We start from the raw sequence: 115,343 nt of genomic DNA, 5'->3' as shown, positions 1-115,343 counted from the left end.
AGTGATAAATTGGTAACTGTTCTGCTGTCAAAATTTCACCTCTGTACAAATTAACAACCGGAACTTCGGAAGTAGGAATTAGCCACAAATCGTCTTGGTCGCACTTGAAACTTTCTTCAGCAAATTTGGGCAATTGACCCGTAGCGGTGAGGGATTCAGTGTTAACTAAAAATGGGGGAATTACTTCTACATAACCGGTTTTTGTGTGGCGATCGAGCATGAATTGAATTATCGCTCTTTCCAGGGCTGCACCAGCTCCAATTAAGCTCACAAAGCGGGGCTGAGCGATTTTTACCGCTCGTTCAAAGTTGAGAATTCCTAATTTTTCGCCGATTTCCCAGTGCGGTAAAATACCGGAATTTTGGGGAATGTATTCGTCTCCCCAGCGCCGGATTTCGACGTTTTCCTCTTCATTTTTGCCGATCGGCGTTGAGGAAGCCGGCAAGTTTGGCAGCGGTAGCAATAAAGCTTCTATTTGAGCTTTTAGGTCTTTTTCCTGTGCTTGCAGTTGGTTCGACTCGGTGCCGACTGCGTTGCCTTCTGCTTGCAGTTCCTGAACTTCGGGAGATTCGAGGGGTAAACCCGATTTTCTTTTTTGACCGATGAGTTTGGCAATTTCGTTGCTGCGGGCTTGCAGTTGCGATCGCTTGCTTTCCAACTCCCGCTGCTGTTTGTCTAATTGCACGATCAGCTCGATTTCATAGTTACCTCCGCGCAGGTTGAGGCTTTCTTGCACGGCTTGCGGGTTTTCTCGGATTAATTTGAGGTCTAGCACAGATTTATTCTAAATCTTAAATTTTAGATCGGCTGGGACAGAACGAGATGATATACAAGTTTTGTTAATCATTGGCATATTGAATCATAATTTATTCTGACTGAAAATACTTGTTGGGTGTCACCCATGAAGGGTGACACCCCACAAATGTATGTTATAGTTGCAAATATTAGTAGATGCACCCTGATAATTTTCTACCCCAGCCAGCGATGGTAGGGGTTTTTTGTTGCGTGGCATGGAATTGAAGCCCTCGATGCACGATCGCTCTAAAAAACCCAGTTTCTCGCGATTATCGTCTCAAATGAGGCAATTACGTCAAGAAACTGGGTTTTTGTGTCCAGGACTAGGTTACTAAAATATCTTTCCGGTTAAAAGTTAAAGCCCGTGCGAAGCAACCAAACCCATTGAGTGTCGTTGCGACTGTCATTCTCAGGATTAACAACGACCCAAGCAGCAGGGGTGATGGAAATGTTGTCGTTGACCTGAAAGCGATAGAACGCTTCAATGTGATAGGAAGTATCTCGCTCGCGGCGCACATTACTGCTCGTCACGCGACCTGGCAAACCCACCAAAATACCGGGTAGGTTGCCTTCACCTCCAACATCTGGGAAACTTATCCCGATCGCTGCATACACAATATCGGCGCGATCGTCACCGTCAACATTTAGCAAAACCACGCCACCTCTACCATCCGAAACGCTGCTAACACCGGAATTTTCTGCATTGGCGCGAGTATAAACGCCCCAACCGTGAACTTGGAAGCGGGGAGCAAGGCGGTAGAATCCTTGTACGGCTACAGAATCGCTGGATGTAGCAATATTGTCCCCAAACGGTCGCGCAGCCAGAAAACTGCCCGTACCGCCTGTGAGGTCTGCTTTACCGCTGGGTGCAAAGGTACGAGAATAGGCTACGCCAATTGCTCCGCGATCGCCCCGGTAGGCAAGCTGAACCAGAGCGTTGTAGGAACCGTTGAATAAACCGTTACTTTGCTGCGAAAGATTGGGATTTCCGGCTACATAGCCCACAGTCAGGGTGAGGTTTTTGACGATCGTCCAGTTGACAGCAGCACCGCCACCTCCCCGGCGGTAGAGGGGATTGTATTGTCCGAACTTCGAGGGAATTCCCTCACTATCGCTAGCGATCGTGGGAGGAGTCAGCAAATCCGTAATATCGGGATACCCAACACCTGTGGGGCCGACGGTCAGCGCCAGATTAGAGGTCAGCGGGGTGACATACAATAAGTGAGGGACGGTGATTGTGTTATCGACATTGCCATCAAAGTTCAATGCCGTCATATTTGTACCCGTCTCATCGGCAATCCTCCTGCCCAAGTTGCCGAATTCCAAACGGGTTCTCAGCATATCGCGACCGGTGAAACTGGTTTCAAAATTTAATCGCCCCCGGTTGGCAATAATAGTGTTGGTGCGATCGCGCGAATCCCCAACACTGTTACCGGAGGTATCTGTTACCACCACGATAATTTCCGCATTCAGCTTCGTCGTAGTCGAGAACTGATTCACTTCTAGTTCGGCTGTGCGTGCATCGAGAGCATCGACTCGACCCCGCAACACCGATAATTCAGTTGCAAATTCTGCTTGCAGTTTTTGGACGATCGCTAAATCTTCCCCAGTAATCAGGTTGGTTGTTCCTGCCGCAATTATTTCGCTGACTCGATCGAGACAGCTATTCAATCCTGCTGCAAATTCGTACCGCGTCATGGCGCGGTTTCCTCTGTAGGTGCCGTCGGGATAACCGGCAATGCAGCCGTAGCGTTCAACTAGAGATTGCAGCGCCTGAAACGCCCAGTCAGTAGGTTTTACATCCGAGAGTTGAGAGACAGAATTAACCTGCGCGAAGGGGTCTTCTGCCAAGGGATTTAACGGTTCAGGAGCAACTGAGCTATCAGTTGGTGCAGCAAAACTTGGCAATGATGTTAGTAGAAATACACCAGGTGTTCCCAGTATAAAAGCAGTAATTAGGTGAAAAAAATGCTGGATGTGCATAGGAAAAAGCTCCGGATAAGGAACCGATACACCGAATTAGCAATACCTTTACGCTGCGCTTGAACCGGTGCGAACTTTGTCAATCGTCACTGCGATAATTATCACCAAGCCTTTCACAACTAACTGCCAGAAGAAAGACACATTCATGAGAGTTAGTCCATTGTTGAGCAGGGCAATAATTAAAGCCCCGAGCAAAGTACCCCAAATAGTGCCAATTCCACCTGTGAAACTTGTTCCTCCCAAAATTACAGCAGCGATCGCATCTAATTCGTAGCCTTGCCCCAACATCCCCGTCGCACTGTAGAGGCGCGAGGCGCTCATAATTCCACCTAAACCAGAAAGCAACCCACTCACGCCATAGACAAATAACAGCACCCGACTCACCTTAATACCTGTCAATCGTGCTGCCCGGATGTTGCCTCCTACGGCATAAATATGCCTCCCTAGAACAGTCCGCCGCAAAACAAACCAACTTGCTAAAACTGCGAGAAAAGCGATAATAACTAACCAGGGAATAGGGCCAACATAGCTGTTACCTATCCAAGCAAAATTCAGATTTCTATTGATAACCGTAGTGCCGTTAGCGACTAAATAAGCAACTCCCCGCAAAGCTGTGTAAGAACCGAGGGTGACGATGAACGGAGGCAAACCTAAATAGGCAACTAGCGAGCCGTTAAGCAATCCCAAAAAGACTCCGGCTATTAACGCAGCCGGTACGGCAAACCAACCCAGACCTGGAACTAAGGAAACCAGTACCCCGACAACGGCAGTCACGCCCAAAATTGATCCGACAGAAAGGTCTATTCCGCCAGTCAAAATCACAAAAGTCATCCCGGTAGCAAGGACAATATTGATCGATGCTTGCCGGATGACATTGATCAAATTTCCTACTGAAAGAAAGTTGGGCGTTACCAAGGAAAAAATTATACATATCCCAACCAAAATCGGCAGGATACCGGCCACTTGGATAAAATTTCTCCAAGCTTGAGCTTTACTGGCTTTTTGGCGCTCTTTCGATTGATTTTTGGTGCTTTTTACTTCTGTTTGACTCATGATTTTTTTACCTCTGTTGCCCCGGTGGCATAAGCCATAATGTTCTCTTGCGTAATTGCTTCCCCAGTCGCTCCGCCTACTTCACCGACGAGGCTTCCTGCTCGCATCACTAAGACGCGATCGCTCATTCCCACAATTTCCGGCAACTCGCTGGAAATCATCAAAATAGCTACACCTTTTGCTGCTAAATCGCTAATAATTCGATAAATTTCGCTTTTGGCACCAATGTCCACACCCCGCGTCGGTTCATCTAGCAAAAGTACCTTTGGGTTGATAGCCAACCAACGCGCTAGCAGCAACTTCTGCTGATTTCCCCCAGAAAGATCCATTGCCCTGATGCTCGGGCTTGCAAGGCGAATCTGCAAATTATTAATAGCATCATTGACAATTCTCAAGAGAAAATTTGAGTTAATAATGCCAGCTTTTGCTTCTCGATCGAGGACATTCATGGTGATATTCTCACCCGAACTAGCCTCTAAAAATAGTCCGAGAGCCTTGCGATCTTCTGGCACGTAAGCAATTCCGGCGGCCATTGCTTCATTGGGTGTCGAGACATTGAGAGGACGATTTTCGAGTTTAACTTCACCACTTGTCTTTCGATCTGCACCAAAAATCAGGCGGGCAAGTTCTGTTCTGCCAGCGCCAACTAAACCCGCTAAACCCAGAATTTCGCCCGCATGAAGTTGAAAAGTGGCAGGCTTTACTTTGTGGCCGTCGCTTAAATTTGTTACGTCAAGAACAACAGCACCTGGTGTTATTTGATGCTTGTTTTCGTACAAATCTTGTAAAGAACGACCCACCATCATTTCCACCAAGCGATTGGCAGAAATTTCGTGCTTTTCAAGAGAGCCAATATACCCGCCATCTCGGATGACGCTCACGCGATCGGCAAGAGCATAAATCTCTTCCATCCGGTGGCTGATATAAATAATAGCAATGCCCTCATTCCGCAAACGACGAACCACTTCAAAAAGCTTATCTGTTTCGCGGTCAGAAAGCGCAGCCGTCGGCTCGTCCATCACTAAAATTCTGCTTTTATCTTTGAGCGCCCTAGCTATTTCCACTTGCTGCTGTTCGGCAATGGAGAGTGTGGAAACAAGGTCTTCAGCATCAAAACTTGCATCGAGGTTTTTTAATACCTCAGCGGCCCTACGCCGCATTTCATCTTGGTCTAAAAATGTACCTCCTTTCTTCAGCTCGCTGCCCATAAAAATGTTTTCAGCAACTGTCAGATTGGGTGCAAGATTGAGTTCTTGATAAATAATCGCTATCCCTAAATTTCTGGCTTGACCGGGGTCTGTCATCTTAACAGCTTGACCGTCAATTCTGATTTCGCCTGCATCAGCTATGTAGGCTCCCGCCAGAATTTTCATCAGCGTACTTTTGCCCGCACCGTTTTCCCCCATGAGGGCGTGGACTTCGCCTGGGTAAACGGTGATATTTACATCGTGCAAGGCTGTAAAACCGTGAAAGGTTTTTGTAATACCTTGCATTTCGAGTACGGGCTTAGTTTTAATTGAATCTTGAGTGCTATTTACCATCGTAGATTTGGTGTAGGAGGATGTCACTTGCCATTGATGCCAACTTTCCACGCTCTTTCCCGCAGTCCGGCAGGGGTTTCAACCCCTGCCTCAAAGCTAAAGTCCTCTGAAGAGGACTAATAGAGATCTCCCAGAATTCTTGTGGAACAGGCAAGATGCCTGTTCTTGACAGGCTTTTTGGAAGAGGTCTAATGAGTTTGAAAATTCTTCTTCTGAGTCCTCTTCAGAGGACTTTAGCTATTAGCCAGGGACTTCAGTCCCTGGCGGACTGGCGGACTGACAGCTTAAGTTGACACTAATGGTCACTCACTTGTCCAGCCTTTATGTTGATTGACGTTTTCGCGAGTAATCAGCGCGACTGGAATCAGAATGTTTGGATCGGCTGGCTTTTTTCCTTTCCGAATGTCGTTGCCGACTTCAACTGCCTTGGCGGCCATGCGAAATGGATCTTGAGCTGCTGTAGCCACAAAGAGACTGTTGTTCTGCTTGAGGGCATCTAAAGCTTCAGGTGCACCATCGACTCCCACAATAAAGAACTCGCTTCTTTGTGCCTGTTTGGCCGCTAATTCTGCACCAATGGCACAGGGGTCATTAATTGCAAAAACAGCATCAATTTTTGGGAAGGAAGTAAGCAAATCGCTCATCACTCTCAACCCGCCATCGCGGCTGCCTTCTGCGTTCTGATCTTTGGAAAGAACTTTGAGATCGGGATATTTGGAGAAGACACTCTGGCACCCCTGAACTCGCTCGACCACTGAAGCGACGGGAGGCCCATTGATAATCACAACGCTGCCTTTTCCTTTCAAGCGATCGGCTATATATTGACAGCTTACTTCGCCAGCTTGCACGTTATTTGAAGTAACTGTGGCATCAACGCCTCCCTCGGCGGCGGTATCCACTGCAATTATCGGAATTCCGGCTTGCTTGGCTTTTTCGACAGCGGGTGCAATGCCTTTGGTGTCCGCAGCATTGAGTATAATCATGCTGACCTTAGAGGCAATAAAGTTTTCGATTTGATTAAATTGCTGATTTAAATCATCGCCGCTGGAAACGAGAGTTGTCCTCACGTTTGCACCGCCGATTTTCTTGGCTTCGGCCTCAGCGCCCTTGCCAACTTGTACGAAGAATGGATTGCCGAGGTCGCGGACTGCTACAGCAACTGATGAAAGTTCGGAGGTGCTTGGTTGTGTGCTGTTTTGAGCGTTTTGGGAAGCTGCGGTGCAACTTGCCAGAGTGCTGCTGAGTAGACTAAAAAGACTGAGTGCGATCGTTACTCGTTTCACCTCAAACTCCAATGAAGGCTGGTTTGGAGAGAGTCACTCGTAAATATGACGTTGCCAACCTAACATTAGCTTTTGTTAGGTTTAAGCTCGAATACCTAATGTTTTAGGTGGCAGGCTTTTCTTCGTACATGATTGTACGATACCTTGTTTATTTTCTGCTCGTAAAACTTTCTCGTTGGGTTCGTTAGACTGCTTTTGCAAACAGAAAAGATACGAATATCCAGTATCGATTCTCCCTGCAAAAAAAGTTAACGATGCTTGAATTTTTTAAATGCTTTATGAGCATTATTTTTTTTTACTTTTTGAGAAAACTTTAGGAGAATATTTTCGACAAAATATTTCAGAAATTGCTTTTAAAACCTGGCAGAGTCATATTGAATTTAACTCTCTATGTTTGCTGATGATAACAGTTCAAACCGGGCTCGATATCTATCTTTGGATAGACAATACTTTTACCAAAGACTAAAGATGCGAGATCCTCGATCGGCACGGCTCTGCTAATCCTCAGTCTGGTCGAATGCGCCGTACCAACTCAATAAATCTTAATTTTTGCTTGGGGTAAGATATTGTAAAAAATCATTAAGTTGAGAGTTAATAACGGTAGATCAGAGTAAACTGAAAGCAAAGCCTCGCACCCACCCATGCAGCCCGTTAAAAAGCCCTACTTAAAAAGCAGATCGTCGCTCAAAACCAACGGTGGGAGTACGCGAGCCAAATATTTGCCTGTAAAACCTGCAATTACAGTTATCTTGACATGGTTTAAAAGCTCTGAATAATGGCGATCGCCCTTTTTTGCAAAGTCACTCTACAGCAATAATTGTCTGCACTGTCAATGGGTAAATCTGAGATGCGATCGACAAATTACCTATTCTGTTTCCTAGAAATATTGGCCAGCGAAGGTGGCATTCAATCCTACGTTAAAGACATTCTCAAAGCTTACCTGTCCATAACCGCAGGGACAAACTCGCCGCCACAAGCTGAAGTTTTGCTGTTGCGAGATTCCGAAGACTGCAAAAATCCTTACGAGTCAAAAAATCTGAAATTTTATTACCTCAAAACCGAGAATCCCGGTTTGGGTCGTCTTAAGTTTGCTACAGTATTACTAACTCGCTTGCTGCAAAAACGACCTCAGCGGGTTTTTTGCGGCCACATCAAACTCGCACCGCTAATTCAAATTCTGTGCCAACCTTTGGGAATTCCCTACACAATTTTAACTTACGGCAAGGAAGTGTGGGAACCGCTTCCGCCCAAATATCAAACAGCAATGAGACAAGCTGAGAGTATTTGGACTATAAGCAGGTACACGCGCGATCATACTTGCGAAATCAACCAATTAAATCCCGAAAAGTTCCAAATAGTGCCTTGTACGGTAGATGAAAATATATTTACGAATGGGCCCAAGCCACAGGATTTATTAGAGCAGTACAATCTGGTTGGTGCTAAAATATTGATGACTGTAGCCAGATTGCGATCGAGCGATATTTACAAAGGCGTTGATGTCACCATTCAAGCTTTGCCGCAAATAGCCAAAACTTTTCCCAATGTGAAATACTTAGTTATTGGCAGAGGAGACGATCGATCTAGATTAGCCAAACTCGCTGATGATTTGGGAGTTACTGAAAGAGTAATATTTGCGGGTTTTGTACCGACAGAAAATTTAGCAGCACATTACCAGTTGGCCGATGCTTATGTAATGCCCTCCCAGGAAGGGTTCGGTATAGTTTATTTGGAAGCGCTGGCTTGCGGAGTACCCGTGCTGGCGGGGGACGCGGACGGGTCAGCCGATCCGCTGCAAGATGGTAAACTGGGATGGCGAGTTCCCCGCCGAGATTCAGCAGCAGTAGCGGTTGCTTGTGTGGAAATGCTGCGAGGGGAGGATAAAAGGTGCGATCACCACTGGTTGAGGGAACAAACCCTGGCAAGATTTAGTTTTGAATCCCTTTGTCAATCCTTACAAGGAATTTTTCAACCCTCTGACTCAGATAAACTTATGCAGTAGAGAGCGGTTTCTGGGTGTATGATACGAAGATTAACTCGATCGACCGCCTGAATTTCTGAGTAGGATAGAGTTATGCCTACCTGCAAAGACACCAAAGGAGACAACCGTGAACCAAGGCACCCCCAAAATCTCTTTAAAGCTACCCCGTATTAGCAATTGGCTGATACTGCTGGGCCTCGCGTGTTTGTTGGTGTCAATTGGTTTGGGTTGGATAGTTAAATCAGTCTTGATTGTAGTAGCTTTTTTGCTGCTGACGCCTGTGGTAGCATTTTTCGCGCTTCAGTGGTGGCTGAAACGCAATTTAATTGAGGACAATTGTCCAGTTTGTCAATACGAATTTACAGCTTTAAATCAAACTCAATTTCAATGTGCCAACTGCGGCGAACCTCTGAAAATAGAGGAAGGTCATTTTAGTCGCTTGACACCGCCCGGTACGATCGATGTTACCGCAGTTGAAGTATCATCGGTTCAACAGTTAGAAGATTAACCGATTTTAGATTTTGGATTTAAAATTGGTTGACTTTTGACTGTTCACTGCTAACGGTATTACCAATCGCCATCCCCAAAATTACTTTTCCAAGCGCACGGCGTACCACTGCAAAAATTTTCCCGGCCCGACATCTAATTCACAATAAGTATCAATCAAATACTTAGCTTGAGCTTCCACGCCAGATATTTTATCCACGTCCTGCGGCAAATCTTCGTGTTCCTCGGATAAGACTGCTTTCAGCTTTTCTAACAGTTCCGCGGCAGTCAAAAACTGCTCTGACTGGTTTGTTTCTAAGACAACAAAGGTGTCTTCGTCATACAGTGACATAGTTTCAAAGGTTGAGGTTAATTATTTCTAAAGTTTCGTACACTTAAGCGAACCAAAGTATAAACTCTTAATTACAATTTTTCAGCCCCGGCTCGATCGTGTTACAATTGAACAACATCAGAATTCCTACCGGATTACCGTTATTAACTTACTTGTTAGCTTACTTGTTAACCGAGTTCTCAACATATCCGACACAGCATTTCTGAGGATATTTGTCAAGTGCAAATTTGTCAAGTGTCAAATTTTCAAGAAATATTCGATCGGCTGTATCTAATTATAACTGGTACTATACATTCCCATGATCACATCTTCCACTTCAACCCCTGTTGCGCGCAAGCCCTCTAAATCAGAAGGTCTCAAAGAACGCAGCAACTATTTACGAGAACCCGTTGCGACTGAACTGTTACAAGAAACTACCCACTTCACCGAAGACGGGATTCAGATTCTCAAATTTCACGGCTCGTACCAGCAAGACAACCGCGACAATCGAGTTAAAGGACAAGAAAAAGACTATCAGTTCATGCTCCGCACCCGCAATCCCGGCGGGTTCACTCCGCCGCAATTATACCTAGCCTTAGACAAGCTATCTGAAGAATACGGCAACCACACGCTCCGCGTTACAACGCGCCAAGGTTTCCAACTTCACGGCGTGTTGAAAAAAAATCTTAAAGCAGTGTTTTCCTCAATTATTAAAAATATGGGGTCAACCTTGGGAGCTTGCGGCGACTTAAACCGCAACGTCATGGCACCGCCAGCACCGTACAAAAATCGCCCAGAATATGAGTATGCGCTGCAATACGCCAGCAAGGTCGCCGATTTGCTGACACCGCAAACCGGTGCTTATTATGAAATTTGGTTGGACGGCGAAAAAGCTGTTTCGGCCGAGGAAGACCCCGCAGTGAAGGCGGCGAGACAACGAAACGGCAACGGCACAATCTTTAGCGACGACAAAGAAGAACCGATTTACGGCAGCCATTATATGCCGCGGAAGTTCAAGTGTTCCGTTACCGTGCCCGGCGACAATTCAATTGACTTGTACTCTCAGGATTTGAGCTTGGTGGTAATTACCAATAAAGCTGGGGAGTTGCAAGGTTTTGACGTGTTTGCTGGCGGCGGTTTGGGCCGTACTCACAATAAAGAAGAGACTTTTGCGCGGGTTGCTGACGAGATTTGCTATGTTGCCAAGGATGATGTTTACGATTTGGTCAAGGCAATTGTAGCAACGCAAAGAGATTACGGCGATCGCACAGACAGACGGCACGCGCGGCTGAAGTACCTGATTAACGACAAAGGCGTACAGTGGTTCCGCGAAAAAGTAGCAGAATATTTTGGCAAGCCCCTAGAAGCCTTTAAACCGCTGCCTGAGTGGCAGTATTTGGATTTCTTGGGCTGGCACGAACAGGGAGACGGTAAACTGTTTGTCGGCATTTCTGTGGATAATGGCCGGATTAAGGATGAAGGTTCATTTCAGCTAAAAACAGCTTTGCGGGAAATTGTGCAGAAGTACAACTTGCCGATACTGGCGACGCCGCACCAAAACGTGCTGATTTACGATGTTTCGCCGGAGATCAAACAAGAAATTCAGGGAATACTCGATCGATGTGGCATTCAACGGGAAACTGCGATCGACCCATTGGTGCGCTATGGGATGGCGTGTCCAGCAATGCCGACTTGCGGGCTGGCGATTACCGAGTCCGAGCGCGTGATGCCGAGCATTTTAGAGCGGATTCGCGCACTTTTGACCAAAGTTGGCTTGGCAGACGAGCATTTTGTGGTGCGGATGACTGGTTGCCCAAATGGATGCGCCCGCCCTTATATGGCAGAATTGGGGTTTGTCGGGAGTTCCCCGGAATCCTACCAGATTTGGCTGGGCGGTTCTCCCGACCAAACGCGGCTGGCAAAACCAATTGAGGAAAAGCTGCACGTCAAGGATTTTGAAGCTTTTCTGGAGCCGATTTTTGTTTATTTCAAGCAAAAACGGCAACTGAGCGAGAGTTTTGGCAATTTTTGCGATCGCGTCGGGTTAGAATCTATCCGTCAATTTGTAACCAACTACCAATCTGCTGACTCGATGACAACTGAGATAAATGAATTAGAAGTTACGTCTAGTAACGATGACGGGAACGAGACTGCCACTGCTAGCGGTGGCAAAGTCCGCCGTCGAATTAGCGTCCGCGATGAAATCTACAACGAGCTCAAGGAAGAAGCAGCCCGTCAGGGCAAGCCGATTACACAGCTAGCTACAGAAGCGATTTCCACTTATTTAAAAAAGATTAAGGAGGAAGCATAAGCCGATTTGCAATTTTCGATTTTTGCTAGCATCAAATAAAACTCACGCAAAAATAATATAAAGGCAGAGCATTTGCAGAAAAAAACTTGGATTTTTAACATAAATCTGGTTGTAAATGCTTTGCCTTTATTATTTCTGAGCGGTTGAAACCCCGCCTGCCTATCTCCTCTCATTCTCTCTTTCTCTGCGTTCTCTGCGTTCTCTGCGGTTAAATAAAAAAATCTCTAATAGAAAACGAACAATCCCAAATTCAATGCCTCAATTACAAAGATTAGCAATTACTGCCCCTCAAATTTGCGATCGCCAAATCGACTTAACCAGAGAACAGCAGCATTATTTAAATCGAGTGCTACGTTTGCAAGCGGGCGATCGATTTATTGCAATGGACGGGCGGGGACATTGGTGGTTAGCAGTCCTAGAAGCCCAGGAAACCGGGTTATTTGCCTCGATAGCAGAGGAGATTGCTGTCAACAGGGAGCTACCCGTTGAAGTAACTTTGATGGCGGCATTGCCGAAGGGAAACGGCTTTGACGAGGTTGTGAGACAGGCGACGGAGTTGGGTGTGGCAAGTATTGTGCCGGTAACGAGCGATCGAACTTTGCTCAAACCAAGTGCTCAGAAAGTCGATCGGTGGAGAAGAATTGCTGCGGAGGCGGCGGAACAGTCGGAACGTCAATTTGTGCCGACGATTTTAGAGCCTGTTTCATTTGATATTGCTGTCAAAGATTGCGGTCAAAAAAATCGATTTATCTGTGTTGCTCGCGGCGACAATCGGCATTTATGGGATTGTTTGATTGGTAGTTTCGATCCCCCCTTTGTAGGGGCGGTGTCCCCGTACCCGCCCCCGGCTGGGGGAGAATTATCGATTGTGATTGCTGTTGGGCCGGAGGGTGGATGGACTGACGGTGAGGTGAAAAGAGCGATCGAATTTGATTTTGAGCCTGTTTCTTTGGGGAGTAGAATTTTAAGAGCGGTGACAGCACCGATTGTGGCTTTATCTTTAGTTGGCGCGGCATTTGAGAAGTGCTAATATCAACAAATAACAAAGAATTCATCAGATAGGTGGGTTGACGGGCAATGAAAATAGAGTTGAGGAAAGATCGATCGCCCTTTTGGTCGCTAGCGCTTTTGGCAATTTTGGGTACAACATCAGTTTCTGCACAATCTCCGAGCTTTCCCATTGCTCAACAGATTAATTGCGATCGCCCGCAAGGAGATGCACAAGTCAGAACTTGTATTCGGTTGAGTTATGAGGCCTCGGATAAACGACTGAACGAGGTTTACAAAGAACTAACTTCCTCATTGAGCGACGAAGAGCGCTCACTTCTTACGGAAGCACAATTAGGATGGATTAAGTTAAGAGATAAAACCTGTGAATTTGAAGTTTATAAAAGTCGTGGCGGTACCGGTTATGGAGGTTTCCTTAATGAATGTTTGGAGCGCATGACGAAACAGCGCACTGCGGAATTAGAAAAGTATTTAAAATAGAGATAAAATAGCAAGTACAGCGTACAATACCTGACAACAATAAATAGAAACAAGTATTTATGAAAAGCCGATCGCCCTTCACCCTCACCCTCACCGTCATCTCAGCAATTGTAACCACCATCGTCCCAGCAGTTTTCGCCCAGCGACAGCCATCAGCCAACGAAATCTACATCGATAAAAATTGCGAGCGCAATCAGCAACTACCGCAACTTGAAAGATTCACTATCTTTAGCAGAAACGAATTTACAACTAACGGTCAAAACTATTTGTTCTACGCCGCCCGTTATCTAGACGGAGCCGTGCTTTTCTGTACCTCACAACCCAACTTCAATCAACCTAAACCTCTAACAGCCAAACAAATACAATCCCAATTTATTGACAAAATACTCCGAGACCCCAACAACAAAACAGCCTTTATCATCGCTGTCAGAGAAGGAAATGGCCCCGAAGCACCCGTGACCAATTACGGCTTAGAATTGAGCAATGTCGATCGCCCAAAACTCACCTCCATTTCCATCCTAAAGCAGCGGGGAAACCTCAAAGAAGGCGAATCCCACCAACACACATTTCAAGGACGGGCAGGTCAATCTATCACGATCGACCTCAAAAGCAGAGCATTCGACCACAACATAACACTGTTAGACACCAACGGCAAAAATATTGCCCAAAAAACAGGCAACTCCCAGAATCGCCGAGAGTCTCAACTCACCGTAAAATTGCCTAGTAACGGCACTTATAAAATAGTTGTTAAAGGAGGCGATCGTACAAGCAAAGGTTCTTACAGCTTAAGCATTAATTCCAATCAACTTTAACTTATATTTATTTTCGTATCCACTCAACATCCCTCTCCACACATCCGCGTTCATCCGCATTCATCTGCGGTTAAAAAATCCAAATCTTAAATTTTCCCAACACCCCAAAATCCCAAACTAAAATAAAAGCGAAAGTTGTTAACCACTAGCATAACCACCCAAACATCAGCCAAGATAGAAACAACGCCATTCCCGCAACCGCCATGACAGACATCAACCAAATAGCCGCCGCCCTAGAGAGTAAAGACTACAAACAAGCTGCCCAACTCATCAAACAACTGCAAAAAGAATCGCCCGAAAATCCGTGGGTGCAATACTACATCGCCCGCTACTACGAACTCACCAACAACCTCGAAAAAGCCCAAACAACCTATAAACAAATACTCCGCGACATCACCAACCCCAAAATAGTGTTCCAGACACGCCAAGCTATTCAACGGATTGAAACGGCACAACAAAACCTCCGCCAACAAGCCATAGAAACCGCCAAAAACGACCCCAGCAACCTCGAACCCGGACTCCTCATCCTCGAACCCGTGAGTCCCGAAAACAAACCCGCCGCCATTCAAAATATCAGCAGAATCTTTAAAATCGACGCCTACACAACCCGGATGCAAATCCAAAGCCGCGGCTGGAGACTTTACAAAACTGGCCCCATCGCCGAACTCCGAATTTACGGTCAAGAACTCCTCAAGGCCGACATTCCCGTATTTTGGGCAACCCTAAGCGATATTCAAAAAATCCAAATCTTCCGAGTGCAACACTTCCAGTCTCTCTCTTCCCCAGCCGTTGTTTGCAAAGATAAATTCTCACGACTCGGTGCGATCGAATTTAACTGGTCAGAAGTTACGCAAAGAGTAGAAGGCTTGTTGCCGATGTTCATCGAAATCATGGACTACTCCCCCAACCGAAGAACCGAGCAATTTCGCCACAAAGAAATCAGGCAAGATTACGCTCAAATCTGTGACTTACACATTCCCAGCAGAAACTGTATTCTGCGAATTTGCGACCAAAGTTACGAATTCCAAAAAGGAGTTGACTTCACCAAAGCTTCTGCTGATATCCCCACTTCACCGAACCCGAAAAACAAAACATCCAGAGTCAAAAACTCTCCACAGATTCCTCAAAGTACCACCCGACTTAACTGGAATAACTTACTGGAAATATTCGATCGCCAGCTTGACGTTACAGTTTTGTCAGAATTTACGCCCTTTGCCGAGACAGTGCTCGATTACACTAATATGTTGAGCAAAATCGAATCTCATATAGAAGTCGAGCGCAAATCCGAAACTCCTTGGGACTCAGCTTTTCAGCTATACAGCGCATTAGCCTTCCTCAGAAACCCAGAAAATAGGGAATAGAACAAAGAGTTAAAATTAAAAATGAGTAATGTCATTTTTTTTATTTTTAACGCCAGCATTGGGAATTATCCCATGCCCAATTCCCTATTATCAATTCCCTATTTCCTACTTCGTTTTCACCTGACGAGCCATTTCCCGGAAATTGTTCATGCTAGGGCCTGGGGTGCGACGACTTCCAGTTGGTGTCGGCATTAAATTATTAGGAGCAAAAGTCCGATTCGGTTCAGCTTGACTCGGAACTTTCCCGTTAGTTGCTGCCGCTGCAGGTATCTTAGCGGGTTCCGCATTATTAGCAGCAACGCTAGCGACTGGTTCCTTTTCTTTCTGAGACTTTTTCTCTACCTTAGCCTTCTTAGCCGGTTCTGACTTCTCAGACTTAACAGGCTCAACTTTTGCCGGTGCGATCGCAACAGGCTCAGCCTTCTTGGCAACAGGTTCAGCCTTCGCAGGCGCAACTTTTGCTGGTTCCTTAGCTCCAGATTCGCCCAAATCTAGGAAATATTCAGACTTTTTCAAGCCCAACAGTCTGCCGAAAAAGCCGAAAATACCGCCGAAGAAATTTTTGATAAAACCAAACATTAGACTTACTCCTTTTGTTCTTTTAGAGAAATTTGTACAAGCTTGTCAACAAAGTTAGATTACGAGCTAGGGCAACCTTTGTCTACATTTATTCATCAAAATTTACATTGGGCTATCTCTAAGCTACCTCATCAAAGCAAATTTTAGGTATAAATACTCGCACTGCTTTGCACTTATTTACAAGTATCTCAGAATTTGTTAGCGATTCGCACTAATTGTCGATCGTACCTCGATCCGATTCCCTAGCTGTCCTAGTACGGGTCACACTCCCTAGGGGAGTGATTTATGCTTTAATCACCAAGCAATTTTCTTTTCAAATGAACAGTTCGCTCGATCGCAATCCCGTCATCCTCATACACGGCATCTGGGACACAAAGATTATTTTCAACACAATGTCCGCCCGCCTCACCGAACTCGGATGGTCAGTCCACAGCCTCAACCTCACCCCCAACGACGGCAGCCTCGGCCTTGACTTACTGGCCAAGCAACTCGCAGACTACATCTCTGAAACCTTCGATCCAGAACAGCCTTTAGACATAGTAGGCTACAGCATGGGCGGCATCGTCAGCCGCTACTACGTCCAGCGACTCGGAGGAATCAACCGCGTACAGCGTTTCATCACCCTATCTTCCCCTCACCACGGCACCCTCACAGCCTATTCCCTACGCCTACCAGGATACCTGGATATGCGCCCCGATAGTCGTTTACTGCGCGATTTGAATCAAGATGTCACAATGCTCAAACGCATAAACTTTACATCAATGTGGACGCCATTTGACATAATGATTGTACCAGCGAACAGCTCCCAAATGCCAGTAGGTAAAGAAGTTAAAGTCAACGTTTTGCTGCACCGCCAAATGGTGACAGAATCCCTAAGTATTAACGCATTAGTTGAAGAACTCAAAGCACCTATAGAAAATAAAGTTTCCACTTAAGAATGAATAGCAATTTCAGCCGCAACCCAGTCTTGCTAATTCACGGAATCTTCAGAAAATCGGGAATTTTTCACAAAATGTCTGGCTACCTGACACAACTGGGATGGTCAGTATATACCCTCAATCTCTCGCCCCATTGGGGCAACGCCAGCATAGACGAATTAGCCCAACAAATAGCAGATTATATAGACAAAACTTTTGCGACAGAACAGCATTTAGATATAGTAGGGTTGAGCATGGGCGGTCTAGTAACTCGCTACTACCTGCAAAGGTTAGGTGGCATTAACCGAGTGCAGCGATTTATTGCAATATCTTCTCCTCACAGCGGTACTTGGATGGCTTACACTCTCTGGGGAAAAGGCTGCGTTCAAATGCGTCCTGGCAGTGCTTTTCTGGAAGATTTAAATCGAGATGCAGCCTTGTTGGAAAAGCTCAATTTTACTTCTATTTGGACAGATTGGGATTTCATCATCGTACCTGCTTCTAGTTCCCAAATATCTGCTGCCAAAGAAGTAAAATTGTCCGTATTCGCCCATGCCATGATGGCGAGGCATTCCAGCAGTTTAAAAGCGGTCGCTGAAGCACTTTCAGAACCCTTGAAAGTTCATGATTAACCGTTTGATTCATTCTTGTATAATGTCAAATTTTGTAGGGCGGGTTTTACCAATAATAATGGCCTAAAACCAACAATCTCGTAAACCCGCCCGCACATGAGGCAAATCGCTACCGGACTAGATATCAAACTGCATCGCCAACTTCAGCGTATTCGCTGCGACCAAAAATTGCTTCAGCTTCACAATAATACTTGAACTCAAGTATATTGTGGAAAGGGTCTTCTAAGAAGAAAGTACGGTGTTCTGTAGGCAAACCGACAAATCGCCGTCTCGGTTCTTGATAGAAATTTAAGTTGTTTTGCTGGGCTTTCTCTAACAACGCTTCCCAGTCAGCTTCGGAAGTAAAAATTAACCCAAAATGCCGGGGATAGATGCCTCGCTGAGGCGTCAAAGGTTCGCGGCTAACGTGGGCGACAATTTGATGGCCACACAAACCCATAATCGCAGAATTTGGCGATTCGCGACCTAGTTCGCAGCCGAGCCCGTCTACATAGAACGCTTTGGTTTGGGCAATATCGGTCACTGGGAAGGCAAGATGAAATAAGACTTGGTTCATGGAGGTACAAAATGCAGAATTCTGAATTGTTCTTTAATTATTTATCTTGGTCTAATCCTTGGTTGGTGGCGATCGCCCTAAATACAGTTTTACTCGCGATCGCCACCATTGCTCCTAAAAAGTTGCTCACTCCCGCTGGCCAATTTCACGGCTGGGTATTGGGTGTCCTCATCTGGGGCTGTTTGGGATGGCAAGGCTATGCTGTGGTGATGTTTTACTTTCTTGTCGGATCGGGAGTTACCCGCATCGGCAAAGCCCAAAAAGAAGCAGAAGGCATAGCCGAAAAGCGTTCAGGCGCCCGAGGCCCCGAAAATGTCTGGGGTTCGGCTTTAACCGCCACTCTTTGCGCTTTGGGAGTTTTGGCATTATCTATTTTAGGAGATACAGGCAAAATGTCTGTGCCACAAGATGCTATTTCCCTGCTATTGCTGGGTTACGCGGCGAGTTTTTGCACCAAACTTTCTGATACCTGCGCTAGCGAAATCGGCAAAGCTTACGGGAAGCGGACTTTTTTGATTACCAGCTTGCAGCCTGTACCTAGGGGTACGGAAGGGGCCGTAAGTTTGGAAGGAACGATCGCAGGTATTGTCGGCTCAATTCTGATTGCGTTTTTGAGTTGGGCTGTCGGTTTAATTGACTTGACAGGAATTGTTTTTTGTGTTGTTGCAGCTTTTATTGCCACGAACATCGAGAGCGTCATTGGGGCGACGGTGCAATCAAAGTTTGAGTGGCTGACGAACGAGGTGGTAAATTTTTTTAATACACTCATAGGAGCGATCGCAGCGATCGTTTTATTGGCGACCTGGCGAGCTTTTTTAGCTTAGTTAATCCTGGACGCATTCGCGACCCAAGAAACCGAGTTTTTTACGATAATTCAAGGCACTAACGCAGTATTTTTCGAGAGAAACTCGGTTTCTGCCTGCAGGGCTATTAGTTATTAACTATTAGTCATTAGTCTCAAGGAATCAACTCATGACTAATGATTAATAACTAATCGAACTAAGCGTCGTCTTGCGGCCCAAAAACCATTTGTACAATCATCGTCGGTTCGCCCTGCTTGTGATAGCGATCGGCCCAATTGCGAATAATCTCATCTAATTCCTCAACGGCTTGGTCGAGGCGTTCCGGCGGAATATCCAAAGTCTCCATAACTCGCATCACCTTCGGTTGTTTTTCGGCCCAATCCTTCATCAGCCGGAAATATCTAGCCGTATCCTCCACCATAGTAAATGTCCGCTCTTCCTGCTCTGCCGGAGAGTAAGTAGCGCGGCTGAGGGCATAAAACGGCATTCCCCAAGGAGCATCAATGCGAGTAACTGTTCCCGAATAGATCAAGCGCCGCTTGATGTGTTCTGCTAAAGCTTCGCTCAAAGGCATTCGCCTTTCTGGAGGCATATCTTCTTGCGATCGCCTGTGCAGAAACTCGATCAACTCCATAAACTGAAAAGAATTGATCAGTTGAGCGTCAGGGGGATTAGGAGGAATTTTGCCTTCGAGATATTTTTTTTCATCCGCAGTCAAGCTGTTTCCCGGAATGCGAGCGCGTCCCGGCATCCAACCATACTGTTCCAGCCAGACATAAGGAAACTGAATCAAATATCTAGGTTCTTGGGAACCCAACATTTTCAGCAATTTTCCCTTAGTAAGAGCTTCCCGGACTTCTTCAACAATCACCTTCACCCGTTTAGGCTCAATGTGATGCAAGTGTCCGGTCATTCGCAGGTTGTTGTCCTCCTCCATATAAGTCATATAAATGGCACACTTAGCCGCCGTTGCGGCCGCGTCTAGAAACGCCCCGTGCCTGTGCCCACTGGTTCTCATGGCGCTAAACGCCAGATATAGCATGATCTGATCCATTGCACTAGGGCTGAGGCTTTTGACCAGATCCAAAGAGTCATTTTTCATCACTATCCCCGAAATAGCCAAACTTGGAGGCATCTTGTCATCCTCCATTAAATTATTGCGAGAGCGCCGAATCAAGCATAGCCGACAGTCGCCGGAAAGCTTACCAGCTACCCTAATATTCAGGTTAGTTAATTTCCCTGAGGTAACAGGGGCATGGGCTTAAAGGCGATCCACACCGCATAAGTGGTTCTTAATTGGTGGCGAATTTAAGTAGATTGCTGCACCCTCTGTGCTGACAGTTTACCTATATATAAGTTAGTTATCGCACGTTAATTATAGTGCAGCCATTGAAAATTCAACCCTACCTGCGGTGGGGAGAAAGTAAATAACTGTTGCGATCGGAGGAATTTGAGGCGACTCCGAGCTGATTTTGAATAGTCATGGATGCCGAAACCCGGTTTGATCAATTAAAATAAGGGGTGGAGGGGGGATATCGGTGGAAAGACCCGGATGCTTCGCGGCTTGTGGGTAATTTCTGTTTAATTGAAGAATTCTGGATCTCCTGGGTTTATGGTAAATACGGTATCAGACACAACTGTTAGCGATTCTGTGATGCCCTTGGAGTAAGGATATGCGGTTTGTTTATCAACATAAACTCAGGAGAGCCAGAATTTTCCAAACAAAACCGCCATATACTAGAATCTATATCTAGGTAGATGGCGGTTCCCGGTTTATATGCTATCATTTATTACACAAAAAACAATCTCCTAATAACTGTCCACAAAAAGTGCAGTTGTCGGTTAACCTGAAAAACTAGAATCCTAGAAAATCCGATCGCTCGAATGAACGGCCCGAACCAAGTCAGTGGTGATAATCGCTTACGTCCGATGCCCTTAGAAATTTTGTAGCGCATGAGTGTAAACATTAGGCTGGGTAAAATCCCTGCGTCCGCTGCCCCTATGAGGAACGCGATCGGGATTTTGTTGAGTTTGGGCTGATAACATATATTGGGCGGTGGCAGTTTCGAGCATTGGAAGTGGAGATTCAACAGCTCGAGCGGCAGTGGCACTCAAGGTAATGCCCAACAGGCTTAGTAAAGCAATTGCAGTGTAGGTGTGCATGGGTAGTATCCGTGTCAGTGTCTATTACCTGATACAGACTTGCCCCGATCGATCAGGATAGATATCTGTGCAATTTTCGGATCTCTGCAAAAAACCTTACCTCTTCAATTCTACTGCTACCGACAGCAGCCAAGCACCTGCCGAATTCAGCCTGCCCCATACTGTCAGAGGCTTTTCGGTTTCGCACTTCTGTAAAAATCTGTCGGTTTCCGAGTCCAAAGTCACGAGTTGCCAAGTTTGACCGGCTAAGGCTGCGGGGCTTGTCAGCGTTAGTGTCCAGTCTTGTTCGCCGAGGCGACGGAAAATGCCAGAAAATGGGGTGTGGGTATTTGCTGTTTGACTGCTTGGTTTCTCTACTGACTCCTGACATTCGCCACTGGCGGGATATGCTTCAGGTCGATCGAGATAATAGCGTTGCCAATCCAGCCAGTCCGATCGCCCCCGTGTCAAATTAAATAAAGGAATAACTGCCGCACTCGCCTCCGAATCTTGCAGCAAAGCTTCCTGCAAAACTCTCACCGGTAAATCCCGCGGCTGACATCCAGATTCCGCGCACAAAGCCGCCGCCATCCCCGCCGCCTGTCCAATATTCATTACCGTCGGTTGCAAGCGAGTTGCACCGTTGGCGATGTGAGAGACGGAAATATTTTTTTCGCAGACTAGCAAACCGTCTGTATTCGCAGGAATTAGGGCGCTGTAAGGAATGGTAAACGGAGTGCCTGTCCAGCGGCCGCCCCAGCGGATGGATTTTGGCTGCAAGGGAATGTCGCCGGTGGTATAGTGGTGGTCATTGGCATAGTTACCGATCGCAATTGTTTCACAAATGCCCTCAGAATTTATCGGCAACTTCGCGACTCTTCCGCCGACAATAGGCAAAATATCTTGTTCTCTGACTGTCCTTATCCCTCGCAAGCGACGACTTTCTCGGTAGTAAGGATGTAAGGCAAAGGAAGCAAGAAGGGAAAAATTTTGTTGATTTTCGATCTTTGAAATGGGGAAAATATTCTGTGCTAGGCCGTAGCGGGGGCCGAGTTGCGTTTGAATGAATCGGGCGAAACTTTGACTGTGCCACAGACTTTCTTGCAGGAATTCTTGTCGAGATGCTTCAGATTTAATGAGTCGATCGACTCCTTCACCATAATCATTACCTCTCTTCGGCCAATTAATCATCAACAATCCACCCGGAAGCCTGCCATAATTGAGAAATTGCTCAGGAGTGTAACCGTCCCAAGCACCCGTAAATTGATCGGGATTGTCAACAGGCGGCGCGGGAATTTCTGGCGTCACCGCACCTAAGCCAAAGTCCTGCATAATTGCCACCCAAGTCGGAGCTTGCACCGAATAACGCTTTGTGAGATCATTAGAGGCGATCGGCGCGCTGGGTTCTCCCCAATCGGCTTGGAATTCCCAACCCCAGCGATGCCCAACCTCTGCTAAAGCCAGCAACTCTCCCAATTCCGTTGCATCCAAAGTAATTTTGGCCGAAACCGTAAAATCTGCAAACCGGACGCCAGAAAGGCGATCGCCTTCCATCAGCACATCTTGAGCAATTTGTCCATAAATCCAGTGCAAGTTCGGCAAACACTTCACCCAATCAGCGAAAATTTCAGCACCGATGCGGGGATCGTAAGTAAAAAAACTGACCCAGCCCCAATCCAAACCTCCTGGCTGTCGCTGCTGGAGTTCCCGGAGAAACGCGCCCCACAAACCGGTTTGAAAAGCTGCTAATTCATTGCCATCGGGGGCCGAAACGCCAGCAGAAGTCAGCATTCCTCCCAGCCAGGGGAATTCGCTTACTAAAATAGTTTTGGCACCTCGGCGGGCTGCTTGCACGGCTGCTGCGGTACCGCCAGTGCCGCCACCCACTACCAAAACATCTGCTTTCAAAACGGAAGACATAGGCAATACCATTTGAGATTTTAGGTTTATTGCGAAAGGCTCAGTCAGGTGCTCGCTCCCGTTAACTCTGCGGATAGATGTTCGGTGTGTGTCATTTTGTCATAATGTAAGGTAACGTTTTTTGTAGCCCGCACCCTGCGGATAGATGTTCGGCGTTTGTGATGCCCAAGAGAATTTTACTGTGTCAAGAGTTTACAAATAATAAATCGGGAATTAGGCAGCGAGCGCACAATTTTGTTACTAAATGACCGAATAATCGATCGCAACTTTTGATTTCTCATTTTTGGCGCGCCAATATTGGCAATATGACACCGCGAATAACGATAATAGAAAAAAGGGAACAGCATCTATAAAGTTTTACGTCTTAATAATTTCCCAGTAACTAATTAATGGCTGAAAATGGACAAAGGTTTTATTTTGTGGTTCACCGGGCTGAGCGGTTCCGGCAAGACAACTATAACCAAAGCTCTCGAACCCGAATTGAAGGCAAGAGGTTGCAAAGTTGAAATATTGGATGGAGATGTCGTTCGCACCAACTTGTCAAAAGGTTTGGGATTTAGCCAAGAAGACCGAGATACTAATATTAGGCGGATTGGATTTGTAGCTCACCTGCTGAGCCGCAATGGAGTAGTCGCAATGACCGCAGCTATTAGCCCCTACAGAGCAATTCGCGACGAAATTAGAGCAATGGAGCCAAATTTTGTTGAAGTATATGTCACAGCGCCGTTAGAAGTGTGCGAAGGTCGCGATGTCAAGGGGCTATACGCTAAGGCCAGAGCAGGAGAAATTAAGGGTTTTACGGGAATTGACGATCCTTATGAAGAACCGGTCAATCCTGAGATTATTTGTTACACAGAGCGAGAAAGTGTGGAAGAGAGTGTTAAAAAAGTTCTGACCAAGTTAGAGCAGTTGGGTTACATTTGAGGTTGGCGGGGTTGGATGAGGATAAAGGCAAAAAGCGATGGTGGTAAAAAGTTATTCGCGCGGCGTGCAACGTGAGAAAAAATCTCACCCTTGTGTCCCCTTCGCGGAGAGTCCAAGGGAAGAATTTCTCCCGTTTCCTGCAAGGAGAGGATGTGAGGGAGACGTTTCCAGCAAAAGCTGCAAGCTGGGTTATTGGGCAAGCAATGCTGTCAAAAGTTTAATGATTCAAAGTTTAACAGTGTCAGTGCTGGCGGCGGCGGTGGGTTCATCTCCTGCGGCGGCCCAGTTTTTGCCTCCTCCTCCTCCTGCTTCCGGTTCTCCTGTTCCTGTACCGGTACCTCTCGCACCGGGATTTCAGGGATTTGGGGCAAGTGCACCTTCAAGTGTACGATCGGAAGTTTACACTTTGGGAGCGGGCGATCGTATTCAAATGGACATCTTCAACGTCCCGGAATACAGCGGCCCCAACGGTCAACACCAAGTACAGGCCGACGGTTCCCTCAGTTTGCCGTTAATTGGCAGCGTTTCGGTGTACGGGATGACCTTAGAACAAGCTTCTAATGCTGTTAAAGACAAATACGGCAAATACCTCAAACGTCCTTGGATTACCCTGAAACTGCTAGCGGCGCGTCCTTTGCAAATTGCGATCGCGGGCGAAATCAACCGCCCCGGAGCTTATACAATATCCTCAGCAGCAGGTCCCGGAGGCACAGCAGAGCAAATGGGAACTCAAATGCCAACGATATCGCGGGCTCTGCGAATGGCCGGCGGAATTACCCAGTCAGCAGACGTGCGGCAAATCAAAATCCGCCGCCCCCAGCGCAACGCAGCGGAAGAAATTATTAGTGTGGATTTGTGGGAATTATTGCAAAACGGCGATTTGCGCGCTGATATGACTTTGCGCGACGGCGATACTATATTTATTCCCACTGTAACTAGCCTTAACCGCCAAGAAGCACCGACTTTAGCAGTAGCTAATATTACCGGACAAAGCACTCAACCAATTAATATTGCTGTGGTGGGCGAAGTAACTCGCCCCGGTACTTATACTTTGGCAAAAGAGGCTCCAAGTAGGGTACAAGAGAATGAAATGGGTGCAAATTCGGGTTTGTTTGCTGCCAGCGAAACAAACAGCGGGGAAACTGTTTTGCTGCAAACTGTAACGAGGGCAATTAAAATGGCGGGCGGCATTACGCCGGTAGCTGATATCAGACAAATACAAGTTCGCCGCCTGACGCGGGCGGGTACAGAACAAATTATTAATGTGAATTTGTGGCAACTTTTGGAAGTGGCAGATGTATCCCAAGATTTAACGCTGCAACAAGGAGATACGGTTATCGTTCCCAAAGCCGAAAATCTCGATGCAGCCCAAGACGACAAAGTGGCTAATTCTAATTTTTCACCTGATACGATTAAGGTGAACATTGTGGGAGAAATCGTGAGACCGGGAGCGATTGCGGTGGTGCCCAACACTACTTTAAATCAAGCGCTGGTAGCAGCGGGAGGTTTTAATAAAGCGCGGGCTGAAATGGATTCGGTGGATTTAATTCGCCTCAATCCTAATGGCACTGTTTCGCAGCTAAATGTTAAGGTGAATTTTTCCGCAACCGCTAATGAGGAAACTAATCCCAAACTGCAAAATAATGATGTAATTATGGTAAGGCGATCGGGCCGCGCTACGTTCTCGGATAATGTAGGCGGGACTCTCGCTCCTTTAAGCCCGCTGTTAGGAATATTTCGGTTGTTCAATATTTTTCGGTGATTTGAATTGACTAGGATTAAGGTTTCATAAACCAGTTTTCTAGAAAAATTTTCGGCTTGGCAACAAAATATCTAGGAATCCACCGGGTTCCTGAAAACGGCGCCCGCGGTACAGACGTTTAAACTAATAAGTTGTAGAAATCAAATGAAACCAGGGAACAAATCTCAAATAGCACTGTTTAATAACCATAAAAAAGCCGCTGAGCTGCAAAAAACCTCTTCCGTGCTTTATGAAGAAGAGCAATTTTTAGGCAGAAACCAAATAGAGGAAAAAGAGTTAAATTTTTGGCAAGTTTGCCGCAGTCGCTCCATCTTAGTCATCGGCGTAGCAGCGGCAGTGACCACCGGGGTTTTTGCATGGACGCTAAATCAAAAAAGCGAGTATGAAGGGCGCTTTCAATTATTAGTAGAACCAGCAGTTACGCAAAATACTTTAGCAAAAATCTACTCCGGTGAGCTAAAACTGCAACCAGCGGCCCCCGCGACGAAAGAAAATTCCGGTTTTGACTACGAATCGCAAATTCAAGTTTTGCAAAGCCCGCAAGTAATGTCCCCGATTATTAAACAGTTGCAGGCTAAGTATCCCGAAATAAATTACAACTACCTATTGAACCAAAAAGCAGGTAATTTGCCGTTTTCTCAAGAAACTAGGTTGTCAATTGATCGCTTCAAAAATACCAAGATTATCGAAGTGAGATATCGGGATTATGATCCGAAAAAAATTCAGTTTGTTTTGGAAAAAGTGGCGCTAGGCTACCGCAACTACAGCGTGCAAGATACCAGAACTCAAATTAGTCAGAGTCTGGATTTTGTGAAATCGCAAATTCCCAACCAGCAAAAGCGCCAACAAGCTCTGCAAACAGAAATTCAAAAGTTGCGCCAGCAGTACAATTTCATCGACCCACAAGTTCAAACCCAACAACTCGCGCAGCAAATCAGCAAACTTCAAGAGCAAAGATTGGACGCGCAAACGCAGCTCAATCAGCAGAGATTGCTCTATGCCAATCTGCAAAATCAGCTCGGATTAAACCAGCAACAAGCGCTGATGGCATCTGCTCTGAGTCAAGCTCCCCGCTATCAAGGAATGCTGACTCAATTGCAGCAATTAGAAGGGCAAATTGCGATTAACTCGGCTACGTTTACAGACCAAACTCCGCAAATGCAATTGTTGCGAGAACAGCGCAAGAACCTGATTCCTTTGTTGAAGAAAGAAGCCCAACAGGTTTTGGGAACTGATTTGGCTAAGGTAAATTCGCAAGTGCTGGCTTTTCAAGATCCGGTGCGGATTAAGTTAATCGAGCAGTTTATCGGTACTGCTAATTTAATTCAGGTTCTGGGGGTGCGGAATCAAGTTTTGGAACAAGCTGCTAAGCAGTTGAATCAATACTCTCAAGGATTCCCGGTGATTTTGCGACGCTATTCCGATTTGCAACGGGAGGCGGAGTTGACTAATAATACGCTGAATAGTTTGCTGGCAAAACAGCAAGCTTTGCAGCTTGAAGCTGTTGGCCAAAAAGAGGTAGCTTGGGAAATTATTGCTAAGCCGGAAATTCCGCGCTACAAAAATGGCGAGTTGATGGCTGTGGCTCCGATTATGCCTTTGAATTTGGCTTTGGGGGGATTGGCTGGTTTGCTGTTTGGTATGCTGGCGGCGCAATTGGCGGAACGGTTTAACAATAAAACGGTGTTCCAAACTCCAGAGGATGTCAAACAGTCGATTCGCCTGCCTTTGTTGGGGGTAATTCCTGCTAGCGATAAAATTTTGAGACTTCCTCCTGCTGAGACAAGTCCGGTGGATGTGAGAATTTCGCCGATGCCGACGGACGCTTTTCAAGAAGCTTTTCGATCGCTCAATGCGAATATTCGCTTACTCAACCTTGAGACTCCGATCAATTCTTGTGTAATTACTTCTTGTCAAGTAGCTGACGGCAAGTCTACTGTCGCAGTAAATCTGGCGCGGGCGGCTGCTGCAATGGGCCAGCAAGTGCTGTTGGTGGATGCGGATTTACGACGGCCGCAGGTGCACGAAATGCTGGGTTTACCGAATTGGCAAGGCCTCCACAATGTGATTGCTGAGGATTTGGATGTGGAAAATGTGATTTTGCCATCGCCCCGCGATGAAAACCTCTTTGTGTTAACATCGGGGCCAGTTCCTCCTGATCCCACAAAGGTGCTTTCTTCCCGCAAAATGCAGCATTTAATGGCAGCTTTGGCAAGTCATTTTGACTTAGTTATTTACGATACTGCGCCGCTTTTGGGTTTGGCGGATGCCAATTTGTTGGCGGCTCACACTAACGGATTGATGCTGGTAGTAGGCCTGCATCAAACTGAGCGGGAGGCGCTGGTGTTGGCTTTTGAAGATTTGAAAATGGCGGGGATTCCGCTATTGGGAATGGTGGCGAATAACGATAAAGGCAGTAGGTATTACTATCAGTCTTATGTGCAGGATTACATTCAGGAATAGTCTGTTTGAGGAAGAGAATTTGAGAAATGTAGAGTGGAACAGGCCCGAAAGCCTGTTCTTGAGAATGCAAGGCGGGGAGATACCCCACAAAAACATTTAACTTTTGTGGAACAGGCATCCTGCCTGTTTTTGAGAGTGGTGCCTGATGTCATAAAGACGAATTTTCTTAAGATTTGCGATCGAGATTCTGAACTATAATTAAAAGTAGAGGCATTTAAACAAATCCCGGCACTTGCAAGTTAGCAAGGCCTGAAAACGTGGCTGGCAATTTTCTATTTTGTAATACATCGATACAACTCCCCAGCTAGCTTGAAAACTAGCAGGGGTTTTTGTGTTTTTCACACAGGAGATGAAACAATGGCTATTGCTACTATTAACCCAGCAACGGGAGAAACGCTGAAAACTTTCGAGCCGATAACGGATGAGGCAATAGAAGCTAAGCTGGAATTAGCACAGCAAGCTTTTAACAAATACCGCTACCTGCCGTTTGAGCAGCGAGCTCTGTGGATGCAGAAAGCTGCAGACATCTTGGAGCGCGATCGCGAAATTTACGCTGAAATGATGACCCTGGAAATGGGCAAAACGCTCAAATCTGCGATCGGCGAAGTGGAAAAATGCGCCTTAGTTTGTCGCTATTACGCCAAAAATGCGGCTCAATTTATGGCAGACGTACCGGCAACCACTGACGCTAGCAGCAGCTTTGTTCGCTACCAACCGCTGGGCGCTATTTTAGCCGTCATGCCGTGGAATTTCCCATTTTGGCAAGTTTTTCGGTTTGCGGCGCCGGCGCTGATGGCGGGCAATGTCGGCTTGCTCAAACACGCTTCCAACGTGCCGCAGTGCGCTTTGAAAATAGAGGAAATTTTCACGGAAGCGGGCTTTCCCGAAGGCGTTTTTCAAACTTTGTTAGTGGGCGCCGACAAAGTAGCTGATATCGTTGCGGACGATCGTATCAAAGCAGCAACCCTCACCGGCAGCGAACCAGCAGGTGCTAGTTTAGCAGCAAATGCGGGCAAAAACTTGAAAAAAGTTGTACTGGAATTAGGAGGAAGCGACCCCTTTATAGTGATGTCCAGTGCTGATTTGGTAGCAGCTTTATCAACTGCTGTGACATCGCGAATGCTCAATAACGGTCAATCTTGCATCGCCGCCAAACGCTTTATTTTAGCAGAAGATATCGCCGACGAATTCATCAAAGGATTTGTGGAAAAAATCGAGCAATTAAAAGTAGGCGATCCGATGTTGCCCGAAACCGATATCGGCCCTTTAGCTACTCCCGCAATCCTCAAAGACTTGGACAATCAAGTGCAAACTTGCATCCAATCGGGAGCAAAACTTCTGACAGGCGGCCGCCCTTTGTCAGAGAATGGTGGCAATTTCTACTTGCCAACTATTCTGGCAGAGATTCCCCCGGATGCTGCTGCGCGTCAAGAAGAGTTTTTTGGCCCGGTAGCTTTAGTATTCCGGGTTGCAGGCATCGATGAGGCGATCGAACTCGCAAACAGCACATCTTTTGGCTTGGGTGCGACGGCTTGGACTACAGTAAACTCAGAGAGCGATCGGTTTATTTCCGAACTAGAAGCAGGCGCCGTATTCATCAACGGCTTAGTAAAATCAGACCCCAGATTGCCCTTTGGCGGCATCAAACGCTCTGGTTACGGACGCGAATTGAGCATCCAAGGAATGCACGAATTTGTCAACATTAAAACAGTGTGGGTAAAATAAGTAAAACTCGATACACTGCTCGTAAAAATATCAATTAATCTGCGTTAATTTGCGGTTAAAAAAATTAATCGAGTATTTTTACGAGAATTTGACCCAGAGAAAAAATCCACACTTACAGAGGCAAAAAACGGAAATGAACACTGCTGAACTACTCGTAAAATGTTTAGAAAACGAAGGAGTGGAATACGTCTTCGGACTTCCAGGCGAAGAAAATTTAGAAGTTCTAGAAGCCCTGAGAAACTCTTCAATTAAATTTATTACTACTCGTCACGAACAAGGCGCAGCCTTCATGGCAGACGTTTACGGCCGCCTCACTGGCAAAGCAGGCGTTTGTTTGTCCACCTTGGGGCCGGGCGCAACTAACTTAATGACAGGAGTTGCTGATGCTAACTTAGACGGCGCTCCTTTAATAGCAATTACCGGACAAGTGGGCACAGACAGAATGCACATTGAATCGCACCAATATTTAGATTTGGTCGCCATGTTTGCACCTGTTACTAAGTGGAATGCTCAAATTGTTCGACCCAGCACAACGGCAGAAATTGTCCGTAAAGCCTTTAAAGTAGCTCAAAGTGAAAAGCCGGGAGCAGTTCATATTGACTTGCCAGAAAACATCGCAGCAATGACTGTTGAAGGACATCCGCTAACCAAAGACAACCGCGAAAAAACTTTTGGGGCTTACCAAAGCCTGAATAAAGCGGCTGTGGCAATTTCCAAGGCAAAAAGTCCTCTGATGTTAGTAGGAAATGGCACTATCCGCGCTAATGCTAGCGAGGCTTTGACACAATTTGCTACTCGATTGAATATTCCTGTAGCTAATACTTTTATGGGCAAGGGCGTAATTCCTTACACTCATCCTTTGGCACTTTGGACGACGGGATTGCAAAAACGGGATTACATTAGCTGTGCCTTTGAAGAAACGGATTTAGTGATTGCTGTTGGCTACGATTTGATTGAATATTCCCCGAAAAAGTGGAATCCAGAGGGGAAAATCCCGATTATTCATATTGGAGCTCTGCCAGCAGAAATTGACAGCAGTTATATTCCTATGGTAGAAGTTGTAGGGGATATTTCTGATTCCCTCAATGAAATTTTGCAGCGTGCGGATCGCATGGAGAAAGTAGACCCTTTTGCTAAGCAATTGCGGGCGGATATTCGCGCGGGGTACGAACAATATGCAGCCGACGACGGTTTCCCGATCAAGCCGCAAAAACTTATTTACGATTTGCGGCAAGTCATGGGCCCGGAAGATATTGTTATATCTGATGTCGGAGCTCACAAAATGTGGATGGCGCGGCACTATCATTGCGATCGCCCGAATACCTGTATAATTTCTAACGGATTTGCGGCGATGGGCATTGCGATTCCGGGCGCGGTGGCGGCAAAACTCGTTTATCCCGATCGCAAAGTAGTAGCAGTCACCGGAGACGGTGGCTTTATGATGAATTGCCAAGAGTTAGAAACTGCTTTGCGAGTCGGTACTAATTTTGTGACGCTGATATTTAATGACGGCGGTTACGGGTTAATTGAATGGAAGCAGCAAGATTATTTTGGTCATTCAGATTTCGTCAAATTTGGCAATCCCGATTTTGTGAAATTTGCCGAAAGTATGGGTTTAAAAGGCTATCGAGTGGAAGCTGCAACGGATTTAATTCCGATTCTGAAAGAAGCCCTTGCTCAAGATGTCCCTTGCGTGATTGACTGTCCGGTAGACTACCGGGAAAATGCGCGTTTCAGTCAATTATCTGGGGATATGAGTTGCAATTTGTAAGTTAGCAAATGGTTAATATCATGTCCGGCTAAATCAGCAGAAATCCAGTAGGGGCGGGCCAGAGTTCCCGCCCCACAACAACATTACTGTTTGCTACAATTATTTAAGTCAGCTTTAAGGACTGCCATGACTCAAGCTAACTCAATAACAAATGAATATCAAATAACTGTAAGTTCTCCGGTATGGCAAAGAATTGAGCAAATTGCCGGAGAATTTAACTTATCAGTTTATGAACTATTGGAACAGATAGGCGAAGGCAAACTGAAAGTTGTTGCGGTTCCAACTAATTCAGAAAAACTGAGCTATCGAGATATTGCAAATGCTTTCCTTTGGTTAGCCGCGCAAACTCATGTAGCAATCAACGTCTACAAGCTACAAAAACTCATGTATTACGCTCAAGCTTGGTATTTAGGAGTTTACGGCAAGCCACTATTTGATGCAGATTTTCAAGCCTGGATTCACGGGCCAGTTATTCCTGATTTATTAGAGAAGTATCAATCCCAATTTAATTGGGAACCAATTACAGAGAAAATCGAACAACCAAAACTTCCCCAAAAAGTTGGCCAATTTCTCGAAGAAGTTGCGGAGGCATATTTTGAGTATGATGATGAAACTTTGGAACGAATGATTTGCAGTGAAATGCCTTGGCTAGAAGCGAGAGGGGATTTGCAGAGAGATGAATCTTGTCATGTGATTATTTCTCAACAATCGATGAAAAAATATTATTCGGGCCGTGTCTTCTCTAAATAATATAAGTGAGGGGCGATCGCGCTTTTTGACAATTTGGGGTGTAAGGGCGATCGCACTTTTTCAGCTTCAAGTATTCGGATTAGCTGTAGCCTTAGTGATGTACTGGATAATCACATCAAAATCCTTACGGATGTTTGCCAGTTGTTTTACCCAAGTATTAGAAGCAGAAATCGCTTCCTCTTCCTTCAGACGAGCGGCTGCAATTTGCTTCTCAATCTCTCCGTAAACTTGTTGCTCAAATTCTCGCAACTGCCCTTCAAGTTGATTTTCGAGGTTTTGAGCTATCGCGATAAACTGACTTGTAATTTCGCTTCGAGCCTCAGCCATTTTCTGCTCTTGCTCCTGTTCTTGTTTGGCTTTATAAAATTCCGCTCCGATTGAAACTAATGTTAGAAGAGGGCCGACAAACATAGCGACATTAGCTATGTCTTTAGCAATGTTGACTGCTTGCCAAGGTCGAAAGTTAAAGCCGATAAATTCTCCGACACCCAAAACAGTTTTATGGAGATTGCTTCCTACCACATCCATAGAGCGTAAAAAACCCCCTCCAGCAGTAGGTAAAAACCCTCTTGTCCCTAAGTCAGTAAGTTGACTTACATCAAGTCCTACTTTTTCTCCAACTTGGAAAAGCATTTCAACTTGCTCTATCAGTCGATTCCTATCTTCATTTTGTATAGATACTTTTTGGTTGACCTGCAAACGGGCTACAAACGCCTGGACTAACTTACTTTGCAGTATATCTTTAACTTCATCTTGTATTGACTCAACGGCTGTATTCACAGCTTGTTCCATTTCGCGCCCTGCTCTCTCATAGTGTTGTTGTACCTTGATTTCAGCCTGTTTATTAAGCATCTCAAAGTTATCTTTGCCACCAACTGCTGAGGCTAGGATTCTTCCTTCATTAACAACTGCTGATGACAATAGTAGTGCTATGCTATGAATCTTGGTACGGAGACGATCGCGCTCTTTACGCACTGTGCGAGATAACCGTGTCAGCACTTCAAAAAAAGCAGAATCTTCGGTAGAGTTGCGAGTAAAGCTCAACTGAGCCTCATCAACACAGCTTAGAGCAATTCGGACAGGTGTATCAAAACGAGCAAGGGAGCCACGACGCTCTACAAACTGATTGAGAGCATCAATAAAAGTTGGAAAGCGGCTGATTTCCGTCAGAAAATCATCTTTATCATCAATGCCTTCACAGTAGTCTTTGGCATCGATAAAACAGATCGGAAATTCATCAAGACTGTAAGGCTTCAGTGCATCAGCAAGACTTTTGCGGTAGTTGGCAATTTTTTGCTCTTCTTCTCCTGCTTCATCAGACATTTTATTAATAACCAGCATCATTTTCCAGCGATAGCCTTTTTCATAGGCTAACTTCTTGAAATTCTCTGCTGTCAATGAGTCAAAGAGCATATAGGTGAGGCAAAAAACCAGCAAGTCTGATTTGTTAATGGCATCATAAGTAATCTCATCGTGATCTTGGCGATCTGTAAAAAGTCCAGGCGTATCAATTAGCTTGATGCCGTTCCAATCATAATTGGTAGTTTTATCAGTAGCAATATCAGCATCAATGCGGATATCGCGCCGTCCTGTCATGCCAGAAATGATGGTTGATTTACCTGCACTGTACTGCCCTACCAAAGCTACTCCGAGAATCCCCTGTTCTCGATACTCTTTTAATTCATCGCGCACTTTTTGGCGGATAGCTGTTAGTTCGGGTGTGTTTCCCTGAGCCAGTAAGTTGTCAAACTTTACTAGCGTCTTCTTGAAATAAGCACCAACATCGGCAGCTTTAAAGTTGGGGTTGTTCTGAGTCATGGTAATTTAGTCCTTTTTGGGAGATTTGAGATTGCTAAAGGAAATATCCTCTTGAAGGATGTGTTTGATATCCTCTAGTGATTTTAGTCGCTGAACTTTGGATTTTGTGACAATCTTCATGTTACGCCCGAAATCTCGCTCGACTTTGGCAATGGTTTCCTTGATACGCTCATCTGTGAGAGTTTCGTTTTCTTCAGTACACCAGTCAATGATTCGCATAGCATAAGCACGATTTAGATAATTTTCTCTACCCCATAACTCCTTTTTTGCTTCTTCAAGGTGAGTCGCGAGTTCATCTAGTCTTTTAATTAACTCCTCAAAGTAGGCATCAATATTCACGGCAACAGAATCACAAAACTTGCTGAAGTTAGCCTCAGCGTCTCTGAGGGTGGCTTGCTTATGCTTGCTCAATTGCTCATTTAGTAAAGTTGAAATGTTTTTAACAGCCTCGCCACGCTTTTGATCTTTTGATTTAAAGCGATCGGCAAGCCAATTGATCATCAAACCACTAACCATTACGATTGCAGTCGCAGCAAGCGCAGGTAAACCAAGAGGTGTTAAAGCTAGTCCTGCTAAAGGTATCAGAAGAATGCTACCTATTTTAAAAGCTAGTTTATTGAAAGTCTTTGAATCCTGCTCTACAAATTGAAAGTTCCCACCTTCTAGTTGAGCAATCAGTTTTAATTCATTTCCGACTTCTTCAATAACTTCCTGAACTTCTTGGTTAAATTTTTCGCCATTCTCTCGATATGCGGCTTTCAGGCGTTCCTCAAATCGGATAGACTTTAATTGTTGTTCCCATCCAGACTTCATTTGATTTTCTTTGGATTCCCAATAAGCCTCAGCAAAGGATGGAATAGCATTGATAGCCTCTTGAAAAATTGATACGATTTGTTGCTGTAAAGATTCACGGCTGTCCCTTCCAGCTCTATGGATTTGCTTTTCGATCGTCTGACGTTTATTTTTCAGGGTCTCTGTCAATTTTTCATAGACTAAAGCTTGTTGATTTACCCACTTATAAGGATTCTCAATTGCGCCTACGGTAGAACCTAGAAGAGTTTGAGAGCGCCGAATTGCGCCATGATTAACCAGAGATACACGAATTAAATCAAGAAAATCCTGCATCCGACTTGCCTTAAAAAGCTCCTGTTTCTTCTTTGCGTGTTCTGGTTCGCGGGAAAGCTGCGCCGCCAACAGCATCACAGGAACAATATTGAAATAGTCATTAGCATAATGCTCTTGAGCGTAGCGACGGATACGGTCAATGTGTCCGCCTAGACCACTTTGACCATCCATCACAAACATTTTATCGGGGTTCTTTAAGAAATGCTCGAACCGGCGAGAGTCGCGCAGGTTATTATGGACATTCAGTAGAATAATTAATGGCTTTGCTTTTTCTTTTAATAAGCGCAAGAAAGCAAACTCACTCTCTTGGATGTTGTCATTTGTGACCACATAACAAATCACATCTGACTCGTCGATAATACTTTTAGCAATTTCTTCATCACTTTTGCCACCGGGAGCGCCAATCCCAGGAGTATCAATGATGCGGATATTCTTCCACTCGTACACCCGATTAAACCGAGTTGTGCGCTGCTTGCCTACACCGATCGCATCCCATCCATCATCTGTAACTATGGCATGAAGAGTGCTTTTTCCCGCCTTAGTTCTGCCCATAAAAGTGATGCTGAAATGATTGAGAGCGCGTTCCTTGGCGCGAAGCGACTCGCGCACAATTTCCATTTCTTTGATAATTTCGGCACTTAGAGAGTTTCTAGTATCCTCAAGTTGCTTGGCGACTTCCTTAGCGGTGGTAGATTGACCTTTACCACCTGTTTTATGTTTGATGTCTTCGATAGCCAGTTGAATATTTTTGTCCAAATTGTTAAGTGCTGATAAAGTGTTTTTAAGTGCCAATTCTGCAAATTTGTAATCTTCATCCGCGATGACTGCACACTGACGAATCGCCTTATCATATTCTGGCCCAGTTAACAGGATTTCCCGTCGTACTTGCTCAACTTTTTGCTCACTCCCAGTGAGCTTTGCTACATTATCCACTAATGCGCGTGAAAGGAGAGAATCAGCCCCTTTAAGGAAACGCGCACCGATAGAGAGTTTCTCTTGCTGATTGTCTTCACCTATAAATCGAGTATCACTAAAGGCTCCAACTTCTGCCAACTGTCGCTGTACTTCTCCCGTTGGCCAGTTCCAAATCCGTGCTACTTGTTCCGCCATCTGGCGTTCTAATGCTGAACAGAAACCGTCAACATAGGCGATCGCCAACATTTGCGACATAGCCTCACTTTGCTCACCGGGCGACACTTTTCGAGCTAAATCCTCTACAGAAAGCTGGTTTTCCTCTTGAGCCAGAATTTTTTCCATCTCAGCTAGAGTGCGTTGAGAAGCGCTGATCTGCATTGCTAGTTCGCGTAGTGCTTTCGACTCTTCACTATGAATCTGCTGATCCGCACAGACCATTTGTGTGACTAATAGGAATGGGTAGTCTAGGTGTTCGGTGGTTTTTGAGATTAGGTCAGACATCTTAACTTACTCAATATTTGGATTGGTCACAGATTAAGGCAATAGACTGGCACTCGCGACAGATGTTAGAACCGAAAAAACGATTTTAAATGCTTCTTCCCATTTCATACATTTTGCGTCTCCTTTTTTATAAAACCTAAATAAATTATTTTTTAGCTTATTATTTGTTTATTTATCTGTTTGCGGTCTTAAGTATAAATTATTTCCTAAATACCAAAGCTTGTCAAGCTAGATCAAGTCATATTTAGTAAATTTTTCCATCCCAACTAGACCATAAAAAATCACATTTAGCTGGTTGCTACCGAAAAAGTCATAGATTCAAGACTTATTCGGCAACAGCGTTTCCGAGTTCCTATCCTGTGATACCCTGTTTTTAGGTGATTTAGAATCTCTGCTGCACCAGCAGTGCGATCGCCTAACCGCATCCGAACAACAGGCGATCGCCTGGCTAGCCAATACCCCCGAACCAGCCGACATCTTAAAAATACCAGAAAGCCTGCAACTATCACCGCCAGAACTCTTGAAAGTCATGCAATCTTTAGGACGACGGTCATTAGTGGAAACAGTACAACAAAACGGGCGATCGCACTTCACGATAGAACCAGTAATCAGAGAGTATATAACAAACAAAAAATGAAAATCGCCACCTGGAACGTCAACTCAATCCGCACCCGCCTAGAACAAGTTACTAGCTGGCTGCAAACAAACTCCCCAGACGTTCTTTGCCTCCAAGAAACCAAAGTTATAGACAAAGACTTCCCCCTAGAACCCTTCATCAACCTCGGCTACAAATGCTACATTTCCGGTCAAAAATCCTACAACGGCGTCGCTATCTTTAGCCGATCGCCCCTTTCGCAAATCAGCACCGGATTTGCCCCCATTCTCGGCGACGAAACCGCAGGTATTTTTGACGAACAACAACGCCTAATAGCCGGAGTTATAGACGACATTCGCATTATTTGCGTATACGTTCCCAACGGTTCCGAAGTCGGCAGCGAGAAATATGAGTACAAACTAAAGTGGCTCAAACTGCTGCAAGAATACCTCAAAATAGCACTAGACAAATCCCATAAATTGTGCATTTGCGGCGACTTCAACATCGTCCCGGACGATCGAGATATCCACAATCCCAAAGCCAATGCTAACTCCGTCGGGCTATCAGTAGCCGAGCGCCTCGCACTAACAGAAATCATAGGATTAGGATTAAACGACCCCTTTCGGAAATTCACCACAGAAGGAGGTCATTATAGCTGGTGGGACTACCGCGCCGCCGCATTTCCCCGCAACAACGGCTGGAGAATCGACCACCATTATCTCAGCCCTCCCCTGTACGAACAAGCAAAAAACTGTACAATAGACATTGCTCCCAGAAAATTAATCAAACCCAGCGACCACGCCCCCGTAATTGTCGAAATTTGATTTATGAGTTATAAATAAAACTAAGGCAAAAGAAACCCGGTTTCTACCATAAATCTTAGGTTTAGCAACGATAAATTTAAGAAACCAGGTTTCTCGATCCTATGCGTAAGTCCCGATCCAGTTAATAACAACCAACAACTAAAAATCATGTTCTTAGTAACCGGAGCCACAGGCGCACTAGGCCGCCGAATTGTACGAGAAATCCGACAGCAAGACAAGCCTGTCCGCGCATTCGTTCGCCTCGCATCTCGCTACTCAGAACTAGAAAACCGAGGCGCCGAGATTTTTATCGGCGACTTAAAACAAGACAAAGATATTAAAAAAGCCTGCCAAGGAGTGCAATACATTATCAGCAGCCACGGCACCGGCGGCGACGTTCAAGCAGTACACTACCGCGCTAACATAGAACTAATCGACTGCGCCAAAGAAGCCGGAGTGCAGCACTTTGTCTTTGTTTCGGTACTGGGAGTCGATCGGGGATACGAAGATTCCGCAGTATTCAAAGCCAAGCGAGAAGTAGAAAAATACCTGCAAAACAGCGGCTTGAATTATACAATCTTGCGGCCTGCAGGTTTTGCTTCCAGCTTGTTACCGCTAGCAGAAAGATTTCGAGAAACCGGACTTTACCTGCTAATTGGCGATGGCAAAAATCGCACATCTGTTGTCAGTACCGACGACTTGGCAAAGATTGCAGCAGACTCGCCAACAGTCGAAGGTTCCCGCAACCAAATTCTGCGAGTCGGTGGCCCGGATGTGCTGACAAGAGACGACATTCCCCGCATTTTTGCACGCTTATTTAAGCGCGAACCGATAGTAATCAACCCGCCGCTGATGGTGTTTGACGGTTTGAGAAATGCCTTGGGTTTATTGAATCCTCAAGCTCAAAAAGACTTAGGAACTTTGCGGGTATTGCTGGGTAACGAGTATTTCTGCACTCCCGAAGAAGTGCAAAACTTGGAATCAATCTACGGCCTGAAAATGGAATCCTTAGAAAGCTTTCTGCGGCGCAATTTGAGCGTTTAAAAGACTCGTTCTTCTCGTTACCAATTACAGCACTGGTGCCTTTGTTTGTAAGGTACATAGGCCTTGTAGGGACACGGCAATGCCGTGTCCCTACGGGGATCTATCGATATGTGTACTTCATAAACTTGCAATCTGCTGTAAATCAACTTGTAGGGTGCCCCGGACATTGATTATTTCTATTTCACCAGGTTTTTCTCCTCCGGGGCACCTTACAGATGTGTTGCGAACTTTTTAAGCAGAAATAGGTACGGGTTGAGCACCAATATAGCTCGTAACTGCGATCGGGGGAGAACTCGGTTTAGCAATCAAATAACCTTGAACCAAAGTTGCTCCCCGTTCTCGCACCCACTCAAACTCCTCCATAGTTTCTACACCTTCAGCAACAGTTTTTATTTCTAATTGAGCGGCAATTTCTAACATCTTTTCCGTAATGAGTGCCTTATAAGAATCTTGATGGACGTTGCGAATCAATTGCATATCCAATTTAATAAAATCTGGACGCAGCTGGTGCATCAAATTTAAATTAGAAGAACCGCTGCCAAAATCGTCCAGGGCAATTAAAAATCCCGCCTCTCGGTAAAACCTCAAAATATTTATCAAGTGATCGATATCAGGGGGGTGCTGAGATTCGGCTACTTCAAAAACAATATTGCTGTGAGGAATTCCCGCTTCATCAATAGCTTGTACTGTTCTTCGCAGGCACGTAGCGGGATCGTAAACTGAAGTTGGAGAAAAATTAATAAAAAGTAGTTCTTTGAGATTGTAAACATGGGCTTCGCGGATAGCGCGAGTCCGGGCTAAAACATCTAGTTGAAAAATTAGGCCTGCTGATTCTGCTTGGGAAAAAATCCGACCCGGATAAATTAAGTTTCCTTGCTCGTCAATTCCTCGGAGCAGGGCTTCATAGGCAAAAATTTTAGAAGTATCTGAGGTATAAACAATGGGCTGAAAATGTGTAGTAATGCGTTCTTCGGACAATAAATCTAACAACCAATCCGAGTTACTCAAATTAATAAAAGAGTCTAAGGAAGTGCTGCGATAAAAATCGCTAAGTTTGGGCTGTTCAACTTCGCTCATCCACAAAACTTTTGTCTCTTTCAACTCTTGAGTTGTCAGCACCGATGATGCTAGGGCGCTAAAATTTTCTCTCGCTATTCCCTCAAGGATAACGTACAAACACTTGCTCTCTTCTAAAAGCTGGAATTCAAGTTTAGCCTTCGCCAGCGCAGAAATAACCTTGGTCAGCGTGTGCGATACTGGAAACCACAGGTATAGACATCCGCTGCCCTCTATTTTTGCGGGTACTGTTTCGCAGCGAGAGCAGGAGCCGAAGGCTTTGCCACTTATTTGCATTGGAATATCCTCCGGTTTTTGGGTTAATTTTAGACACGCTAACAATTAACTTTTATTATAAGCTCATTCACCTCTTAATTCATCTATCTCTAGATGTAAATCGTGATGAACTTGTATTTAAGAATTATTGCAGTATTTATACTTGCCTCCGGTTTCAAACCTTAGTCAAAGTTCTCAGCATTGAGCAAGTACGTGTGATTAAACACAGTCCCAAATCATCACAGAGGGAGAAGGCAAAGACTTGTTCGCTACTCTCTACTGCTGCTGCTGTGATTCTTTACGCCTTCTTCTCTAATTCCCTCTGCCAAAACAGTCGCTACAGTTATTTTTTTAGCAAAGGCACATTAACACACCCGTGAAGCGCAGCTATCCCGTAGGGAATCGCCCGATCCATTCATTTATCCCAACCACAAATATACACAGCCGGACGATCGCCCAAAATAAACTCAGTTGCTGCGGAATATCCAATTTAATTTTATAATCGGGATGACAGGATTTGAACCTGCGACCCCCTCGTCCCGAACGAGGTGCGCTACCAAGCTGCGCTACATCCCGAATTTAGTCACTATTTTTTAAATATATCACATTCAAGTCAAAATTGAGCAAGCTCGTATATAATTATTTTTAAAATACTACTCAGGCGGAGACAGACGTGACAGTTAAGCCCCAGTGGTTGCGAGTTAAAGCCCCCCAGTGGGAGCGCGTCGGCAACGTCAAAGAAATTTTGCGGGATTTGTCCCTGAATACGGTTTGCGAGGAGGCGTCGTGTCCGAACATCGGCGAATGCTTCAACGCAGGTACGGCCACATTTTTGATTATGGGCCCGGCTTGTACCCGCGCCTGTCCTTACTGCGACATCGATTTTGAGAAAAAGCCCCAACCTTTAGATCCCACGGAACCCCAAAGATTGGCGCAAGCGGTGCAGCGGCTCAAACTCAACCACGTCGTGATTACCTCTGTTAACCGGGACGATTTGCCGGATGGGGGCGCGTCTCAGTTTGTCGAGTGCATTCAAGCAGTGCGATCGGCGATGCCCGATACAACTATAGAAGTTTTGATTCCCGACTTGTGCGGCAACTGGCAAGCTTTAGAAATCATTCTCGCAGCCCGGCCAGAGGTACTCAACCACAATACCGAAACCGTAAAGCGACTTTACCGCAAGGTGCGGCCGCAAGGAAAGTACGATCGCACCTTGGAACTATTGCAGCGAAGCCGCCAACTCGCACCTGGGGTTTACACCAAATCCGGCATCATGGTGGGACTCGGAGAAACAGACGCCGAAATTCGGGAGGCGATGCAGGACTTACGGGCTGTCGGCTGCGATATTCTAACAGTTGGACAGTACCTGCAACCGACTCAAAAGCACTTGAACGTCGAAAACTTTGTGCCTCCGGAACAGTTTGATGCTTGGAGAAAGTTTGGCGAATCTTTGGGATTCTTGCAAGTTGTCGCTTCTCCCTTAACTCGCAGTTCCTATCACGCCGAACAGGTGAGGGAACTGATGAAACTTTACCCACGCTAGCAACTTTAATTTGAGTTGACTCGCGCCCGATCGTACCATTCTCACTAAAACCAGATCAACCGGTTAACAGCGAGGAAAAACTTGCGCTTGATATGCAGGCCTTGGACAAAAAACCCGGTTTCAGATGCTGGTGTTCGGGGCGTGATGTTAAGTCCGAAGCAACAGCCAATAGCAAAACAATTATCGGTCGATCGTCGCCTTCAAGTCGCGACTTACCCAAAAGAGATCCAGAAACCGGGTTTCTTCCTCAAACTTCTAGGTTTTAATCCAGAAATTTGAGGAAGAAACCCGGTTTTTGCGTCAGCCAATAACTGGGTACTGCGGACTCTAGCAACTCTCAAGCCCATATTCTGTAAGGGATTAAACTTCTGCACTCACTGAAGCGTATTTAATCAAGAGCGGTGAGTTATATAAAGTTTTATTAAAAAAATGGCTAATTTTCCGAAGTGATCGGGAACCAGCTTATCGGTGATGAAGATTAACTTAACTTCTGACTAACGTCACTTGTTTTTAGCCAGTCACTATCTATACTAGCTACATAAACAAAGAAGTACAACACACTTTTCGGGCCTTCAACCTGTTACATCAGAAAGTTCTTAGCGTTTTCCAGAATCTTGGTAAAACAAGTGGGGCAGCAAAAGTTCGATCTCTCCAACAGCAGAAAAGTCAGGAAAGTTAGTAAAGAAACACAAAGCGGTGATGCTTCGTCTTAACCAAATGGGCATCTTAATTATAAATAACCGCTAAGCGTAGCATCTTTTCACCCGGAGCAACTGAGAAAATCACTATGCCAGCCACCTCTTTTTACGCTGAAGCTGAATTCGACGAACAAGTGCGAGTCAATCCCTTGCAAGGTGATGTGTTGGATGAAGATGCTGAAGAAGCTGGAGACGAACTGCTCGACCAAGACCCAGCAGAGACAGAAGATGCAGACCCAGCAGCAAAATTGCAAAAAAATGCCAGCCGCCGCACTACAGATTTAGTGCGCCTGTACCTCCAAGAAATAGGTCGGGTTCGTCTCTTGGGTAGAGACGAAGAAGTCTCGGAAGCTCAAAAAGTTCAGCGCTATATCAAATTGCTGGAATTACGCAACACCGTCGCCTCCCAGGAAGAAGGGCTAATTGGGCGCTTCGTGCATTTAATTGAAGTGCGCGATCGCTTGTCCGCACAGTTGGGACATAAACCTTCCTTGGAACGCTGGGCCTTAACCGCCGGCGTCTCTGACGTGCCAGAACTCAAGCGAATTATGGCCGAAGGCAAGCGCCATTGGGCCGAGTTAGCAGAGATGACGGTGGAGACGATCGAAAGAATTCAAGCTGAAGGCGTCGAAGCTAAAGACCACATGATTAAGGCGAACCTGCGCCTGGTGGTTTCGGTGGCGAAAAAATATCAAAATCGCGGTTTAGAATTGCTCGATTTAATACAAGAAGGTACTCTGGGACTGGAGCGAGCTGTAGAAAAGTTTGACCCGACGCGGGGCTATCGGTTTAGCACCTATGCCTACTGGTGGATTCGGCAGGGAATTACGCGGGCGATCGCCACTCAAAGCCGCACCATTCGCCTCCCTGTCCACATCACCGAAAAACTTAACAAAATCAAAAAAGCCCAGCGCAAAATTTCTCAAGAAAAAGGTCGGACAGCTACGATCGAAGACATCGGCGTCGAGCTGGACATGACTGCGGCTCAAGTCCGAGAAGTTTTGCTGCGAGTCCCGCGATCTGTTTCTCTGGAAACTAAAGTGGGCAACGAAAAAGATACAGAGTTGGGCGACTTGCTCGAAACCGACAGCATCTCCCCAGAAGAAATGCTGATGCGAGAAGCTCTGCACCGCGACTTGCAGCAACTGCTGGCAGATTTGACCAGCCGCGAGCGAGATGTAATTCTGATGCGCTTTGGTTTGGGTGACGGACACCCCTATTCGCTAGCCGAAATTGGCCGCGCGCTCGACTTGTCCCGCGAGCGAGTCCGCCAAATAGAAGCCAAAGCTTTGCAAAAACTCCGCCAACCTAAGCGTCGCAACCGCGTGCGCGACTATTTGGAGTCTCTGACTTAAATTTGGCAGGTCCGTCAGCGCGATTAATCAGGGAGCAAGGCATTTGGCACTTGTGCAGAAGGCATGAGGCATTCGGCAGAAGTAACAATATTTACTTCTCAACAACTTCTCTGTCCTCTGCAGCAAGTCAATCGATTTTAGATTTTAGATTTTAGATTAAAGAATTGAAGTATTGACCCCACGGATAAATTCGGGGGCTTGTATCGTGGAGGCTTTCAGTCATCAAGCTTGTTAAAAGTCAAAAAATATCAAAAACCAAATTTTTTCCTCAATCTTTTTTCAATAAGCTGCGATATTTACAAAATATTTCGATCGTTGTGTATTATTGTCAATAGGCAGACTTTCTTGAGAGGGTCACAATGGCACTTTATACCGCGTCCTCATTCAAATCCGAACTCAATGACAAAGGGTGGCGGATGACTCCCCAACGGGAAACCATCTTGCACGTGTTTCAGAACCTCCCCAAAGGCAATCACCTGAGTGCGGAGGATTTGTACACTTTGTTAAAAAATCGCGGCGAAAACATTAGCTTGTCCACCATTTACCGAACTTTAAAGTTAATGGCAAGGATGAGCCTCCTCCGCGAACTCGAACTAGCAGAAGGTCACAAACACTATGAGATAAACCAGCCTTACCCGCATCACCACCACCACCTAGTCTGCGTTCAGTGCAACAGAACGATCGAATTTAACAACGATTCGATTTTGAAAATTGGCATGAAGCAATCTGAAAAGTCTGGGTTGCACCTGCTAGACTGCCAGCTAACCATTCATACGGTGTGCCACGAAGCTTTGCGGATGGGATGGCCGTCTTTGGTTTCGAGCAATTGGTCTTGTCCGAGGTCGATCGCCGAAAACGGCCACAACAGCCTGGATTCAATCGAGTGACAATACACTATTTTCGCATTTCAAGTACAGCTTGTTACAACTTTTAACAAAAATGGGTAGCCCAAGTGCGATCGCAGTTACGCAGAAACCGGGTTTCTTAAGAAAAATACATCATTTCAGGAATGAGTCGGAAACCAGAAACCCGATTTCTTTGATGTAGCGTCCGCAAGCCAGGGGCTAAAAAGTTTGGCTCAACAAATCGTCGCTGCTGACCCCGTAACTGCGCTGAGCTCGATCGAGCGCATCTTTCGTCGAAGCATCAAAAACTCCGCTGATCGAGCCTGTGTAAAAGCCGAGGTCTTGCAGCCGCCTTTGTAATTGCTGAATGCTCGATCGAGAGTTGAAACTGCTGCTAATTGGAACAGCAGGAACAGCTACCCGGCCAGCTAATCCGTTTTGGATCGCAGCCAAAGTCGCCGGAGTGGCAATACCCGTCGCCGGTGATAAATTACGTTCCTGCTGAAACGACAGCACCGCAAACTCGGTCTCGGCTCCAAATACTCCGTTCACCGGGCCGGGGTTTTTGCCCAGACTTCTGAGCGAAGACTGAAGCTGTCGGACAGCAGGCCCAGTATCGCCCCGTCGCAGACCAGTGGCAATTTGCGGCACAGGCGCTGCGACCTGCCTGTTGCCTTGCCGCAAAGCCGATCGAGTGCTGCGATCGACCCTTCCAGTCCCGAACATCCCGCTATCTTTCTGAAACCGGATCAAAGCTATCTGAGTTGGTCGATCGAACCAACCGTGAATCTGGCTCCTGTAATAACCCAATTGTTGCAGCCGCCGCTGCACAAATTCTACTTCTGGGCCTCTGTCGCCCAACTCCAGAAAATCTCCGGCATTACTCTGCTGGTCATTTTCCCCAGGATATAAGGTAATTTGAGCTGCCCTCATCTGGGCATCGATAGCAGTCAAAGTAGCAGTGTCAGCGCAGCCGTCAGAAACCAGATTATAATCTTGCTGAAAACGAGTCACAGCGTAGAGAGTGCGTTCGCGAAACTTGCCGTCAACGCCGCCTTCAAAATAGCCCAAAGCTTTTAACTGCCGCTGGATCAAGTCTACCGTCGCCCCTCTGTCCCCGAACCGCAGCCCCTTGCAACCGCCATTTCCCGAAATATTCCCTGGAAGCGTAATGGGGGGAACCTGCCCGGTGGAACCAAACAGCAAAGCTAAAGTTTGCCTATCAGCAACTCCAGTCACCCGCAGCCGATTAATTCGCTGGAAGTATCTAACCGCATTGAGAGTAACTTCGCGAAAACTCCCTGTGGGATGGGCGCTGAAGTAGCCTAGCTGCTTCAACCGGCGCTGGAGAGAAGAAACATCTGCACCCGCGTCTCCAAAACGGAGATCCCGATAATTTGTATAAATAGTTTTAAAAGGTTGATCGTCATCCCCGGCAAAACTGTTGAGTGCTATCACAGTAGCTTGATCGGGTCTACCAGTCAGCGACAGTTGATAGTCTCGCTGAAAGTTAGTCAGAGCTTGTTGAGTAACCGGGCCGAGTTGACCAGTCGAAGATCTGGGAAAATAGCCGATATCCCGCAACCTGTCTTGAACCGCTCGCACATTCGGATAAACCGGATCTATTTGAGCAAAAGCCGCACCGGCTGCACTCAAAACCGACAGCATCAAAGCCAGAGACAGCAAACGGACGTAAGTCTGACTCGATAGGTTTTGCCACTTGGGCTCATCAAAAATTTTCGGCTCTGCGGGTGCTTCGCAAACAAGAGCAAGTTCGAGGTAGGCGAGGGATTCCATAACTTTTTACTGTGAATGTGAAATTGTGGGTGGGGTTTACGAGCAAACTCAAGCTGAGGTTTTGGCTGCTGTGGATCTATCAAGGCTAAGTTTTACCTGTTTGCACGAAGCACCCGTATTTGAAAATTTTTTACCTTCAAAAATAATTACAGGTAAAAACCAACATAGCATCGCTGTTTATAGAGACGCGAGTGTCACGAAAAAAGTTGGCAGGCCTAGTCTTAGCCTTTAACGCCAAAAGACAATAAGTTCTGGGGTAGTGCTGGCTAATATTTTATCTGGCTGCCGCTGAATTTACCACAAGACTTGCGCGCAGGCTGTCATCACCTTAATTGGTTTTCGTAAAAAACGCTGAAAGCGCAGGTTTTTTGTTAAGAACCCGTTTTTTGATGTGGCGAGTGTGTCTAGGAAAGTACCGCTGATTGACCGAAAAACGAGCCAATAAAAATTCCCACCCTTGCTAGTTGCAAATAGGGCGGGGATTTTTTGATAAGTTGACTTTGTATTTAAAAATCGACGATGGCTTAAATTAAGCCGAACCGATCGCAAATTACAGCTACTCCCGCTGCAAAAACAGTAATTGCGATGGCTACCAGCGGATTTTGCCCTCTGCTCACCGCAAAAGAGGTAACGACCCCAGCTCCCAAAGCCGCAGTAACAGCAGCAGTCGCCAAATCTCGATCGGGACGTTTGTCGTACATATTTTTTATGGTTGGTAGCTGAAGAGCTGAAAACTTACATCTTGTAATCCAAGCTACCACTCTTGCCTCTGTGGCGGTGACAACAGCCGGGCTTTTGCAACTAACCTTAAAATTTTGCTAATTTTCTTAACATACTCTCCTGAATAACATAACTTAGGATTATGTATTTTCAAGTTGGTCTTTTGGGTTTTAGCTCTTGAAACCTTTTGTCTGCTGGGCTTTTCTGTCAAATTCAGGGTTTTGCAGGGGCGATCGCACCCACAGTCTGTGCGCCTCAAACTGCAATCCCCAATATCGTAAATAAATTTAACTTGACTTTTTGTGATAAATGTGAATCTAGCTAGGGGAAACAATAGACAGGAAAAACCCCGGCGTTGGTGAACAATTTTCACACTGCGATTGCTTCGCTGTCCTCACAATGAGAGGAGTATATTTTTTGTCTAAGTCCTATTCGCCCTCAACTTTTTCAGTATTGCCGCCTTTTACCCAACCTTCGCGATTGTCATCCTCAATCCGAATTCGCTGCCACTCTTTATCCGGCGACTCTTCCAAAACCACGACTTTTTCCTTGTAACCAACACCACCAATGCGGTTCGAGTCTCGGCTACCAGTATCCCGGAGAATTAAGCCGATCGGCTGAGTCACCAGAGCTCGGTAAGCTCCCGGTTCCAGCGGTTTGGGAGACGGGGCATCGCTAGATGTAGAAACAGGGCTAGCCTGGGCTGTTGACTGCGGCGCAGCGCCCGCAACCTGAACTGCTGTTTTGTCGTTGGGAAAAACAGGTTTTTCGGGCACAGTAGTTAGCTTAGCGGCAAAGTAAAGTGCAGCAGCCACGCTAGCACCTGCCATCAGGACGATCGCGAGCAGAAAACCCACTAAAAATTTGAAAACGCTATATACACTGTTCATAAAGCCGCAAATGAAGGAAGAAGGAAGAAGGAAGAAGGAAGTTCGGCAACGGATTCGGTAACGGATGTAACGGATAAAAGTCAAGCGTGAAGTCGGAAGAAGGAAGCAGGAAACTGGGAAATTTCAGGCTTGGTAGGGTGACTCTGGGAGGAAAATTTTATCTTCTGTCGAATGTCTTCGAGCGACTAACCCTGAATCCGGCGGCTCAAACTGCCGTATCTAGAAGCAAGGCGAGCTTTCCCAGCAGCGGCCCAATCTTGGAGAAACTGGATTTGTTCTTGAGCCGTTCTGGCTAAGGGCACCATCTGACTAGCTGATTCTAAAATATCATCTGTGGTAAAGTCTCGATTTTGGCTAAACCCAATGTGCATTGCTTCAATCAAAGTTTGCTCGATTTCGGCCCCTGAAAAATCCGGAGTTTCGTAAGCCAAGCGCTCTACATCGTAATTTTTGATGCTGTGCGATCGCAACCGCAACAAATGTACCTCAAAAATCGCCCGCCGTTCCTCCTGGCTGGGCAAACCCACAAAAAATATTTCGTCAAACCTGCCTTTTCTCAGCATTTCTGGCGGCAAAGACTGGATGTTGTTGGCTGTTGCTACCACAAACACCGGCGAAGTTTTTTCGGCTAACCAAGTAATAAAAGTCCCGAACACCCGGCTAGTTGTCCCGGAATCCCCTTTACCGTCCAATCCCGCAAAAGCTTTGTCAATCTCATCAATCCACAGCACGCAAGGCGCCAAAGCTTCCGCTAGCTGAATCATTTGCCTGGTGCGCGATTCCGATTCTCCGACTAAGCCGGCAAACAAGCGCCCGACATCCAACCGCAGCAAAGGCAAATGCCAGTGGTGGGCGATCGCCTTTGCTGTTAAGGATTTTCCGGTTCCTTGAATTCCGACTAGCAACAAACCTCTGGGATGTGGCAAACCGTATTGGCGGGCTCGATCAGAAAAAGCACCGCCGCGCCGCAGCAGCCATTCTTTGAGATTGTCCAAACCGCCGATATCGGAGATATTTTCGCGGGCTGGGTAAAAATCCAGAATTTGAGTTTGGCGAATTGTTTGGCGCTTTTCTTCTAAAATCAGTTCCGCGTCGTCGGGATGGAGTTCGCCTCTGGTGGCGATCGCCTTTGCCAAAACTCGGCGAATTCGTTCGATCGACAATCCTTGACAGGAGCGCACCGTTTCATCCAGCAAACGCCCTTCAATGGCTTGTCCGGTCGCCCCTAACAGCCTTTCCACCTCAATTTTGATTTCCGCCGCCGCAGGCAGGGGGAATTCCAAAACTGTTATCACTTCGCTGAGGTCTTCGGGGATCGAAACTATGGGAGATACGATGACAATATTTTTGGGTACAGATTTGAGGAGTCTCGCCAAATTCCGCAGCTTGCGGGAAATCGAGACATCTTCCAAAAACCGCTGAAAGTCGCGCAGAATAAAAATTGCCGGCGCGGAGGCGGGCAATTTTTCTAAAAATTCCAAAGCTTGCAGCGGGTTGCGCTTGCCAAAACCTGTATCGTTGGGATTGCCTTGGTAGCCATCAACAAAATCCCAGATGTAGACGGCGCGAGAACCTTGTTTTTTGGCACTTTGGGCGATCGCCGCTTCTACGCGCTCTTCCTCCCGTGTGGGAATGTAAATTAGGGGGTAGCGCGATCGCAGCAGTAGTTCAAACTCGTCGCTAAAAATAGTCATTAGTTATTAGTCATTAGTCATTGGTTATTCGTCATTAGTCCTTAGTCATTAGTCCTTAGTCATTAGTTATTAGTTATTGGTTATTAGTTGTTAGCTGGTGTGATTTTTTGGCAGTCGTTATTCCACAGTTATTCGTTGTTATGCCAATCCTGAAAAGTATGGCTACATATAGATTGTTGTACGCGATCTCTGTAGGACACGGCACGGATCCCTATCCGGCGCGGGTAGCTGCGACTTTTAAATTGGTATAAGATTGAGCATTGTAGCAATACTTTTTTAAATTGGTATTAACTACTGACGGCTGACTGCTGACTAATGACTATTGACTGCTGACTCTTGACTAAGGCAATTGCCGTTTAAGTGCTGCCAGAGATGCCCAGCGACTATCAGAGACTGTTTCAGAGCTTTCTGTCTCTTCTGCATCCTCATTTAAATCTATTCCCGGACATTCAGTATCGCATAGCTGTTTGTGCGGCAGTTCCAAACACATTTGCTGGTACACCCAATCACTCGGAGAGAAAGAGCCTGCTGGCGACAAATTTTCCACCAAATCTTCTAAATCAACTTCAAATTCTCCTGAACTTGAATCCAACTGACTCGGTTTTTCTTCGAGCCAAATTATTTCAGATGATTGGAGTTTCAAACGGTGATTGTATTGTTTCAAGCATCTGTGGCAGGTGAGAGTAACAATTGTTTCTGCTTTCGCCTTCACCTCAAGATAATTCCCTTGGTGAGTCACTTGTAGTCGCCCCCGCACCGGAGTAAGAGTTTCTAAATCGGGGATAAATTCTTCAAAATCAATGACCTCTTTCCGCTCAGTTTTTGTGAGGAGATGAGGGATATAAATTGTCTCCATAATAATCTCTCGCCGTTTTATTATGCTTGTCTCAACGCACAAGTCAAAAGTCAAAAGGAATAGCTAATTTTTCGCTTTTTCCTTTTTCCTTTTTCCTTTTTTCTTTTTTCTTTTTCCCTGTTTACCAGAAAGAATTGGTTTAAAGCCGGAACCATGATCTGGAGAAATTAAAAGAAGACTATTCATTACTCCAATCCTCTTCCTTCCAGGTAGAGGTCGCTACCCGTGCGGTCAACTGTCAACTGAAGGTCAGCGCAGCCGCACTACCAAACGCCGATCGGGTTCTTGTCCTTGACTGTAAGTTTCTATATCCTCACATTCGCTCAAAAAGCTGTGGACTTGACGGCGTTCTGCCGAAGACAGCGATTTGAGCTCAAATTCAACTCCCGTCGAACGCGCTTGATCCGCTGCGTATTCTGCCATTGATCGCAATTCCTCTTGGCGGCGGATGCGATAGCCATTGAGTTCAACTGTATAAGGAATTGACTCCTCTACTTCCTGACCTATATTCTGAACCGTGTTGCAGAGGTACTGAATGGCATCTATTACATTACCGTCAGGCCCGACTAAAATTGCAACTTGTTCTGCCGTCAGATTGCTTTCATCTATTGTCATCCAATAGCAATCTTTTTGTTGTTCGCATACCACTTTTGACGGAAGGGCGGACAGTTGTAACAATTCTTCTAACCATTGCTGTCCGCGCTGCATTTGAGAGTCTTTCATTGTTGTTAAAATCAAGCCTTTTTCTTAGAACGCTTGGGCTCAAAGGGAAGTGCATCTAATCCCTGTTCTTTTTGGGTTTTCGCCTCTGCTTCGTCTACTATTTTTTGGAGATTTTCCGGTAGCGGTTCTCGCGACAAAATGAACGACTGAACAGTCTGAAAGATGTTAGCTATCAGCATATACATCAACACGCCTGCAGGCAGCGGGAAGAACAAAAACATCCCCGAAAATATGACTGGCGTCAGTTTGTTGACTGTAGCCTGTTGGGGGTTGTCGTTTGGTCCTTGTGCTTGTCCTGAAAGGGTTTGGTTGATATACAAACTGATGCCGAAGCCCAGGATCATCACCAAAATATCCCAGTGGATTGTACCATCTGAGTCGATCGCGCCAACGCGGCCAAGAGCTTCAATAAACAGGAATCCTTTGTTAGTAGCCAATCCGGGGATTGTGCCTTGAACTGTGGCTTCACCGGGCGCTAAGGCTGTGATGTTGCCCTGTTCGTCTACCTTGACAGTTTCTTCGCCTTTGATGACTGTCCAGCGGGGTTCAAAGTCGATTTCGCTCTTATTTTCTGCCGCTAGCGCTTTGAGAGGTTTGCCTTCTGGGGTTTGAAAATTAATCTTGGTTGTGTTGCCGACTGCGAGTTTGTCGCCGCCTGGAATTATGCCCACAACAGGAGCATGAAAAGTACCTGTGACGTAAATATTTTGTGGCGGTGTAGCAAAAGCTTGCGGTTGAACACTTTCGATTTGTTCTTTCGGCAAAACTTGAACGTTGACGCTGTAATTTATGTCAGAAAACGGCGAACCTCTGAGCGTTGCAAACAGTGCAAACAGCACTGGCATTTGCAGCACCAATGGGAAGCATCCTGCTAGAGGATTACCAAATTCTTTGTATACTTTGCTCATTTCCTCCTGCTGTTTTGCAGGATTTTCTTTATAAAGTTTTTGAATTTGATCTACTCGCTCTTTCATCAACGGCTGCGCTACTTTCATGCGCCGCATATTGCGAAGAGAGCCTGCATTGAGAGGATAAAGAGCAAAGCGAATCACGAGCGTCAGAGCTACGATCGCTAAACCGTAGCTTGGCACGATCCCGTAGAAAAAATCTAGGATCGGGAGCATGAGGTTGTTGGAGAGAAACGAGATACCGAAATCCATTCGCTTTGAGTTAATTTAGGTGCTCTATGTTTGCTGTTGAGAACTATTTTTACCCGCTGAAGGCGAGCCGCCTCAATTTTTAAGGTTTTGTCTCTATCTTAGGACATTGCCCGTCGATCGACCGCCCGCTAGCGGTTTGTTGTAATGAGTTTGCCAATACTCGCACTGAATTGGGCCTCGAATCAGGGTGAAAGCGGTTCGGTTATTTAGCTTCGGCCGCGTTTGCTTTTTGAGCTGCTGCGGGCAGTTTTTCGTTAATGTAGTCATACATTGCTCGAAATTTCGGAATAGCTCTTAGTTCCAAGCGGCTGCCATTTTTCATGGTGAGCACCATGTCTCCGTAAGTCCCGAAGCCACGAGGTACTGTGACAATTTTGACTATATCTGAGTAGATAACGTCTGTCTGATCGCCCCCCATCCAACCGCTTGTTACGGACACTCGGCGGCTCGTGATCCGATAGCGCAGCCACAGAGCCCGGACAATTGCTCCTACTGCGAGGGGGATTCCGACGACTGTCAGCCCTAGGAGTAAGTTGATGATCAAGTCTCCCGGCGCCGGGCCGCCTTCATAATATACTTCCTCTCGAATTCCCATCTAGTACCTCGGCTTCTACCAACAACTGCTCTAATTCTTGCAGAATTTCTGCATAATTGCACTCTTGTGCGATCGGACGCACGACAATTACTAAATCCCACCCGAATTTTAATCGGGGCAATAGCTGTCGCAAAGCTGCCCGAATCTGACGCTTAATCCGGTTGCGGACTACAGCGCGTTTGCTAACCTTCAGGCTGATGGAAATGCCTGTGCGAGTTGGCTGCAAGGATTTTTGGGCTGTCGGTTTGCTTAATTCGACGCTTTTGGGTTTACGCAGAGCTCTTAAGCTGAAATGGGCCGAGTTACGGCGCATTCCCTTGCGGTATACGGCGCTGAAGTCTTTTCGGTGCTTGAGTCGGTTTGTCTCGGGCAACATGGCGTAGGGCGATCGTTGAGGCTTCTCAACCTTGATGCAGTGCTAGACTGCGAGGCGGTGGCGACCTTTGCTGCGGCGGGCTTTGATTACCAATCGACCGGTTGCGGTACGCATTCTGGCGCGAAAACCCGATGTTCTTTTTCTTTTGCGGCTGGTTCCGTGCAGGGTTTGCTGTGTCATTTTGATTTCTCCCGGCTTGTTACTTTACTTTTGATTAATATTCACAATCTTCTAGTATACCATAGAGTGTTTTTCTTGGCAATAATATTTTTATGATTTGAAATGAGAGTAAGACTGAAGTTGCGCTCGCAGCCTTGAATAATTAGTAAAGCCTATAACGCCGACTTCTGTTGACAGCATTACGAAAAGAATTGCATTTTGGAAAAACAATGTGTTAATAAGAAGCTTTAAAAACTTTGCGCCGATTGTTGATCTAGCGTCTGAAAAGAAATGATTGGGATATGCGATCGAGCATGATGTAGTTGCTAAAAAAAGTTCGATCACCCTTAACCAAAAACATCAGATCCTCCCACATAAGGCACTGTTAACGCAATCGCCGCCACGATCCCGGTAGTGTCATGGTAGTATCTAATGAAGTTAGACCATAAGTGTCAGCTCCGCTCTTTCTCATCGATCGAGTGGACTTTTCACCCCCCCACCCACCTCGATTTAATAGATGAGTATAAATCATTGTCATTTGCACATCTTTGTGTCCGAGCAACTCCTGTACAGTACGAATATCGTATCTAATATATGCGTGGCCAAACTATGACCCAGAGTATACTGTAACGCAGCATCAAAAATGCAGATAGAAATCGAAGACCTTACGAACCCGGACGTGCACGCCCTACTACATGAACACTTGGCGGATATGCGAGAGCACTCGCCCCCTGGGAGCGTTCATGCTCTAGATCTGGACGGACTTAGGGCGAAGTCAGTTACTTTCTGGACTGTTAGAGAGTCTAGCGAATTGATGGGCTGTGGAGCGTTGAAGGAGTTGGATTCGCGATGGGGCGAAATCAAGTCAATGAGAACCTCCAAAGCACACTTGAGGAAGGGTGTCGCCACTAAGTTGTTAGAGCACATCCTTGACGAAGCAAAACGCCGACGGTACGAACGCGTGAACCTAGAAACCGGGTCAACAGATGCGTTTAAACCTGCAAGGTTGCTCTATGAGCGTTTTGGTTTTACTCGATGCCAACCCTTCGCTGACTACGAAGATAACTCTTTCAGTGTATTCATGACTATCGAGTTGTAGGTATATCAACGTCTAGAACCCCTGCCTTAAGCGGGCTGAATACTCTCATAATTCTCGCTGCTTGCTTGTGTTTTGCCGATGCCTAACAACGCCCCTGCACCTGACCGTACAAGGTTATCTACGAGTGTTCCAAGTGACTAGCGCTAGGTGATGGACACCGTTATCTCGGGAAAGTTCTGAGTTGGGGCAGTAAACAGCTTAGATAGATCGCCATTCATCACAAACCAATAACCCGTGTTCGCTCTGGTGAACGAGATTTCGGTTTCGTTTTGACTACCAGATCCCTAACTTTCCAATATGATATGGCAAGGGCGCTCCCCCTTAACCGAAAAAATCAAATCCCCGACTTCTTTGAAAAGTCGGGGATTTCGCCTGCAATGATGGGTAACAGCCAGAACCGCCGACATCAAAGAAAACCACAGTTAAATTCATCTGTGTATCCGTGTCATGTCTTCCCTCATTTCAATTCCACATTTACCGTAGCAGACATCCCCGGCGCAATTCGCGATTCATAGCCTTTAATGCTTTCAGCATCAAATACAACTTTCACAGGAATCCGTTGCACGACTTTGGTGAAGTTTCCCGTAGCATTATCGGGAGGCAATAAGGAAAACTGAGCGCCAGAAGCAGGGGAGAAACTATCGAGATGACCTTCAAATTTGCGACCACCAAAAGCATCTAATTTGATTTCTACTTTTTGGCCTGGTTTCATGTTGGCCAATTGCGTTTCTTTGAAGTTGGCAATTACCCACAAATCGTTACTGACGATCGCCATTAACGGAGTTCCCTGCTGCACCCGCTGCCCGACTTCAACCGATTTGCGGCCAATTTGTCCGGCGGCGGGAGCAGTAATATTCGTGTAGGAAAGTTGCAGTTGAGCGTCTTTAACCGCAGCTTCCGATTGCCCGATCGCAGCTTTAGCAGCATCATACTGCGATCGACTGACTTTAGTTTGTTCGCCCGTAGCTTGCGCCTGTTGCAATCCGCCCTTTGATGCAGCAAGTTTAGCTTCAGCGGTGCTGATGCCTTCTTGGGCTACAGCGACTTTAGCTTGGGCGCTGGCGATGCCGACTTTGGCTTGGGCGACTTGAGCTTCGGCTTGTTTAACTCCTTCTTGAGCTTGCGCTACTGCTGCGATCGCTGCGGTTACGCCTTCTTTGGCTTGGGCTAAGCGCGCTCTAGCTTGGGCAATTCCTTGTTGGGCTGCGGTGGTTTGGCCAGCGGCTACTTCGTAGGCTGCTTTGGATGCTTCTAATTGCTGACGACCGATCGCACCTTCTTGCTGCAAACTTTCGTACCGTTTATAATCTGCTTGCGTTTTCACGAGATTAGCTTGCGCTTGCACTAGCTGAGCTTGCGCTGCGGCAATGCCGGCTTCGGCTTCCGTCACTTTAGCTTCAGCTTGGGGAATTCCAGCTTCAGCTTGGGCGACTTTGGCTTGCGCTGCGGGCACGCCGGCTTCGGCTTGGGCGACAGCAGCTTCGGCTGCGGGTACGCCTTGTTGGGCTTCTCTAATTGCTGCTTGGGCGGTGGAAATGCCAGCGTTGGCGCTGCCGATATCTCCTTGGGCTTGGGCTGTTTTGCCTTGGCTGGTTTGAGAGGCTAGGGAAATGTTGGCTTGGGCTGCTTCGGCTTGGCGGCGGGCGTTTTCCAAGGCGGCTTGGGATTGTTGCAGTTTAACTTGGTAGTCGCGGGGGTCGAGTTTGATCAGCAGTTGTCCGGGTTTTACTTGTTGGTTGTCTTCTACCAAGACTTCGCCGACTGTACCGTTGATACGGCTGCTGATTTGGTGGATGTGTCCGGCAACTGTGGCGTTGTCGGTTTCTTGGTGGATGGAGGCGTATTGCCAGTAGTGGTAGCCGAAGCTGCCGGCGGCGATCGCCCCTAGGCCCAGCGCTGCTAATATCAACGCTTTCGGGGCTTTTTTCTTCGGCGTTTCAGGAGGCGACAGGGGTGCTTGCAGTTCTGTTTCTGCGCCTGTTTTGACATCAGGGGGGGCGCTGATTTCTGTTTCTGGGGCTGGTATGACAGGCACCATTTTAGCTTGGGTGTTGTCGTCGATCGGCTTTTCTAATAGGGCGACTGCTTTGCCGTTGCCGTTACCGTTGAATTCTGCTGGGTTGATTTCGTTTGAACCTTTCATGGTATTTGACTCCTGATACTTTAGTAAGATGTCGTTTGTTTAGGGTACGTAGTTTTTATTTACTAAGACGGCTTTTTTTAAGAGTGCGTAGTATTTTGCGGTTATGTGTAATGTACTGGAGGTAGATGCTGCTGGACTTCACTCAAAAGATTGATTTGTTGGTTTAGGAGAGATTCAGGATCGCTTGATCGATCAGTTGGGAAAAGAGTTTTTGATCTGCCTGTGAAAAGCCCTCGACAGCTCGATCTCGGATGGCAGCTACCAGCGGGGGCAATACCTCTTGCAGTTCCCTGCCGGAGTCTGTTAGCCAAATGCGCCAAATGCGGCGATCGCGAGTGTCTCTCTCGCGACGGACTATGCCTCTTTCTTCCATGCGATCGAGCACGCCTGTCAGGGTTCCGCCTACCTGTTGCAGTTTGTCGCCAATGCTGGAAGTCGGCAAACCGTCTTCTTGCCACAAGCAGCACAGTACCAGCCAGTGAAAAGGTGTCAATCCAAAGGGTTCAAGTACCTCTTGCAGCCTGCGACTGCCTAACTGTGCCAGCAGTTTGAGACGGTAGCCCAGGCTGTGGGGGGCGAGAATGTCGTGCCACTGAGCTAGATGTGTGCGATCGACAGTGGATGTAGTAACCATCGGCTTATTACTTAGCGTTCGTACTATTAGTGTAAAATGCTTTTTGGGAGCTGTCAAGGGGTGCAAGCAGGTTTTTTGGCGATCGAATACTACCCTAAAACCGGAAATCCGCCCTCTGCCGGATATGTTAACAATTCTTATTGTTCTTAAACTAGAAAGAGTAAATGTAGTTTGCGATCAGAATTTATGTTGCTTCCAGCCGACCAACGTACCAAGTTAGACGACACCGACGATAATTTGTTCTATTCCTCTCCCCGGTTTGTGACGCACGTAGACGATGGATTCATTCAGCAACTGACCGATTTATATCGGGAACGCCTGAAACCGAATACTCGGGTTTTCGATATGATGAGCAGTTGGGTTTCTCACTTTCCCGACGAGATGGAATTTGCCCATGTTGAAGGACACGGCATGAATGAAGAAGAGTTGGCAAAGAATCGCAGACTGAATCATTATTTTGTGCAGAATTTGAACGCAAATCCTAAACTGCTGCTGCCGGATGCAGAGTTTGACGCGGTTGTCAACTGCGTTTCGGTACAGTATTTGCAGCACCCGGATGCGATTTTTGCCGAGATTCATCGGATATTGAAGCCGGGTGGCGTAGCAATTATCAGTTTTTCCAACCGGATGTTTTATCAAAAGGCGATCGCGGCTTGGCGGGAAGGTTCGGAGGGCGATCGGGTAGAATTAGTCAAGGGTTACTTTGATTCTGTCAAAGGAGCGAACATACCCGGATTTAGCAAGCCGGAAGTAATTGTTCGCAAGCCTAACTTGCCGAGTTTTATGCAAATGTTGCGAATAGGAAGCGGCGATCCGTTTTATGCGGTAGTTGCTTACCGCCAAAGTTAAGCAGAGAATGTTGAGGTTTCACTATATTTCAACCAAATCTCAAGTGTGCATGGGGCAGGCATTTTGCCTGCTCTCAAAAAAGCAATATACCTTGACATTTGTAGATCGAGATGAGAGGATATATTCACAATCTGATTAAACATCAAAAAAATGATGCGATTAATAGCAAGATTAAAGCCAATCAAAGAAAAGAAATATGTCATCATTTTTGTACTCAATTTTATTTTGCTTGCTCTCCTTACTAAATTTGATATTCAATCTAGTTCCGACGCTTCCAGGATAGCTACAGTTAAGTCTTTGGTAGAATATCATACTTTCACGATCGACAACTCTGTATTTGAGGAGCGTTCTAGATTATTTACTGTAGATAAGTATTTTTACAACAATCACTACTATTCTGACAAACCGCCACTACCAGCAATTATGGGAGCGGGGGTTTGTTTTTTGTTAAAATATATTCTCGGTATGGATTTTTCCAATAATTTTGAATTGACTTGTTATTTAATGACACTATTCACTGTGGGAGTTTCCTGCTGTATAGCTTTAGTTTATTTTCATAAAATCTTGCTAGAGATCTTCGACATAGATAAAAATTGGGCGAATTTGACAACATTTTTAGCAGCCACTGCAACTTTGCTTTTACCCTATTCAGTTGTATTAAATAACCACAGTCTGGCTGCAACATTCATTACAGTCAGCTTTTATTATTTGTTAAATTTTAACAAATCCAGGGATATGATTAGTCTTATTCTCTGCGGGTTTTTTATATCCATGTCGGGAAGCATTGATATAACGTGTTTTTTGTTTATTCCGTTTTATCTGGTGTTTATTGCTGGCAAATCTCTCAAAATGGCAGGATTGTTTTTACTGTCATGCCTCCCCCTAATTATTTGTTATTTGGGTTTAAATATATATCTTTCCGGTAGCATCGTTCCGCCAGCAATGAATGCAGCATTGTGGGACTATCCGGGGTCGATATTTAGCAAGCAAAATCTGTCGGGAGTAGCTAAACATAAGAACTTATTAGTATCGCTTAGGTATGCTTTTACTTTGTATTTAGGCAATAGAGGATTGTTCTCGCACACTCCTATCATGTTATTCTCAGTTATGGGGATTTGGGTATTTTTGCGACAAAAACAAATATCGTATAAAACGCCATATCTCTACGGTATCGCTGCCTCTGTAACTTTCATGCTACTTTATACATTAAGGAGTGTTGATTACGGTGGCTACTCCTATGGAGTGAGGTGGTTTGTTGCTCCTATGCTGATATTGTGTTTGCCACTAAGTCACATAGGAAACCTAGTTAGAAGCTCGCGATTCCTGAAAAAGTTTTTTGTAGTTATTGCGTGTATGTCGATCGCAATTTCTCTTGTGGGGACTTACAATCCCTATCCAAACGATACTACCGGGAAAGTAAGCCTTTCAGGCGGTTATGTTTCGGGATATACATTTCTGATTAATGCCAATAACATCGCCAATCACTCCTCAGTTATCTATAAAATTAGCTTCGCCGTCAGTGGTGTCGCAATATATTTTATGTTCAATAGGTTGTTGAAACAATTAAAGCCAACTCAAAATATCTCTCCCGATAATGTAGGGTAATAGCGCAAGGCAATCTCTCTAATGATGAAACCATATCAGCAAATAGCGATAGACGAATGCGGCGAGCCTTTAGTCCCAATTCCACCAGAACATTTTTCCTTTGAACTGCCGCACCCTTATCAAAAGCTGGGTGCTCCCTATCACAACAGCAAAGCAGATTCGCCTTACTATTTGCGACAAGGAGTTGTAGATAGTTTAATCGCCGCTCAAATGCAGATCCAGCAAACTCATCCAAATTGGAAAATTCTGATATTTGATGCTTACCGGCCGGTGGAAGTACAGCAATTTATGGTGGATTATACTTTTAATCAAATTGCCGTAGCTCAAGGCTGCGAATTTCCGGTTTCCGAAGACAAACGGCAAGTAATTATAGAACACGTATATCAATTTTGGGCCGTACCGAGCATGGATCGCGCGACGCCTCCCCCTCACAGTACGGGGGCAGCTTTAGATGTAACTTTACTGGATGACAATAATCTGCCAATTGATATGGGTTCTCAGATTGATGAAATATCAGAACGCTCTTATCCCGATTATTTTGGTAATAGTAATGACCCTCAAACACAGGAATATCACCATCGCCGACAAATCTTAAAAGATGCGATGATAGCTGCTGGTTTTCAGCAGCATCCTAACGAGTGGTGGCATTTTTGTCTGGGCGATCAGATGTGGGCTTGGTTGACAAATCACAACAATAGTGATAGTCAATTTTTTGCCCGATACGGTCGCTATTAAACCATTTTAGATAACTGAATGAGCGATCGACATAATAAATCATTCGGATAGCAACCGCCAAGATACTAAGAACCTTCTCAATTGCTGAAACCCTTGCTTTTATTAGTTCTTTCTTCCGACTTCCATCGAACTTCCGTCAACTGTCAACTGTCAACTCTTCCTTGTTCTAGGTCGGCTATTGCCAGCGGGGTAGCGGTGGTTTAAAATCAACGAGAGCGAACAAGTGCAGGCAAATCAAGCAAGCACTGCAAACCCTAAAGGATAACTCAGAGTTCACCCAATGAAAGCACTCATCCTCTCTGGCGGCAAAGGAACACGCTTGCGTCCCCTCACCTATACGGGTGCTAAGCAGTTGGTTCCTGTAGCAAATAAGCCGATATTGTGGTACGGAATTGAAGGAATTGTGGCGGCTGGGATTACGGATATTGGGATTATTATTAGTCCCGAAACTGGGGAAGAGGTGAAGACGAAAACAGGAGATGGATCTAGTTTCGGTGCAAAAATCACTTATATCTTGCAAGAAAAGCCGGCGGGGCTCGCTCACGCGGTAAAAGTTGCCAGACCATTTTTGGGCGATTCTCCGTTTATTATGTATTTAGGAGATAATTTAATTCAGAATCAGTTAGATCCGTTTTTAGAGATTTTTAACAAGCAGAAACTAGACGCTCTGATTTTGCTGCGTCCCGTTCCCAATCCCTCAGCTTTCGGGGTTGCAAAAGTTGATGAGAAAGGAAGAGTTTTGGAGTTAGTAGAAAAACCGCAAAATCCACCATCGAATTTAGCACTGGTGGGGATTTACTTTTTTGCTCCTAGTATTCACGAGGCGATCGATCAAATTCAACCTTCGCCCCGTGGCGAACTGGAAATCACCGATGCCATTCAACAGCTCATCAATAAGGAAAAACACGTAGAAGCCTGCAATTTAGAGGGTTGGTGGCTGGATACGGGGAAAAAAGACGACTTGCTGAGTGCCAACCAAATCATTTTAGATAGCTGTATCGTAGCTTCAACAGAATTAAAAGTAGACGCAAAAAGTCAAATTATCGGACGAGTGCAAATAGGGGAAGGAACGGAAATCATTAATTCTACCGTGCGCGGGCCGGTGGTAATTGGGGAAAATTGTCGCATTGAAAATTGCTTTATCGGGCCTTACAGCAGTATTGCCGATCGCGTGACGATGATTGATGCTGATATCGAACACAGTGTAATATTGCAAGGGGCGAAAATAGTTGGCATTCACCAGCGAATTGTTGACAGCGTGATCGGGCAGCGAGCTAAACTAACCAATGCGCCCCCCCGTCCAAAAGCTCTGCGGTTTATGATTGGTGATGACAGTCAAATTGAGCTAGTTTAAATTGACATATTGCCAATATCGGAAGCAATAATCCTGATTTAACAAGAGATGAATTTTCTTGTGAAGAGTAGGGGTTGGGCATCCTGCCCGCCCTTGAACAGGCAAGATGCCTGTTCCACAATTAGTTATAATGATTGAAACAACAAAGATGCCTGTTCCATAATAAGTCATAGTAAGTTATATAAAGGATAGGAAAGTTTGCAGTACGAAGAAATACCAACTCAACAGATAATACTTAAATTGCGACAAACTTTGGAGCCGCGAATTGGTATTGCTGAGCCGCCCCTGTTGGGAACAGAAAATAGTGCGATCGCCCAAAATGAAGATGACGAAGACATCGCCCTTTTAAAGGCAGGTTTCGACATTTATAACATCCCCATTACCTCTTACCAAAGGCGGCTGGGTTCCGCAGTCATCGCCGTTAGAAAAATAGTCCGAAAATTGCTCAGACCCGTACTCGAACGTCAAGTTATTTACAATTTCGCTAATACCAGGGTCGTGCACACATTGAGCATACAATTGCAAAAATTGCAAGAAAATCAACAAAGCTTAGAGAAAAAAATTCAAGCTGAATTCAGCAGCGGATCGGCGGAAGTTAGAGCACAGCTTGAGACTCAACAAAATGCGATCGCCACTTTTCAGTCGGAAATAGAGCGAATTAAAGCAGTGCAGCAGCAACATACTGCTATTTTAGAGAAGATTACCGCTGAATTGCTCGATCGACAAAAATAAAGCATCAAAGATGACCACACTGCCCATATGTTCGTTAATTATAGTCAACTATAACGGTCTGCGCCACACGAAAGATTGCTTAAAATCTCTACAAAAACTTGCGTATCCCGAATCGCAACTCGACTTAATTGTAATTGATAATTGTTCTCAAGACGATTCCGTTACTTTCCTGCGCGAAGTATTTCCAAAAGTTCGGATTTTTGTCAACTCCGCCAACAACTTTGCTAAAGCCCTCAACCTCGGCATCAGCGAAGCAAAAGGGCAATATATCGGCTTTCTAAATAACGATGCTACCCTTGACACTCGCTGGTTAGATATTCTTGTAAAACGGCTACAAACTAATAAAGAAGTAGGTGCGACTAGCGGCAAATTGTTGTTTAAAGACGGGCGAATTAACAGCGCAGGTATTCAGCAATTACCTAATTTTTATTGGCAAGATGTCGGCTTTGGCGAGAAAGATGCGGGACAGTACGATACAGAAAGGGAAGTCGAAGGGCTTTGTTGGGCGGCGGTGCTTTTCCGCAGGGAATGTCTCGAAGATGTAGGGCCGATAGATGAAGATTTTGTGATGTATTTTGAGGATGTGGAGTTTGCAAAACGGTGCCACAAACGCGGTTGGAAAATGCTTTATACTCCCGCAGCTATCGCCCATCACGAGTATCGGGGTTCGAGTAAAGGCAGCAAACTTACCGAGTATTTCTGCAACCGCAATCGGTTTTTGTATTTGGCAAAACATGAACCTTTGCAATTAGTCAAAGGAATTCATACTTCTGATTTTTTTACTAACAAGCAGTACGATTTGCTGTTCGAGAGTTTATTTGTAGCGATTAAAAAACTTCTAGATTATCAGAAACCAGAAATCATTGAAACTGTATTGCCACAGTTGTCGGAAAAGTTGGGGGTGATTTACAGTCGGATGCAGATCGATCGCATTTTATCTCGATTGCAGGTGGTTCGGGGCGATCGCAAAATGTCGATCGCCATTTACGATCACGGACTGCATTTTATTGGTGGCGGTCAAAAATACGTCGCTACCCTCGCCTCGCTGCTGCAAAATGAATTTGACATTACTTTTATCGCCAACAAACCAGTTGCTGTTTCCGACTTAGAATCGTGGTACGGACTCAACCTTTCAGGATGCAAAATTAAAATTATTCCCTTGGCGTTTTACGAGAAACGCGGAATGCAGTGCATTGATTCTAGCATTATCGTGGAGGATATGGACAATCCCTTTGATGAAATTGCCAGAGAAAGCAAAAACTACGATATTTTCATCAACGCAAACCAACTGGAAAAAGTCAAGCCACTGTCGCCAATCTCAATATTTTTCTGCCACTTTCCCAATACCTTCCGGAACCGTCACTTTGCTGTCGATGACTACACTTTCATTATTGCCAACAGTCAATTTACTGTTAAGTGGTTGGAGAAACGCTGGAACCTACAGCCAACTTTTCTGCTTTATCCGCCGGTAGAAATTGCAACAGTTAAAGTGCCGAAAGAAAAAATAATTTTGGCGGTGGGACAGTTTGAAGCTGGGGGAACAAAAAAGCAAATTGAACTAATTAAAGCTTTCCGCTGTTTGCTAGCCGATTATCCAGAAGATTTTCAAGGATGGCGACTAATTTTAGTCGGCAGCAGCATTCCGAAAAATCCTTATTTAAAGACTGTTCAGAATTTATTGAAGCAAGATTCAAGGGCGATCGAGCTAAAAGTCAATGCTGACTTTGATGAGGTAAAATCACTTTATGCTAGAGCGAGCATATTTTGGCACGGGTGCGGTTTGGGTGAAGTCAATCCTCAAAGATTTGAGCATTTCGGGATGGCCACTGTAGAAGCAATGCAAAATAGTTGTGCTCCGATTGTTTTCAACGGTGGCGGCCAACCGGAAATTGTCGAACATGGGCGATCGGGCTTTTTGTTCAATACCGTTGAGGAACTGTGCCAGCATTCACATCAACTAATTGTTAATCCCGATTTGCTAGCAAAACTTCAAGCTGGTGCACAGCAACGTAGTCAGAACTTTAGACTTGCACGTTTCGATAAAAAAGTCAATAGTTTTTTTGAGATTATTCACCAAGAGTATGCTACAATTCGGCTGCCGAATCCTGCCGATATAGCTCAAATGCTCGATCGAATTTAAAGGCTAATTCAAGCGTGTCTAACCCACTTTTAATTAATTTATCCTTCTTAAGTCCTGAACCAACGGGAATCGGAACTTATGCAACTAATCTTTTCCCGCAACTGCAACAGCTAGAACCCACATTACTTGTTTCCCAGCAAGTTGACAATTATAGTTGCTATCAAATCCCCGAAACTCTGACACCGAATCGCGGCCCGAAAGGCCAAATTAACAGGCTACTGTGGACTCAATTCAACTTGCCAAAGATTTACAAAGAATTGGGATCAAGCCTGATATTTTCCCCAATTCCCGAAGCACCTTTGTATTCCGGCTGCCGCTACATCGTCACAGTTCACGATTTAATTCCTTTGCGATTTCCCCAGCGTTTCTCTAGATTAACAGCTTATTTCCGCTACTACATACCGCAGGTTTTGCGGCAAGCCGAACACATTATTTGTGATTCTCAAGCAACGGCGATCGATGTTGCTAACTTTTTCCAGATTCCGGGTCATAAAATGACCGCAATTTCCCTAGCTTGCGATAATATTAATTTTAGATATCTGGACTTGCCAGCCAAAAATTATTTTCTTTATACCGGCAGACACGATCCTTACAAAAACTTGGAAAGATTAATTGCTGCATTTGCGAATTTGCCCGATCGCGCAAATTACGAATTGTGGCTAGCAGGACCTCCCAATGCCTACACACCGCAGTTGACAGCACAAGTTGAAGAATTAGGTTTACAATCTTTGGTAAAGTTTCTCGGTTACGTTCCCTATTCTCAATTGCCCGTACTGATGAATCAGGCGATCGCCCTAGTTTTCCCTACACTTTGGGAAGGATTCGGCTTACCAATTTTAGAAGCAATGGCTTGCGGCACACCCGTCATCACATCCAACCTGTCATCGATGCCAGAAGTAGCCGGAGATGCCGGATTATTAGTCAATCCTTACAGCGTCCCAGAAATAGCCGAAGCCATGCAAACAGTAGCCACAGATTCAAAAGTGCGATCGAACTTAAAAACTGCTAGTTTAGCCCGATCATCTCAATTTAGCTGGCACAAAACCGGAAAAGCAACCGCCAACATCTTACAACAATATCTTTAAATCTCCCCTCTCTTCCTTTCTCCTCTCTGCGTCCTCTGCGCCCTCTGCGGTTAAAAAAAATCCCACCCAAAAACCGCAATCTACATATTATCCCATGCCCAATCCCCAATCCAACCTGCTCATCAACCTCTCCTTCCTAATTTCCAAACCAACCGGCTTAGCCATTTACGCTAAAAACCTATTTCCTCACCTAAAATCCCTCAACCCAACATTACTAACAGCAGAAAAATTTCCCAATAACAACTGCTACCAAATCCCCGCCAATCTAACACCAGAACAAGGAAGCAAAGGACACATCAACCGATTGTTATGGACACAAACCCAACTCCCCAAAATTTACAAACAGCTAAAATCTAACCTGTTATTTTCCCCAATTCCCGAAGCTCCTCTATTTGCAGGTTGCCGCTATATTATTACAGTACATGACTTGATACCGCTGCGATTTCCCCGCCGCTTCGATCCTCTGACACCTTACCACCGCTACTACATTCCCCAAGTGCTGCGGCAGGCTCAACACGTCATTTGCGACTCAGAATCAACAGCCAAAGATATCGCTAATTTTTGCAATATTCCTACTAATTTAATTACGCCAATTTTTCCGGGATATGATACCAGCTTTTTCCGTTTTTTAGACTTACCAACAAGCAATTATTTTCTTTATATCGGCCGCCACAATCCATATAAAAATGTGCAGCGAGTGGTAGCAGCGTTTGCTGCTTTGCAGCAGAGTTCCGAGTACGAATTGTGGATAGCAGGTTCGGAAGACAAACGCTATACGCCACTGCTGAAGGCGCAGGTTCAAGAATTGGGATTGGTCGATCAAGTAAAATTCTTAGATTACCTCCCCGCAGCCGACTTGCCCAAAGTTATCAACCAAGCGATCGCCCTTGTATTCCCCAGTCTTTGGGAAGGATTCGGGCTCCCCGTGCTCGAAGCAATGGCCTGTGGCACTCCTGTCATCACCTCTAACCTGTCTTCAATGCCAGAAGTGGCGGGGGGTGCAGCCTTATTAGTTAATCCCTACAGCGTCGAGGAAATTGCCGATGCTATGCAAGAGCTTGCACTCGATGCCAAAGTTCGATCGCACTTGCGGGAACTCGGTTTAGCCAGAGCAAAACTATTTAGCTGGGAAAAGACGGGCCTGGAAACTGCTGCTATTCTCGATCGATATCTTTAACGAAGGAAGTTCGGCAACGGATTCGGTAACGGATGTAACGGATGTCGATAAGAAGGAAGAGGGAAGTTCGGCAACGGATTCGGTAACGGATGTAACGGATGGAAGAAGGAAGAGAGAAAAAGGAAGAGGGAAAAAGGAAGAGGGAAGAAGTCAGTAGGCCGATTTAATAACCCATGCCCCATGCCCAATTCCCCATGCCCAATTCCCCCTCCCCCTGACAGCCTGAGTGAGGGACTGTAGCCCCTTTTACTTATTGATACCCAACTGATCGCCGCGCTTGTACTGCTGATAAGCAGCAAAAAACAGCCCCGACAGAGTAACAAAGATTAGACCCAGAACAATACCTGAAAGCAGCGGTTCTACCATGAGAGCTCCTTAACGTTAAGATTTAACAACCTATTTTTAATATTACCAGCACTTATACAGATGAATTTTCCCAAAAGCAGCCTTCCGTGGGTCTCAGAGCTTGCTCTCCCCGCTGCGAACGATTAAGCTATGTTATGAGAAATAAATTTTCTTGTAGATACTATTTTTAATTGAACTCCTTTGAATAACCAACTTGCCAGGAATGAAATTAAAAACCCGATCGAGCGACTTGCCATATTTGCGCTAGCGGTGTTGCTTGCCATCATGTTGGCAATTATCACAATTCGTCACTTTCAAGTCGCCGATCCTTACGTCAAAAGTGTACTATCCCTCACGGGCAACCCGTTTCAGGGTTCCGCCATCTTTCAAATGAACTGTGCGGGTTGTCACATATCCGTTTCAGACAGTCAAGTCGGGCCCAACTTGCACGGAGTGTCCGATCGCAAATCCGAATTCGATCTGATCCGCCAAGTCACCAGCGGGCAAACCCCACCCATGCCCCAGTTTCAGCCGAGTCCGCAAGAAATGGCCGACTTGCTGAAATATCTCGAACAAATTTGACCAAAGAAGGGGAACGGAATTCATTCCCCTTCTTTGGCAGAGCCTCTAAACATGGGTTTAGAGGCTCTACTTTCGGGTAGTCCGTCTCTGCTGGGACGACTGGCAAGTGTATGCTCGGTTTCAACTGCCGAGTTTGATCTGCGGACTAAACCAACAAGCTAAAACTCTGAGCCGATAACTGGCTCGGCTGCACGCCCGTCACTATAGCCAAAATCTGGTCGCTGTTGGCGATTCCGATCGCCGTCGAGCCGTTAGTTTCGGTCAATGAAAGTTGATTGAAGTCCAAGCCTCCCACCAACACCAGCGAATCCACCCCTTGGGTGAAGTTGATAATGGTGTCAATTCCTCCGCCCGCTGACAAGACAAAGCCATTGCTGCCACTGCCACCGACGAGGGTATCGCTGCCAATGCCGCCAAAGAGCAAGTCAGCGCCGCTGCCACCAAAGAGCACATCATCGCCGCTACCGCCAATTAAGGTATTGTTACCCTCGCCGCCGCAGAGAGTGTCATTGCCTTGATCGCCAATCAGCACGTCGTCGCCAGCGCCTCCCAAAATTACGTCATCGGCTTTGCCGCCGTACAATACGTCATTGCCTTCGTCACCAGAAAGAGAGTCATTGCCACGATTGCCATAAATCGTATCGTTACCGCGATCACCAAAAATCAGGTCAAACCCTTTGCCACCGAAGAGAGTATCGCTATCGATGCCTCCGTAGATAGTATCGTTGGCCATATTGCCATTGATGTAGTCGGCGCCCCCTCGACCAAAGATCAAATCGTTGCCGCTCAACCCGAAGATAGAGTCATTGCCGACACTACCGACGATCGTATCGTCGCCGTTAGGGCCGTTGATCACATTACCCGCTGAAGAAGTGCCGGACTCATTGGGAGTAGCGATCCTGGGGAAGTTCTCAGGGCAAACCAAATCTGTCCGTACAGGTGTAGGTGTCGGCGTCGGTACAGGTGCAGGTGTCGGCGTCGGTACAGGTGTAGGTGTCGGCGTCGGTACAGGTGCAGGTGTCGGCGTCGGTACAGGTGCAGGTGTCGGCGTCGGTGCAGGTGCAGGTGCAGGCGTCGGTGCAGGCGATGTCGGCGGTGTCGGCGGTGTTGGTGCAGGTGTCGGCGTCGGTGTCGGCGTCGGCGTCGGGAAGTTCCCGAAGTTGATGCCGCTGACAATAGCGCCCGAAGTTAGGGTGATGTCGGCGGGTTCGGGTGTGCTTTGGGTGAACCCAGTTTGGTTGACTTCCCGGACACGGTAGGTTCCCGGCGTTAGGTTCGCGAACAGGTAGTTGCCGCTGTTGTCTGTGGTAGTAGTAACAGGAGCAGGAGCAGTTCCAGCTACGACATTGGTTAACTGAATTTGGAAATTGGGTAAACCCGGCTCTCCAGCCTCCTGAGTGCCATTGTTGTTTGTGTCTCGGAACTTCAGACCTCGGATCGCTCCGGGTTGCGGCAAAAAGTTCCCGAAGTCAATGCCGGTGATGTTATCCGAGGGATTAACCGTAACGGGAGCGGGGTTAGGGGTCGTCTGCGTCCAGCCGTTTTGCTGGACTTCCCTTACCTGGTAAGTACCTGCGGGTATATCTCGGAGAGTGTAGTTGCCCGCGGCATCGGTGATGGTAGTCGGTTCGCCCTGCTGAAAGATGCCATCGGGATTGATACTGTCGAGGAATATTTGCCAGTTACCTAGCCCCAATTCTCCGGCATCCTTAACGCCGTTGTTGTTGAGGTCATTGAATTTTTGACCGCTGATAGTGCTCGACTGGAAGTTGCCGAAGTTGATGTTAGCGATGTCTTGACCGCTGGTGACAGTGATGTCGGCGGGGTTGGGGATAGTTTGCGTCCAAGTAGGCTGCAAGACTTCCCGCACTTTGTAGGTTCCTGCTGACAAATCGGAGAATTTGTAGTTGCCTGCGGGATCGGTTCGGGTGTTCGGTTCCCCGGTGTCGAGAGTACCGTTGTTGTTGGTATCCAGGAAGAATTGCCAGTTGGCAAGCCCTAGTTCCCCGGTATCTTGTACCCCGTTGTTGTTGAGGTCATTGAACTTCAGACCACTAATCGAGTTGGGCTTGAAGTTGCCGAAATTGTTGTTTTGGGAGTCGGTGCCGCTGGTGACGGCGATCGTAAACGCGCCGGAAATGGGCGGCGTGGCAGCGCTGGCAGGGGGCGCGGTTTGCGTCCAGCCGGTTTGTGGCACTTCCCGGACGTTGTAGGTGCCGGCTGGCAAGTTGGTGAACTGGTACTTACCGGCGACATCGGTGACGGTGGCGTTGGTGCCAGTTTCGGCGGCTACTGGGTCTTGCACGCCGTTGTTGTTGGTATCCAGGTAGATTGTCCAGCCTCCTAGGGGTGGTTCTGCTGGCAAATCTTGAGTGCCATTTTTGTTGAGATCGTTAAATTTAATCCCGCTGATTTTGCCCAACTGGAAGTTGCCGAAGTTTTGAGCCGTAATGTTTGTGCCGCTGACCGGGTTAATTGGATAAAAAGTCGGGCCGGCGGTCTGTGAGAAACCAGTCGGTACGTCTTCTCTCACAAAGTACCGACCGGAGCCGACGTTGGGAAAGCTATAAGTACCAGCAGCCGCTGGCGCTGTACCGGTAGCTTGAGAGGCGATTTCCGCGTCACCCGTATCTAAAGTGCTGTTATTGTTAGTATCTTTGAACAAGCGAACGGTAGTGCCGTTGAGGGGGGTGTCGTCAGCAGAGAAGCCGTTGCCTGTGAGGTCGGTGAAGCTGGTGCCACTAACGGTGATGTTTTGGAAAACGCCGAAGTTTTGACCGGTGACGGGAGTACCGCTTTGGGCGGTAACGGGAATGGCGGCAGCGGGGAAAGAGATAGTGGAGTTGGCTGGGGCAGTGGCTTGTATCAGGTAATTGCCGGGGCCGATATCCGAGAATGTGTAATCTCCGGCTCCCGCAGTGGTTTGGGCAGTGCCGACAACCGTATCTGTGCCGACTTCTAGGGTGCCGTTGGCGTTGGTATCTTTGTATAAGTTAACGGTGATGCCGTTTAATACGGTGTCATCGGGCGTGAAGCCGTTGCCCGCGAGATCGGTGTAGGTTTTGCCCGCGATCGATGTTTTCTGGAAATTACCGAAGTTGGCACCGGTGACATTAACAATACCCGTATTTGCCGGAGTCGGGCCGACAGTCTGCACCCAAGCAGTCGCAGGCGTTCCAGCGGGTGGCGCTTCTGTAATCGGAGTAGCTGTTTTTACGTCGCGGATGGTGTAAGTGCCGTCGGCTGCGGTAGTAGCGCTCTTCGTGCCTACAGAAATGACCCAGCCCGGAAGACCTGGTTCAGTGGCCGCGGCACCTTGCAGGCTATCCCCGTTAAGGTCGTTGAATTTAAGGCCTGTGACGATCGGGCCGTATTCATAAGCACCGATATCAACAGCACTGCCGATCGTCCGGGGAAAGCCAGCACCCCGCTGGTCAGTTGCCCCGGCAGCCGCAGCCGCGGCGGCGTCGCCGCCATCGATCGCCGGATTAGGTGTCGCAGTGCTGTCCGCCAAAGCATAAGTTACGGGAACCGCTGTAGCCTCGTTCAATCCTGCTGCAGGTGCGATCACATTTCCTATAGGAACTGTCAGTTGCTGGGCGACAGGTAAATTGCTGCCAGCAACGTTGCCGATCAAATTGTTGATACTGGTGGCAGCGAAGGTTCCGAACACGTCAGGATTTGCGCCCCCCAAATTGCCAGCAACTATAGTATTTCTGACATTCACAGTACCGCCGTTAGTAGCAATACCCCCGCCGACAGCAACAGCCGGAGCAGTCGCAGCCGCAGTATTAGCAGTGATGGTGTTGTTAGTGAGAGTTGCAGTAGCGCCGGTGTTGACAAAAATCGCGGCTCCCGCCCCCTGGCCAGGTGTAGCGTCCGCAGCGCCAGCAGCACCTCCCGTTGCTGTATTGCTGAACAAAGTGCTGTTGTTCAGGGTCAAACTGCCAGTATTAACAAAAATTGCGCCTCCCAAACCAGCACCGCCACCTCCGCCAGTTGGGCTGCCTGCGCCGCCCGGGGTGAAAGCTCCGACGGTCGTGCTGAGTCCGCCTACTGTACCGCGGCCGCCGCCTCCTCCGAAGCCGCCAGCCCCGCCGTTGCCACCCACACCACCGCCGCCACCGCCGCCTCCGAAGCCGCCAGCCCCGCCAATGCCGCCAATGCCGGCTGCACCTGCTGTGCCAGTGCCGGCGACGCCGCCAGCGCCGCCGTTGCCGCCGCCGCCACCCCCTCCTCCGAGGCCGCCAGCGCCGCCAGCGCCGCCAGCGCCGCCCGTACCGCCGTTCGTGCCACCCGTACCAGGGCCGCCCGTACCGCCAGCGCCGCCGACGCCGCCGTTAAGACCTGTGCCTGGTAATCCGCCGCTGCCCGCGCCGCCGTTGCCGCCGTTGCCGCCCGGGCCACCAGCAGCGCCGATGCTTGTCAACCCGGGAAGACCGGTTTGACCGGGGCCACCTGCTGAAACGAAGGGAAACAGGCCTGCAAAATCGGTGTTGCCGCCAGGGCCTGCTGCCGCGGGAGCGACGGGGGCCGCGCTGCCGGCGCCGCCGGTAGCACTGTTGCCAGTAAAGGTCACGCTGTCAACTGTGACAGTGCCGCTGTTGATAAATAGTGCCCCGCCCATGCCCGCTGCACCGCCGCCGCCACCTGTGCCAGCAGCGCCTGTAGATATGCCGCCGGTAATTGTCAGGTTGGAAAATGTAACTGCGGTAGTGGCGCTGTCGATGAAGAAGCCCCGGTTATTGCCGAGATTGAGGGCGAAACCGCCACCGGTAAAGGTGATAGGGGTAGAAATCCTGGGCAGAACCTGTCCGGGCGCGAAGGTGATGTTGCCTGTGATGGCAATCGTGTCTGCATTGGGCAAAGCGTTAGCCAGAGTTATCGCATCGCGCAGTTCGCCAAATGTGGCGACTAAAACTGCGCTGTAAGCTTCCCTCGCCTCAGCCGAAAATGCCAAAGGTGTTTCTATGTTGCCCGTAGTTACTTCGAGTTCCCAGTCTCCACCCAACGCTGCATTCCCGGTCAAGTTATCGGAAGCGGCAATATTTGCCCCGGTGAGCTGGCTCAGCCTTTCCACGAAAGCCACACCTGCTTCTGTGGCTGCGACGTTGCAACCGTAAAGCAGAATTTCGGGTTTAGCTGTAACTGGAGAGTTCGAGTTTGCTTCGACTGCTGGCAAAGCAAACCATGTTTCTAAATAATTGCGGTAGCTTTCAATGTTGCTGAGATTGAGCTCTGTCGCTCCCAGTTGCAAGCTGGCTGCTTCGCCGTGAGACAAAATGTGGACGGCTGCAATGTTTTTCCGCTGTTTAAGTGTTTCGGCGATTTGCTCGATGCCGTCGCGATCGGCTTTCAGAATAACAATTTCTGTATCGGGATTTGCGGTTTCTGTTAAACTTTCGCAATCTTTAACTTGTGAATCTGCAAAAACTATCTGGTGTTTCTGTCTTTTATAGAGTTCCATGATTAAATTCTCCTGGTACACACACACATCAAATTCATAGCACAAACCAACCGCAGCAGCGATCGAGCTTTTTCCGCTGCGGATGAGAGTCGTTGGCGAAGCCCTCTTCGAGGATCGCCCCTAACTTTCACCTAACTTAACTTTCACCTAAATTGAATATTGACAAAAACTTCTTTTTATGATCCCCTGCCCTAACTGAGTTAGTTTGATTGTTGAGAAGTTTTAAAGGGGGATATTGTTCCGGCTGTTTCCCAAAATGTTGGACGAAACTTGCGCGCTGTTTTTCTGAGCTACTAGAGATGGATAAGATACCAGATTTTATAAAAATTGTCAATCAAATAATTAACCAATGGCAATCTATATTTGTGAGTCAAGAGTTATCAGTCACGGTTATTAGCTATAAGCTGATATTATTTGGTAGTTGTTGGCTGCTCAATGATATGTATGTGCGCTCCTCTTCGTTGGCGTAGCCCCCGTAAGGGCGGGCTTCGCTAACGAACAACCGCAATCAAATAGGTTTGTAGTGAGGAATGCAAGCCCTTATAAAACTCAGAGGACGTGCATTCCTCACTACAAACGTGATAACTGTTATTTTACAGAAATAGATATGACTGATGAATGCTGACTCATGACTAACATTCCTGAACACTATGAGACTCAATAAAGCGGGAAGAGGAAAGAAAATTCTGCGTTTGGGTCCAGAATCTTAACTCCTCTTCCCGCTTTCTGCGTCCAAGACTGGCTAATTACCAAGTTTCTTCATCGGGCTTATTGGAATTGCTCCAGATTTCCACATCTAAATCATTGAGATAAATTAGAGCACTTTCAATCTGTTGACTTGTACCGTTAAGTTCCAAATCAAACCAACCGTCCTCTAAGGTTTTGACACCCAAGAAAGCAGCATTGAAATTAACCGTCAAACCGTATTCAGAAATCAGGTTAGAGATGACAGGTTCCTGATGGTACTCTTTAGGAACACGAATGCGAATGCGGGTTTGAGTTGGTCTGCTATCGCCACTATCAGATTTGGGAATATCTGATTCTTGGGTTTTGTGAAAATCGTCGCTCGCCTCAAATTCAGCTTGGCTAGTGTTGTGAGCTAACATTTCAGCCTCCTAATATTTATTGATTTCAGGGATGAGGTGTACCGTGGGCACCTACCGTCCTAATGACTAATGACCAATGACTAAGGACTAATGACTATTATTCAACTTCTTTAATGCTAGTTTTTCGTTCCAAAATCTCCTTAAGCACGAGGGTAACAACTCCTAAAAAACCTAGAATTACCGCCGCTGAAAATGCGGCTTGCGTCGCGTACTGCTTGTAAGCATCCTCTACAAACAAAGGCAAAGTTTGGGTTTTTTTAGCAATATTTCCCGACACTACAGAGACGGCTCCAAATTCTCCCATTGCTCTAGCATTGGTCAAAATAACTCCGTAAAGCAATCCCCAGCGAATACTGGGAAGCGTGACGTTCCAGAAAATTTGCCAGTCATTTGCTCCCAAAGTTTTCGCCGCTTCTTCTTGATCTGTCCCCACTTCTTCCAAAACAGGAATTACTTCGCGGGCCACAAAAGGTAAGGTAACAAAAGCAGTAGCCAGCACCATTCCAGGGAAGGCAAAAATAACCTTGATATTGGCCGCCTCCAGCCACGGCCCGAACCATCCCACCCTACCGTAAAGCAGTACAATCATTAAACCTGCAACTACGGGTGATATGGCAAACGGCACGTCTAAAATGCTGATTAATAGCGTGCGCCCCCGAAATTTATTGCGGCCAATTACCCAGGCTGCACACAAACCGAAGACTGTATTTACAGGCACAACTATCAGAGAAATTATCAGGGTAAGTTGGGCTGCGTGCAGAAAATCGGGCGAGGTTAAGTTAGAAAAAAATGGCTCAAATCCTTTTCTGAAAGCTTGGTAAAAAACGTTGAGCATGGGAATAAATAAGACGAGAGCAAGATAGCCACTCGCAATTCCGATTAAAGTAGGTTTTACCCAGGATTTCTCCTGACTCCGACTAGAACCTGCGGGCGGAAATTTGTAATCAGCGGGTGAATTGATATTAGCCGTCATAGCGTCTTCTCCATGCTTGTAATAGATTAATTGCGAACAGCATTGCCAGGGAAATACCTAACAGGATAGTGCCGATAACAGTTGCTCCGGCATAGTCGTACTGTTCCAATCTTTGAAAAATTAATACGGGTGCGATTAAATCTTTGAATGGTATGTTAGAAGCTACAATTACAGTAGAGCCATACTCGCCAACTGCTCGCGAAAATCCGAGGGCAATTCCGGTTAAAATAGACGGAAACAGCGGTGGTAAAACTACTCGCCAGAAGGTTTGAAATTGAGAAGCACCCAAGCACCAAGCTGCTTCTTCGATGTCTTTTTCCATTTCGTTTAAAACTGGCTGTACAGTCCGCACGATAAAGGGCAAGGAAATAAAGATCATTGCTATTCCTACGCCCAAGCGAGTAAATGAGATTTTGATTCCCAAGGGTGCAAACAGCCCGCCGATCCAGCCGTTATCGCTGTAAACTGTGGCGAGAGTTAAACCCGCGACGGAGGTGGGCAGTGCAAAAGGTAAATCGACTGCTGCATCGACAACCCGTTTTAAGGGAAAGTCATAGCGGACTAATACCCAGGCAATCAAGGTGCCGAATACTCCGTTAATTAATGCCGCAATTAATGCCGTAAAGAAGGTGACATCGTAGGCGGAAAGGGCGATAGGACTGGTGGCAATTTTCCAAAATTCGGCGGGGTTTGCTGTGCTGGCTTTCAGCAGCATTGCTGCAACTGGGAGCAATAGCATTAAGCTGAGGTAGCCTAGGGTGATTCCCCAAGGTAATGTGATTTTGCCGATCGCCTTTTTGATATTTTCGATCGGAGACTCAGGGTTGCTGGTTGGAGATGATACAGCCATAAGTGAATAGTTTTGAGTTGTCAAGAATAGTGAATCTTTTAGAGCCCCGACAACTTCGGGGAAGTCGGGGCTCTGGGCATTCTGTTTTTTTACTGTTTAATTGAACCTTGGATTTTGTCAAAAACAGCTCCGTCATCGAAGAATTTCTGCTGAATCTCTTTCCAACCTCCTAAGTCTTGAGCAGTAAATAGGGTTTTGATGGGGGCATATTTTTTGACAAATTCTGGTTCCGCCGCTACTGTCGCATCTACTGGGCGGAAGCCGAGTTTGGCAAATTCTCGCTGAGCTTCTGGGGTGTAGAGAAACTTGACAAATGCTTCGGCGACTTCGCGAGTACCGTGTTTATCAACGTTTTTATCGACAATGGCAATCGGATTGTCGATCGAAACATTGACTTCGGGAATAGTATAAGTCGGTTTTTCGCCTTTCTCACCTGCCAGAAGAATCTCGTTTTCGTAGTTAATTAAGGCGTCGCCTTGCCCTTGTTTGAAAAATACATCGGTGGCTTCGCGGGCATCTTTAGTCAGAATCGGGACGTTTTTGTAGACTTTGCTAGTAAAGTCTAATGCTTTGGCTTCGTCTCCTCCGGTTTTAACAACCGAGCCCCAAAGTGCGAGGAAATTCCAACGGGCAACGCCTGATGTTTTAGGATCGGCAGTAATCACTTTTACTCCGTCTTGGCTTAAATCTTCCCAGGTTTTGATGTTTTTGGGATTGCCTTCGCGGGTGACTATGGCTGCTACGGATTTGCTGACTATGCCTTCGTTGGGGACTTCTTTTTCCCACCCGGGCTCAATGAGTCCGGCTTTTTCGATTTTTGCAGTGTCGAGGGCGAGGGCTAGGTGTACAATGTCTGCTTCTAAACCGTCAATTACTGCCCGAGTTTGGGAACCGGAACCGCCGTAGCTTTGGTTGAATGTGACGGTTTGGCCTTTTTCTTTTTGCCATTGTTCTATGAATTTGGGAATTATGGCTTCGTGGGCGGCTTTGGTGACGGCGAAGGAAACGAGGGTTAATTCTACGTTACCTTTGTTGGCTGCTGGGGTAGCACCGCTTGGAGTGGCTGCGGGGTTGTTGGTGGTTCCCTGACCGCAGGATGCAACGGCTAGACTTAAACTTATTCCCACTAAAAATAGCGACACAAATCTTTTCAGTGCAGTAAATGATTGATTTGTGCTGGCTGATGGCTGTTGCGGCCAGTGAAGGTGTTGAGTTAAGCGTTGCCACGGGCTCATTATATTTGTTCCTCTAGAAAAAGTACGGTTATTGGGTCGGAATACCGTAATTATGGTTGTGAAGTACGATTATAGACAAGAGCGAGTCAAATGGCAACAAAAAAAACGAATGGGGGGAACTCAGGGTCGATCGAATATCCTGAAGTCTTTTGCCTCGGTGTTTTTGAGTCTGATGCGCGGTAAAATGTAAACTATTATATAGATACTATTATTGAGTTAAGGTGGTAAAATTGCGCGGCTGCACGATACGCCTTACGGATACAATCGGCCGATCGCCCCAATGTAATAGCCCTGCCAAGAGTCCCCGCCCCAGGGAGATATGCCTGACTCGCGCGATCGTCCTTAAGTAAGAAAAAGTTTTAACTGGTATGTCCTTACCCCGCCCCGTCTCAGACACCCTAATTGAACTGTTGAAGCCTGTAGCCTCTGAATTGGGAGAAAGATTGGGAGCAAGCGCTGTCAACGAACGCTATGCAGAAATTGAGCCGTCTGGTTCTTCAGCTTTAAACCAGCAAATCAAAAAAGACCCTCGCTGGATTAAAGCACAAGTGAGATATTTGCAGCGGCAGCAGGCCAGAGAACAAGAATTAATCGCCCTCGCCGACGCAGAAGAATGGGTAAAGGAAGAACGCGCTAATCGAATTAAGGCACAAGAAGTAAGAGATAAGCGGTCAATTAGCCGGATTTGCCGCGACTTAATGCGGGAGTTTCAATCAGAAGCAATTCGAGTTAAACTGACCGAAATTCAAACTATTTGGGACAGGGACAACTGGTTTTCTAATTTGAGCAGGCAAGAAACTGAACAGATTTTACAGCAGCAGCAGCACCGATTGCTGGTGTTAGTTGCTCCCGCAAAAATTAGCGAAGATTGCCCTGATTCGTTTCGCCACAATCTGAATATCGAGCTGCCGGCTAAGTTGAGAGCTTTTTTGAACCAGCACTACCCCCCGCAGGGAGATTTGTGCCCGGTTCAGTTTTACGGAGACTATTTCAAAAAATCGATTTCTGATATAGATGTGGAGCGGTTGCAGACTGTGTTGTCTCCCGTACCGACAGCTATACTGTACAGCGATATCAGCGATTATGAAGTTAATTTTCATGTTGGTTTTTGGGGAGTCATCAATCAGAGCGTTTCTCTAGTGGCGATGCAGCCGTGGAATTGGGAAGAGGTTTATCACCAGTTGGAGGCGGAGGGAAAAGACAAAAAGCTGAGTCTGCGGATTATTAGGCAAATAATTGTGACTATTCACAAGTTATTGGCGGCTTTTTTAGCTGATTTGTATTATTTAAATATCGATTTTACTCACGAACCTCAGTTATTTAAATTAGAAGCCGAATTTGCTCTGGAATGGTTTTCTAAAGATTGGGCCCAACCGTATATTGAAACTCTTAAAGAAATTCAGGAGCAGCAGCGAATAGTCTATAAGGGAGAGATGCGGCGGCTGGCGCTGCGAGAGGCGAAAGCTAAGGCGGAACGCCAGCGTTTGGAGGAAGCTGAACTCAAACGCAGAGAGGAAGTGGACGCTGCATCTAAACGGGCAAATGAATTAGCTCACAAATTAAAACATCAGAAATGGCGGTGTGTATTTACGCTGCCGGGACATTCATCGTTTGTGAATTCTCTGGCGATGAGTCCTGACGGCAAAATTCTGGCTAGCGGTAGTTGGGATAAAACTATTAAGATTTGGAATTTAGAAACAGCGGAATTAATTGGCACTCTGACGGGACATTCCGATCGCGTAAATTCGGTTGCTATTAGCTATGACGGAAAAATGTTGGTTAGTGGCAGTTCGGACGAAACAATTAAGTTTTGGAATTTGCACAACGGTGATTTGCTGTGTACTTTTCCGGGACATTCTATGGAGGTGAATTCGGTGGCGATTAATCCGAAGCGCCTGGTAATTGCTAGCTGCGGCGGGGCTGATAATACGATTAAGCTGTGGAATTTGCGGAGTGGTAAGTTGTTGCGGACTTTGAGGGGTCATTCTGACAATGTGAATGCGGTGGTTTTTAGCCCAGACGGTAAAATATTGGCGAGTGGCAGTTCGGATGCGACGAGCAAGGTTTGGGATGTGGAAAGTGGCAAGTTGCTGCGGACTCTTTCGGGGTTGAATGTTGGGGTGAATTCTGTGGCGATCGCCCCTGATGGTCAGATTCTTGCTAGCGTGAGCAATGATTATACGATTAAGCTGCGGAATTTGCACACGGGCAGTTTGTTGCGGATTTTAAATACTAATCCTGGGAAGGGAAAGGGTGTAACGAATTTAGGAATGAATGAGGCCCTGCATATTTTGCAGAATTATGTGAGTCGGGGCGATTCGGTTGCTATCAGTGGGGACGGTTTGACTTTGGCTAGTGGCTGCGATGATAATACGATTAATATTTGGAATTTGCAGACGGGGGAGTTGTTGAGCGCTCTTAAGGGACATTCGGGTACGGTGTACTCGGTGGCGATCGCACCTTCGGGCAATTTGCTCGCCAGCGGCAGCGCGGATCAGACGATTAAGATTTGGCGGTGCGATTAGTTAATTGGCTGTGGGCAGTCGGCAGCGGGCAGACAATTCCGGTTTTGCCCTTACCGGGAGGGGTTTTGAGCGAATTTGAAAAAAAAATGGCTGGGGGGGTTGCGCTAATGAGTATAAGTTTGCTATATTAATTTTCACTGCTGGTGTAACTCAGTTGGTAGAGTAGCTGATTTGTAATCAGCCTGTCGCAAGTTCGAGTCTTGTCACCAGCTTATTTGATGAAATAAAGGCTAGATAAAACTTCTAGCCTTTATTTTTTTTTGCCCAGTAAGCGATCGTCTCAAGGCGCTTGTCACCCGCCTCAGCAATTTTGATTGTTAACGTAATCTTTTTTCCAAAAATAGAAATATCTAGAACTATATTGAATCTGGCGATCGCAAACTTGAGCGTCTGATTATCAAGTTTGATTAAATGTTAGCCACTAAGGTTATCAAGTTATTCTAAACTAAATTTGTCACCACTTTACCGGAGCAGCGAAATGTCCTCTTGGGTAAAAGATCCAAATGCAGGTGGAGTGAAAATCCCTCCGGCCGTTCAAGAACGGGTGAAGCAGCGTATTCTCGATTATGCTGCTGCTAACTATGCTGGTAAGTACACTCGCCTAGGCATCCGCTTTCGCAGTCAGTTTTGTTACGTTGATGCCTATACAGAACCTGATGTCCCCCTAGATTTTCCGAGCAAAGACCTTGGCGTATCTCGTGAAGAATATTTAGAACGAAGGCGAAATACTCCCATTCACCTATGTCGGCTGCGTTACTTTAGTGATGAAGAAGCTTGGGCTCTGGGTTTTTATACATATAGCAATGAAAAATATGAGCTTTGTGTGTTCAACAATGGCAGTTTCTATGGTACGCCTGAAGAAGCCTTTGACATCTCTTCTATGTACTTGGAATAACTCCAAATGAGCGAATATCAATATTACGAGTTTCAAAGCGTTGATCGACGTTTGAATCAATCCGAACAAGAAGCACTCAGCCAACTCTCTAGTCGCGCGCAAATAAGCTCTAATAGAGCTATCTTTGTTTATAGCTATGCAGACTTACCGGGCCAAGAAAAACAATTATTAGTCAAATATTTCGATGCTAGGTTTTACATAGCTAATTGGGGATATTTGCAACTAATGTTTCGTTTCCCCAAAGGTTTAATTGATATCGAACTGATGCAGAAATATTGTGTTGAAGATATAGTTAAGGTTTCGGAAATTAATGATTTTGTCATTTTAGAAATTTCTATTAATGAGGAAAAAGGTTTTGATGGGTGGATAGAGGGAGAAGGAAATTTATCCTCTTTGATAGGTTTGCGCCAGGAAATTTTGCAGGGAGATTATCGTTTACTTTATTTGGCTTGGCGGAAAGGGATTACCTATCTTGATGAACTCGACGACGAAGAAGAAGATGAGCGAGATGATGATGAAAATAATGAAGAAGGGCTAGAACCACCTGTTCCTCCTAATTTCGGTAAGTTATCTTCATCGTTACAGGCTTTTATCGATATTTTTGAAGTGGATGAGCATCTACTCAAAGCTGCAATCAGTGCGAGTGTTACTAAACCTTCACTTCCCGAAAGTAGCATCAAAGAAGCACTCAAAAAACTTGATCGTTCTGAAGTCGATACTTTTTTACTGCGGTTAGTCAAAGGAGAATCTAATCTCTCTGTTGAATTGGCTAAAAAATTATCAGCAATGATGGAATTAAGGCAAGAGGAAAATCCCGGAAAACGAACAATTCGTCAGCTTTTAGCAAGCGCAGAAAAGGAAGAAAAACAGGACGAAGACAGAAAAAAACAGGAAGCTCAAGCTGCACGAATTAGAGAATTAGAAGCTTTGGCTAAGCGAGAAACGGCTGCTTGGGAAGATATAGATGCTCTCATTCAAAAAGGAATTTCTAAGTCTTACGATGAAGTAGTGCCCTTACTGTTAAAACTCCGAGATTTGGCTGATTATCAAAAGCAGCAAATTAAGTTTTTAACACGGATTCAACAACTGCACGATAAATATAGCAGTCGCTCTGGATTGAAAAGACGTTTGCTTAAGGCGAATTTATAATCTAATATGCTGGGGATAGGACTGTGTTGGGGGTAAAGCGATGTGCAAAGTAGATACGGAGATTGCGTCGCGCAATGACAAAAACCTTAACAATCGGGTATTGCTTATATCATGTCTGCTCGATAGAAGAGAATAAGATTGGTTTGTAGTGCGGACTTCAGTCCGCTCTCAGGCTGCGGACTGAAGTCCACACTACGAACCGTTTTTGTGATGGTAATTGACGGGTATGAAATTATACTATTTTGACAAAAGATTACGCTCAAATAAATAGACTTCTTGCAAAAGTCCTTTTAAGCAAATTTTCGGACGGGCAAGATGCCAATCCCACAACAGAAAAAACTTTTTGTGGGATGGGCATCTTGCCCATACCAGCTATTTTTGCAAGAGGTCTAATGTTATGTTTGTTTACAATGTCTCTGCTCAGAAGGTGCGTCGCTGTTAACTTGTGGATATTTTTTAGGGATTGTTGATGGCGACACACCCTACGATTACTTTAGTCCTCTGATTTTTCAAGAGGACTAAAGTCCTTACTACAAACCAAAATTACCTAACGCAGCGCAGGCTTGTGTCAACCATTCAATTGTTGCTGCATCAAGTACGGGTTCCAGTTTCTCGACTACCGAAGCGTGATAATTATTCAACCATGCTAGTTGAGTTTTGGAGAGCCGATCGACATTTATCAATTTGCGCTCAAAGGGAATATACGTCAGCGATTCAAATCCGTACCAAACTTTATCATTTTTGGAGGGCATTTCCCTGACAACATAGAGATTTTCGATGCGAATTCCGCCCCATCCCGGTTCGTAATATCCCGGTTCAATACTCGTTACCATTCCGGCTTCCAGGGGATACTGCACAGATTTGCTGATGCCGTTTGGCCCTTCGTGGCCTGCTAAAAACGCGCCGACTCCGTGCCCTGTACCGTGTCCGTAGTCTAGCTGTTCTTGCCATAATACAGCACGGGCGATCGCATCTAATTGCGCTCCCGTTGTTCCTTTGGGGAATTGCTGCATTGCACAGTTGATGTGCGCGATTAAAACTGTGGTGTAGTGTTCTATTTGTAGCGCCGTCGGTTCTCCGATACTTATTGTTCTCGTATCGTCCGTTGTACCTGCTAAATATTGCGCGCCTGAGTCCAATAACAGCAGTTCCCCCGGTTTTAACGTTATTTCTGGGCTGGGGGTTCCGTAATGTACGATCGAGCTATTGGCTCCCGCACCGGCGATCGTTCTAAAAGTTAAAGTCTGGAAATCTGTTTCTTGCTGGTAAAATCTTTCGATGCTTTCTTTTACATCAAACTCTGTCACTACCTTACCATTTTCTAGCTGTTCTGTCAACCACTTTAAAGCCAAACTTTTCGCTCGACTTGCTTTGAAATTGGCTGATTTCATCTGCTCAATTTCTACGGGATTTTTGCGAGCTTTCATCCCTTCTACCGGATGAGCATCAAAAACTATTTCGATGTTGTAGAACTGCGCTTCTTGATGGTTTAATATTAATTGATACGTGCCTGCGGTGCTGTGTTTCGGGTCTAAAAGTACCCGAACTTTATGTGGCAAATTTACGCAAGTTTCTAATGTATGCGGATAGTCTGCGTAGGGAAGCAAAGTTACATCCGCCCGCAATTCTTGCTTGATTTCTAGTGAAATTCGTTCGGGATTGGTAAACAAAAACGCTGAATCTGTGGTGACAATGGCATAGGAGATGAAAATGGGAATGTGGGGAATATCCGAACCTCGGAGGTTGAACAGCCACGCTATTTGATTCAGGTTGGTAATCGGAAGCACATCGATATTGGCGAGTTGCATCGCTTCCCTGACTCTGGCTAATTTTTCGGCGGCGGTTTCTCCTGTCAGGGATACAGGTAAGCTAAATATGGGCTCTGCATCAATCGCGGGTAAAGTCTCGGCTGTTTGCCAAGGAGTTTGCGATCGCACTTTGTCTGTCAAATTCTCCGGGATTGGTATGAGTTCAATCTCCGCCGTTGCAAATTTTTTCACCCAATTTTGATATTGCTCTGTCGCTACGGTAAACGGATCAAAACCCAGGCGAATTTTTGTGGATTTTTCTGCCGATTCTACAGCCAGTTTTTCTAAAGTTTCAATTAAGGTTAAATTTCCTTCTAAGCCGAGTTTCGATATTTGAATAATTCCAGTATCGACTTGCAATTCTGCTTGTTCGTAGTAGCGGGAATCCACAAACAACCAAGCGGAATCTTTGCCAACCAACAAATCACCGGCGGAACCCGTAAAACCGCAGATCCAAGCCCGCCGCTGCTTCGCTGCTGGAACTGATAAATTTAAGTGTTCGTCAACCGCTGGGATGAAATAGCAATCTAATTCATAATCTGCCATCAAATCGCGCAAGTCTGCCAGTTTTGCAGCGGAGGTATCTTGGATAGTTGTATTTGCTTTTAAGTTAGTAGCCACCATTTTGAAAATTCCTATTTTACTTGTTTAAAATTGTCTTCAAGCCTTTAACTAATCTCCTAATACCAGCGGTGGCGGTTGCTTTCTCCAAAGCACCGTAAGCAACCCGCAAATAGCAGCCGCTATCCATGCCGAAGGTTGTACCGGGAAGCACTGCTACGTGATATTCGCGAATTAATTGTTCTACTAATTCCATTGTATCGATTTCAGTATCAACTTTCAAAAAAAAGTAGAATGCTCCGGTGGCGGGCGAAATTGTACACAAGTTTTGGATGGTATTAAGTTCGTCTAATACGAGTTGTCGCACAGATGCGATCGCCCTTACATAATTATCGCAGTAACCTCTACCAACTTGCAAGGCTCCCAGGGCTGCATACTGAGAAATTACCGGCGGACAAATTAAGATTGTATCTTGAATCTTTATCACTGAAACGAGCAAGTGTTCTGGTATTACCATATACCCGATCCGCCAACTTGCAAAACCGTAGGCTTTGGAGAGGCTAAATAGAGAAATTGTATGTTCGCTGCTATTGGGAAAAGCGGCGGGCGAACAGTGTTTGACGCCGTTATAAGTAAAATATTCGTAAGCTTCATCGCTGATGTGATAGATGTTGTGCTGGCGACAAATTTCGTTAACTTCCCGGAGTGCTTCGGCTGAATAAACAACGCCAGTGGGATTATTTGGTGAAACGGTGACGATGGCTCGCGTTTTCTCGGTAATTGCTTGTTTTATAGCATCGATATTAAGTTGATATTTGGCGTCTGTTTCTACTATCACTGGTCGGCAATTTGCCATAATTCCCGCCATTTCGTGGTTGAAGTAATAAGGTGCTTGGATAATAATTTCGTCCCCCGCCGAAGTGATGGCGAGGATGGCGTTGGTAAACCCCATATTGCTGCCTGCGGTAACGACAATGCAGTTTTTACTGTGGATTTCTATGCCGTTATCTGTTTTGAGTTTGGCTGCGATTGCATCTTGTAATTCTGGAATTCCTTCGACGGCTTTGTATTTGTGATTGTCGGGATTTGCGAAAAATTTTGGTATTTTTTCAAATGATTCTTGTGGCGGATGGTAGTAAACTACGCCTTGTCCTAAAGATATTGTTCCCGGATTTTGGCGGATCAGTTCGCCAACTACTGGAATTATTGGCGACTGTACCGATTGCATTCGAGTAGGGTAATTTTTCATCATATATTATAGGGGCAGGTTTAGTGATAACTGAGATGTTGCACCATTCTCAATCAGGCTTTTAGGGGCGGCTAGAATGCCAACACCACATAAAATTTATCTTTTGTGGAACAGGCATCTTGCCTGTTCCTAAAAGGCTAATAGATAATGGTGCAATATATGAGTTATAATCTACGTCCTTAAGCAAGTTTAGTATTTCACGCGCCTCTCACTTCAGGATCTATGTACTTCTATTTTAGAGCCTTGCGGGGATTTAAAAACTTTAACTTGGGCGGGCAATCTTTCGCCTAATCCTTGAACGTGGGTAATCACTCCAATCAGTCTGTCTCGCTGCCGCAAAGATTCTAAAATTTGAGTAACGCTTTCGAGAGTTTCGGTATCTAAAGTACCAAATCCTTCATCGAGAAATAAGCTGCCCAAGTGAGCTCCTTGAGACAGTTTCTCTGACAAAGCTAAAGCCATTGATAAGGAAGTGGCAAAGGTTTCGCCGCCGGAAAGAGTGCGTACTCGTCTAGCTTCGCCACCGTTCCAATTATCTGCTACCCAGTATTCGCCGTCTTGGTTTCTTAGTTTGTAGCGATTTTCGGTTAATTCTTGCAAAATTAAGGTGGCGCTGCCGACTAATTCTGCTTCTAAATGTTCGAGAATGTAAGATTGAAATTCGTTGGATTTGAGATTCTGCGCTAAAGTGTGATAGGTTTGCTCTTGTTCTGTCAAATTTGTGATTTGGTCTGACAGTCTTTCAGCTTGTTCGAGATTTTGAGCTGCTACTTGAATCCAAGCTAAAAGTTCGGCGCGGCTGTTATTGGCTTGTTTGAGGTTTTCTTGGGCGGTATGTTTTGCCGATCGCACTTGTGCTAAAGTATTCTCATCGTTAGTTCTGCCTGCGATCGCCTCGCTCAAATCTTTCGCCCGCGTCTCTAACTGAATTTTTGATTCGCGGTGAGAGCGAATAGCATTTTCCCATTCAGATTGCTCCTTAACTGTCGCCACCGCTGCTAAAAATGTCTCTTCTGTGAAATCAGCCGCCGTTAATTTTGCTGACCAATCCAGGTTTAGCTGCTGTTTATGAGCCTGGGCTTGCCCAAAAGCCTCTCCAGCTTGTTGCTCTCTCTCTGCTGCTTGAATAACCTTATTTTGAGCAGTTTGATATGATTTTTCGGCAACTTTCAGCAGATTTGCCAAGTCTTGCTTGTCTTGTTCTAAGGCTTTTGCTAAATTAACATAAGGTTGGTATTCGGTAATTTGATAAAGCGCATTGACACAACTTTGCAACTGCTGTTGCCGACGGTCTGATTCGGCGATCGCATCTTGATATTCTTGCTGTTTAGCAGCTTGAGTGGCTACAGCAAAATTAAATCTTTGTTGAAAATTATCATATTCCAATGATGCCAGTTGGAACTGCTGTTCGGTTTCGCGGTATTGGCGATCGCTCTCTTTAAGGATTGCCAACTCCTGCTGCAACCCCAAGCTTTCCCAATGAGGAGTCTCCAGAATTTGAGCGATTTCCTGCTGCAATTCGGCAACTCTATTCGCAGTTAATTCGAGCATTTGAGAAATTTCTGACTCTTTTTGCAGGCAGGCTGAAACTGCGCTTTTTCCCTCAGCCTCCAACCTTTGAGCAGCTTGAAAAGCCTGATTTGTCGCCGCAAATTTCTGCTGCAAACCCGTGAGATCGACAATATTAGAATTAGGTAAAGGAGGGAGGATTTCGCTCTCAGGATGCACCCCCCCGCACACCGGGCAAGTATCGCCAGGATTTAGGGACATTCTGACAGCAGCAACACTCTCTAAACGTGCCGCTTCCGCATTAGCAGTTTGGGCCGCTTCTAATTCACGGCTGCACTCTTTTAGCCGGATTTCGGCTGCTTCTAAATTAGTGGCAACCTCCACATAATTCTGTTGAGCGCTTTCCTTCTCTGCTATAGATTTATCCAACTGTTTTTGCTGAGTTTTTCCCTGCTTGGCAATTAACTGAAATTCTATCAACAAGGGTGCAATTTGCTGCAATTGCTCTAAACGCTTTCCTCCCGGCACATACTGTTCGAGCTGTGCGGCTGTTTGAGTAACTCGAAAACCTGCACCTTGAATTTTAGTGTTAGCAGCTTGCAGTTCTTTATCTGCTGCCATAAAAAAGCGGAGTTTTTCCTGTTGATTTTTTTGGGCAAGCGCAACTTCTTTTTCTAATTGAGTGCGCTGTTCTTCATATACTTTAGCAGCAGCCAGAGCATCTTCACGAGCCTTAATTTGTGGCGCTAGCACCTCTTCTTTAGCTTTTGCTTCGTCAAGTTGCTGCTGCTCTACTGCTAGCTCAGAGCGAGCTTTAATTAACTGCTTTCGCGCTGCAACCGAGGCACTTTCGGCAGTTTCATGCTGACTGCGAGCCGATCGCACTAAAGCCCAATCTCCTTGTAAATGATTGGCAGCTTGCGCTCTTTCTAAACGCTGTGCTAAAATTGTAACCTCGGCGGAATTAGCATTTAATTCAGCCAGTTGTTTTTGTAACTCTTGCCAGCGAGCGATTTGCGAAAATAGCTGTTCCTCTTCATCTAGATTTTTCTGAGCTTTCATCACAGCGCGATCGAACTCAGGCAACTGCTGCTCTAGAATCACAAGTTGCGATCGTCTTTGAGCCACCTCATCCGCCGTCGGCGCACTCAACTCAGCTAGCTGCCTTTCCACCATTTCCCGTTCTTGTTTCAGCAACTTTGCGAGTTCATTAGTTTCCTTCCGCATCTGCTCAAAAATCTCAAACCCCGCTAGCTGCCGCAAAATTTCCCGGCGTTTTGAAGTATCCCCTTTAATAAACTCATCAAACTTGCCTTGAGGCAAAACAATTGCTCGTGTAAAAGTATCAAAATCCATTCCTAAAATCTGTTCAATGGTATTTTGAACAGCAACAATACTCGTCCCCAAAGTTTCCCATTGACCATTTTGCCAGTTGTCCAAAATTACCTTATTTTCGGGAGATTTCGGACGAAAACGCCACCTTCTGGTCACCCGATACTGGGCAGAACCCACAGCAAAACGCAACTGCACTTTTAAATTTTCGCTGCCTTGACTTGCCAAATCACTTACTTGTTTGCCGCTGCGAGTGGTCGTGCCAAAAAGAGCGTAAGTCATGGCATCTAGCAGTGAAGATTTGCCCGCGCCTGTAGCACCAGTAATTGCAAATAAATCGAGTTGAGAAAAATCTAAACGCTGTTCGTGGCGGAAGCTGGTAAATCCTTCGAGAATAAGTTCTAGTGGACGCATACTGATTTTAGATTTTAGATTTTAGATTTGGGCTTTCTATTACTCTTTACCAGGCTCTGCCTGGTAACGCAGATCCGGAGGATCTGCCTCCTATTATCCTATTTAAGCGCGAGGGATATCCTGTTGATATTGGTTCCCAGACGGAGCCTGGGAACCAGTTAAAATAAGGGGGAGGGACAAGAGTATTTAATTGTTAACTGTTTCCTTAAACTTCTTGTACAAATTGTGAAATTCCTCCAATACTTCCGGTTTCGGTGTCGTTCCCAATCGGTTTTGATAATAGTTGCAAAACTCTGCTGCCGGATCGAAATTATTGGGATCGATATTAGTTATTTCTGTTGCTTCTAGGGCTGCATCTGGATAGCGCGGTTCAATTAACAGCGCTTGAGAACAGATTTGGCGCACTCGATCGGCAAGTCCGATTTGCGGACTGTCCAGTTCGACAATTACTTTCAAAAAACCAGGATGATACTGATGAGCTTGTAAAGTTTCATCGAGATTGTCGTTATGACATTTAAGCACTTTTAACGGCTTGTGGCAAGCCACAGGCATAAATTCTACCTTTGCCTGACTTCCCGGCTCAACTTCTATCAAGCAAAATCCTTTTTCTTGTTCCGCTTCTCCAAAATCTAACTGAATCAAAGAACCGGAATAATAAGCCGGAGAAGTCTCAGAAATCCGCTGGTGAATGTGGATGTGTCCGAGGGCAACATACTGAGCTTCCGGCGGCAGAGTTTGCGCTGACAGCAGGTATTTTTCTCGCGTGTAATAAGCGACTTCGGATTTTGCCAATCGAGCGCCGTCAATACTCATGTGTCCCATGAGAATATTGACAGTATTGTCTCTAAAATCCCTGGTTAAATCTTCGAGTAAATATGCTACGATTTCGCGGTAGTCTTTGCGGCGATCGGCATCGCCCGACTGCCAGAGAGAATTAGCATCTAACAGTCTTTGTTCGGAAGCAAAAGGCATCGCTCCCACACAAAGTTTACCGCTTTTTGTATTAAGATTAATTGTGCCACCGTCTGCGGAAAGCCTGGGTTTGCCTAAAGCGCGAACACCGGCGAGGGAAAGCAATTGGGCGATGCTGTCGATGCGGGATGCCGAATCGTGATTACCGGCGATCGCAATTGCTGGAATTCCTGCCGCTTGGAGTTCGCAGAAAAAGTTATAAGCAATGCGTTCGGCGTAAGCGGGAGGGTTGGGCACGTCGAAGATGTCGCCCGCAACCAGCACAGCATCGACATCCAAGGCTTTTGCTTGCTTCAAAATCTGTTCGAGGGCGATCGCAATTTCAAAAGTGCGGTCAATTCCTCGAAAACGTCGCCCTAAATGCCAGTCAGCAGTATGAATTATTCGCATAGTACGAGGAGTATTTTGTTTATGTTAACTGAGATGTTGTACCCTTTTCAAGAACGGGCAAGATGCCCGTTCCACAAATAATGAATTTCTTGTGGAACGGGCATCTTGCCGGTTCATAAAAGCCTGATTTAAAATGGTAAAATATCTCAGTTTTAATGATTTGTGCGATCGCGGTATAAATATCTGCCACTGTTTATACCTCTTCCTGTTCTCTAATTGCTATTTCAATCTCATCAGGATATGCCTCAGCATAAGCCCAAGCATTCGCCAAGTCAGCGGCACGCAGAGTCGGATAGTCTTCTAGGAGTTCAGCCTCAGAAATACCTAAACGGCGAGCATTAACCAGCACCCAAACAGGAATTCGCGTTTGTCTGATGCAAGCATCGCCGCCGCACACGCCGGGAGTCTTTTGAATTCCCGACCAAAATTTTCTTAAACTTTGGGCTAGTAATTCTATAGCTTGAGCCTTCTCTTCGGGAGTTAAAGCTAAGAGTTGCGGTTGCAATTCTTTCAGTGTCGTATTGGCAGTTATTGAGTTCATAAATATTAACTTTTTTTCCTTACAGGTATTCTAGCACTGGTGGCTAAATCCAAACTTTCATTCAACAGGCTTCACATCGTGAAACCGAGTATAATCAACCACCCGCCCTCCCGTCGCCGATTTCAAAAGAATATCTACAAATCGCATATTCCACATAATTTCAGATGCTACAAAAGAATGTCGCGCATGAATAGTTTGCGAAACTGTTTCGTCAATTCCTGTTAAAGTAATTACAATTTCCGCTTGCTGATCCATCAAGTCTTGGGCAGTAAGTTGGTACAAAGGACTGCTCTCTTCAATTGCGTGCATAACCGTCCAAGTTAAGGCAAAAATCGGAGACTGACTCCGCACCAATTGCAAATCGTAAAAACGCCGCATAAATTCTCCTTCCGGTGTTACCTCGTCACGGATCAAAGTAGCTCGCTGCTGCGCTTCTAAAATTTGGTTAAAACGCTGATTTGCCGTGCGGTACATCAGAGTCGGAACGCCGTTGAAAGGAGCGATTACAGCTACGCGACTGAAGATAACTCTAGCTGTTGGTCGAGAAAATCTCGAAAAAGCCAGTCCCGTCACCATCGCCACTCCCCACAAAGCAAAAAGCGCTTGGATCGCGACTATAGTATTAGCGTAATCCGTGCGCGGATACATAGAGCCGTAGCCGATCGTCGCCATTGTTTGCACGCTGAAATAAAAGGCATCTGGGAAAGAACCCGGCCGTGCGTTAGCAATGCAATCTCCTCCCGCCAAGTAAGCTAAGGCAAATAAAGAATTCGTGACTGTATAGGAGAGACAAATCAGCAGCAAAAATTGTGGCCAAGAAAGAGTTAGCAGCCTGTGGTAGAGGTCGGCAAAATGCAGGCGAGGTACTCCCAACTTGACTATATTTAAGGGGAATTGTCCTTGGCGGCTGACTAAACGTGCCTGTTCCTGGCGGTTGCGGTGAATTTTCATTGCGATTTGTAACTACTGCTGTTTCAATTTGTAACTATTGCTTTGACCTGGAAAACTTATCCTTTAGACTGATGTCTGATTCCAAAAATTCAGATAAAAGCGGAGTTTAGAAATGGTTGAGCTTAACTGGCATGACTATCTCGTTATGGTTTCTTTTGTGGCATCTATTGTGGGTCTAGTCCTGCTGGGCGATAATCGCAACTCGCACCCAACGGACGATCGCACTTTGAGCGAAGAAATCCTAATCAAGATGAGCTTTACTTACTGGATAGTGTACTGCATCTCTTTTTTCGGGCTGAAACTTCACCTACCAGAGGATAGCTGGTTATTGCTCAGTTTGAAGCTGACTACAGTTCTTTCTTACTTGTTGACTGCTTCTAGCATACTCAGCCTGCCGCTGCAACGCATGGCTGTCCGACAAGTTGAAGATTAACAAAAGGTGTTTGTAGTGAGGATTTCAGTTCTTTCGATCGCGGTGAAGAAAAACTAAAGTCCTGACTGCAAAGCTATTGGAGTTATATTACGGGGCAATAAGCTCACAGCTAGCTGTGAGCTCGTTTAATGGTTTATTATCCGACGGATGCAGACTAACCCGCCCAAAATGGCTAGGGTCGATCGCACTCATACTTGAAATTGCCCTTCTGTTTCTGCTGTCCCTGGGCTGTGGCCATCTCATCGAGTATCCGTTGGCGAAGCCGGCGCATTAGGGCATAGCAGTATGCCACGAACTTAGCTAGTTAGGATTTAAAGCCTTTAGAGCTTTTCTTTTTCTCCTGCGGTTTGGACTTTGACTTATTAACTTCGCCTAAAGCTTCCTGAAATAAGTTGTGCAGGTGCAGGGGAACGCTGGCAATTTCCGGGAGTTCGGGTTCTAAGGGTTTTTTAAACTCTTGCAGCAGGGCATCTAAATCGCGATCGATCTGAAAGTCTGTACGTTCCAATACGGTTTGCAAAATTTGTTCTAATTTCGCTGGATTAACTTTAGCTAACCGTTGCCAAATCCAGACATTAATTGCAGGATCTTCTAGATAGTTACGCACCAGCTTTTCGTAACCGGGAACGGTTGAAAAGTCTTCGGCTGCTAGCAGTGCAGTAAATTGAGCGTAAGTAGACAAAAAGGTTTGTCCCCAGCGAGGATGAGAAAGTGCTGTCACCTGTTCGGCTTTCTTGAAGCGATCGGGCAATTCGACTTTCGGCATTACCATTTTTGAATTAGCATTGCTGTCGAGCATTACCTCAACTGCCTTAGCATCGGCACCTGCAGCCGCGATTGCTGCTGCTTTGACTTCTTCTCGATCGACTCCGGCATCTTCAACGATATCCGCCAGAGATTTAGTTCCATCAACGCCGATATCAGCTAGGCGTTTTTTAGTGATTACTTCCTGAAATTCAGCCAACTGTTTATTCAAGTAATATCCCGATAGCGTCACTTCCTCACTGCCAAAAAATTCGGTAAAATCTTCGTGGTAGTGTTCTACCGACTGCCAAGCTTGCTCTAACAATTCCGGCGCATCGCTGTACAGGTTCTTTTTGTGATTTTGCTTGAAATTGCCGATCGCCACAGCCAACTTCGGCTTGCCCAATTTCCCCATCGGTATCGGAGGGCCAGAAAGTATCCACCAGTCATCGGTAAGGGGAGAAATCCGACCCCGCAAGATTTCTCCTAACTTAAAGCGAGACATTTCTGCAAGAAAATTAGGACTATTGGGCTTGACAACGTAGTGCTTAGCCGTCAGCCAGTTCATCAGTTCAAAGCTGTCGGGGGAAAGCTGAGTGATTTCAAATAAGCCGGTGAAGCTTCTATGTTGCCAACTTTCTAGCAAGCTGCGATCGCTTTGGGTTAAATCCGGCTGACTTTCGACAAATAGGTCGATCGGCGTTTTCTCTCCGACTTTAGCTTCGACTGTAAAACTGTCAATCACTTGATTTTGCTGAGCAATGTCGTAGCGTTCGCCGGTCGATCGAGCTGCAGCATAAGCTTCCAAAGCTACCGCCAACTCTCCCTCAGCATCCAGCACAAAGTCAATTAAATTTTGCTTGAGTGTCCAAGCTCTTTCCAACATTTCATCCACAAGTAATACCAATTTAGAATGAGAGGATTTAGATTAACAATTATTCGACTTGAAGCCACCAACGCTTTACGATCCGGCTGCGATTGAAGAAAGCGCATCGCGAACAATGACAAAAATATGCGATCGATACCTCAGTCCTGAATAAGTTTAATTTTAAGGCTAATAGTCAAAAAAAAATGTTAATCTCAAACGCAAGCATCCCGATTTTGTAAAAAGCGTTTATTTATTAAGAGTGCGATCGTCCCGCACAGCAAAGCCTCTACCTCTCTAGCGAGTTCTCGCAGCGAACAGTCCTGTGAAATAAAAATCGTCCTGAAAAATGCGATTTCAAGCGAGCATAAAAATACCCTCTCCGATGTAGAGAGGGGCTGAAAATCCCCAAAAACTTCGCTCAACTCGCGTTAAAAACTGTGCTACCTCTCAACAAAAGTCCAAGACGCAGCAGCCGGGTTTTTTTTGATCAAACACTTCCCTCCATTCCGGTACCCGGCTAAAAATAACCGGAACGCTTGAGTTTGTGTGCCTCCAAGACTGAAAAATACTTGGCGTCAGCCCTTAGCGGCCGTCTTTGTCAATATCGCCAGGAACAGCGCGTTCCACCCGCTCCCAAGCGTCGCGCGTGGCGTGCTTGGCTTTTTCCCACTTCAGATTAGACTTACCGCGATTTGTTTCGTAGTCGCGCTGCAAATCGGGTTCGATCTCGTGGAATTGCTTACCAGTACCGCCATAGCGGCTGTATCCCTCATAACCGGTGCGGTATGCAGGCTGATAGTCTTCGTAAGTCACGCTCGTGTCGGCGTAAGGACGGGAACTGTAGTTGCTTTGCCAGTAAGCATCTTCTACCGTAGGGTCGATCGCCTCGGCCACACCTTTGCCCGCCAAACCGCCGCCAAACGCACCCACAACAGCGCCGACAACTGCTCCTACAGGCCCGCCGATGGCACCGCCGATCGCAGCACCCGCAGCACCCGCACTCGCCGCACCTATACCCGTTCCCACTGGATGAGCCCCCTTTTCCCCGGACAGCGGGTCGAGGTTAGCATCAGGTTCATGTACCGTTTTTTTGTCATCGCTCATGATATTTTTTTCCTTTTATCTAACTGTAACTATTATTAAATTTACCTTTTAAATTCCTATCTATTCATCTGCCTTAAGGATGAATCTGCTAGCTTTAAAACGAGGGAAGTGAGAAGATACTTCTCCACTCCCAAAGTAGTTTTACACGTTACTCTCAAGCGATAAGGTGCGCCGAGGCGCACCCTAGATAGGTTCAAGTGAGTTCTGAGATCGGCTCACTTGTCTACTCCCGGAAGCTGTGTATTTACCAGCAACTTGAGTTAGATATAAATCTCTTGATTTATTACTTGCCCGTGACCTTTTCGATCAAATCTTCAGCTTTTTGAACTATGCCTTCTTGCGGGTGTTCTCCGTTGAACTCCTTTAAGCTTTCGTCGTAAGCTTTCTCGACCTTTGCAGGATTTTGAGATGTTTTGACTATTTCTTCGTAAGCTGCTTGGGGATTGAGATCCTCGAAACTTTCTGCGGGGTCAGTAATTTTAGCTTCTGGCGGCGCCTGAGTTCTGTCTTGACCTGCGTAAGCAGCCTGACTGGGTACTACTGCTAGACTTAGCAGACCAATGAAAGCCAGCGTACACACCAGCAAAATGCTTTGGCTCAATGTTTGTCCGAGAGCTTTTAAAACCCGCTTCATATCAACTTCTCCTCGTATTTTTCCGCAAAAATTATGGTGTTTGTCGCCCCTTCACTGCGATCGCACATTGACAACCTTGGTTCAAGCGCAATCTTTGTCGCAGCTACCGCATCTAGAGCGAGCGAAAAGGGATGTTTCCGATAATGTCCAATATCTTAAGCGCCTGCTTGTTAGAATTACTTCTACCAAAAGATAGATTAGTTAGACAAGCTGAACTCATCTCCTATGAGGGGCGAGCGCAATTCCTGCGAGGAACCCTATCTAGGAGTTTTCCCATCAATTACGAAGCCCCTGAGTCTTCTCTTTCGGCGCGTCTTTCGCGTCTTCGCAGTTCGGGAAAAAATCCCATTTACCAACATTTTAAATTGCTATAAATAACCAAATGAACTACAAAACCACCTGCTCTATGTCTAGGTTTCTGTTCTGCATAGCTCGTTCAAATAGCTCTGTAGAAAGAGCTTGTTCTACCGACCAAACGCCAGGTTTTTCCAGTTTGCCTTCTAACATTAATTGAGCTATGCTGCCAGTACCGATGCCAGTTGCGGCGGCAGCATTGGGGTGTATCGCTGTCGAGCAAACTTTAGCGGGTTGACCGTTTTTGAGACCAGTTACTTGCGATCGCACTGCCACGCCAACCCCACTAAAACTATTAGTAACACTGGTCATCCCGTAACTGACGTAGGATAGAAATTCAATCACCGAGTTATTTTTGAGCCAGCTAGCGGGCCAATAGTTAGCAACAAACCAGGTAAGGTGATTGTAAAGGTCGGGAGACGTACCGAATTTAGTTACAACTGATTTGACGGGGAAAGTTTCGGGCAAAGTAATTGCTTCCGGCATATCGAACCAGTAAACCCCTGTTTTACCGTAGGGTGCGGGAAATTCAATTGTTTCGCGCTTGCTGTAGGGTTTTACTTGCTGCCACTTGCGATCGGCCCAAACCTCAAAAGGGGTTTGCAAGCCTAAAAAAGTAGTTCTCATAACGGTAACGCCAGCACCGCCAGAACCTCCGACAACATAACTCAAATGGATGTGTTCTGCTTCATCTAATTGTTCCACATCTCGGCGCACCATGCTGTTAGACACGCCGGGGAAAATGCCCGTATTAATAATAGCAGTAATCCCAGCATTTTTAGCAGTTTCGCCCAATTCTAAAGCTCTGCGAGTAAAACTGCGGCTGTCGCTGACATCAGTATAATTAACACCTGCTTCTATGCAAGTTTTCAATACGCTGGCGTCTCGGTAGTGAAAAGGCCCCGCACAGTGAACGACGAGGTTAGATGATGAAACCGCTTGGTGCAGGGCTGCACTGTCTGCTAAATCTAAAGTTTGGTACTGCACCCGATCCGGTGGCAATTCCGGCGTAATAGAGCCTTCAGGGTTGCGTCCGGTAATAGTAATTTCTGCATCGGTATGGGTAACAAGGTCTTGGGCAACGCTGCTGCCAATTCGTCCCCGCCCGCCGACAATCAAAACTCGATTTGCCATTGCTAAAAAAAGGGTAACGCCATTTCTCAGTTTCTCAACTTGGGGCCGGCGTTTTCATCCGCATAAAGTATGAATTGAGGAGAATGCGAGATGCTGGGGGATCCGCGGCGATCGCCCTGATCCGGAAATGCGGAGCGACTTCTACCAGCGACTTGCCTGTTCTGCTTTCATTAGAGGTTTGGCTGCGACACTAAGTTCAAAAATGCCTTCAGCGTTAACTTGTTCTTCTAATATTGAGAATTTTATCGATGGAATATACTCTCTGATCCAAAAATATTTAAACCGATTTGATGAAACGCAAACCCTCGCCACCAAGCGCGAAAGATGCACAGGATTTAGAAAGGGTATTGAGGGCGATCGCAAATCGTTTTCCGTTCACAGGGAATCAACCAGAAAAAATTCTCGCACTCGCACACTCATAAATCAATACAGATAAACGCAGATAAGGCTCCCATTCATCTGCGTTTATCTGCGTTCATCTGCGGTTGCTAAAAATCTTACTTCTCATTACTCCGAAATACTGACTTACCCTTCGCTTTCAGAGAATTAGCCGCATCTGCCAAAGTCTGCGCGAAAGGCTGCTGCGAGTGCATGAAAACGCGAGCGGTATTGCGTCCCGGCATACCAGAAATCGAGCCGCCCGGATGCGTTCCCGCCCCCGTGAGGAACAAACCGTCGATCGGCGTTTTGTAATTCGCCAACTCCGGTAAAGGACGGAAAAATATCATCTGATCTAGCGTCATATCAACGTGATAATAATTTCCCTTCAAAGCCCCCAAACGCTCTCCCAATTCCGCCGGACTTTCCACGCGGCGGCCGATAATTGAATTTTTGATATTGGGGGCGTATTCTGCTAATTTATCAATGCAGCGATCGGCAACTTTGTTTTTCAGCTCATCCGTCCAACCTGTACCGTGCTGACCGGTTCCTTCAGCATTTTCGATCATGTAAGGAGCAAAAAATTCAATCCAAGCCGTATGATGTCCGGGGGGAGCCATTGACGGGTCTAGTACCGTCGGAAACACCACATACATCGATGGATCTGAGTCGGGAATTCTACCGATCGAAGGGTCGCTGTGAGCGATTTCAACGTGTCTCACCGAGTCTGCAATTAAAACCGACCCGATTAAATATTCGTCCCGATGATTCCAGCGCTCGAATCTAGGCGCTTCATTGAGAGCTAAGTCTATTTTGAGAATAGTTTCGTTGTTGTTAACAATTTTGCGCTCCAATCTTTCCCGCAAATCCGGGTCGGCACTGTCAACATCGCTCGAGTCCATTAAGTGCAGAAACAAGCGCTTAGCATCAATATTAGAAATGACACCTTTTGTAGCGCGGTATTCCGTGCCGCCGGCAACTCTAACTCCCACAGCGCGACCATCATCAACTAATATTTTCTCGACGTGCTGGTCGGTAAGTACCACACCCGAGTATTTTTTCACTACATTAAGCAGCGCTTGCACTAATGCACCCGTCCCTCCGCGCGGTCTTGCCATGCCGGGATTGTGCCTCATTGCCAGCATAATTGCGCCTACAGCCAGGGTTTTTTGGGAAGGAGGCGCGCCGAGTTCTGAGGCGAATCTGGCTAGGGGTGCTTTGATAAATTCCTCGTCAAACCACTCGTTAACAATGTCTTCAGCGCTGGTGAGCATCGTGCGAATAAAGTCCAGCGTTTTGTCGGGGGAACCGATGACTGACAATAAATCTTTGATCTTTGAAGTATCGTAGTTGCCCAGAATATCTATGATGGATTTTGGGGGCGCATTAAACATCGGAACCATTGCACCTAAAGCCCGCTGCCAAAAATTAGTATATTCGGCATATTTTTTAGCATCGCGCTCGTTGTAGCGCGCAATTTCAGCACAAGTTTTTTCTACAGATTTGTGCGCTAAGAAATATTTGCCGTCGGGATGCGGACAAAAGGCAACTGGATCGCAGAAAAGATATTCTAAACCGTGTTTTTCCAGTTCTAATTCTTCTACAACTGGCCCTAAATGGATAAATTCATGGTCGATCGCGCAAAGATTGAATTTAAAATCCGGCAATTCGGGAATCGCAGCTTCGGTAGTTGCCGCGCCACCGGGAACTGAACGTTTTTCTAACAAGAGGACAGTATATCCAGCTTTCAGCAGATAAGAGGCACAGACGAGTCCGTTGTGACCTGCGCCTATGATAATGACATCATACGTTTGCATAGATGAAGTTCTAGGGATAGGATATTTTGCTTATTTTACAAATGTTAACAAGTTGGCTGTCTCTACCAATAGAAATAGATTCATTGTCATTAAGCCATTTTAGCATATTACAAAAGATGGAGCTTTGACCAAATGCTGTTGTGCGATCGCCCTTATTTCTTCTTAAACTTACAGAGTGACCGTCGCTCTCAAATCGCGCCAAAATTGTACTATATTTAGCCACATTTATCTGCATTCAATTGAAAACTTAAGCCAACGAAGTAAGAAGGAAGAAGGAACAGGAAAGGGGGCATAGGGAATAGGGAACAGAAACAGTTTTGAGATTGCTTTTTTCCTTGCAACACGGCGAGTGGCAGGAGTTAAGCACTAGGAAAATTACTTACTCCCCACTCAAAACTGCTAGCCAATTACCTATTAGTACCTTGAGAAATATTACTTTAGTTGCTGGAGCGCCGCCTCCGCTTTTTGTACACCATCATTGTTGCCTTGCTGCCGGTAAGTGTCGAGGGCTTGTTTAAAAGCTTCAATTGCTTCGGATTTGCGATCGCGTGCTTTGAGTGCCGTACCCATATTGTAATAAGCGTCTGCCCTGTTTGGATCGAGCTTAATCACTTGCCCAAAAGTTGCAATCGCTCCTAAAAAATCTTGTTTTTCCAGTTGAATTTCCCCGATTCCTGCGTGTGCTTCCACTAAATTTGGTCGCACCACAATAGCCCGCTGATAAGCTGCCAGCGCTCCGTCTAAGTCGTGTTGCTCCTTGAGAATTTCGCCAATTTGTAACTGCACTTCTGGATTCCGGGGCTCCAATTTGCCAGCTTCTTCAAAAGCTGCTAGCCCTTCGGAAGTATAACCTGCACGCAGTAAAGCAGTGCCTAATTTTAACTGGACACCGGCTTGTTTGGGAGCTAGTTCGGCTGCTTGTTGGAGTACGGTGACAGCACTGGCAAAACTTCGCTGCTGGATCAATACTAAACCCATTGAAGAGTAAGCTTGCCAATTTTTCGGATCGAGGGCGATCGCCTCTTGGTATGCTTTAAATGAACCGCTGTAATCTTTTTGCTGAAAGAGTACCACTCCGAGACCGAGCCGGGCATTGACATTTTTGCGATCTAGCGCAGCGGCGCGGCGGTAAGCTGTGGCTGCTGCGGGATAGTTTTGCAAATTCGCCATAGCATATCCTAATGCGTATTGGAAGTCAGCATTGTTCGGTTGCAGGCCGATCGCTTGTTGGTAAAATTCTACTGAGGCTTGATAGTTGCCTTGACGCGCTTCTAAATAGCCAATACCAGAAAAAATGCGCGGATTTTCCGTATCTAAACGCGCCGCTTCCTGATAAATGGCGATCGCCTTACTGTAGTCTCCTAAATCTACCAACTCGCGCCCTTGTCGCAGCAAAGCATCTACATTTGAATTATTTTGAGGTTTGACTTCAACTGACGTTTCTGCTGAGAGCGCTATCTGCGGCGCTGCGACAGCGAAGCCTGCTACTAGCAACGTACTGAATACCAAGAGACTTTGTTTGTACACGGCCATTTGTTTCAAAGAGTGTGTGGAATGAAAGAGCGAGTAGCTGTCAGCTTAGCAAGCTGACCACTTATGGTTTACCAGGAATCTTTGAGCGGCGAGATGTAGTAAATCTACAGAACAAGACCCACTCAAAATTTTCGCGATTGAGGCCAACTGATGATTGTAACAACAACTGATATCATCCAAGGAGCAGAAATTCAATCTTACCTGGGAATTGTAACTGCTGAGGTGGTTTACGGCACCAATGCCCTGCGAGATTTCTTCGCGGGCATTCGCGACATCATCGGCGGGCGCACCGGCAGTTACGAGGAAGTGTTTCTCAAAGGACAGCGAGATGCCCTCGCGGAACTGGAAAAACGGGCCCAGCGCCTCGGCGCCAATGCCGTAATCGGGGTGGAAGTTGACACCGGCACGATTAATGTAGACTCGAACGGGGCTTTGCTGCTGATTACTGCCGTGGGAACGGCTGTAAGATTGCGTTAAGCTGTCTTTCCTGTATACGTCCGCGAAGTTTTCTAACGGGATAAAATAGTCATCACTCATCAGTCATTAGCTAATAGCGACTGGGTGAGGGTTGATGACTTTTTTGTTTCTTTCTTCAGACATAGAGACTGGTTATTTCCCCAGGCAGATATAGTTTTTATCAATCTCAGCCACAATCAATGCTTAGGTGAAAGATGGTTAAAAATTAAAGCAACTCTCAGAGGAAAAAAAAAGCTATGTCATACGTAAATAGACCTGTAGATAACGTTGGTACCGAACCCGTGGTTGTGAATTCAATGATGGAATACCACGATCGAGTACGTTGGGGCCCGATTTTTTCAGGTTTGGTAATTGCGATCGGCACACAACTGGTGTTAAGTGCATTGGGCGCTGCGATCGGGTTGAGCAACATTGCTCATTCAGGAGCTCCGCGCAGTATTTCAGGGGACGTGGGTGCCGGCGTCGGAATTTGGTCAATTATCAGTTTATTAATTAGCTTGGCCGTTGGCGGTTGGGTAACTGCTCGCGCTTGCGGCCCCATGAATCGCAACACAGCGCTTTTGAACGGAGCAATTTTGTGGGCAACTACCTTAACAATTGGCTCTTGGCTGTTAGCAAATGGCGTGGCCGGTACTTTTGGCGTAATAGCTGCGAATGCGGGAGAAGCAATTAATCAAGCGCAGCAGGGCGGGGTCAATTTGCCGAACCGAGCACCTAACGTATCTGCTCAGGATGCTCGCAATATTGCTGGTAATGCCGCGAAAGCTGGTTGGTCGTTTTTGTTCGGCTCGCTATTGGGTTTAGTTGCTTCGATGGTAGGAGCATCTGCCGGTGCGCGCACTCCCCGGAATTACTCGTAAAAGTTTCGTCAGACAAGGAAAGTTCATATTCATGAAAGCACTTTTTTCAAGGTGCTTTTTTGTTGGTTTCTCGTTTCCAAGTTCTAGCGAGGAACCCATTTCTTGAGGCTTTGCGTCCAGGTTTTTAAAGTTAGTCAGTTCTGTTTAGCGACCACGGCAGGCGCGTGTGAGTTTGGACTCTTTGTCATGGTAGCGGTAGGTTAAGACAATTTATTAAAAAAAATATTAAGAAAACTGAAAACTTTAATTTGATGACTCTATACTCCTAAAAGTAACTACGAAAACTTGATAGAAATACCGTAGTTAAAGAAAAAGTATCGGTGAATCAACAACAAGTTTGGCAAAATTCAGTGACTTCGATCGTTCAGTCTCTAAAATTTGCGATCGCAGCCAGTTCCCAATTGGTGCGATTTTCTGGGCAATTTCTCAAAAAAGCCCAGCATCTAGGACGGTCAGTCCAAGCGTACATCGTCTTGTTTTTACTAGCTGTAATTCTAACTACATCAATTGCTGCTTGCTCAGCAGCGAGTGGGGCTAATCAAGGCGATATCAAGCTCAACCTAGTTTCCTTCTCGGTGACGAAAGCGGCCCATGACCAAATCGTCCCTAAATTTATTGAAAAGTGGAAGAAAGAGCACAACCAAAACGTCATTTTTGAACGCAGTTATGGTGGGTCTTTAGCGCAAACCGACGATATCATTGCCGGTAAACAAGAAGCCGATGTGGTGCATCTTGCCCTCCCATTGGATGTGGTTCGCATCGAAGAAGCTGGTTTGATTAATTTTGGCTGGGAGGACAGAGCTCCTAGACGGGGAGTAGTTAGTCATTCTGTGGCGGCAATTGTCACCCGAGAAGGCAACCCCAAAGATATTAAAACTTGGGCAGATTTAGCCAAAGAAGATGTAAACGTGATTGCAGCAAATCCTCAAACATCGGGTATTGGCGTTTGGCAATTTTTAGGTCTGTGGGGGTCAGTAACCCAAGAAGGAGGCGAACCTCAACAAGCCCTTGATTTTGTGGGCAAAATCTATAAAAAGATTCCCACCCTAACCAAAGATGCCCGCGAAGCCAGCGACTTATTCTTCCAACAAGGTCAGGGAGATGCCTTAATCACCTATGAAAATGAAGTGATTTTAGCTGGAACGAAGGGACCAAAAACCAGTTACTTTGTTCCTCCCCTCAATATCTCTATCGATAATCCCGTGGCAATAGTTGATAAAAACGTTGATAAGCATAGAACGAGAGAAGTGGCAGCAGCCTTTGTCGATTTTCTCTATTCAGACGAAGCTCAGCAAGAATTCGCCAAATTAGGCTACCGTTCGGTCAATCCCTTTATCGCTCAAGGCGCAGAGGTGCAATTTCCCCCAATTAAAACTTTGTTCAATGCTCAAGATTTAGGAGGGTGGCCTTTGATAAAAGAGCAGTTTTTTGCAAACGGTGCCATCTTTGACCAAATTAAGGGAAAGTTCTGAACCTAAACACCTAATTCACTTTCATTTTTCCAAACTTACACTCAAATGCTATGAAATTTTCTCGTTGGTTTTACCTAATCCCTCTCATCGTCATGGGCAACCTGATGACGAGTTGTGACAATTCAGGAGATAAGGAACAGCAAATCAGTATTGATGGTGGTGCTGTGGGCTTTAGCGTTTCCCTCGCCGTCGCCGAAGAATACCAAAAACTTTATCCCAATGCCCAAGTCAGCGTCGCTGCCAGTGGCACAGGGGGAGGGTTTAGCAAGTTTTGTGCTGGAAACCTTGAGATTGCGGGGGCTTCTCGCACCATCAGAGAGGAAGAAATCAAAAAATGTGCCGACAAAGGAATCGAATTTATTGAACTGCCGATGGCACTTGATGGTCTTGCGGTAGTGGTTAATAAGGAAAATAACTTTGCCAAATGTCTAACGATTAAAGAATTAGACATAATGTGGAATGCCAAATCCGAAGGCAAGATTACCAGTTGGAAGCAAATCAATCCCGACTTTCCCGACGAAAAACTGTTGCTGTTTGCCCCTCCTTCCGATACAGGAACCTTTGATTATTTCACCCAAGCCGTAACGGGTAAAAGGAAAAATAGTCGTACCGACTTTACCCCCAGTCGCAACCAAAATACCCTCGTTCAAGGGGTGATTGGCAATAAATCGGGAGTGGCCTATCTGGGAATTGCCTTCTTGCTCCAAAACCAAGACAAATTGAACGAGGTGGCAATTGAAAATGCGGATGGAAAATGTGTTAAACCAGTTCCCCTTGATAACGTTCTGAGAAATATCTATAGCCCCCTCTCTCGCCCCCTCTTTATCTACGTCAATAAAAAAGCCCTTGAAACCAATCCTTCCCTGGAAAGATTCGTGAAATTCTATCTAGAAAATTCTTGGAAATGGGTAGATGGTGTGGGCTATGTGGCGTTACCTGATGAAGCTTATGTGAAAACTAAGCAAAAATTTGAGCGGCGTGAAACCGGAACGAAATTCAAAAAAGCCAAACCCGGTGAACCCATTACTAACTTTATTTAAGGAGGAAATCTCAAGCCCATGACCCTAACTCCTAGTTCCTTTGATGACTCCCTTTTCGCTGCGGATGACTTATTGCTTAAGAAGGCTTCGGAAGATGTCCCAGAAAAGATTATTGGTGCGGTTTTATTTGCCTGTGCCTTCGTGTCCGTTGCCACAACCTTTGGTATTGTCTGGATCATTTTCCAAGAGACTTTGGGTTTTTTCCAAGAAGTTTCTTTAGCCCAGTTTTTTCTGGATACCCGATGGACTCCCTTGTTTGCCGATCCCCATTTTGGCATCTGGCCGCTGCTGAATGGAACGTTTTTAACCTCTGCGATCGCTATGGCTGTGGCGGTCCCCTTGGGGTTGTCTTCAGCCATTTACCTGAGTGAATATGCCCAACCGAAAGTGGCAGCCGTGTTACGCCCTGCAGTGGAGTTATTGGGGGGAATTCCCACAGTAGTTTATGGTTACTTTGCTTTGCTTTTTGTCACTCCGGTTCTGCGGCATCTTTTCCCCTTAGAGATTTTTAATGCCCTCAGCGCTGGGTTGATGATGGGCATTATGATCACCCCCACCGTCGGTTCCATCAGCTTAGATGCCATTCAATCGGTTCCCCGTTCTCTGCGGGAAGGTTCCTATGCCTTGGGCATTACCAAACTAGAAACCATTTTTAAAGTGGTTCTTCCGGCGGCCTTGTCTGGGATTATGGCTTCGATTATTTTAGGCGTTTCCCGCGCAGTGGGAGAAACCATGACCGTTCTGATTGCGGCTGGATCGCAGCCTCGCCTCACTTTCAATTTCATGGAATCCGTCGCCACCCTGACCGCTTTTATGGCGGAGATTTCGGGGGGAGATAGTCCCAGGGGTAGCCTCAGTTTTAAGACTTTGTATGCGGTGGGAGCAGTTCTGTTCGTGATTACATTGTCTCTCAATATGGCCAGTTTCTGGATTTCTAGTCGCTTTAAGGAAAAATACGACTGATTGCTATGGTTAAATCAACTTCAACAAACAATTCCGTCAACACTGCCGAATTTACCGATAACCTAGAACGCCGAGAAGCGATCGGTAAAGTCTTTGAGTATCTATTCTTAATTGGGTTACTCATCGGTTTATTTGTCCTCGCCTTACTGGTTCTTAATATCCTTCATGATGGACTTGGCAGATTGCTAACACCGGGGTTTCTCACGGAAACGCCTTCCCGTTTTGCCGAACGCGGAGGTATCCGTCCAGCCATTATTGGGAGTTTCTTTCTGGGACTAATCGTCCTTCTGGTTGCGGTTCCCATTGGGGTAGGGGCTGCTTTGTACCTAGAGGAATACGCCCCTAAAAAGTGGTGGACTGCCGTGATTGAGATAAATATCGGGAATTTAGCGGGGATTCCTTCTATTGTCTATGGCTTACTGGGTTTAGGGGTCTTTAACTATTTACTAGGGTTTGGGCCTACCTTGATTTCGGGGGCATTAACTCTTGCCCTATTGTCTTTACCTGTCATTATCGTCACGGCAAGGGAGGCCATCCGCGCCGTTCCCGATTCCCTGAGAAATGCTTCCTATGGACTGGGAACTACCAAATGGCAAACCATTCAACACCATGTCTTACCCTATGCCATTCCGGGAATTCTTACGGGTATTATTATTTCTGTCTCCCGCGCCATGGGGGATGCTGCTTCTTTGGTGGTCGTGGGTGCTGTCAGTTTCCTCACGTTTAATCCGGGTTTATTCCAACGATTTATGGCGTTACCCATTCAAATTTTCAGCTATATCACTCGTCCTGAACCGGGGTTTGCCAGTGCAGCCGCAGCGACGATTATTGTGCTGATTATCTTGATTTTGGGGCTTAATGGCGTCGCTATCTATCTGCGCCAACGCTATTCCACCCATTAATTAACTTGAGTTGTCAAGATTAAGGAGACTATTTCAGATGACTAACAGTAATACCAAACTCAACACGGACGATAGTGCGTTTGATGCAGAAGGCGTAAAGGTTTATTACAATGGCTTTTTAGCCCTGGTCGATGTCTATATCAAAATTCCCCGTCAAAAAATTGTGGCCTTTATCGGCCCTTCAGGCTGTGGCAAAAGTACCTTATTGCGTTGCTTCAATCGCATGAATGATTTAATCCCTGGTGCCAAGGTGGAAGGGAAACTCATTTACCGCAACCGTAATATTTACGATCCGCAAGTGAATCCCGTCAAATTGCGGCGACAGGTGGGAATGGTGTTTCAAAGACCGAATCCGTTTCCCAAGAGCATTTATGAAAATATTGCCTATGCCCCCCGAACCAACGGATATCAAGGAAATCTGGATGAATTAGTGGAATCTTCCCTCACACAAGCAGCTATCTGGAAAGAGGTTAAGGATAAACTGCAAGAGAAAGGAACGGCGTTATCCGGGGGACAACAACAAAGGCTTTGTATTGCCCGCGCGATCGCTATGAAGCCCGATGTTTTATTGATGGATGAACCTTGCTCTGCTCTCGACCCCATTTCTACGCGACAGGTCGAAGAACTGTGCTTAGAACTTAAGGAACGATACACAATTATTACGGTGACTCACAATATGCAACAAGCGTCAAGAATCGCGGATTGGACGGCATTTTTCAATACAGAAACCGACGATCAAGGCAAACGACGCGGCAAATTGGTGGAGTTTGGTTCCACTGAACAAATTTTCCATTCTCCCCAAACCAAAGAAGCCGAAGAGTACATTAGTGGACGCTTTGGTTAAACGCAAGTGTCAGATTTAGACGTTACGCCTTGTCAGCAATGACATTACCTTCTGGGCCAATACTCCGGACAGTTTTGGGAACGATACTAGAAGCTTTACGGCTGTAAGTGGAACCAGAGACTCTGGAGCTGCGTTACCAGGAAGAGCCTGGTAACGAGTATAATTCACCGAGGAATGTGCGCGGGGCGCACCCTAGAAATTAAGCGGTGAAGTATTTGGCTGCTGGGTGATAGGTGATAATTGCGGTTGTTGATTGTTCCGGATAAAGTTGTTCGCTTTCATCCATGTAGAGGTTGATACGATCGCACTTTAACAAATCCAATTGCTTGTACTGATCCGTCATGTTCGGACAAGCGGGATAGCCGAAACTGTACCGCGAACCGCGATATCTTTGGGCTAGCATATCGCGAATGTTGTCCGGTTCTTCGCTACCAAATCCCAATTCCCGCCGAATTCGCGCGTGAGTCCATTCTGCTATTGCTTCCGCTGTCTGTACCGCCAACCCGTGGAAGTAGAGATAATCGGTATATTGATTGTTAGCAAAGAGCTTTTGCGCGTACTCCGTAGCAACTTCTCCCACCGTCGCTACTTGCATCGGAAATACATCGATTTTACCCGATTCTTTGGGCGCAAAGAAGTCGGCAATGCACAGCCTGCGCCCCGATTTTTGGCGGGGAAATGTGAATGTTGCAGCGGGTGTCGATACATCTTGCCCGCCAGCCATGATTTCTGGATCGTACAAATACAAAGAATTGCCTTCAGCTTGACAGGGAAAATACCCGTAAATTGCTTGCGGGTGCAGTAACTTTTCGGTAATAATTTTGTGTTTCCACTCTTCCAAGATGGGATAAACTGTTTCAGCTAAGAAAGCATCGTATTCTTCCCGCGATTGGTCTTTGGGTTTGCGGAACTGCCACTGACCGGCAACTAAAGCTTGCAAATCTAAGTGCCAGAAAATCTCCTCAAAGGGGATGTCTTCTCCCTGCAACAGTTTCGTTCCCCAAAAAGGAGGATTCGGGCGATCGATATCTGCAGCAACTGCTTCGGATCGGCTGGTATCTATCACCACAGGAGTGTCTGCTTTCTTGGTATCTTCTACAGAAGTTTCTGGCGAAGTTTTAACTTTTTTAACCCCCCCATTGCCATTTTCAGTTTCATCTAAAAATCCTTGCAAGTCTTCCCATTTACCAGCAGATTTGGCTGGCATGAGTTTGTCCATAAAGTGCAAGTCGGAAAACGCATCTTTGCCGTAAACAACTTTACCTTTGTAAGTATTTTGGCAGTCTTCATGCACAAACTTGGGAGTCAAAGCCGCGCCGCCCAAAATTACCGGAACCGTGATTCCTTTCTGGTTGAATACTTCCAGATTTTCTTTCATGAATGCGGTGGATTTTACCAGCAAGCCACTCATGGCAATACAGTCGGCTTTGTGCTTTTCGTAGGCTTCGATGATATTGTCAACTGGCTGTTTAATACCCAAGTTAATCACTCGGTAGCCGTTGTTTGATAGGATAATATCAACCAAGTTTTTGCCGATGTCGTGAACGTCGCCTTTGACAGTAGCGATGATGAATGTTCCTTTGGCGTTGTCCCCGGATTCGGACTTTTCCATGTGCGGTTCTAAATAGGCAACTGCCGCTTTCATTGTTTCTGCTGACTGCAATACAAATGGCAGTTGCATTTGTCCCGAACCGAACAATTCTCCGACTACTTTCATGCCGTCTAGCAAGAAGGTATTGATAATTTGCAGGGGCGGATAGGTTTCTAAGGCTTTGGCGAGTTGGATATCTAGTCCAATGCGTTCGCCGTCGATGATGTGCTGCTTGAGGCGTTCTTCTACCGGGAGGTTGGCGTCTTCTGTACGATCGCGCTTGGTAGTTTTGCCCGCAAACACCGTTGTCAGGTCGCCCAAGGGGTCGTAAATGCAAATATCGCCGTCAAACTCCCGTTCGTCGTAAATGAGTTTACGGCAGATTTCTTGGTGTTGGGGGTCGATTTTGGCGAGGGGCAAAATCTTATTAGGGCTGACAATTGCCGAGTCCATCCCCGCTTGCATTGCTTCGTGCAAAAACATGGAATTTAAAACTTGCCGCGCCGCCGGATTCAAGCCGAAGGAAATGTTAGAAACTCCTAAGATGACGTGACATCCTGGCAATTCTTGGCGGATGCGGCGGATGGATTCGATGGTAGCTTTGCCGTTTTTTCGGTCTTCTTCTATCCCGGTAGAAATTGGCAAAGCTAGGGTGTCAAAAAAGATTTCCTCGGCGGGAATTCCGTAGGCGACGGCGGCGTTATATGCGCGCTGGGCGATCGCAAATTTTTGGTCAGCAGTTCTGGCCATACCGTCTTCGTCAATTGTACCGATAACTATGCCCGCGCCGTATTTTTTCGCCAACTCTAAAACTTGATAAAAACGCGGTTCTCCGTCTTCGTAGTTAGTGGAATTCAGCAAACATTTGCCGCCCGCAACTTTTAAGCCGGCTTCCATCTTTTCCCATTCGGTGGAATCCAGCATTAAAGGGAGAGTTGCATTAGTCACCACGCGGGAAACTAATTCTTTCATGTCGCGCACGCCGTCGCGGCCGACATAATCAACGTTAACATCGAGAATGTGCGCGCCTTCTCGCACTTGTTCCCTGGCCATTGCTACTAAACCGTCCCAGTCTTCGGCGTTTAGCAAATCGCGGCATTTTTTGGAACCGCTGGCGTTGAGTCTTTCGCCGACAATTAAGAAAGAATTCTCTTGTTCGTAGGGTTGGGCGCTATAAATTGAGGCGGCGGATGGTTCCCAAGTAATTTCGCGGATTTTGGGTTTAAGAGTTTTGCCAATTTCTGATAGTTCGCGGATGTGATCGTAGCGGGTGCCGCAGCAGCCGCCGATGACTTGCACGCCTAAGTCTTCGACAAAGCGCATCAAGGCCATTTTTAATTCTATTGGCGTGAGTTTGTAGTGCGCGTGCCCGCCGATGTTTTCGGGTAAACCAGCGTTGGGAACGCAGGAAACGACGAAGGGCGAATGTTCGGAAAGGTATTTGACGTGTTCGGCCATGCGATCGGGCCCGGTGGCGCAGTTCAGGCCTAAAATGTCGATCGGGTAGGGCTGCAAAATGGCTAGGGCGGCGCTGATGTCGGAACCGACTAACATTGTGCCGGTGGCTTCCATTGTGACTGATACCATTAACGGAATTCGCGCACTTTTTTTCTTAAATACTTCTTCAATGGCATTTAATGCTGATTTAATTTGCAGCACATCTTGACAAGTTTCGACAATAAATAAGTCAACGCCGCCGTCATAAAGTCCTTCTGCTTGTTCGGCAAAAGCAGCGGTGAGTGTGTCAAAATCAATGTGTCCTAATGTTGGCAATTTGGTGCCTGGCCCGATCGATCCTGCGACAAATCGAGGTTTTTCTGGCGTGTCAAATTCGGCGGCGATACCCTTGGCGAGTTCGGCTGCTGTTTTGTTGAGATAATATGCTTTGTCTGCCAAATCGTATTCGGCGAGCACGATGGAAGCAGCGCCGAAGGTGTCTGTTTCGATGACATCGGCCCCGGCTTCGAGGAATCCCCGGTGCACGTTGGCGACGGCTTCGGGTTTTGTGTGGACGAGATATTCGTTGCAACCTTCGTATTCTTTGCCGCCAAAGTCTTCTGCGGTGAGGTTTTGGACTTGCAGGTTGGTTCCCATTGCGCCGTCGAAGACGATGACGGGGCGTGAGGGGTGGTGGAGGCGATCGAGGAATCTGCTATTCATAAGCGGTAAAAAAAGACAGGTGCTATATATTTACAATTTTATCTATTGTGCAATATTGTCAACAATTATGTGACTGTTGGCAAACGACTAATTACTGAAGGATTTAATGCTGCTGACAATAGTTCGTAGGCGCAAGCCGGGGCGTAGCCATCGTACCTGTAATTTTACCGATCGCCCTGGATTCTTGTCAAAATTCTGTTGTGGATGAGGCTGCGGGGGGAAAAACGGGCGAGTTGTGAGGGATTTTTTCGCTTAACTGTTGGGGAATTTTCCGAAAATGCGATCGAAATAATTAAACGAGTGATGTTAAAGGGCGATCGGATTCTCGGCTATCTCGTAGTTATGCTGGTAAGTACGATCGCGATCGCTACTCCTAGCACAAGCCATTGTTTGAGTGTTTCTTCTACGAATAGACGGAATTCGCTCAGATCCCATTGGTTGTTCCTCAGAACTTTCTGAGAGTGTTTACGGCAGCAAGGTTAGTGTTGAACATTGCCAGGTTCACATTAGTCCAAGTATAGGGTGGGCATTGCCGACTCTAAATGCTATAGCATTTCTCAGATAGATGAGGTATGTAATAAGGCTTGAAAGTCCCGATATTCAGGGAATCTCGTGCACCTCATATTTTTAAGAAATGCTATATGTTTTGCTGCCTTGGTTGATGGTGTTTGAAAATGTTTAATTGGTAAGATTCGATTCATCCTAACAAATGAGAACCGGAAAAAAGAGCGATCGCGAAAGAACATTTGGCAATGGTGGGACTAACAGAAGCAGCGGATAAAAAACCTACCCAAATTTCCGGCGGGATGAAACAACGGGTTTCGATCGCCCGCGCTTTAGCAATCCGTCCAAAAGTGTTAATATTGGATGAACCTTTCGGCGCTTTGGATGCAATTACGAAGGAAGAATTGCAGGAAGAATTGCTGAAAATATGGACGGATCATCGCTGTACGGTGTTGATGATCACTCACGATATTAATGAAGCTTTGTTTTTGGCAGATAAGTTGGTGATGATGACTAATGGCCCAGCGGCGAATATGGGGGAAGTGATGCAGATTCCTTTTCCACGTCCGCGCGATCGATCGCAAATCATGGAAGATCCGGAATATTATAATTTGCGGAACTATGCGCTAGATTACTTGTTCCGTCGATTTGCCCACGATGCGGATGAGGAGTAGTTTTTTTACCGCAGATGTTCACAGATGAACGCAGATGTTTATTAGCTGTGTTCATCTTTGTTTATTGGTCAAAAATATAGCGTTCGCAGAGGATGGTTTGGTTGTTTTGGATGAAGCGCGATCGCTTTTCCTGGCACAAACCATTGTTGAAGAATTTTTCTTTCATCTCATGGAAAACGATCGCTTTTCTTTTTGGGGAAGGCGATCGCTTTTTGGTTGAGATGAAGGGCGATCGCGATCGCTTTTCCTGGGACAAACCATTGTTGAAGAATTTTTCTTTCATCTAATGGAAAACGATCGCTTTTCTTTTTGGGGAAGGCGATCGCTTTTTGGTTGAGATGAAGGGCGATCGCTACTCCAGCTACAAGCTATTCAGGGCTTACGCAACTGTCACATGAGATCGCCTTCCCAGAGAGTGACAGAAGAGGGATACTTATTGACATTCGTCCTCTTTTCTTAACCTGTCACGACTGGTGGCGTTTCATATATTCGTCGCACTGCTGGATCAACTTCCAGGCTGATTTTTTCAAGGCGTTTATTAGCACATCATCAAGGTCAACGTATGTCATTGTCGTCTGCGTCGTAACTTTAATATCACCTATTTTTTGTATCTCATCTTTCAGCAGTCCTTTCGTAGTTGTAATGTCTTTATCTGCTGTTTCTACTAGGGATTTCATTCTCTCAAAAGACCTTTTCACCTCTTCAAGCTTATGTTGCAGCTCGGGAATCAGTTTTCCTTCTAAGACACCTGCGGCGATGGCATAGCTGATGATTAGTCCGAAGGGCCCCAACACTGCTCCAGCCGCAGCTCCCCCGTATGCCTGCTTGCGGAGATTGTCAACCTGGCTCTCGTAGTAACTGCTTCCTTTATTGAAGTCTTCGCCCAGTTGGTTGTTCAGTGTAGCGAGTTTTCCCGAAGCATCGTTGAAGCTCTTAGAACTTTTGCTGAGGGAATCCTGCGCTAGCGTCATCTTTGTTATACCCTCTTCTAGCACTTTTAACAGGATGACTTTCTGACCTTCCGCCGTTTTCGTATTGTAATTGTCGAACAATTGCAAGTAAGCCTTGAGCAGTTGGGAAGCCAGTCCACACCACTCGTATACCGACTGCACTGCTTTTAGGTAATCGTCGTTGCTATTCATAAGTAAGGTCTTTATTTCCCCTACTAGAATCGCAGCTTTTTCCGAGTACTCTTTTTCAAATTTTGTCAACTCTTTTATTGTGTCTTCAAATGTCTTCCATGGTATCACCTGGTCAATGACCTTGTTATATAGTTCTAGCGCTTTGTCACTTGCTTCTAAACCTTTTTGTACAATTTCAACCTGTGGTATTGATTGAGCAACCATCTTTTTATTTCCTTTTCCTTGATCACTACACTCTTGAGACGATTCAGAGAACAATTTGTGAATTTTTTGAAGTTGAAAACAAGTCGTAAGTACGGGGCAAGTGGTCAAAGCAATGATTCTGAATGGCTTGGGGTTTGTGGCTGCCCCGCTGTAACTGAAGAATTCTTCATCGGTAAAGCCAACGAACATCTAATCCGAAGTTCTTCTAAGGGAAACGCCTAAAACCCCTAATGCTAAAGCCACAACACCATTTTGATGCGATCGCTTACTGGGGATTACTCTACATTTTTGAAGGTTGTAGGCAGTCCTACGCCAGTACATTCTGCTTTGGGGTAGACCTTCCGATCGGATATCAGTTTATATGTCTTTTTAACCTCTAGACCAGCACTCTTTTCCCATTGGGTGATGGTTGCAGTTTTATCAGATGTATTGATATTTCCTTGGCCTGTTCCAAGTAAGATCTCAGAATTGTATTTATACACTTGAATAGTTGACATAGTTGGCTATCTCCGTAGTTCTAATCTGAGAGTTGTACGTATAGGAGACAGTTTCCAACGATAATTTGTGATTTTTTCGAGTTTGACGCTTTTTATTAAATAGATGCACCAGCCAAACAAAGTTTCAACCGCAAAAACCCTTTAAAACAACAATCTACAAACCTTCCAAAGCTTCCTTAACCTCCCCACGAGCAGGATAAAACAAATGCCGACTCAAAGCATTTCGATAACTCTGCACAGCACCCGCCACATCCCCCAACCCCGACAACGCTCTACCGCACCAGTAATGTGCAACACCGGGATTGAAACTCATCAATTAAAGAGTAGATTACTCTTGACACTTCTAAATTTGAATAGGAGTAACAGAAAAACTCTGGTACAAGCACAAAGCAATAGGGTGGGTAGTACCCACCCTACTAGCTTATGCAAAATAATAAAAAATCAAGGATTGTAGGACGGTTTTTGAAGTAAGGTTATCTGTGAAATGGTTAATTTAACAGCTAAAATTGCCCCTCCCCCTCTGGTTGGGTGCATAAATCCTGTTTATTAATGTTCCCCTCCTCCATATTGCACTTCATTTATTTCTTCAACGGAATTAGTTGCTTTCACAACGCCACCAGGGGTGCATCTCACTTTGGCAAATACATCAAATTGAAAGTTGACCGTTGAGATAAGCACAGCGAAGAGCAAGGATAGA

The 115,343-nt window shown here is 46.1% G+C and carries 95 protein-coding genes, 2 tRNA genes and 2 pseudogenes (1 of these 99 running past the window's edge); 46 read left to right on the top strand and 53 right to left on the bottom strand.

Going from position 1 to position 115,343, the window contains the following annotated elements:
- From serS to QUA40_RS00475, 5 genes are all read right to left on the bottom strand, one after another.
- Positions 1–775: the 5' portion of a serine--tRNA ligase gene (gene serS / locus QUA40_RS00495; RefSeq protein ID WP_333120897.1), read on the bottom strand. It extends 506 nt beyond the left edge of the window; 775 of the gene's 1,281 nt are visible here — the first part of the coding sequence; the start codon lies at positions 773–775; its stop codon lies beyond the left edge, outside the window.
- 368 nt (positions 776–1,143) lie between these two features.
- Positions 1,144–2,778, bottom strand: a complete 1,635-nt coding sequence (locus QUA40_RS00490; protein ID WP_333120896.1) for an iron uptake porin — start codon at positions 2,776–2,778, stop codon at positions 1,144–1,146.
- A gap of 48 nt (positions 2,779–2,826) precedes the next feature.
- The gene (locus tag QUA40_RS00485) at positions 2,827–3,831 is read right to left on the bottom strand and encodes an ABC transporter permease subunit (protein ID WP_333120895.1); all 1,005 of its coding nucleotides are present in this window, start codon (positions 3,829–3,831) and stop codon (positions 2,827–2,829) included.
- A complete protein-coding gene (locus tag QUA40_RS00480) occupies positions 3,828–5,423 on the bottom strand; it encodes a sugar ABC transporter ATP-binding protein (protein WP_333120893.1) in 1,596 nt (531 codons plus the stop codon). The genes QUA40_RS00485 and QUA40_RS00480 overlap by 4 nt, the downstream gene beginning before the upstream one ends.
- A 251-nt stretch (positions 5,424–5,674) precedes the next feature.
- Complete coding sequence (locus tag QUA40_RS00475; RefSeq protein ID WP_333120891.1) at positions 5,675–6,655, bottom strand: ABC transporter substrate-binding protein; 981 nt, start codon at positions 6,653–6,655, stop codon at positions 5,675–5,677.
- Positions 6,656–7,487: 832 nt separating this feature from the next.
- Between QUA40_RS00475 and QUA40_RS00470 the strand changes: the two genes are divergently transcribed.
- The gene (locus QUA40_RS00470; protein WP_333120890.1) at positions 7,488–8,654 is read left to right on the top strand and encodes a glycosyltransferase family 4 protein; all 1,167 of its coding nucleotides are present in this window, start codon (positions 7,488–7,490) and stop codon (positions 8,652–8,654) included.
- Between the two features lie 106 nt (positions 8,655–8,760).
- A complete protein-coding gene (locus tag QUA40_RS00465; RefSeq protein ID WP_333120889.1) occupies positions 8,761–9,141 on the top strand; it encodes a hypothetical protein in 381 nt (126 codons plus the stop codon).
- Positions 9,142–9,222: 81 nt separating this feature from the next.
- Here the strand turns inward: QUA40_RS00465 and QUA40_RS00460 are convergent, their stop codons facing one another.
- Complete coding sequence (locus QUA40_RS00460) at positions 9,223–9,471, bottom strand: chlororespiratory reduction protein 7 (protein WP_333120887.1); 249 nt, start codon at positions 9,469–9,471, stop codon at positions 9,223–9,225.
- Between the two features lie 298 nt (positions 9,472–9,769).
- Between QUA40_RS00460 and sir the strand changes: the two genes are divergently transcribed.
- The 5 genes from sir to QUA40_RS00435 all read left to right on the top strand — a co-directional run bounded on the left by sir (position 9,770) and on the right by QUA40_RS00435 (position 15,422).
- Entirely contained in the window at positions 9,770–11,761 is a 1,992-nt protein-coding gene (gene sir / locus QUA40_RS00455; protein WP_333120885.1) for a sulfite reductase, ferredoxin dependent, read from the top strand.
- Between the two features lie 253 nt (positions 11,762–12,014).
- On the top strand, positions 12,015–12,791 hold the full coding sequence (locus tag QUA40_RS00450; RefSeq protein WP_333120884.1) for a 16S rRNA (uracil(1498)-N(3))-methyltransferase: 777 nt from the start codon (positions 12,015–12,017) through the stop codon (positions 12,789–12,791).
- A 47-nt stretch (positions 12,792–12,838) separates the two neighbouring features.
- Entirely contained in the window at positions 12,839–13,249 is a 411-nt protein-coding gene (locus QUA40_RS00445) for a lysozyme inhibitor LprI family protein (protein ID WP_333120881.1), read from the top strand.
- A 59-nt stretch (positions 13,250–13,308) separates the two neighbouring features.
- The gene (locus QUA40_RS00440; RefSeq protein WP_333120880.1) at positions 13,309–14,061 is read left to right on the top strand and encodes a PPC domain-containing protein; all 753 of its coding nucleotides are present in this window, start codon (positions 13,309–13,311) and stop codon (positions 14,059–14,061) included.
- A gap of 203 nt (positions 14,062–14,264) precedes the next feature.
- A complete protein-coding gene (locus QUA40_RS00435) occupies positions 14,265–15,422 on the top strand; it encodes a tetratricopeptide repeat protein (protein WP_333120878.1) in 1,158 nt (385 codons plus the stop codon).
- Positions 15,423–15,527: 105 nt separating this feature from the next.
- Here the strand turns inward: QUA40_RS00435 and QUA40_RS00430 are convergent, their stop codons facing one another.
- Positions 15,528–16,001 (bottom strand): hypothetical protein, encoded by a 474-nt coding sequence (locus QUA40_RS00430; RefSeq protein ID WP_333120877.1) that lies wholly within the window; start codon positions 15,999–16,001, stop codon positions 15,528–15,530.
- A gap of 317 nt (positions 16,002–16,318) precedes the next feature.
- On the opposite strand from QUA40_RS00430, the gene QUA40_RS00425 reads away from it, so the two are divergent.
- Both QUA40_RS00425 and QUA40_RS00420 read left to right on the top strand, forming a co-directional pair.
- A complete protein-coding gene (locus QUA40_RS00425) occupies positions 16,319–16,936 on the top strand; it encodes an alpha/beta fold hydrolase (protein WP_333120875.1) in 618 nt (205 codons plus the stop codon).
- Between the two features lie 2 nt (positions 16,937–16,938).
- Positions 16,939–17,550, top strand: coding sequence for an alpha/beta fold hydrolase (locus QUA40_RS00420; protein ID WP_333120873.1), 612 nt, complete (start codon positions 16,939–16,941; stop codon positions 17,548–17,550).
- A gap of 124 nt (positions 17,551–17,674) precedes the next feature.
- Here the strand turns inward: QUA40_RS00420 and QUA40_RS00415 are convergent, their stop codons facing one another.
- Entirely contained in the window at positions 17,675–18,106 is a 432-nt protein-coding gene (locus QUA40_RS00415) for a VOC family protein (RefSeq protein ID WP_333098932.1), read from the bottom strand.
- Positions 18,107–18,117: 11 nt separating this feature from the next.
- On the opposite strand from QUA40_RS00415, the gene QUA40_RS00410 reads away from it, so the two are divergent.
- A complete protein-coding gene (locus QUA40_RS00410) occupies positions 18,118–18,930 on the top strand; it encodes a TIGR00297 family protein (RefSeq protein ID WP_333120872.1) in 813 nt (270 codons plus the stop codon).
- A gap of 175 nt (positions 18,931–19,105) precedes the next feature.
- On the opposite strand, the gene hetR is transcribed toward QUA40_RS00410, so the two are convergent.
- The 3 genes from hetR to QUA40_RS00395 form a co-directional block, all read right to left on the bottom strand.
- Positions 19,106–20,011, bottom strand: coding sequence for a heterocyst differentiation master regulator HetR (gene hetR / locus QUA40_RS00405; protein WP_333120995.1), 906 nt, complete (start codon positions 20,009–20,011; stop codon positions 19,106–19,108).
- An 833-nt stretch (positions 20,012–20,844) separates the two neighbouring features.
- Entirely contained in the window at positions 20,845–21,072 is a 228-nt protein-coding gene (patX, locus tag QUA40_RS00400; protein ID WP_333120870.1) for a heterocyst-inhibiting protein PatX, read from the bottom strand.
- Positions 21,073–21,168: 96 nt separating this feature from the next.
- Positions 21,169–22,971, bottom strand: coding sequence for an FAD-dependent oxidoreductase (locus QUA40_RS00395; protein ID WP_333120869.1), 1,803 nt, complete (start codon positions 22,969–22,971; stop codon positions 21,169–21,171).
- 399 nt (positions 22,972–23,370) lie between these two features.
- On the opposite strand from QUA40_RS00395, the gene cysC reads away from it, so the two are divergent.
- The 6 genes from cysC to QUA40_RS00365 all read left to right on the top strand — a co-directional run bounded on the left by cysC (position 23,371) and on the right by QUA40_RS00365 (position 32,366).
- On the top strand, positions 23,371–23,895 hold the full coding sequence (gene cysC / locus QUA40_RS00390) for an adenylyl-sulfate kinase (RefSeq protein WP_333120867.1): 525 nt from the start codon (positions 23,371–23,373) through the stop codon (positions 23,893–23,895).
- A gap of 37 nt (positions 23,896–23,932) precedes the next feature.
- The gene (locus tag QUA40_RS00385; protein WP_333120865.1) at positions 23,933–25,657 is read left to right on the top strand and encodes an SLBB domain-containing protein; all 1,725 of its coding nucleotides are present in this window, start codon (positions 23,933–23,935) and stop codon (positions 25,655–25,657) included.
- A 144-nt stretch (positions 25,658–25,801) separates the two neighbouring features.
- Entirely contained in the window at positions 25,802–28,120 is a 2,319-nt protein-coding gene (locus QUA40_RS00380; RefSeq protein ID WP_333120863.1) for a polysaccharide biosynthesis tyrosine autokinase, read from the top strand.
- Positions 28,121–28,477: 357 nt separating this feature from the next.
- On the top strand, positions 28,478–29,845 hold the full coding sequence (locus tag QUA40_RS00375) for an NAD-dependent succinate-semialdehyde dehydrogenase (RefSeq protein WP_333120861.1): 1,368 nt from the start codon (positions 28,478–28,480) through the stop codon (positions 29,843–29,845).
- Positions 29,846–29,978: 133 nt separating this feature from the next.
- On the top strand, positions 29,979–31,616 hold the full coding sequence (locus tag QUA40_RS00370) for an acetolactate synthase large subunit (protein WP_445301113.1): 1,638 nt from the start codon (positions 29,979–29,981) through the stop codon (positions 31,614–31,616).
- Positions 31,617–31,742: 126 nt separating this feature from the next.
- A complete protein-coding gene (locus QUA40_RS00365; RefSeq protein ID WP_333120859.1) occupies positions 31,743–32,366 on the top strand; it encodes a type II toxin-antitoxin system antitoxin SocA domain-containing protein in 624 nt (207 codons plus the stop codon).
- A gap of 66 nt (positions 32,367–32,432) precedes the next feature.
- Here QUA40_RS00365 and QUA40_RS00360 read toward each other — a convergent pair whose 3' ends face one another.
- Together QUA40_RS00360 and QUA40_RS00355 are read right to left on the bottom strand one after the other, a co-directional pair.
- A complete protein-coding gene (locus QUA40_RS00360) occupies positions 32,433–34,184 on the bottom strand; it encodes a GTPase (protein ID WP_333120858.1) in 1,752 nt (583 codons plus the stop codon).
- Positions 34,185–34,190: 6 nt separating this feature from the next.
- Positions 34,191–36,725, bottom strand: a complete 2,535-nt coding sequence (locus tag QUA40_RS00355; RefSeq protein ID WP_333120857.1) for a GTPase — start codon at positions 36,723–36,725, stop codon at positions 34,191–34,193.
- 633 nt (positions 36,726–37,358) lie between these two features.
- Here QUA40_RS00355 and xth point away from each other — a divergent pair.
- Positions 37,359–38,144, top strand: a complete 786-nt coding sequence (xth, locus tag QUA40_RS00350; protein ID WP_333120993.1) for an exodeoxyribonuclease III — start codon at positions 37,359–37,361, stop codon at positions 38,142–38,144.
- A 147-nt stretch (positions 38,145–38,291) separates the two neighbouring features.
- On the top strand, positions 38,292–39,167 hold the full coding sequence (locus QUA40_RS00345; protein ID WP_333120855.1) for an SDR family oxidoreductase: 876 nt from the start codon (positions 38,292–38,294) through the stop codon (positions 39,165–39,167).
- Positions 39,168–39,398: 231 nt separating this feature from the next.
- Here the strand turns inward: QUA40_RS00345 and QUA40_RS00340 are convergent, their stop codons facing one another.
- Entirely contained in the window at positions 39,399–40,520 is a 1,122-nt protein-coding gene (locus QUA40_RS00340; protein ID WP_333120853.1) for an EAL domain-containing protein, read from the bottom strand.
- 481 nt (positions 40,521–41,001) lie between these two features.
- A tRNA-Pro gene (locus tag QUA40_RS00335) sits at positions 41,002–41,075 on the bottom strand.
- A 91-nt stretch (positions 41,076–41,166) separates the two neighbouring features.
- Between QUA40_RS00335 and lipA the strand changes: the two are divergent.
- From lipA to QUA40_RS00320, 3 genes and pseudogenes are all read left to right on the top strand, one after another.
- Positions 41,167–42,042 (top strand): annotated as a pseudogene (gene lipA, locus QUA40_RS00330) (lipoyl synthase); the annotation flags it as partial.
- 787 nt (positions 42,043–42,829) lie between these two features.
- Entirely contained in the window at positions 42,830–44,095 is a 1,266-nt protein-coding gene (gene sigC, locus QUA40_RS00325; protein WP_333120851.1) for an RNA polymerase sigma factor SigC, read from the top strand.
- A gap of 359 nt (positions 44,096–44,454) precedes the next feature.
- A complete protein-coding gene (locus QUA40_RS00320) occupies positions 44,455–44,982 on the top strand; it encodes a transcriptional repressor (protein ID WP_333120850.1) in 528 nt (175 codons plus the stop codon).
- Positions 44,983–45,159: 177 nt separating this feature from the next.
- Here QUA40_RS00320 and QUA40_RS00315 read toward each other — a convergent pair whose 3' ends face one another.
- From QUA40_RS00315 to QUA40_RS28905, 12 genes are all read right to left on the bottom strand, one after another.
- Complete coding sequence (locus QUA40_RS00315) at positions 45,160–46,737, bottom strand: peptidoglycan-binding protein (RefSeq protein ID WP_333120849.1); 1,578 nt, start codon at positions 46,735–46,737, stop codon at positions 45,160–45,162.
- A 524-nt stretch (positions 46,738–47,261) separates the two neighbouring features.
- A complete protein-coding gene (locus QUA40_RS00310; protein ID WP_006632312.1) occupies positions 47,262–47,438 on the bottom strand; it encodes a hypothetical protein in 177 nt (58 codons plus the stop codon).
- 447 nt (positions 47,439–47,885) lie between these two features.
- Entirely contained in the window at positions 47,886–48,347 is a 462-nt protein-coding gene (locus tag QUA40_RS00305; protein WP_333120847.1) for an SH3 domain-containing protein, read from the bottom strand.
- Between the two features lie 185 nt (positions 48,348–48,532).
- Entirely contained in the window at positions 48,533–50,041 is a 1,509-nt protein-coding gene (locus QUA40_RS00300; RefSeq protein ID WP_333120845.1) for an AAA family ATPase, read from the bottom strand.
- A gap of 340 nt (positions 50,042–50,381) precedes the next feature.
- Entirely contained in the window at positions 50,382–50,897 is a 516-nt protein-coding gene (locus QUA40_RS00295; protein WP_333120843.1) for a YceD family protein, read from the bottom strand.
- 63 nt (positions 50,898–50,960) lie between these two features.
- Positions 50,961–51,083 carry a hypothetical protein gene (locus tag QUA40_RS00290; protein WP_333120842.1) on the bottom strand — a complete coding sequence of 41 codons (123 nt, stop codon included), beginning with the start codon at positions 51,081–51,083 and terminating at the stop codon, positions 50,961–50,963.
- Between the two features lie 63 nt (positions 51,084–51,146).
- Positions 51,147–51,620 carry a R3H domain-containing nucleic acid-binding protein gene (locus tag QUA40_RS00285; RefSeq protein ID WP_333120840.1) on the bottom strand — a complete coding sequence of 158 codons (474 nt, stop codon included), beginning with the start codon at positions 51,618–51,620 and terminating at the stop codon, positions 51,147–51,149.
- A gap of 11 nt (positions 51,621–51,631) precedes the next feature.
- Positions 51,632–52,780, bottom strand: coding sequence for a membrane protein insertase YidC (gene yidC / locus QUA40_RS00280; RefSeq protein ID WP_333120838.1), 1,149 nt, complete (start codon positions 52,778–52,780; stop codon positions 51,632–51,634).
- Between the two features lie 202 nt (positions 52,781–52,982).
- On the bottom strand, positions 52,983–53,375 hold the full coding sequence (locus QUA40_RS00275) for a PH domain-containing protein (RefSeq protein ID WP_333120837.1): 393 nt from the start codon (positions 53,373–53,375) through the stop codon (positions 52,983–52,985).
- Positions 53,347–53,751, bottom strand: a complete 405-nt coding sequence (gene rnpA, locus QUA40_RS00270) for a ribonuclease P protein component (RefSeq protein WP_333120836.1) — start codon at positions 53,749–53,751, stop codon at positions 53,347–53,349. Before rnpA ends, QUA40_RS00275 begins: the two co-directional genes overlap by 29 nt.
- Before the next feature lie 42 nt (positions 53,752–53,793).
- On the bottom strand, positions 53,794–53,931 hold the full coding sequence (rpmH, locus tag QUA40_RS00265; RefSeq protein ID WP_006632320.1) for a 50S ribosomal protein L34: 138 nt from the start codon (positions 53,929–53,931) through the stop codon (positions 53,794–53,796).
- A 364-nt stretch (positions 53,932–54,295) separates the two neighbouring features.
- Complete coding sequence (locus QUA40_RS28905) at positions 54,296–54,472, bottom strand: hypothetical protein (RefSeq protein WP_445301112.1); 177 nt, start codon at positions 54,470–54,472, stop codon at positions 54,296–54,298.
- 81 nt (positions 54,473–54,553) lie between these two features.
- Here QUA40_RS28905 and QUA40_RS00255 point away from each other — a divergent pair, with 81 nt between their 5' ends.
- Positions 54,554–55,009, top strand: a complete 456-nt coding sequence (locus QUA40_RS00255) for a GNAT family N-acetyltransferase (RefSeq protein WP_333120835.1) — start codon at positions 54,554–54,556, stop codon at positions 55,007–55,009.
- 457 nt (positions 55,010–55,466) lie between these two features.
- On the opposite strand, the gene QUA40_RS00250 is transcribed toward QUA40_RS00255, so the two are convergent.
- The gene (locus QUA40_RS00250) at positions 55,467–57,152 is read right to left on the bottom strand and encodes an HlyD family efflux transporter periplasmic adaptor subunit (RefSeq protein ID WP_333120834.1); all 1,686 of its coding nucleotides are present in this window, start codon (positions 57,150–57,152) and stop codon (positions 55,467–55,469) included.
- Positions 57,153–57,315: 163 nt separating this feature from the next.
- Entirely contained in the window at positions 57,316–57,786 is a 471-nt protein-coding gene (locus QUA40_RS00245; protein ID WP_333120833.1) for a MarR family transcriptional regulator, read from the bottom strand.
- Positions 57,787–57,972: 186 nt separating this feature from the next.
- Here QUA40_RS00245 and QUA40_RS00240 point away from each other — a divergent pair, with 186 nt between their 5' ends.
- The 8 genes from QUA40_RS00240 to QUA40_RS00205 all read left to right on the top strand — a co-directional run bounded on the left by QUA40_RS00240 (position 57,973) and on the right by QUA40_RS00205 (position 67,463).
- Positions 57,973–58,635 (top strand): methyltransferase domain-containing protein, encoded by a 663-nt coding sequence (locus QUA40_RS00240; protein WP_333120831.1) that lies wholly within the window; start codon positions 57,973–57,975, stop codon positions 58,633–58,635.
- Positions 58,636–58,785: 150 nt separating this feature from the next.
- Complete coding sequence (locus QUA40_RS00235) at positions 58,786–60,240, top strand: hypothetical protein (protein WP_333120830.1); 1,455 nt, start codon at positions 58,786–58,788, stop codon at positions 60,238–60,240.
- A gap of 24 nt (positions 60,241–60,264) precedes the next feature.
- A complete protein-coding gene (locus tag QUA40_RS00230) occupies positions 60,265–60,975 on the top strand; it encodes a M15 family metallopeptidase (protein WP_333120991.1) in 711 nt (236 codons plus the stop codon).
- Between the two features lie 280 nt (positions 60,976–61,255).
- Complete coding sequence (locus QUA40_RS00225; RefSeq protein WP_333120828.1) at positions 61,256–62,329, top strand: glucose-1-phosphate thymidylyltransferase; 1,074 nt, start codon at positions 61,256–61,258, stop codon at positions 62,327–62,329.
- 198 nt (positions 62,330–62,527) lie between these two features.
- Positions 62,528–63,061, top strand: a complete 534-nt coding sequence (locus QUA40_RS00220) for a hypothetical protein (protein ID WP_333120826.1) — start codon at positions 62,528–62,530, stop codon at positions 63,059–63,061.
- 10 nt (positions 63,062–63,071) lie between these two features.
- Entirely contained in the window at positions 63,072–65,201 is a 2,130-nt protein-coding gene (locus tag QUA40_RS00215) for a glycosyltransferase (protein WP_333120824.1), read from the top strand.
- A 14-nt stretch (positions 65,202–65,215) separates the two neighbouring features.
- Entirely contained in the window at positions 65,216–66,286 is a 1,071-nt protein-coding gene (locus QUA40_RS00210; protein WP_333120822.1) for a glycosyltransferase family 1 protein, read from the top strand.
- A gap of 94 nt (positions 66,287–66,380) precedes the next feature.
- The gene (locus QUA40_RS00205; RefSeq protein WP_333120821.1) at positions 66,381–67,463 is read left to right on the top strand and encodes a glycosyltransferase family 1 protein; all 1,083 of its coding nucleotides are present in this window, start codon (positions 66,381–66,383) and stop codon (positions 67,461–67,463) included.
- 246 nt (positions 67,464–67,709) lie between these two features.
- On the opposite strand, the gene petG is transcribed toward QUA40_RS00205, so the two are convergent.
- Positions 67,710–67,829 (bottom strand): cytochrome b6-f complex subunit V, encoded by a 120-nt coding sequence (gene petG / locus QUA40_RS00200; RefSeq protein WP_015174208.1) that lies wholly within the window; start codon positions 67,827–67,829, stop codon positions 67,710–67,712.
- A gap of 180 nt (positions 67,830–68,009) precedes the next feature.
- Between petG and QUA40_RS00195 the strand changes: the two genes are divergently transcribed.
- Positions 68,010–68,390: a cytochrome c gene (locus tag QUA40_RS00195; protein ID WP_333120819.1), complete on the top strand. Its 381-nt coding sequence runs from the start codon at positions 68,010–68,012 to the stop codon at positions 68,388–68,390.
- 145 nt (positions 68,391–68,535) lie between these two features.
- Here QUA40_RS00195 and QUA40_RS00190 read toward each other — a convergent pair whose 3' ends face one another.
- From QUA40_RS00190 to QUA40_RS00170, 5 genes are all read right to left on the bottom strand, one after another.
- Positions 68,536–73,857 carry a DUF4347 domain-containing protein gene (locus QUA40_RS00190; protein ID WP_333120818.1) on the bottom strand — a complete coding sequence of 1,774 codons (5,322 nt, stop codon included), beginning with the start codon at positions 73,855–73,857 and terminating at the stop codon, positions 68,536–68,538.
- Positions 73,858–74,603: 746 nt separating this feature from the next.
- A complete protein-coding gene (locus QUA40_RS00185; protein ID WP_333120816.1) occupies positions 74,604–74,963 on the bottom strand; it encodes an NIL domain-containing protein in 360 nt (119 codons plus the stop codon).
- Between the two features lie 97 nt (positions 74,964–75,060).
- Positions 75,061–75,936, bottom strand: a complete 876-nt coding sequence (gene cysW / locus QUA40_RS00180) for a sulfate ABC transporter permease subunit CysW (RefSeq protein WP_333120815.1) — start codon at positions 75,934–75,936, stop codon at positions 75,061–75,063.
- The gene (cysT, locus tag QUA40_RS00175) at positions 75,926–76,786 is read right to left on the bottom strand and encodes a sulfate ABC transporter permease subunit CysT (protein WP_333120813.1); all 861 of its coding nucleotides are present in this window, start codon (positions 76,784–76,786) and stop codon (positions 75,926–75,928) included. Before cysT ends, cysW begins: the two co-directional genes overlap by 11 nt.
- 89 nt (positions 76,787–76,875) lie before the next feature.
- The gene (locus tag QUA40_RS00170) at positions 76,876–78,021 is read right to left on the bottom strand and encodes a sulfate ABC transporter substrate-binding protein (RefSeq protein ID WP_333120812.1); all 1,146 of its coding nucleotides are present in this window, start codon (positions 78,019–78,021) and stop codon (positions 76,876–76,878) included.
- Between the two features lie 368 nt (positions 78,022–78,389).
- Here QUA40_RS00170 and QUA40_RS00165 point away from each other — a divergent pair, with 368 nt between their 5' ends.
- From QUA40_RS00165 to QUA40_RS00150, 4 genes are all read left to right on the top strand, one after another.
- Positions 78,390–80,546 (top strand): WD40 repeat domain-containing protein, encoded by a 2,157-nt coding sequence (locus QUA40_RS00165; RefSeq protein ID WP_333120811.1) that lies wholly within the window; start codon positions 78,390–78,392, stop codon positions 80,544–80,546.
- Between the two features lie 139 nt (positions 80,547–80,685).
- Positions 80,686–80,758 (top strand) — tRNA-Thr (locus tag QUA40_RS00160).
- A gap of 266 nt (positions 80,759–81,024) precedes the next feature.
- The gene (locus tag QUA40_RS00155; protein WP_333120809.1) at positions 81,025–81,441 is read left to right on the top strand and encodes a hypothetical protein; all 417 of its coding nucleotides are present in this window, start codon (positions 81,025–81,027) and stop codon (positions 81,439–81,441) included.
- Positions 81,442–81,492: 51 nt separating this feature from the next.
- The gene (locus QUA40_RS00150) at positions 81,493–82,590 is read left to right on the top strand and encodes a hypothetical protein (protein WP_333120808.1); all 1,098 of its coding nucleotides are present in this window, start codon (positions 81,493–81,495) and stop codon (positions 82,588–82,590) included.
- Positions 82,591–83,120: 530 nt separating this feature from the next.
- Here QUA40_RS00150 and QUA40_RS00145 read toward each other — a convergent pair.
- The 6 genes from QUA40_RS00145 to QUA40_RS00120 form a co-directional block, all read right to left on the bottom strand.
- A complete protein-coding gene (locus QUA40_RS00145) occupies positions 83,121–85,022 on the bottom strand; it encodes an aminopeptidase P family protein (protein WP_333120806.1) in 1,902 nt (633 codons plus the stop codon).
- 16 nt (positions 85,023–85,038) lie between these two features.
- Positions 85,039–86,208 (bottom strand): pyridoxal phosphate-dependent aminotransferase, encoded by a 1,170-nt coding sequence (locus tag QUA40_RS00140; RefSeq protein WP_333120990.1) that lies wholly within the window; start codon positions 86,206–86,208, stop codon positions 85,039–85,041.
- Between the two features lie 213 nt (positions 86,209–86,421).
- Entirely contained in the window at positions 86,422–89,463 is a 3,042-nt protein-coding gene (locus QUA40_RS00135) for an SMC family ATPase (RefSeq protein WP_333120805.1), read from the bottom strand.
- Positions 89,464–89,649: 186 nt separating this feature from the next.
- Entirely contained in the window at positions 89,650–90,825 is a 1,176-nt protein-coding gene (locus tag QUA40_RS00130) for an exonuclease SbcCD subunit D (protein WP_333120803.1), read from the bottom strand.
- Positions 90,826–91,018: 193 nt separating this feature from the next.
- On the bottom strand, positions 91,019–91,366 hold the full coding sequence (locus tag QUA40_RS00125) for a DUF433 domain-containing protein (protein ID WP_333120801.1): 348 nt from the start codon (positions 91,364–91,366) through the stop codon (positions 91,019–91,021).
- 57 nt (positions 91,367–91,423) lie between these two features.
- Positions 91,424–92,317: an ion channel gene (locus tag QUA40_RS00120; RefSeq protein ID WP_333120800.1), complete on the bottom strand. Its 894-nt coding sequence runs from the start codon at positions 92,315–92,317 to the stop codon at positions 91,424–91,426.
- Positions 92,318–92,429: 112 nt separating this feature from the next.
- Here QUA40_RS00120 and QUA40_RS00115 point away from each other — a divergent pair, with 112 nt between their 5' ends.
- A complete protein-coding gene (locus QUA40_RS00115; protein WP_333120799.1) occupies positions 92,430–92,750 on the top strand; it encodes a hypothetical protein in 321 nt (106 codons plus the stop codon).
- 304 nt (positions 92,751–93,054) lie between these two features.
- Here QUA40_RS00115 and QUA40_RS00110 read toward each other — a convergent pair whose 3' ends face one another.
- The 4 genes from QUA40_RS00110 to QUA40_RS00095 all read right to left on the bottom strand — a co-directional run bounded on the left by QUA40_RS00110 (position 93,055) and on the right by QUA40_RS00095 (position 97,588).
- Positions 93,055–94,389, bottom strand: coding sequence for a hypothetical protein (locus QUA40_RS00110; RefSeq protein WP_333120798.1), 1,335 nt, complete (start codon positions 94,387–94,389; stop codon positions 93,055–93,057).
- Between the two features lie 555 nt (positions 94,390–94,944).
- On the bottom strand, positions 94,945–95,466 hold the full coding sequence (locus QUA40_RS00105) for a hypothetical protein (protein ID WP_333120797.1): 522 nt from the start codon (positions 95,464–95,466) through the stop codon (positions 94,945–94,947).
- Between the two features lie 283 nt (positions 95,467–95,749).
- Positions 95,750–96,100 (bottom strand): hypothetical protein, encoded by a 351-nt coding sequence (locus QUA40_RS00100; RefSeq protein ID WP_333120796.1) that lies wholly within the window; start codon positions 96,098–96,100, stop codon positions 95,750–95,752.
- Between the two features lie 387 nt (positions 96,101–96,487).
- Positions 96,488–97,588: a saccharopine dehydrogenase NADP-binding domain-containing protein gene (locus tag QUA40_RS00095; protein WP_333120794.1), complete on the bottom strand. Its 1,101-nt coding sequence runs from the start codon at positions 97,586–97,588 to the stop codon at positions 96,488–96,490.
- A 290-nt stretch (positions 97,589–97,878) separates the two neighbouring features.
- On the opposite strand from QUA40_RS00095, the gene QUA40_RS00090 reads away from it, so the two are divergent.
- On the top strand, positions 97,879–98,010 hold the full coding sequence (locus tag QUA40_RS00090; RefSeq protein ID WP_333120793.1) for a hypothetical protein: 132 nt from the start codon (positions 97,879–97,881) through the stop codon (positions 98,008–98,010).
- A 75-nt stretch (positions 98,011–98,085) separates the two neighbouring features.
- Here the strand turns inward: QUA40_RS00090 and crtO are convergent, their stop codons facing one another.
- Positions 98,086–99,783 (bottom strand): beta-carotene ketolase CrtO, encoded by a 1,698-nt coding sequence (gene crtO / locus QUA40_RS00085; RefSeq protein WP_333120791.1) that lies wholly within the window; start codon positions 99,781–99,783, stop codon positions 98,086–98,088.
- Positions 99,784–100,215: 432 nt separating this feature from the next.
- Positions 100,216–101,316 carry a tetratricopeptide repeat protein gene (locus tag QUA40_RS00080; protein ID WP_333120789.1) on the bottom strand — a complete coding sequence of 367 codons (1,101 nt, stop codon included), beginning with the start codon at positions 101,314–101,316 and terminating at the stop codon, positions 100,216–100,218.
- A gap of 150 nt (positions 101,317–101,466) precedes the next feature.
- Here QUA40_RS00080 and QUA40_RS00075 point away from each other — a divergent pair, with 150 nt between their 5' ends.
- From QUA40_RS00075 to pstB, 7 genes are all read left to right on the top strand, one after another.
- Complete coding sequence (locus QUA40_RS00075) at positions 101,467–101,793, top strand: YbjQ family protein (protein WP_006634531.1); 327 nt, start codon at positions 101,467–101,469, stop codon at positions 101,791–101,793.
- Positions 101,794–102,029: 236 nt separating this feature from the next.
- A complete protein-coding gene (locus QUA40_RS00070; protein ID WP_333120787.1) occupies positions 102,030–102,653 on the top strand; it encodes a hypothetical protein in 624 nt (207 codons plus the stop codon).
- 320 nt (positions 102,654–102,973) lie between these two features.
- Positions 102,974–104,125 (top strand): sulfate ABC transporter substrate-binding protein, encoded by a 1,152-nt coding sequence (locus tag QUA40_RS00065; RefSeq protein ID WP_333120786.1) that lies wholly within the window; start codon positions 102,974–102,976, stop codon positions 104,123–104,125.
- A 50-nt stretch (positions 104,126–104,175) separates the two neighbouring features.
- The gene (locus QUA40_RS00060; RefSeq protein WP_333120785.1) at positions 104,176–105,165 is read left to right on the top strand and encodes a PstS family phosphate ABC transporter substrate-binding protein; all 990 of its coding nucleotides are present in this window, start codon (positions 104,176–104,178) and stop codon (positions 105,163–105,165) included.
- Positions 105,166–105,183: 18 nt separating this feature from the next.
- A complete protein-coding gene (gene pstC, locus QUA40_RS00055; protein ID WP_333120783.1) occupies positions 105,184–106,128 on the top strand; it encodes a phosphate ABC transporter permease subunit PstC in 945 nt (314 codons plus the stop codon).
- Between the two features lie 5 nt (positions 106,129–106,133).
- A complete protein-coding gene (pstA, locus tag QUA40_RS00050; RefSeq protein ID WP_333120782.1) occupies positions 106,134–107,030 on the top strand; it encodes a phosphate ABC transporter permease PstA in 897 nt (298 codons plus the stop codon).
- A 37-nt stretch (positions 107,031–107,067) separates the two neighbouring features.
- Entirely contained in the window at positions 107,068–107,874 is an 807-nt protein-coding gene (gene pstB / locus QUA40_RS00045; RefSeq protein ID WP_333120781.1) for a phosphate ABC transporter ATP-binding protein PstB, read from the top strand.
- 199 nt (positions 107,875–108,073) lie between these two features.
- Here pstB and metH read toward each other — a convergent pair whose 3' ends face one another.
- Positions 108,074–111,625, bottom strand: a complete 3,552-nt coding sequence (gene metH / locus QUA40_RS00040; protein WP_333120779.1) for a methionine synthase — start codon at positions 111,623–111,625, stop codon at positions 108,074–108,076.
- A 306-nt stretch (positions 111,626–111,931) separates the two neighbouring features.
- Entirely contained in the window at positions 111,932–112,060 is a 129-nt protein-coding gene (locus QUA40_RS00035) for a hypothetical protein (RefSeq protein WP_333120777.1), read from the bottom strand.
- A 317-nt stretch (positions 112,061–112,377) separates the two neighbouring features.
- Between QUA40_RS00035 and QUA40_RS00030 the strand changes: the two genes are divergently transcribed.
- Entirely contained in the window at positions 112,378–112,803 is a 426-nt protein-coding gene (locus tag QUA40_RS00030) for an ATP-binding cassette domain-containing protein (protein WP_445301111.1), read from the top strand.
- Positions 112,804–112,864: 61 nt separating this feature from the next.
- Here the strand turns inward: QUA40_RS00030 and QUA40_RS00025 are convergent, their stop codons facing one another.
- On the bottom strand, positions 112,865–113,086 hold the full coding sequence (locus QUA40_RS00025) for a hypothetical protein (protein ID WP_333120775.1): 222 nt from the start codon (positions 113,084–113,086) through the stop codon (positions 112,865–112,867).
- A 181-nt stretch (positions 113,087–113,267) separates the two neighbouring features.
- Positions 113,268–114,149 (bottom strand): hemolysin E, encoded by an 882-nt coding sequence (locus tag QUA40_RS00020; RefSeq protein ID WP_333120774.1) that lies wholly within the window; start codon positions 114,147–114,149, stop codon positions 113,268–113,270.
- 76 nt (positions 114,150–114,225) lie between these two features.
- On the opposite strand from QUA40_RS00020, the pseudogene QUA40_RS00015 reads away from it, so the two are divergent.
- Positions 114,226–114,344, top strand: a pseudogene (locus QUA40_RS00015) (DUF4277 domain-containing protein); the annotation flags it as partial.
- A gap of 80 nt (positions 114,345–114,424) precedes the next feature.
- Here QUA40_RS00015 and QUA40_RS00010 read toward each other — a convergent pair.
- Both QUA40_RS00010 and QUA40_RS00005 read right to left on the bottom strand, forming a co-directional pair.
- Positions 114,425–114,646, bottom strand: a complete 222-nt coding sequence (locus tag QUA40_RS00010) for a hypothetical protein (RefSeq protein WP_333120773.1) — start codon at positions 114,644–114,646, stop codon at positions 114,425–114,427.
- A 154-nt stretch (positions 114,647–114,800) separates the two neighbouring features.
- Positions 114,801–114,959, bottom strand: coding sequence for a hypothetical protein (locus QUA40_RS00005; protein WP_333120771.1), 159 nt, complete (start codon positions 114,957–114,959; stop codon positions 114,801–114,803).
- Positions 114,960–115,343 lie beyond the last annotated feature (384 nt).

The organism is Microcoleus sp. Pol11C3, from assembly GCF_036701485.1.
Taxonomy (GTDB): domain Bacteria; phylum Cyanobacteriota; class Cyanobacteriia; order Cyanobacteriales; family Microcoleaceae; genus Microcoleus.
The sequence above is the reverse complement of the archived record's forward strand: the minus strand, read 5'-3'. Positions and strand labels throughout refer to the sequence as shown.

Coding starts and splice junctions, on each gene's coding strand:
- QUA40_RS00285 (WP_333120840.1), bottom strand. CDS start 51,620: ATGAAAGACTCTCAAATGCAGCGCGGACAGCAATGGTTAGAAGAATTG.
- QUA40_RS00295 (WP_333120843.1), bottom strand. CDS start 50,897: ATGGAGACAATTTATATCCCTCATCTCCTCACAAAAACTGAGCGGAAA.
- QUA40_RS00305 (WP_333120847.1), bottom strand. CDS start 48,347: ATGAACAGTGTATATAGCGTTTTCAAATTTTTAGTGGGTTTTCTGCTC.
- crtO (WP_333120791.1), bottom strand. CDS start 99,783: ATGCAAACGTATGATGTCATTATCATAGGCGCAGGTCACAACGGACTC.
- QUA40_RS00380 (WP_333120863.1), top strand. CDS start 25,802: ATGAAACCAGGGAACAAATCTCAAATAGCACTGTTTAATAACCATAAA.
- QUA40_RS00385 (WP_333120865.1), top strand. CDS start 23,933: ATGGTGGTAAAAAGTTATTCGCGCGGCGTGCAACGTGAGAAAAAATCT.
- QUA40_RS00235 (WP_333120830.1), top strand. CDS start 58,786: ATGATGCGATTAATAGCAAGATTAAAGCCAATCAAAGAAAAGAAATAT.
- QUA40_RS00250 (WP_333120834.1), bottom strand. CDS start 57,152: ATGAAAGGTTCAAACGAAATCAACCCAGCAGAATTCAACGGTAACGGC.
- metH (WP_333120779.1), bottom strand. CDS start 111,625: ATGAATAGCAGATTCCTCGATCGCCTCCACCACCCCTCACGCCCCGTC.
- QUA40_RS00095 (WP_333120794.1), bottom strand. CDS start 97,588: ATGGCAAATCGAGTTTTGATTGTCGGCGGGCGGGGACGAATTGGCAGC.
- QUA40_RS00395 (WP_333120869.1), bottom strand. CDS start 22,971: ATGTCTTCCGTTTTGAAAGCAGATGTTTTGGTAGTGGGTGGCGGCACT.
- QUA40_RS00120 (WP_333120800.1), bottom strand. CDS start 92,317: ATGAAAATTCACCGCAACCGCCAGGAACAGGCACGTTTAGTCAGCCGC.
- QUA40_RS00415 (WP_333098932.1), bottom strand. CDS start 18,106: ATGAACCAAGTCTTATTTCATCTTGCCTTCCCAGTGACCGATATTGCC.
- QUA40_RS00145 (WP_333120806.1), bottom strand. CDS start 85,022: ATGGTGGCTACTAACTTAAAAGCAAATACAACTATCCAAGATACCTCC.
- QUA40_RS00425 (WP_333120875.1), top strand. CDS start 16,319: ATGAACAGTTCGCTCGATCGCAATCCCGTCATCCTCATACACGGCATC.
- QUA40_RS00255 (WP_333120835.1), top strand. CDS start 54,554: ATGCAGATAGAAATCGAAGACCTTACGAACCCGGACGTGCACGCCCTA.
- petG (WP_015174208.1), bottom strand. CDS start 67,829: ATGGTAGAACCGCTGCTTTCAGGTATTGTTCTGGGTCTAATCTTTGTT.
- pstC (WP_333120783.1), top strand. CDS start 105,184: ATGACCCTAACTCCTAGTTCCTTTGATGACTCCCTTTTCGCTGCGGAT.
- QUA40_RS00075 (WP_006634531.1), top strand. CDS start 101,467: ATGATTGTAACAACAACTGATATCATCCAAGGAGCAGAAATTCAATCT.
- QUA40_RS00360 (WP_333120858.1), bottom strand. CDS start 34,184: ATGACTCAGAACAACCCCAACTTTAAAGCTGCCGATGTTGGTGCTTAT.
- cysC (WP_333120867.1), top strand. CDS start 23,371: ATGGACAAAGGTTTTATTTTGTGGTTCACCGGGCTGAGCGGTTCCGGC.
- pstA (WP_333120782.1), top strand. CDS start 106,134: ATGGTTAAATCAACTTCAACAAACAATTCCGTCAACACTGCCGAATTT.
- QUA40_RS00005 (WP_333120771.1), bottom strand. CDS start 114,959: ATGAGTTTCAATCCCGGTGTTGCACATTACTGGTGCGGTAGAGCGTTG.
- QUA40_RS00320 (WP_333120850.1), top strand. CDS start 44,455: ATGGCACTTTATACCGCGTCCTCATTCAAATCCGAACTCAATGACAAA.
- QUA40_RS00440 (WP_333120880.1), top strand. CDS start 13,309: ATGAAAAGCCGATCGCCCTTCACCCTCACCCTCACCGTCATCTCAGCA.
- QUA40_RS00310 (WP_006632312.1), bottom strand. CDS start 47,438: ATGTACGACAAACGTCCCGATCGAGATTTGGCGACTGCTGCTGTTACT.
- QUA40_RS00430 (WP_333120877.1), bottom strand. CDS start 16,001: ATGTTTGGTTTTATCAAAAATTTCTTCGGCGGTATTTTCGGCTTTTTC.
- QUA40_RS00035 (WP_333120777.1), bottom strand. CDS start 112,060: ATGGGATCTGAGCGAATTCCGTCTATTCGTAGAAGAAACACTCAAACA.
- pstB (WP_333120781.1), top strand. CDS start 107,068: ATGACTAACAGTAATACCAAACTCAACACGGACGATAGTGCGTTTGAT.
- QUA40_RS00490 (WP_333120896.1), bottom strand. CDS start 2,778: ATGCACATCCAGCATTTTTTTCACCTAATTACTGCTTTTATACTGGGA.
- patX (WP_333120870.1), bottom strand. CDS start 21,072: ATGCACACCTACACTGCAATTGCTTTACTAAGCCTGTTGGGCATTACC.
- QUA40_RS00460 (WP_333120887.1), bottom strand. CDS start 9,471: ATGTCACTGTATGACGAAGACACCTTTGTTGTCTTAGAAACAAACCAG.
- QUA40_RS00300 (WP_333120845.1), bottom strand. CDS start 50,041: ATGACTATTTTTAGCGACGAGTTTGAACTACTGCTGCGATCGCGCTAC.
- QUA40_RS00130 (WP_333120803.1), bottom strand. CDS start 90,825: ATGCGAATAATTCATACTGCTGACTGGCATTTAGGGCGACGTTTTCGA.
- QUA40_RS00420 (WP_333120873.1), top strand. CDS start 16,939: ATGAATAGCAATTTCAGCCGCAACCCAGTCTTGCTAATTCACGGAATC.
- rnpA (WP_333120836.1), bottom strand. CDS start 53,751: ATGTTGCCCGAGACAAACCGACTCAAGCACCGAAAAGACTTCAGCGCC.
- QUA40_RS00245 (WP_333120833.1), bottom strand. CDS start 57,786: ATGGTTACTACATCCACTGTCGATCGCACACATCTAGCTCAGTGGCAC.
- QUA40_RS00030 (WP_445301111.1), top strand. CDS start 112,378: ATGGTGGGACTAACAGAAGCAGCGGATAAAAAACCTACCCAAATTTCC.
- sir (WP_333120885.1), top strand. CDS start 9,770: ATGATCACATCTTCCACTTCAACCCCTGTTGCGCGCAAGCCCTCTAAA.
- QUA40_RS00215 (WP_333120824.1), top strand. CDS start 63,072: ATGACCACACTGCCCATATGTTCGTTAATTATAGTCAACTATAACGGT.
- QUA40_RS00340 (WP_333120853.1), bottom strand. CDS start 40,520: ATGCAAATAAGTGGCAAAGCCTTCGGCTCCTGCTCTCGCTGCGAAACA.
- QUA40_RS00020 (WP_333120774.1), bottom strand. CDS start 114,149: ATGGTTGCTCAATCAATACCACAGGTTGAAATTGTACAAAAAGGTTTA.
- QUA40_RS00155 (WP_333120809.1), top strand. CDS start 81,025: ATGTCCTCTTGGGTAAAAGATCCAAATGCAGGTGGAGTGAAAATCCCT.
- QUA40_RS00140 (WP_333120990.1), bottom strand. CDS start 86,208: ATGAAAAATTACCCTACTCGAATGCAATCGGTACAGTCGCCAATAATT.
- sigC (WP_333120851.1), top strand. CDS start 42,830: ATGCCAGCCACCTCTTTTTACGCTGAAGCTGAATTCGACGAACAAGTG.
- QUA40_RS00090 (WP_333120793.1), top strand. CDS start 97,879: ATGAAACGCAAACCCTCGCCACCAAGCGCGAAAGATGCACAGGATTTA.
- QUA40_RS00135 (WP_333120805.1), bottom strand. CDS start 89,463: ATGCGTCCACTAGAACTTATTCTCGAAGGATTTACCAGCTTCCGCCAC.
- QUA40_RS00290 (WP_333120842.1), bottom strand. CDS start 51,083: ATGAATAGTCTTCTTTTAATTTCTCCAGATCATGGTTCCGGCTTTAAA.
- QUA40_RS00365 (WP_333120859.1), top strand. CDS start 31,743: ATGACTCAAGCTAACTCAATAACAAATGAATATCAAATAACTGTAAGT.
- yidC (WP_333120838.1), bottom strand. CDS start 52,780: ATGGATTTCGGTATCTCGTTTCTCTCCAACAACCTCATGCTCCCGATC.
- QUA40_RS00060 (WP_333120785.1), top strand. CDS start 104,176: ATGAAATTTTCTCGTTGGTTTTACCTAATCCCTCTCATCGTCATGGGC.
- xth (WP_333120993.1), top strand. CDS start 37,359: ATGAAAATCGCCACCTGGAACGTCAACTCAATCCGCACCCGCCTAGAA.
- QUA40_RS00190 (WP_333120818.1), bottom strand. CDS start 73,857: ATGGAACTCTATAAAAGACAGAAACACCAGATAGTTTTTGCAGATTCA.
- QUA40_RS00485 (WP_333120895.1), bottom strand. CDS start 3,831: ATGAGTCAAACAGAAGTAAAAAGCACCAAAAATCAATCGAAAGAGCGC.
- QUA40_RS00240 (WP_333120831.1), top strand. CDS start 57,973: ATGTTGCTTCCAGCCGACCAACGTACCAAGTTAGACGACACCGACGAT.
- QUA40_RS00435 (WP_333120878.1), top strand. CDS start 14,265: ATGACAGACATCAACCAAATAGCCGCCGCCCTAGAGAGTAAAGACTAC.
- QUA40_RS00410 (WP_333120872.1), top strand. CDS start 18,118: ATGCAGAATTCTGAATTGTTCTTTAATTATTTATCTTGGTCTAATCCT.
- QUA40_RS00345 (WP_333120855.1), top strand. CDS start 38,292: ATGTTCTTAGTAACCGGAGCCACAGGCGCACTAGGCCGCCGAATTGTA.
- QUA40_RS00010 (WP_333120773.1), bottom strand. CDS start 114,646: ATGTCAACTATTCAAGTGTATAAATACAATTCTGAGATCTTACTTGGA.
- rpmH (WP_006632320.1), bottom strand. CDS start 53,931: ATGACACAGCAAACCCTGCACGGAACCAGCCGCAAAAGAAAAAGAACA.
- QUA40_RS00355 (WP_333120857.1), bottom strand. CDS start 36,725: ATGTCTGACCTAATCTCAAAAACCACCGAACACCTAGACTACCCATTC.
- QUA40_RS00370 (WP_445301113.1), top strand. CDS start 29,979: ATGAACACTGCTGAACTACTCGTAAAATGTTTAGAAAACGAAGGAGTG.
- QUA40_RS00205 (WP_333120821.1), top strand. CDS start 66,381: ATGCCCAATCCCCAATCCAACCTGCTCATCAACCTCTCCTTCCTAATT.
- QUA40_RS00315 (WP_333120849.1), bottom strand. CDS start 46,737: ATGGAATCCCTCGCCTACCTCGAACTTGCTCTTGTTTGCGAAGCACCC.
- QUA40_RS00275 (WP_333120837.1), bottom strand. CDS start 53,375: ATGGGAATTCGAGAGGAAGTATATTATGAAGGCGGCCCGGCGCCGGGA.
- QUA40_RS00185 (WP_333120816.1), bottom strand. CDS start 74,963: ATGTTAGCTCACAACACTAGCCAAGCTGAATTTGAGGCGAGCGACGAT.
- hetR (WP_333120995.1), bottom strand. CDS start 20,011: ATGAAAAATGACTCTTTGGATCTGGTCAAAAGCCTCAGCCCTAGTGCA.
- cysW (WP_333120815.1), bottom strand. CDS start 75,936: ATGACGGCTAATATCAATTCACCCGCTGATTACAAATTTCCGCCCGCA.
- QUA40_RS00170 (WP_333120812.1), bottom strand. CDS start 78,021: ATGAGCCCGTGGCAACGCTTAACTCAACACCTTCACTGGCCGCAACAG.
- QUA40_RS00100 (WP_333120796.1), bottom strand. CDS start 96,100: ATGAAGCGGGTTTTAAAAGCTCTCGGACAAACATTGAGCCAAAGCATT.
- QUA40_RS00105 (WP_333120797.1), bottom strand. CDS start 95,466: ATGAGCGATGACAAAAAAACGGTACATGAACCTGATGCTAACCTCGAC.
- QUA40_RS00375 (WP_333120861.1), top strand. CDS start 28,478: ATGGCTATTGCTACTATTAACCCAGCAACGGGAGAAACGCTGAAAACT.
- cysT (WP_333120813.1), bottom strand. CDS start 76,786: ATGGCTGTATCATCTCCAACCAGCAACCCTGAGTCTCCGATCGAAAAT.
- QUA40_RS00450 (WP_333120884.1), top strand. CDS start 12,015: ATGCCTCAATTACAAAGATTAGCAATTACTGCCCCTCAAATTTGCGAT.
- QUA40_RS00470 (WP_333120890.1), top strand. CDS start 7,488: ATGGGTAAATCTGAGATGCGATCGACAAATTACCTATTCTGTTTCCTA.
- QUA40_RS00230 (WP_333120991.1), top strand. CDS start 60,265: ATGAAACCATATCAGCAAATAGCGATAGACGAATGCGGCGAGCCTTTA.
- QUA40_RS00165 (WP_333120811.1), top strand. CDS start 78,390: ATGTCCTTACCCCGCCCCGTCTCAGACACCCTAATTGAACTGTTGAAG.
- QUA40_RS00025 (WP_333120775.1), bottom strand. CDS start 113,086: ATGAAAGAAAAATTCTTCAACAATGGTTTGTCCCAGGAAAAGCGATCG.
- QUA40_RS00225 (WP_333120828.1), top strand. CDS start 61,256: ATGAAAGCACTCATCCTCTCTGGCGGCAAAGGAACACGCTTGCGTCCC.
- QUA40_RS00115 (WP_333120799.1), top strand. CDS start 92,430: ATGGTTGAGCTTAACTGGCATGACTATCTCGTTATGGTTTCTTTTGTG.
- QUA40_RS00080 (WP_333120789.1), bottom strand. CDS start 101,316: ATGGCCGTGTACAAACAAAGTCTCTTGGTATTCAGTACGTTGCTAGTA.
- QUA40_RS00445 (WP_333120881.1), top strand. CDS start 12,839: ATGAAAATAGAGTTGAGGAAAGATCGATCGCCCTTTTGGTCGCTAGCG.
- QUA40_RS00070 (WP_333120787.1), top strand. CDS start 102,030: ATGTCATACGTAAATAGACCTGTAGATAACGTTGGTACCGAACCCGTG.
- QUA40_RS00125 (WP_333120801.1), bottom strand. CDS start 91,366: ATGAACTCAATAACTGCCAATACGACACTGAAAGAATTGCAACCGCAA.